The sequence below is a fragment of the Asaia sp. Ae19-3 genome (assembly GCF_059801175.1).
In genome coordinates, this window is record NZ_JBCHWF010000001.1 from 3,099,731 (window position 1) to 3,215,073 (window position 115,343).

At 60.2% G+C, this 115,343-nt stretch carries 94 protein-coding genes and 1 riboswitch (1 of these 95 cut by a window edge); of the genes, 47 read left to right on the forward strand and 47 right to left on the reverse strand.

The features are described from left to right. The first annotated feature begins 307 nt into the window (after positions 1–307). The 3 genes from AAID99_RS13700 (at position 308) to AAID99_RS13710 (ending at position 5,879) form a co-directional block, all read left to right on the forward strand. Positions 308–3,055, forward strand: a complete 2,748-nt coding sequence (locus tag AAID99_RS13700) for a TonB-dependent receptor domain-containing protein (RefSeq protein WP_371869861.1) — start codon at positions 308–310, stop codon at positions 3,053–3,055. A gap of 323 nt (positions 3,056–3,378) precedes the next feature. Then, complete coding sequence (locus AAID99_RS13705; RefSeq protein ID WP_188426733.1) at positions 3,379–4,152, forward strand: hypothetical protein; 774 nt, start codon at positions 3,379–3,381, stop codon at positions 4,150–4,152. Then, positions 4,149–5,879 (forward strand): ShlB/FhaC/HecB family hemolysin secretion/activation protein, encoded by a 1,731-nt coding sequence (locus tag AAID99_RS13710; protein WP_498494147.1) that lies wholly within the window; start codon positions 4,149–4,151, stop codon positions 5,877–5,879. Before AAID99_RS13705 ends, AAID99_RS13710 begins: the two co-directional genes overlap by 4 nt. Positions 5,880–5,896: 17 nt before the next feature. On the opposite strand, the gene AAID99_RS13715 is transcribed toward AAID99_RS13710, so the two are convergent. From AAID99_RS13715 to gap, 3 genes are all read right to left on the reverse strand, one after another. Then, positions 5,897–6,334 (reverse strand): hypothetical protein, encoded by a 438-nt coding sequence (locus AAID99_RS13715; protein WP_498494148.1) that lies wholly within the window; start codon positions 6,332–6,334, stop codon positions 5,897–5,899. A gap of 161 nt (positions 6,335–6,495) precedes the next feature. Further along, positions 6,496–7,713, reverse strand: a complete 1,218-nt coding sequence (locus AAID99_RS13720; protein ID WP_188426736.1) for a phosphoglycerate kinase — start codon at positions 7,711–7,713, stop codon at positions 6,496–6,498. A 26-nt stretch (positions 7,714–7,739) separates the two neighbouring features. Further along, on the reverse strand, positions 7,740–8,759 hold the full coding sequence (gap, locus tag AAID99_RS13725; protein WP_267310284.1) for a type I glyceraldehyde-3-phosphate dehydrogenase: 1,020 nt from the start codon (positions 8,757–8,759) through the stop codon (positions 7,740–7,742). A gap of 171 nt (positions 8,760–8,930) precedes the next feature. Here gap and AAID99_RS13730 point away from each other — a divergent pair, with 171 nt between their 5' ends. After that, positions 8,931–9,416 (forward strand): hypothetical protein, encoded by a 486-nt coding sequence (locus tag AAID99_RS13730; protein WP_498494149.1) that lies wholly within the window; start codon positions 8,931–8,933, stop codon positions 9,414–9,416. A 107-nt stretch (positions 9,417–9,523) separates the two neighbouring features. Then, the gene (locus tag AAID99_RS13735) at positions 9,524–10,441 is read left to right on the forward strand and encodes a glucosamine inositolphosphorylceramide transferase family protein (RefSeq protein WP_229719824.1); all 918 of its coding nucleotides are present in this window, start codon (positions 9,524–9,526) and stop codon (positions 10,439–10,441) included. Between the two features lie 16 nt (positions 10,442–10,457). Here the strand turns inward: AAID99_RS13735 and AAID99_RS13740 are convergent, their stop codons facing one another. The 3 genes from AAID99_RS13740 to AAID99_RS13750 all read right to left on the reverse strand — a co-directional run bounded on the left by AAID99_RS13740 (position 10,458) and on the right by AAID99_RS13750 (position 14,151). Further along, positions 10,458–11,366, reverse strand: a complete 909-nt coding sequence (locus AAID99_RS13740) for an alpha/beta fold hydrolase (protein WP_498494150.1) — start codon at positions 11,364–11,366, stop codon at positions 10,458–10,460. A gap of 38 nt (positions 11,367–11,404) precedes the next feature. Then, positions 11,405–11,785 carry a hypothetical protein gene (locus AAID99_RS13745; protein ID WP_498494151.1) on the reverse strand — a complete coding sequence of 127 codons (381 nt, stop codon included), beginning with the start codon at positions 11,783–11,785 and terminating at the stop codon, positions 11,405–11,407. Between the two features lie 887 nt (positions 11,786–12,672). Next, positions 12,673–14,151: a protein adenylyltransferase SelO gene (locus AAID99_RS13750; protein WP_498494152.1), complete on the reverse strand. Its 1,479-nt coding sequence runs from the start codon at positions 14,149–14,151 to the stop codon at positions 12,673–12,675. A 117-nt stretch (positions 14,152–14,268) separates the two neighbouring features. Here AAID99_RS13750 and AAID99_RS13755 point away from each other — a divergent pair, with 117 nt between their 5' ends. After that, positions 14,269–15,645 carry a lipopolysaccharide biosynthesis protein gene (locus AAID99_RS13755; RefSeq protein WP_498494153.1) on the forward strand — a complete coding sequence of 459 codons (1,377 nt, stop codon included), beginning with the start codon at positions 14,269–14,271 and terminating at the stop codon, positions 15,643–15,645. Between the two features lie 10 nt (positions 15,646–15,655). Here AAID99_RS13755 and AAID99_RS13760 read toward each other — a convergent pair whose 3' ends face one another. The 7 genes from AAID99_RS13760 to AAID99_RS13790 all read right to left on the reverse strand — a co-directional run bounded on the left by AAID99_RS13760 (position 15,656) and on the right by AAID99_RS13790 (position 22,648). Beyond that, on the reverse strand, positions 15,656–17,044 hold the full coding sequence (locus tag AAID99_RS13760) for an NADH-quinone oxidoreductase subunit D-related protein (protein WP_498494154.1): 1,389 nt from the start codon (positions 17,042–17,044) through the stop codon (positions 15,656–15,658). Continuing rightward, positions 17,041–18,162: a hypothetical protein gene (locus tag AAID99_RS13765; RefSeq protein ID WP_498494155.1), complete on the reverse strand. Its 1,122-nt coding sequence runs from the start codon at positions 18,160–18,162 to the stop codon at positions 17,041–17,043. The genes AAID99_RS13760 and AAID99_RS13765 overlap by 4 nt, the downstream gene beginning before the upstream one ends. Continuing rightward, positions 18,155–18,709: a hypothetical protein gene (locus tag AAID99_RS13770; RefSeq protein ID WP_498494157.1), complete on the reverse strand. Its 555-nt coding sequence runs from the start codon at positions 18,707–18,709 to the stop codon at positions 18,155–18,157. The genes AAID99_RS13765 and AAID99_RS13770 overlap by 8 nt, the downstream gene beginning before the upstream one ends. Continuing rightward, the gene (locus AAID99_RS13775) at positions 18,706–19,614 is read right to left on the reverse strand and encodes a hypothetical protein (protein WP_498494159.1); all 909 of its coding nucleotides are present in this window, start codon (positions 19,612–19,614) and stop codon (positions 18,706–18,708) included. The genes AAID99_RS13770 and AAID99_RS13775 overlap by 4 nt, the downstream gene beginning before the upstream one ends. Then, positions 19,611–20,972 (reverse strand): hypothetical protein, encoded by a 1,362-nt coding sequence (locus tag AAID99_RS13780; protein ID WP_498494161.1) that lies wholly within the window; start codon positions 20,970–20,972, stop codon positions 19,611–19,613. The genes AAID99_RS13775 and AAID99_RS13780 overlap by 4 nt, the downstream gene beginning before the upstream one ends. Positions 20,973–21,159: 187 nt before the next feature. Continuing rightward, positions 21,160–21,453, reverse strand: coding sequence for a hypothetical protein (locus tag AAID99_RS13785; protein WP_188426747.1), 294 nt, complete (start codon positions 21,451–21,453; stop codon positions 21,160–21,162). A 349-nt stretch (positions 21,454–21,802) separates the two neighbouring features. Then, entirely contained in the window at positions 21,803–22,648 is an 846-nt protein-coding gene (locus AAID99_RS13790; protein ID WP_188426748.1) for an aldo/keto reductase, read from the reverse strand. 174 nt (positions 22,649–22,822) lie between these two features. On the opposite strand from AAID99_RS13790, the gene AAID99_RS13795 reads away from it, so the two are divergent. Beyond that, positions 22,823–23,776, forward strand: a complete 954-nt coding sequence (locus AAID99_RS13795; RefSeq protein WP_498494163.1) for a cupin domain-containing protein — start codon at positions 22,823–22,825, stop codon at positions 23,774–23,776. 428 nt (positions 23,777–24,204) lie between these two features. Beyond that, positions 24,205–25,575, forward strand: a complete 1,371-nt coding sequence (locus tag AAID99_RS13800) for an L-serine ammonia-lyase (RefSeq protein WP_188426750.1) — start codon at positions 24,205–24,207, stop codon at positions 25,573–25,575. 42 nt (positions 25,576–25,617) lie between these two features. Here the strand turns inward: AAID99_RS13800 and AAID99_RS13805 are convergent, their stop codons facing one another. The 3 genes from AAID99_RS13805 to AAID99_RS13815 form a co-directional block, all read right to left on the reverse strand. Then, positions 25,618–26,397, reverse strand: coding sequence for an acetoin reductase (locus AAID99_RS13805; RefSeq protein ID WP_188426751.1), 780 nt, complete (start codon positions 26,395–26,397; stop codon positions 25,618–25,620). 148 nt (positions 26,398–26,545) lie between these two features. Next, complete coding sequence (locus AAID99_RS13810; protein ID WP_498494165.1) at positions 26,546–26,992, reverse strand: DNA polymerase III subunit chi; 447 nt, start codon at positions 26,990–26,992, stop codon at positions 26,546–26,548. Continuing rightward, positions 26,992–28,488: a leucyl aminopeptidase gene (locus AAID99_RS13815; protein ID WP_498494166.1), complete on the reverse strand. Its 1,497-nt coding sequence runs from the start codon at positions 28,486–28,488 to the stop codon at positions 26,992–26,994. The genes AAID99_RS13810 and AAID99_RS13815 overlap by 1 nt, the downstream gene beginning before the upstream one ends. A 187-nt stretch (positions 28,489–28,675) precedes the next feature. Between AAID99_RS13815 and AAID99_RS13820 the strand changes: the two genes are divergently transcribed. After that, on the forward strand, positions 28,676–29,461 hold the full coding sequence (locus AAID99_RS13820; protein ID WP_188426754.1) for a sulfite exporter TauE/SafE family protein: 786 nt from the start codon (positions 28,676–28,678) through the stop codon (positions 29,459–29,461). Between the two features lie 95 nt (positions 29,462–29,556). Here the strand turns inward: AAID99_RS13820 and AAID99_RS13825 are convergent, their stop codons facing one another. The 5 genes from AAID99_RS13825 to AAID99_RS13845 are packed head-to-tail and all read right to left on the reverse strand — an operon-like array spanning position 29,557 to position 32,936. Next, the gene (locus AAID99_RS13825; protein WP_188426755.1) at positions 29,557–29,991 is read right to left on the reverse strand and encodes a molybdenum cofactor biosynthesis protein MoaE; all 435 of its coding nucleotides are present in this window, start codon (positions 29,989–29,991) and stop codon (positions 29,557–29,559) included. Continuing rightward, complete coding sequence (locus tag AAID99_RS13830) at positions 29,988–30,230, reverse strand: MoaD/ThiS family protein (RefSeq protein ID WP_188426756.1); 243 nt, start codon at positions 30,228–30,230, stop codon at positions 29,988–29,990. The genes AAID99_RS13825 and AAID99_RS13830 overlap by 4 nt, the downstream gene beginning before the upstream one ends. 1 nt (position 30,231) lies before the next feature. Further along, positions 30,232–30,708, reverse strand: coding sequence for a cyclic pyranopterin monophosphate synthase MoaC (gene moaC, locus AAID99_RS13835; protein ID WP_498494169.1), 477 nt, complete (start codon positions 30,706–30,708; stop codon positions 30,232–30,234). Position 30,709: 1 nt separating this feature from the next. Next, the gene (gene moaA, locus AAID99_RS13840; protein ID WP_188426758.1) at positions 30,710–31,747 is read right to left on the reverse strand and encodes a GTP 3',8-cyclase MoaA; all 1,038 of its coding nucleotides are present in this window, start codon (positions 31,745–31,747) and stop codon (positions 30,710–30,712) included. Continuing rightward, a complete protein-coding gene (locus tag AAID99_RS13845; RefSeq protein ID WP_498494170.1) occupies positions 31,737–32,936 on the reverse strand; it encodes a molybdopterin molybdotransferase MoeA in 1,200 nt (399 codons plus the stop codon). Before AAID99_RS13845 ends, moaA begins: the two co-directional genes overlap by 11 nt. Positions 32,937–33,432: 496 nt before the next feature. Between AAID99_RS13845 and AAID99_RS13850 the strand changes: the two genes are divergently transcribed. The 22 genes from AAID99_RS13850 to cobJ all read left to right on the forward strand — a co-directional run bounded on the left by AAID99_RS13850 (position 33,433) and on the right by cobJ (position 59,391). Beyond that, complete coding sequence (locus AAID99_RS13850) at positions 33,433–34,554, forward strand: HlyD family secretion protein (protein WP_498494171.1); 1,122 nt, start codon at positions 33,433–33,435, stop codon at positions 34,552–34,554. Continuing rightward, a complete protein-coding gene (locus AAID99_RS13855) occupies positions 34,551–36,134 on the forward strand; it encodes a DHA2 family efflux MFS transporter permease subunit (RefSeq protein ID WP_498494173.1) in 1,584 nt (527 codons plus the stop codon). The genes AAID99_RS13850 and AAID99_RS13855 overlap by 4 nt, the downstream gene beginning before the upstream one ends. A 62-nt stretch (positions 36,135–36,196) precedes the next feature. Next, positions 36,197–37,750 carry an efflux transporter outer membrane subunit gene (locus tag AAID99_RS13860; RefSeq protein ID WP_498494304.1) on the forward strand — a complete coding sequence of 518 codons (1,554 nt, stop codon included), beginning with the start codon at positions 36,197–36,199 and terminating at the stop codon, positions 37,748–37,750. Positions 37,751–37,846: 96 nt separating this feature from the next. Then, the gene (gene zwf / locus AAID99_RS13865; RefSeq protein ID WP_498494174.1) at positions 37,847–39,349 is read left to right on the forward strand and encodes a glucose-6-phosphate dehydrogenase; all 1,503 of its coding nucleotides are present in this window, start codon (positions 37,847–37,849) and stop codon (positions 39,347–39,349) included. 100 nt (positions 39,350–39,449) lie between these two features. Continuing rightward, the gene (locus AAID99_RS13870) at positions 39,450–41,264 is read left to right on the forward strand and encodes a glycoside hydrolase family 15 protein (RefSeq protein WP_188426764.1); all 1,815 of its coding nucleotides are present in this window, start codon (positions 39,450–39,452) and stop codon (positions 41,262–41,264) included. Between the two features lie 266 nt (positions 41,265–41,530). Then, entirely contained in the window at positions 41,531–41,986 is a 456-nt protein-coding gene (locus AAID99_RS13875) for an NADH-quinone oxidoreductase subunit A (protein WP_267310258.1), read from the forward strand. A 2-nt stretch (positions 41,987–41,988) separates the two neighbouring features. Next, positions 41,989–42,630 (forward strand): NADH-quinone oxidoreductase subunit B, encoded by a 642-nt coding sequence (locus tag AAID99_RS13880; RefSeq protein WP_023979422.1) that lies wholly within the window; start codon positions 41,989–41,991, stop codon positions 42,628–42,630. Between the two features lie 49 nt (positions 42,631–42,679). Then, on the forward strand, positions 42,680–44,407 hold the full coding sequence (gene nuoC, locus AAID99_RS13885) for an NADH-quinone oxidoreductase subunit C/D (RefSeq protein ID WP_267310377.1): 1,728 nt from the start codon (positions 42,680–42,682) through the stop codon (positions 44,405–44,407). Then, a complete protein-coding gene (gene nuoE, locus AAID99_RS13890) occupies positions 44,394–44,903 on the forward strand; it encodes an NADH-quinone oxidoreductase subunit NuoE (RefSeq protein ID WP_127101782.1) in 510 nt (169 codons plus the stop codon). The genes nuoC and nuoE overlap by 14 nt, the downstream gene beginning before the upstream one ends. Beyond that, positions 44,903–46,219, forward strand: coding sequence for an NADH-quinone oxidoreductase subunit NuoF (gene nuoF, locus AAID99_RS13895; RefSeq protein ID WP_188426767.1), 1,317 nt, complete (start codon positions 44,903–44,905; stop codon positions 46,217–46,219). The genes nuoE and nuoF overlap by 1 nt, the downstream gene beginning before the upstream one ends. A 13-nt stretch (positions 46,220–46,232) precedes the next feature. Beyond that, positions 46,233–48,944, forward strand: a complete 2,712-nt coding sequence (gene nuoG, locus AAID99_RS13900; RefSeq protein ID WP_188426768.1) for an NADH-quinone oxidoreductase subunit NuoG — start codon at positions 46,233–46,235, stop codon at positions 48,942–48,944. Then, the gene (gene nuoH, locus AAID99_RS13905) at positions 48,941–49,903 is read left to right on the forward strand and encodes an NADH-quinone oxidoreductase subunit NuoH (protein WP_188426769.1); all 963 of its coding nucleotides are present in this window, start codon (positions 48,941–48,943) and stop codon (positions 49,901–49,903) included. Before nuoG ends, nuoH begins: the two co-directional genes overlap by 4 nt. A gap of 13 nt (positions 49,904–49,916) precedes the next feature. Further along, positions 49,917–50,429: an NADH-quinone oxidoreductase subunit NuoI gene (gene nuoI, locus AAID99_RS13910; RefSeq protein WP_025824399.1), complete on the forward strand. Its 513-nt coding sequence runs from the start codon at positions 49,917–49,919 to the stop codon at positions 50,427–50,429. Positions 50,430–50,431: 2 nt separating this feature from the next. After that, positions 50,432–50,935: an NADH-quinone oxidoreductase subunit J gene (gene nuoJ, locus AAID99_RS13915; RefSeq protein ID WP_023979430.1), complete on the forward strand. Its 504-nt coding sequence runs from the start codon at positions 50,432–50,434 to the stop codon at positions 50,933–50,935. A gap of 1 nt (position 50,936) precedes the next feature. Further along, positions 50,937–51,248, forward strand: a complete 312-nt coding sequence (nuoK, locus tag AAID99_RS13920; protein ID WP_025840349.1) for an NADH-quinone oxidoreductase subunit NuoK — start codon at positions 50,937–50,939, stop codon at positions 51,246–51,248. After that, positions 51,217–53,091, forward strand: coding sequence for an NADH-quinone oxidoreductase subunit L (gene nuoL / locus AAID99_RS13925; protein ID WP_188426841.1), 1,875 nt, complete (start codon positions 51,217–51,219; stop codon positions 53,089–53,091). The genes nuoK and nuoL overlap by 32 nt, the downstream gene beginning before the upstream one ends. Then, entirely contained in the window at positions 53,088–54,590 is a 1,503-nt protein-coding gene (locus tag AAID99_RS13930) for a complex I subunit 4 family protein (protein WP_306414290.1), read from the forward strand. Before nuoL ends, AAID99_RS13930 begins: the two co-directional genes overlap by 4 nt. After that, complete coding sequence (locus tag AAID99_RS13935) at positions 54,590–56,041, forward strand: NADH-quinone oxidoreductase subunit N (protein WP_332350291.1); 1,452 nt, start codon at positions 54,590–54,592, stop codon at positions 56,039–56,041. Before AAID99_RS13930 ends, AAID99_RS13935 begins: the two co-directional genes overlap by 1 nt. 98 nt (positions 56,042–56,139) lie before the next feature. After that, the gene (locus AAID99_RS13940) at positions 56,140–57,282 is read left to right on the forward strand and encodes a ferredoxin-like domain-containing protein (protein WP_498494177.1); all 1,143 of its coding nucleotides are present in this window, start codon (positions 56,140–56,142) and stop codon (positions 57,280–57,282) included. Then, positions 57,279–57,914 (forward strand): precorrin-8X methylmutase, encoded by a 636-nt coding sequence (locus tag AAID99_RS13945; protein ID WP_498494178.1) that lies wholly within the window; start codon positions 57,279–57,281, stop codon positions 57,912–57,914. Before AAID99_RS13940 ends, AAID99_RS13945 begins: the two co-directional genes overlap by 4 nt. Further along, entirely contained in the window at positions 57,911–58,633 is a 723-nt protein-coding gene (locus AAID99_RS13950) for a precorrin-2 C(20)-methyltransferase (RefSeq protein WP_498494179.1), read from the forward strand. The genes AAID99_RS13945 and AAID99_RS13950 overlap by 4 nt, the downstream gene beginning before the upstream one ends. Beyond that, positions 58,630–59,391, forward strand: a complete 762-nt coding sequence (gene cobJ / locus AAID99_RS13955; protein WP_498494180.1) for a precorrin-3B C(17)-methyltransferase — start codon at positions 58,630–58,632, stop codon at positions 59,389–59,391. Before AAID99_RS13950 ends, cobJ begins: the two co-directional genes overlap by 4 nt. Here the strand turns inward: cobJ and AAID99_RS13960 are convergent. Further along, positions 59,367–60,122: a cobalt-precorrin-6A reductase gene (locus tag AAID99_RS13960; RefSeq protein ID WP_498494181.1), complete on the reverse strand. Its 756-nt coding sequence runs from the start codon at positions 60,120–60,122 to the stop codon at positions 59,367–59,369. The genes cobJ and AAID99_RS13960 overlap by 25 nt on opposite strands. A gap of 3 nt (positions 60,123–60,125) precedes the next feature. Between AAID99_RS13960 and cbiE the strand changes: the two genes are divergently transcribed. From cbiE to cobM, 3 genes are read left to right on the forward strand one after another with little or no spacing between them, the layout of a single operon-like run. Further along, a complete protein-coding gene (gene cbiE / locus AAID99_RS13965; RefSeq protein WP_498494183.1) occupies positions 60,126–61,361 on the forward strand; it encodes a precorrin-6y C5,15-methyltransferase (decarboxylating) subunit CbiE in 1,236 nt (411 codons plus the stop codon). Beyond that, the gene (locus tag AAID99_RS13970; protein WP_188426777.1) at positions 61,358–61,741 is read left to right on the forward strand and encodes a cobalamin biosynthesis protein; all 384 of its coding nucleotides are present in this window, start codon (positions 61,358–61,360) and stop codon (positions 61,739–61,741) included. The genes cbiE and AAID99_RS13970 overlap by 4 nt, the downstream gene beginning before the upstream one ends. Then, positions 61,738–62,520 (forward strand): precorrin-4 C(11)-methyltransferase, encoded by a 783-nt coding sequence (gene cobM / locus AAID99_RS13975; RefSeq protein WP_498494184.1) that lies wholly within the window; start codon positions 61,738–61,740, stop codon positions 62,518–62,520. Before AAID99_RS13970 ends, cobM begins: the two co-directional genes overlap by 4 nt. 127 nt (positions 62,521–62,647) lie before the next feature. Here cobM and AAID99_RS13980 read toward each other — a convergent pair whose 3' ends face one another. Together AAID99_RS13980 and AAID99_RS13985 are read right to left on the reverse strand one after the other, a co-directional pair. Then, a complete protein-coding gene (locus AAID99_RS13980) occupies positions 62,648–63,046 on the reverse strand; it encodes a helix-turn-helix domain-containing protein (RefSeq protein ID WP_498494185.1) in 399 nt (132 codons plus the stop codon). Positions 63,047–63,142: 96 nt separating this feature from the next. Beyond that, positions 63,143–64,054 (reverse strand): LysR family transcriptional regulator, encoded by a 912-nt coding sequence (locus AAID99_RS13985; RefSeq protein ID WP_498494187.1) that lies wholly within the window; start codon positions 64,052–64,054, stop codon positions 63,143–63,145. 90 nt (positions 64,055–64,144) lie between these two features. Here AAID99_RS13985 and AAID99_RS13990 point away from each other — a divergent pair, with 90 nt between their 5' ends. The 4 genes from AAID99_RS13990 (at position 64,145) to AAID99_RS14005 (ending at position 69,468) form a co-directional block, all read left to right on the forward strand. Then, on the forward strand, positions 64,145–64,846 hold the full coding sequence (locus tag AAID99_RS13990; RefSeq protein WP_498494189.1) for a pirin family protein: 702 nt from the start codon (positions 64,145–64,147) through the stop codon (positions 64,844–64,846). A 62-nt stretch (positions 64,847–64,908) separates the two neighbouring features. Further along, entirely contained in the window at positions 64,909–65,175 is a 267-nt protein-coding gene (locus tag AAID99_RS13995) for a metal-sensing transcriptional repressor (protein ID WP_188426782.1), read from the forward strand. Between the two features lie 14 nt (positions 65,176–65,189). Beyond that, the gene (locus AAID99_RS14000) at positions 65,190–66,362 is read left to right on the forward strand and encodes an efflux RND transporter periplasmic adaptor subunit (RefSeq protein WP_498494191.1); all 1,173 of its coding nucleotides are present in this window, start codon (positions 65,190–65,192) and stop codon (positions 66,360–66,362) included. A gap of 7 nt (positions 66,363–66,369) precedes the next feature. Beyond that, positions 66,370–69,468: an efflux RND transporter permease subunit gene (locus AAID99_RS14005; RefSeq protein WP_498494305.1), complete on the forward strand. Its 3,099-nt coding sequence runs from the start codon at positions 66,370–66,372 to the stop codon at positions 69,466–69,468. Here AAID99_RS14005 and AAID99_RS14010 read toward each other — a convergent pair. Next, the gene (locus AAID99_RS14010) at positions 69,453–69,833 is read right to left on the reverse strand and encodes a VOC family protein (RefSeq protein ID WP_188426784.1); all 381 of its coding nucleotides are present in this window, start codon (positions 69,831–69,833) and stop codon (positions 69,453–69,455) included. The two genes, AAID99_RS14005 and AAID99_RS14010, sit on opposite strands and share 16 nt — an antisense overlap. Before the next feature lie 167 nt (positions 69,834–70,000). Beyond that, positions 70,001–72,538, reverse strand: coding sequence for a TonB-dependent receptor plug domain-containing protein (locus tag AAID99_RS14015; protein ID WP_229719827.1), 2,538 nt, complete (start codon positions 72,536–72,538; stop codon positions 70,001–70,003). Between the two features lie 671 nt (positions 72,539–73,209). Between AAID99_RS14015 and AAID99_RS14020 the strand changes: the two genes are divergently transcribed. After that, positions 73,210–75,300, forward strand: coding sequence for a S46 family peptidase (locus AAID99_RS14020; RefSeq protein ID WP_188426786.1), 2,091 nt, complete (start codon positions 73,210–73,212; stop codon positions 75,298–75,300). A 123-nt stretch (positions 75,301–75,423) separates the two neighbouring features. On the opposite strand, the gene AAID99_RS14025 is transcribed toward AAID99_RS14020, so the two are convergent. Continuing rightward, the gene (locus tag AAID99_RS14025) at positions 75,424–76,287 is read right to left on the reverse strand and encodes an SDR family oxidoreductase (RefSeq protein ID WP_498494192.1); all 864 of its coding nucleotides are present in this window, start codon (positions 76,285–76,287) and stop codon (positions 75,424–75,426) included. Positions 76,288–76,419: 132 nt separating this feature from the next. After that, positions 76,420–77,790: an NAD-dependent succinate-semialdehyde dehydrogenase gene (locus tag AAID99_RS14030; protein WP_188426788.1), complete on the reverse strand. Its 1,371-nt coding sequence runs from the start codon at positions 77,788–77,790 to the stop codon at positions 76,420–76,422. 199 nt (positions 77,791–77,989) lie between these two features. Beyond that, positions 77,990–78,201, forward strand: a riboswitch (cobalamin riboswitch). Between the two features lie 96 nt (positions 78,202–78,297). On the opposite strand from AAID99_RS14030, the gene AAID99_RS14035 reads away from it, so the two are divergent. Further along, positions 78,298–79,338, forward strand: coding sequence for a HoxN/HupN/NixA family nickel/cobalt transporter (locus AAID99_RS14035; protein WP_498494194.1), 1,041 nt, complete (start codon positions 78,298–78,300; stop codon positions 79,336–79,338). 45 nt (positions 79,339–79,383) lie between these two features. Here AAID99_RS14035 and AAID99_RS14040 read toward each other — a convergent pair whose 3' ends face one another. Next, positions 79,384–82,629 carry a TonB-dependent receptor gene (locus tag AAID99_RS14040; RefSeq protein WP_188426790.1) on the reverse strand — a complete coding sequence of 1,082 codons (3,246 nt, stop codon included), beginning with the start codon at positions 82,627–82,629 and terminating at the stop codon, positions 79,384–79,386. 1,008 nt (positions 82,630–83,637) lie between these two features. On the opposite strand from AAID99_RS14040, the gene AAID99_RS14045 reads away from it, so the two are divergent. The 3 genes from AAID99_RS14045 (at position 83,638) to AAID99_RS14055 (ending at position 90,043) form a co-directional block, all read left to right on the forward strand. Beyond that, a complete protein-coding gene (locus tag AAID99_RS14045) occupies positions 83,638–85,332 on the forward strand; it encodes an NAD(P)-binding protein (RefSeq protein ID WP_498494195.1) in 1,695 nt (564 codons plus the stop codon). A 95-nt stretch (positions 85,333–85,427) separates the two neighbouring features. Then, the gene (gene nifJ / locus AAID99_RS14050; RefSeq protein WP_498494307.1) at positions 85,428–88,997 is read left to right on the forward strand and encodes a pyruvate:ferredoxin (flavodoxin) oxidoreductase; all 3,570 of its coding nucleotides are present in this window, start codon (positions 85,428–85,430) and stop codon (positions 88,995–88,997) included. An 89-nt stretch (positions 88,998–89,086) separates the two neighbouring features. Beyond that, entirely contained in the window at positions 89,087–90,043 is a 957-nt protein-coding gene (locus tag AAID99_RS14055) for a bifunctional enoyl-CoA hydratase/phosphate acetyltransferase (protein WP_188426793.1), read from the forward strand. A 100-nt stretch (positions 90,044–90,143) separates the two neighbouring features. On the opposite strand, the gene ureC is transcribed toward AAID99_RS14055, so the two are convergent. The 7 genes from ureC to urtA all read right to left on the reverse strand — a co-directional run bounded on the left by ureC (position 90,144) and on the right by urtA (position 98,302). Continuing rightward, positions 90,144–91,859, reverse strand: a complete 1,716-nt coding sequence (gene ureC / locus AAID99_RS14060; protein WP_267310232.1) for an urease subunit alpha — start codon at positions 91,857–91,859, stop codon at positions 90,144–90,146. 17 nt (positions 91,860–91,876) lie between these two features. Continuing rightward, positions 91,877–92,632: an urease subunit beta gene (gene ureB / locus AAID99_RS14065; protein ID WP_498494196.1), complete on the reverse strand. Its 756-nt coding sequence runs from the start codon at positions 92,630–92,632 to the stop codon at positions 91,877–91,879. Between the two features lie 138 nt (positions 92,633–92,770). Further along, positions 92,771–93,466, reverse strand: a complete 696-nt coding sequence (gene urtE / locus AAID99_RS14070) for an urea ABC transporter ATP-binding subunit UrtE (RefSeq protein WP_188426796.1) — start codon at positions 93,464–93,466, stop codon at positions 92,771–92,773. A gap of 10 nt (positions 93,467–93,476) precedes the next feature. Further along, positions 93,477–94,217, reverse strand: a complete 741-nt coding sequence (gene urtD, locus AAID99_RS14075) for an urea ABC transporter ATP-binding protein UrtD (RefSeq protein WP_188426797.1) — start codon at positions 94,215–94,217, stop codon at positions 93,477–93,479. Further along, complete coding sequence (gene urtC / locus AAID99_RS14080) at positions 94,214–95,338, reverse strand: urea ABC transporter permease subunit UrtC (RefSeq protein WP_498494197.1); 1,125 nt, start codon at positions 95,336–95,338, stop codon at positions 94,214–94,216. Before urtC ends, urtD begins: the two co-directional genes overlap by 4 nt. Next, a complete protein-coding gene (gene urtB / locus AAID99_RS14085) occupies positions 95,335–96,981 on the reverse strand; it encodes an urea ABC transporter permease subunit UrtB (RefSeq protein WP_498494198.1) in 1,647 nt (548 codons plus the stop codon). The genes urtC and urtB overlap by 4 nt, the downstream gene beginning before the upstream one ends. Beyond that, positions 96,974–98,302, reverse strand: coding sequence for an urea ABC transporter substrate-binding protein (gene urtA / locus AAID99_RS14090; RefSeq protein WP_188426800.1), 1,329 nt, complete (start codon positions 98,300–98,302; stop codon positions 96,974–96,976). The genes urtB and urtA overlap by 8 nt, the downstream gene beginning before the upstream one ends. A gap of 122 nt (positions 98,303–98,424) precedes the next feature. Here urtA and AAID99_RS14095 point away from each other — a divergent pair, with 122 nt between their 5' ends. The 4 genes from AAID99_RS14095 (at position 98,425) to AAID99_RS14110 (ending at position 105,395) form a co-directional block, all read left to right on the forward strand. Beyond that, positions 98,425–101,784 carry an ATP-binding protein gene (locus AAID99_RS14095; protein ID WP_229719828.1) on the forward strand — a complete coding sequence of 1,120 codons (3,360 nt, stop codon included), beginning with the start codon at positions 98,425–98,427 and terminating at the stop codon, positions 101,782–101,784. After that, the gene (locus AAID99_RS14100) at positions 101,781–102,668 is read left to right on the forward strand and encodes a response regulator transcription factor (protein ID WP_188426801.1); all 888 of its coding nucleotides are present in this window, start codon (positions 101,781–101,783) and stop codon (positions 102,666–102,668) included. The genes AAID99_RS14095 and AAID99_RS14100 overlap by 4 nt, the downstream gene beginning before the upstream one ends. Before the next feature lie 304 nt (positions 102,669–102,972). Further along, positions 102,973–103,677, forward strand: a complete 705-nt coding sequence (locus tag AAID99_RS14105; protein ID WP_498494199.1) for an IS6 family transposase — start codon at positions 102,973–102,975, stop codon at positions 103,675–103,677. 359 nt (positions 103,678–104,036) lie between these two features. Further along, entirely contained in the window at positions 104,037–105,395 is a 1,359-nt protein-coding gene (locus tag AAID99_RS14110) for a glucosyltransferase domain-containing protein (protein ID WP_188426803.1), read from the forward strand. Between the two features lie 57 nt (positions 105,396–105,452). Here AAID99_RS14110 and AAID99_RS14115 read toward each other — a convergent pair whose 3' ends face one another. The 11 genes in view from AAID99_RS14115 to AAID99_RS14165 are tightly spaced (at most 19 nt apart) and all read right to left on the reverse strand, a layout consistent with a single transcriptional unit that may run on beyond the window. Further along, the gene (locus tag AAID99_RS14115; RefSeq protein WP_188426804.1) at positions 105,453–106,268 is read right to left on the reverse strand and encodes a type II secretion system minor pseudopilin; all 816 of its coding nucleotides are present in this window, start codon (positions 106,266–106,268) and stop codon (positions 105,453–105,455) included. Beyond that, entirely contained in the window at positions 106,265–108,628 is a 2,364-nt protein-coding gene (gspD, locus tag AAID99_RS14120) for a type II secretion system secretin GspD (RefSeq protein WP_229719829.1), read from the reverse strand. The genes AAID99_RS14115 and gspD overlap by 4 nt, the downstream gene beginning before the upstream one ends. Next, a complete protein-coding gene (locus AAID99_RS14125) occupies positions 108,625–109,128 on the reverse strand; it encodes a general secretion pathway protein GspN (protein WP_188426805.1) in 504 nt (167 codons plus the stop codon). Before AAID99_RS14125 ends, gspD begins: the two co-directional genes overlap by 4 nt. Beyond that, positions 109,125–109,712, reverse strand: coding sequence for a type II secretion system protein GspM (gene gspM / locus AAID99_RS14130; protein ID WP_498494201.1), 588 nt, complete (start codon positions 109,710–109,712; stop codon positions 109,125–109,127). The genes AAID99_RS14125 and gspM overlap by 4 nt, the downstream gene beginning before the upstream one ends. Next, positions 109,709–110,785 carry a PilN domain-containing protein gene (locus AAID99_RS14135; RefSeq protein ID WP_498494202.1) on the reverse strand — a complete coding sequence of 359 codons (1,077 nt, stop codon included), beginning with the start codon at positions 110,783–110,785 and terminating at the stop codon, positions 109,709–109,711. Before AAID99_RS14135 ends, gspM begins: the two co-directional genes overlap by 4 nt. Before the next feature lie 19 nt (positions 110,786–110,804). Then, entirely contained in the window at positions 110,805–111,392 is a 588-nt protein-coding gene (locus AAID99_RS14140; protein WP_498494203.1) for a prepilin-type N-terminal cleavage/methylation domain-containing protein, read from the reverse strand. Next, the gene (locus AAID99_RS14145; RefSeq protein ID WP_498494205.1) at positions 111,389–111,787 is read right to left on the reverse strand and encodes a PulJ/GspJ family protein; all 399 of its coding nucleotides are present in this window, start codon (positions 111,785–111,787) and stop codon (positions 111,389–111,391) included. The genes AAID99_RS14140 and AAID99_RS14145 overlap by 4 nt, the downstream gene beginning before the upstream one ends. Then, positions 111,784–112,206 (reverse strand): pilus assembly FimT family protein, encoded by a 423-nt coding sequence (locus tag AAID99_RS14150; protein ID WP_498494206.1) that lies wholly within the window; start codon positions 112,204–112,206, stop codon positions 111,784–111,786. Before AAID99_RS14150 ends, AAID99_RS14145 begins: the two co-directional genes overlap by 4 nt. Beyond that, the gene (locus tag AAID99_RS14155; protein ID WP_498494207.1) at positions 112,196–113,422 is read right to left on the reverse strand and encodes a type II secretion system F family protein; all 1,227 of its coding nucleotides are present in this window, start codon (positions 113,420–113,422) and stop codon (positions 112,196–112,198) included. Before AAID99_RS14155 ends, AAID99_RS14150 begins: the two co-directional genes overlap by 11 nt. A gap of 4 nt (positions 113,423–113,426) precedes the next feature. Then, positions 113,427–115,112 carry a GspE/PulE family protein gene (locus AAID99_RS14160; RefSeq protein ID WP_498494208.1) on the reverse strand — a complete coding sequence of 562 codons (1,686 nt, stop codon included), beginning with the start codon at positions 115,110–115,112 and terminating at the stop codon, positions 113,427–113,429. Next, a protein-coding gene (locus AAID99_RS14165; protein WP_498494209.1) for a prepilin peptidase crosses the window boundary here: on the reverse strand, positions 115,105–115,343 show its final stretch. The gene runs 541 nt beyond the window's last position; only the last 239 of its 780 coding nucleotides appear in the window; the start codon falls outside the window, past its right edge; its stop codon occupies positions 115,105–115,107. The genes AAID99_RS14160 and AAID99_RS14165 overlap by 8 nt, the downstream gene beginning before the upstream one ends.

A 115,343-nucleotide genomic window follows, 5' to 3' on the forward strand; every position in this document is an offset into this window, starting at 1 on the left:
GAGAGCCCTATGAACGGCGTATTATTATTGTTACTGAAGTCAGGAATCGTGTCTTTTTCGCAACGAGAAAACGTCGCGAAAGCGGATCAATATTGATAAATTAACGAAAATGCGTTGTTTCAAAATATTTTTAAAGTTCGATACATTCTAGACATATTTCGTCGCACTTCTCTAACGCTCGTTATGCCAGCGTTACGTTTCGATTGATTGTCGTTACGTATGGAGCGTGTGACCTATGGCGTTGAGCCTGCGCAGATCTTTTCTTTTGACATTTACGGCAATAGCCGGGCTTTCGACTTCCGCAGCTATGGCAGCAACCGTTCCGGTTGATGCGACAGCGACCAAGAAGAAGACGCTGGTCAAGACCAAACCGGCTGCAGCCAAAGCCGAGACGATCATGGTTACCGGCTCGTATCTGCGTAGTTCGAACAACAGTTCGGCCAATCCGGTTCAGGTCATTACTGCAAAACAGATCCAGCAGACTTCGGCGACTTCGCTTGGGGATTACCTGCAGCGCCTGCCTTCCGTCGGTTCGTCTGGCACGCCCAATCAGCAGACCAACGGCGGCGGCGGTGTAAGCTGCACCGATATCCGCAATTTCGGTTCCAAGCGGGTTTTGATCCTGATTGACGGGAAGCGCACAGCGATCAACGCGGCCACGTCCTGCGTCGATCTGAATACGATCCCCATTGAGGAAATCGCCAGCGTCGAAATGCTCAAGGATGGCGGTTCGGAGCTTTATGGCGCAGATGCTGTGTCCGGCGTGATCAATATCAAGCTGCGTCATGATGTGACCAAGGCCACCATCACCATGCGTGGCGGTATTTCGCAGTACGGCGACGCCAAGACCGGTCTGCTTTCGGCCATGAAGGGGTTCAACTTCGATCACGGCCGAGGCAACGTAACTTTGTTCGGGCAGTACAACACGTCCGGCGGCATCATGAGTCAGGACCGCGCCTGGGCGGCCAATCCGCAGCAGACCAACCCTGTCAGCGGCACGCCCGTCTATGGCTCATCGATCGTGCCAGCAGGCCGTGTGACCAATCCGATAACGGGCGCCAACCTTGTCTCCAATGGTGATGGCACGTTCCATCGCTACAGCAACGCCGATCGTTATAATTTTGCCAAAGATACGATGGTGCAGAATTATAACCAGAACTCGGCACTGTCCGGTGATGCGCATTACGACGTCGACAGCCATTTCAAGCCGTATGCCAACGTGCGTTACAGCCATACGACCACGGCACGTCAAATGGCAGCTTCGCCGGTATCGGGTGGTATCAAGCCGTCTCCATTGCTCTCTTCGTGGACCATCCCTGCAGGTAGCCCTTATAATATCTGGGGCAAGGATGCAGTCATGTCGCGTCGCATGAACGATCTTGGCCCGCGCAAGATGGACTATGCTACTGATACCTGGACCGTTATTGGCGGAGCCAAGGGCAAGATCTGGCGCGGCTGGGAATATGACGCGTCCATGACCTATGGTCAGAGCCGTTGGACCGCCAACACACAGAATATGGGGAATTATCGTCATCTCTTGCAGATGACCGGTGTGCGTCAGCTTGACCCCACCAGCCCAAGCAGCAAAATTGTTTACGACCCAACGGTCTGCACCAGCCAGCCCGGCTGCGTATTGTCCAACCCCCTGGCACCACTCTCTCCCGAGGCTGCGGCCTATGGAAAATTCACCCAGCACGACCACGCTGAATACCAGTTGCGCGACTTCAACCTGCGCATCAATAACAGCGAGCTGGTCAAGATGCCCTACGAGCACGGTGGCAAGGTCGGTATTGCCTTCGGTATGGAGCATCGCAGCGAACAGCTGAGCAGCAAGCCTGATCCTATCGTGGTCAGCGGTGACTCGACGGGCAATGCCTCAAGCTATAGTGGCGGCGGCTTCAACGTGAATGAAGTCTATGCCGAAGGGCAGATTCCTCTGCTTCAAAACGCATTTCTCGCGAAGGATCTGACAATCGACGGCCAGGGCCGCTGGTCCGATTACAATACCTTTGGTTCCACCAAGAACTGGAAAGTGTCGATCAACTGGGCTCCGGTGCGCGATATCCGCTTCCGCGCAACGCTGGGTACGTCCTATCGTCAGCCCAACGTTTACGAGCTTTACGGTGGTCAAAGCCTTGGCTACCCCTCGGCCTATGATCCTTGCAGCGCTGTGTCGAGCTATGGCGCACAAGCGGCTGCGGTGCAGGCACGTTGTGCTGGCGAAGGCATCAACACAGCAAGTTTCGTGCCGCAGAACACCGGACAGGTGCCGACCATCTCTGGTGGCAACGCCAAGTTGCAGCCCGAAAGCGGTCGTACCTACACAATCGGTACAGTCGTAACGCCGCGCTGGGTGCCGGGTCTTTCGGCTTCCGTGACCTACTGGCATTACTCGCTGAACAATACGATTGGCACGCTGGGCACACAGTATATTCTTGATCAGTGCTATACTGGTGCAGATACAAGCAACTGCAGTGCCATTGCAGCGCGCTCATCGTCGCAGCAGCTGACCTCGGTCAATGCATTTTATCAGAACCTCGGTGGAATTCGTACAAGTGGTATCGATTTCGACCTCGACTATCACATGCGTCTGACGGCACATGACTCGCTGAATGTTTCCAACAACATGCAGCAGCTGGTCAGCTATCTACAGCAGAATGTGCCCAACGGCCAATGGTACAACTATACGGGTCGTCTGTTCTATGCTGGCGGCAGCGGTCAGCCGCGCGTGAGTGATTATGCGCAGGCAACCTGGCAGCATGACGATTTCAGCTTTACTTACATGATGCGCTATATCGGCGGCATGGTGTGGAATAATGGCGTGACAGATCTGACGGCAAAGACGTCCGGCCAGTACAAGACGCCTGGTATCTTCACCCACGATATCACGCTGGGCTATCGCCTGAACCGCTGGAACTTTGAAGCAGGTGTCAGCAACCTGTTCGACAAGAAGCCTCCTTTTGTGATGGATGCGGCGACAAATACCAACATCTATCAGTATGGCAGCCTTATCGTCGGCCGCTATGCCTTTGTGCAGGCTGGCGTAAGCTTCTGATTGCGAAGATTTTTCAATCCTGAGGCGCTCTCATGAGCGCCTCAGTCTGGTTGGGTCATTTATGACGTCAGGTGCGAGCGCAAGCGGACGCAGTACCGAGGCCTTGTCGACGTCCTAGTCAGGCGAGCAATGAATGTCATGACTCTGATCGTTTTCCGGCAGGTCAGCGATCCGGAAGGGCTCCTCTTGCAGGGGGCCTTTTTGTCTGTGGCGTAAAATTTGAGCTCATGTCCCCTCAATGAAGTGGGAAGATACGCAGGAATGAAGTGTGTTATTCACGCTTTAGTGATAGGCCGGTCCGGCGTTTCTCCGTTCGGGATATCATGACCTGTCTTTCGCAATCACGCCTCGCTGCGTCTGGCCGCTATTTCCTGCTGCTGGTCAGCGCTCTGCCCTTTCTCGCGGCGTTGTCATGCCATGCCCAGCAAACCCAGAGTGTGCAATCCGCTGGTGGCTTTGCGCCGGGCGCGCGTGCGTCGGCTTCAGCTAATGCGACGCTCGATAGTGTGGTGGGCAATCGCCCGTCTCCTGTCAAAAAAGCCCTCGGGCTGGGTGGCAGCGTCTATCGTGTCACCCCGCAAGCCGTCGTGATCGGCCCTGACGGGCGCGCGGTTTCAGGCGGGTGTCCGGCACCTTCTACCGTGACGACAGGGCAGTTTGTCGCAGGCGGTGCCCCTGCCGAACCCGCGCTGAGCGGGAGTGCGGGTGCCGGAACAGGGGCGACCAAAAGCGAAACGGTCATGATCGGTGTGAGTGACCAGCGCCCTGCTGGCGCAGCCGGGGCAGGGGCCTCACCCGTCCTGCGCCCTGCGGCCACGATGAATGCGTCTTTCGGGCCTTCAGGCGTTTATGTGCTGCCTGTTCCCTGCCGCGTCAGCGGAACCGACAAGCGTGCCATGATCCATGACGCGGCTGCGACACTGGCCTCTGCCGGTGGCAATGCCTTCGCACTGGCAGGCAATCGCGATGGAATGCGAGAAGCCAATCGGGTCACGCTGCTGAAGGATGGGGATATCGAACTGACGGTCGGACAGCCTGACCATGCCGAGCCAGGCCTGACCTCGCGCGCCCCAGATGGCGGCAGCAAAGCGCGATGAAACGTTTTCTCTTTTGCCTTGCTCTGGCGTTCTGGCCCCTCTGTGCGACGGCGCAATCACTCATCAAACCCGGCGCTGGCAGCGGTATGGCGGCGCTACCCGATCGGGCTGCGCCGGCGGTGAAAACACCCGGACTGGCGCCCAAAGCCCTGAAATCGACAGCGCAGGTGCTGCCGCTTTTGCGCGCTGTCGTGTTTCAACCTGCGGGCACGATCGCGAGCCAGACGGAGTTACGCGCGCTGAGCACAGAAGGGCTTCCTCTGCTTGCCGACCCCGCTTTTACCCGGATCATCATGCCGTTTATCGGCCATGCCCTGAGTTTTGGTGAGATGCAGATACTGGTCGATCGGGTGGTCGGCTATTACCGCATGAAAGGCCACGCCTTTGTGACGGTCAGCGTGCCGCCCCAGCGCGTGCACCAGGGTGTGTTGCATCTGGACGTGATGGAATATCGGGTGGGGACGATTCATGTCGTGGGCAATCGCTGGTTTTCGGCGCGCACCATCCGCAACCAGAGCGGTCTGGCGCCGGGGCAGACATTGTCGCTCGACTCGCTGCAAACCGATCTGAGCTGGCTCAACACCAACCCGTTTCGGACCGTTGATATGGTCTATCGCCCCGGTCAGACGTCTGGTCTTACCGATGTCGATCTGAAAGTGGCCGATCGCCTGCCTCTCTATGTTTATGGCGCCTATAACAACCAGCTCGATCCGACACTGGGGCGTCTCAACTGGGATCTTGGCATATCATGGGGCAATGGCTTCAATCTGGGGCATATCCTTACCTATCAGTTGCAGCGCAGCGTTTCAGGGCGCTTCACCGGGCATAATGCCAGTTGGGAAATACCCCTGACGTCACGTGATGCGTTGCTGATCTACGGCAATTATTCGGTCTCCTATCCTGTCGCCGATCAGCCCCTCACCAATAAAGGCGTGTCGGGTCAGGCCTCGCTGCGCTGGCTGCATATGCTGCCGCACTGGGCATTGGGGGCGCAATTCGGGCTTGATGGTACCGTGCAGACCGGGTTCGACTGGAAATCGACCATCTCGGATCAGTTCAGCGCTGCGGTGCCGCTCATTCTGGCCAATGCCGAGACCAATCAGTTTGTGCTGGGTTTTATCGGGTCTCTGCAGGACCCGTGGGGCAAGACCGAGATCAATAACCAGATCGTCTATGGCCCTCCGGGTATCTCGGCCTATAACAAACGCGGCTGGTATGAGACGATCTTTCCTAACGCCAAGCCGAACTATGTCTATGACCGCCTGATGCTCAATCGTGCGCTTTCCTTGCCGGGAAAGTTCAAGGCAAACAGCAAATTGTCGTGGCAGGGTGCGACCCATAACCTGCTCTATAGCGAGCAGCTCATGATTGGAGGCATGGGCACGGTAAGGGGCTATTACGTCAATACGTCCTTCGGGAGTCGTGCCTTTACCTTCAGCGAAGAAATCACGACGCCGGGTTTTTCACTGGGCAAGACGATGGGGTTCGGTGCCCTTGAAGACAGCAATACAGCCGGAGCATTCTGGGACTGGGGCGATAATTCGCAGGTTCACCCTGCCGGAATTGGCCCGCGCGTTGTGACGCTGGCTAGCGTAGGGGCTGATCTGAACAGCAAGATCAACAGGGCACTCAACGTGACAGTCGATGCGGGCTGGCGTCTCAGACGTGCAGCAAGTCGTGGGAGCCGAGGGGTATTCTGCGACTTCAATCTGATCGCGGGGTTCTGAAAAAGCGTTTCGACGGATCAGTTCATCGGGATGGCAAGGGCGACACCTGCTGCCATCGACCCATGGCCACGCCTCTGGTCATTGGCTCCAGCACCGCCAGCGAGCGCATCGCCGACCTGATGGTGGTTGCGCTGGAAGAAATCAGCTCGCAGGCGCGCATCGTCATCGCTGTTGCGCGAAGAGGGGGCTTCCAGCTCCTCATCTGGCAGAGGTGCCTGACTGAAACCGTCCTTGCTTGCAGCAATGGGGGCTTTCACTGTCAGAGAGGCCTGACGGATAAGGGGTTCCTCGGCAGTAGCCGGCTCCAAGGAAAAGGAAGAGGCGGTATTCAGCCCAGAGCTGGCCGGGCTGGTGTGCCGGATAGCTGTATTACGGGTTGATGGGCTGTTGTCAGCAGCCTGTGCAGTATTCAGACCAATACTGGCAAGAACAGTAAGGACAAGGCAGGCGCGCAAGGAAGCGTTCCTTTTTTCCGGTTCAAGTGGAATTTCAGCAAGAACCGGAACTGCTGCCGGCTTCGAATACTGTATCCATTCGGGAAAAAGGAATGCAACCCTGACGAACCGATTGTATCACGCAGATACGAAACGTGATGCAACCGGCCCGTCTGATAAGCTCAGATCGGGAAGGCGTTATGCGCGGCGTCGGTCAGGACCGCGATCCCGGGCAGAAGCTTGCCTTCGAGCCATTCGAGGAAAGCGCCGCCTGCGGTCGAGACATAGCTCATCTTGTCGGCAGCATCGGCGTGACGCAGGGCAGAGACGGTGTCACCACCGCCAGCAATGGTCTTGAGCTTGCCAGCTTCGGTGAGGGCCGCGGCCTTCTGGGCAACGGCAACTGTCGCCTTGTCGAAGGGCTTGATCTCGAAGGCGCCCAGAGGGCCGTTCCAGACCAGGGTTTTCAGCCCTTCGAGCTTGGCTTCGATCAGGGCGACCGTCTTCGGGCCGGCATCGAGAATCATGGCATCATCAGGTACCTGATGAATGTCGCAGACTTCCGAAGGGGCACCTTCACGGAACTCGCGCGCGATCACCGCATCGACGGGCAGGATGATTTCGCACTTGCCGTCATTGGCTTGGGCGAGAATCTTGCGCGCCGTCTCGTGCATGTCGGCTTCCTGCAGCGACTTGCCGACAGAAACGCCCTGGGCGGCCAGGAAGGTGTTGGCCATGGCGCCGCCGATGAACAGCACGTCAACCTTGCCCAGCACGTTGCCGATGAGATCGAGCTTGGTCGAGATCTTCGCGCCACCGATCAGTGCACCGACCGGGCGTTCCGGCAGTTCGAGAGCGGCTGTCAGCGCGTTTAGTTCGGCTTCCATCAGACGGCCGGCAAAGGCAGGCAGATGATGGGCCAGGCCTTCGGTCGAGGCATGGGCACGATGGGCGGCAGAGAAGGCGTCATTCACATAGACGTCGCCAAGTTTGGCGAGCATGTCGGTGAAAGCCGGGTCGTTCTTCTCTTCACCAGCGTGAAAGCGCGTATTTTCAAGGACGCAGATCTCGCCGTCCTTGAGTTTGGCGACCGCCTCTTCCGCATTGGGGCCGACGCAGTCGGAGACGAAATAGACCTTATGCTGGATTTTCGATTCCAGCATTTCGGCGACAGGGGCGAGCGACATACTTGGCACGACCTGACCCTTGGGGCGGTCGAAATGGCTCAGAATGATCACGCGTGCGCCCTTGTCGGCGAGTTCGCAGATCGTGGGGATGACGCGATCGATACGCGTCGTGTCCGTGATGGCGCCATCACGAACCGGCACATTGAGGTCAGCGCGCAGAAGAACGCGCTTACCCTCAGGAGACAGGTCGTCGAGCGTATGGAAGCTGGCCATGCTCTTTTCTCCCGTTCTTGGTTTTCTTAGAGGCTGCCGAACAGGGCTGCCGTGTCGGACATGCGGTTCGAGAAGCCCCATTCATTGTCGTACCAGGCGCAGACGCGCACCAGCTTGCCGCCATTGATGACCGCCGTCTGGGTGGCATCGAAGGTGGACGACGCATAGGAATGGTTGAAATCGGTGCTGACCAGCGGCGCTTCGTTGTAGTCAAGCACGCCCTTCAGTTCGCCTGCAGCAGCAGCGCGCAGGGCGTCATTGACAGCCTGGGCCGAGGCGGGAGCGCGAGCCGGGATGAAGTCGAGCGAAACGACCGAGACATTCGGCGTCGGCACGCGGATGGAGGTACCATCCAGACGGCCCTTGAGGTGCGGCAGAACCAGACCGATGGCCTTGGCCGCGCCCGTCGAGGTCGGGATCATGTTCAGCGCAGCAGCGCGGGCGCGGCGCGGGTCGCGGTGATGCGTGTCGACCGTGCGCTGGTCACCCGTATAGGAGTGGATCGTGACCATGTAGCCGCAATCGATGCCGAAGGCCTCGTCCAGCACCTTGGCGACAGGCGCCAGACAGTTGGTGGTGCAGGATGCGTTGGAAATGACCGTCATGTCCTTCGTCAGCATCGCGTTGTTCACGCCATAGACGATGGTGGCATCGACATCGGTGCCCGGTGCAGAGATCAGAACCTTGCGTGCGCCAGCGGTGATCAGAGCCGAAGCCTTCTCCTTGCTGGTGAACAGGCCGGTGCATTCCATGGCGACATCGACGCCTTCGAACGGCACCTTGGTGGGGTCACGCTCGGCAGACACGCGGATCGGCCCGTAGGTGCGGCCATTGGCTTCGATGATCAGGTTGTTGCCATCGACGCGTACCGTGCCCGGGAAACGGCCATGAACGCTGTCATAAGCCAGCAGATGGGCGTTTTCTTCAACTGAGCCGAGGTCGTTGATGGCGACCGGCACAACATCCGTACGTCCGCTTTCGATGATACCGCGCAGCACCAGACGTCCGATACGTCCAAAACCGTTGATTGCGATTTTCACAGCCATTGTAGTCTCCCGGCCAGTAGGCGGTTTCGTTATAAGAGGTGAAACCATAGCACCCTTGGAAGACGAGACGAGGGGGGGCGCTCAAAAAACTTACCGATATTTTCGTGAAAACTGGTCTTTCTGTTCCCGCTCTCTTGCTTGTGTCCGCTCTACCTGCAAGTTCTCAAGGTCATGACGATGACGAATGCTACAAATTGTGGTTTCCTGAAGTTTCGCTTTCTGACCGGTATCAGCCTATGCCTGATTTCCGGGGTGCTGGCGGCCTGTACGCCGCCTGACCAGCGCCTGTTCAACCCCGATGCAGGCAAGCCCCCCAAGCCGCATTATCCGCCTGCGCCGCCCTCAAAGCCGCCGCCAGCGCCCTTTCTGCAGATCGTCGCGGGAACGCCAAAGGAGCAATGGGCGCCTGCTGTCGATCGCAGCGTCAAGCTTGCCCTCGCGCGCAGGCCGACCATCATGTTTGTGGTCTCTGTTCTGTCTCCTGAAGCAGGCAGTCCCGCCGCGCAGGTCAAGGCGCTGGAAACACTTTCCGAACAGGACGGCAAGGCTGTGGCAGACCAGATCGTGGCTTCCGGCGCGCCGGTCAATCAGGTGCAGATTGACGCCAGAACCGATACGTCCTCTCCAAAAGGGCGAATCCGCATCGATCTGCGCTGAATGGCGCTGCGGCATCGATCATTCCGGGCGAAGCCTGTCGCGTGGCCTGTTTTGGAAAGCGCGGGGAGATGGTAATCCCTGCGCCGTCTTGAACGGGGGAGGGCATCATGAGCTTGCGCAAGGATATCTGGCGATCGGGCATTCTCGAGGCGCCTCTGGCCAGCCTGTTGAGTCATACTGACTGGTCGCAGATTCCGTGCCATTTCCTGCCTGATATGCCGCGTGCCTTCCAGTTTCGTGCCGACCCGTTTGGTGTCTGGCACGAGGACAGGCTGCATGTCTTTCTCGAGATCTACGACTATCGCAATCGTATCGGCGAGATTGAGCTGTTCGTTTATGACCGGGCATGGCGGCTGATCAGAAACGAGATCGTGCTGCGTGAGCCCTGGCATCTGTCCTACCCGCAAATCATCGAGGCCGAAGGTGCGTTCTGGATGCTGCCCGAGGCGCATCGTTCTGGCACACAGATCCTCTATCGCGCCGAGCGCTTTCCCGATCAGTGGGTTCCGGCCTGTCAGATCGATCTGGGGGGCGAGATCGCGGTCGATGCCACGCTCTGTTTTCGCGATAATCTGTGGTGGTTGATCTACACCCCGGTCGAGGCGGCCAAAAAGGCACCGAGCCGTCTTCATCTGGCCTATGCGGAAACCCTCAGCGGCCCATGGACCCGCCACAGACAGAACCCGGTCCGCCTCGACCCTTCTAGCGCCCGGGCGGGTGGAACCCCGGTCGAGATCGACGGCAAGCTCATGCTGCCAGTGCAGGATTGCGCTCACACCTATGGCGGTGCCGTGCGCCCGCTTTGGTTCGATGTCCTGACCCCCGAGCGGGTCGTGACCCATACAGGTCCGGCCTTGCCAATAGCGCCCCGCTTCGCCCCTTTCACCGAAGGCATGCATACGCTGTCGGCGGTGGGAGATGTCACTCTCTTCGATATCAAGAAAACCGTTCTGTCCCCTCATGGCCTCATGATCGAGGCCGGAAGGGAGATCCGCAAAGCGCGCAGGCGCTTCGGGTTCACCTGACACTCCCGGCTGCCCCTCAGTGACTGGGCCTGAGAGCAGCCTCTACAGCACGGCCGAATTTCTCCGGCTGGTCAATCATAATGAAATGATAGCTGTCATCGATACGCGTGAAGTGCACATGAGCTGTCCCGGTATAGCTCGTGCGATAAACCGTATCGATTGCGGTGGCAGGGACACCGAAAACAGGGTCATAGGCATAGATGACGGTGACGGGAGCCGTGATTTTCGAAAGTGCCGGTCGCAGATCGGTTGTCATGTCGTCATAGAGGGCGTTGGCAATCGTTTTCCTGTCGGATTTCAACCCGGCCTCCACCAGAGCGGGACGTGCCGAGGGGGTCTTGACCATGCTGGCGATCGTCTGTTGCTGGCTCGCTCTGCGCTGGCTTTCGGGTGTCTCCTGCAACAGCGCCTGCCTTAGTGCTGTTGCATGCGGCAATGCCGTCTCGCGTGTCGCCATTGGGTTGAAAACAAGTGGATAGAATGGCAGCGCGTCGACGACGATGACGGCGCCGACATCATCGGGCGTTTCACTGGCCACCATGAGAGCGAGCTCGCCACCGATCGAATGTCCTATCACCGTCGGCTTATGCAGATGCGCTGCCTCGATATAGCGCGACAGAGCTGTCGCAACCGGCTGCATGACCTGCTCTGGAGCCTCTTTCTGTACGGGCTCCCCTGCAAATCCGGCAATCTGCACCAGATGCAGCCGGTAATGCGCCTTGAGCTTCGTGGCGAGGTCATTCCAGACGGAGCGCGGCGAGGCAAGGCCCGGTATCAGAATGACGTCCGGCCCACTGCCTTCGACGACTACCGAGAAAGGCTGTGCAGCCGTCTGTATCGCCGTGTCTTCTGCGGCTTGCGAGAGCGTGGGCGCAAATGCGAGGGAAGCTACCAGCAAGGCCGGAAGGAAAAATCTCGGGTTCATGATTCGGCTTGTTGCAAGGGTGACGAAAACGAACTGGCTCAGCGGCCAGTCAGGAATTCCAGCACACGCCGCCAGAAACGGGCCTCGGCCACGATGAGGCGTGCGACAAATGGTGGGACGCCCTGATCTTCAAGGAGGCGTGGGTCGCATTCGCGACCGAAGAGCACACGTAAAAGCGCAATCAGTGCTGCGCCTTCGCAGACAAGAGCGAGGCTGACACCTAACGCACGCAGCCAGCCTGTACGACCCGCCAGTCCGGATGACACACCCGGCAGAGTGGCTTGCGCCAGCCATAACGCCGAGCCTCCCAGCGATAGGCTGCGTATCACCCCCTGTCGCAGCGAACGTGGACGATAGCAACAGAAGAAACTGGCCAGGAGCGAGCCAACCCATAAGCAGACAAGCCCCGGTCGTGCCATCTGTGGAGGCGATGCTGGAATTATTCGCGAAAACCAGAGGAAAAGGAAGAAGTAGGATGATAATCCGTAAAGATAGCACCAGTTTTCACGAATAGATGGCATCGTTGGAGCGCTCCATTTCGATGTCGCATCATACGGAGCGAAGCTATTTTGGCGACTGCCCGGGCGTTCAAAGCAACGTGAAGTTTGTCGGTAAGCGACGTGCTTTTCCTCAGAGTTTCCAGAGGATGCCGCTATTCTTCAGGGACGTGTCTTTTGAGAAAGGTACAATTCACAACGAAATCGACAGAGAACAGTCTCGGCTTCAAGTCACGAAAGACAGGGCGTCAAGCGCCAGAACAGGGACGCTAGCTCATCGATTAATGGCTCTATGGGCTGCTGACAGCGCTTCCTCGTAATCCGAAGAAAAGGGCGCGGCGCGCACTGATGCCAGGCCGTTTTCGATATCCACGAGCAACGAGCGCTCCGCCCGGTCAGCGAAAAGACGATCGTCGCCCCACTGATTTCTCTCCCAGTTGCGTGAGAGCTATTCGAATAAAACAAGGGCTTCATCATCAGATAAAGCCAGAGAGATGCCCCTATCAGTTTTCTGCACTCTGCCCATGAGACTTCCTTTGCAGGCGATCAGGGCAGAATTCTCTTCGACCCGACATCTTGGGTTCTTTTCTGGACGCGTTATCCTGATTGGAGTGCCAGAACCTTTTTCACCGTCCCGGGAAAGTCTGCCGCGGTCCTCTTATTCCGCTAAGGAGTGTTGTATCCTGGCAGAAGCCTCGGTTCAAAGCTTTCGGAGTTCTGCTCTCTGCTTTCCAGCGCCCAGATCTCTCCTCATCATGCAGGCAGGAAAGCTCTGGGTTTGATGCTGGAATCTTCGAATGGGTCCGACTTCACGTTCCGCAGAAGGTCGCGTGGACGATCTGCTCCGGTGACGGGGGCTTTTCGTAGGCGTCATCGCTTTTAAAGGGGTGGCGCAGACATTGCAGAAGGGCTTCGAAAACCGAGAAATCGCCTGTTTCGGCAGCGGCGATGGCTTCGGCCACGCGGTGATTGCGGGCGATTACGGCGGGGTTGCTCCGCTGCATCAGAGCATCCTGCTCTTCCGTCGAGGCAGGCTCGGACGCGCGTCGTGCTTCCCAATCGGTCTTCCAGCGTTCAAGCGCTTCGGAAGCTGGGCCATCCGTCAGAGGTTCGTTTCTGGTGAGACGACGGAAGGTGAGCGTCCAGTCCAGTGCCCCGTTTTCCATCAACTTTAGCAAGGCGTCGATCAGCGCCCTATCCTGAATGCCTTCTATGGTCAGGCCCAGCTTGGAGCGCATCCGGGCCAGCCAGGCGTGTTCGTAGAGGCTCTGGAAGCGACCGAGTGCGTCCTGCGCCCAGGCGAGGGCACGCTCTTCATCAGGGTCGAAAAATGGCAGCAATGTCTCGGCCAGACGGGCGAGGTTCCACCCGGCCAGACGCGGCTGATTGCCATAGGCATAGCGTCCGTTGCGATCGATGGAGCTGAATACCTTGTCGTGACGATAGACATCGAGAAAGGCGCAGGGGCCATAATCGATGGTCTCGCCTGACAGCGCCATGTTGTCCGTATTCATCACGCCATGCACGAAGCCGACGCTCATCCAATCCGCGACGAGCCGGGCCTGTCTGGCCACGACCGTCTCATAAAGCGCGCGAACAGGATTTTCGGCTTCACGGGCTGCTGGGTCGTGGCGGTCTAAGGCGAGATCGCAGAGAAAAGTCAGAGCCTCACGGTCCTCGCGCGCGGCAAAATACTGGAATGTGCCAACGCGCAGATGGCTTGAGGCGATGCGCGTCAGAATGGCGCCGGGTTGCGGCTTGTCACGCCAGATCGTCTCGCCGGTCGTAACGGCTGCAAGTGCGCGTGTGGTGGGCACGCCAAGCGCTGCCATGGCCTCGCTCACCAGATATTCGCGCAGAACCGGGCCAAGCGCCGCCAGTCCGTCCCCCCGACGGGAAAAGGGGGTCGGCCCAGAGCCCTTGAGCTGCATATCGCGAACCTGGCCCTGATCGTCAGTTAAAATGCCAAGAAGATGGGCGCGCCCATCACCGAGCTGCGGCACGAACTGGCCGAATTGATGACCGGCATAAGCCTGTGCCAGTGCAGGCACCCCGTCGATGCGCGCCTGACCGCTCAGCAGCGCCACGCCTTCGCGGGATTTGAGCCATTCGGCTGAAAAACCGAGCGTTTCTGCCAGAGGCTCATTCAGGGCGACGAGGCGCGGTGTGGCGAAAGAGGCAGGGTCCGCCTCGACTGCCATGGAGGCCGGAAAAGGCGCGCGGCGGAGAGGAAGATGCATGATACCTCGGGGGTGCAGGCCGAACAGGGCTTTCAGAGGACCGGACATGCCCTCGTGTGAGTCAGAGATAACGCCCGTCTGCGCAGGCGCAAGGTCGGGCAGGCAGGAAAGCAGTCAGGTTTTTTTGCCCTTCCCATTTCAGAACGGGGCGTCCAAAACCCCTGCATGTCGAAACACCCCTCAGCCGCCAGACGGATCGTTCATAATGTCAGCTTCCTGACATTGGGGCGTATCGCAACAGCGCTTTGCAGTTTTGCCTATATCGCTTTTGCGGTCCGGGCTTTGGGGCTGGGGCAGTTCGGTCTGCTGATCCTGATCCATTCTCTGGGTATCATGGCCTCGACCTTTTCGCGCATGCAGTCATGGCAGACGCTTATCCGCTTCGGCAATGAGCCCTATGCCAGACGCGATCTTGACCTGCTGCGCCAGATTCTGGGCTTCTGCGTCAGGCTCGACCTGCTCTCGGCGGTTGTTGCCGTGTCGATCGGGGTCATCAGCGTCACCCTGTATAGCCATATTGCGCATTGGACTCCCTGGGTCACATCGCTCGCCTATGGCTACGCCCTGATCAGCCCTTTCATGTATACTGGCTGGAGCAACGGCGTTCTGCGTCTGACCGACCGGTTTCATCTCGTGCCGATCAGCGATACGGTGACTGCTGTTTTCCGTACGGCGGGAACGGCGCTCGGTCTCGTCCTGCATCTGCATCTCGGTTTCTTTGTCCTGATCTGGGCAGGGGCGGTGTTGCTCGATTACGGGCTCTTCCTGTTCTTCGCTCTCACCACCCTGCGTCAGAAAATCGGTCTGCGTCTGCGGTGGCGCGATGTATTGACGCAATGGCGGTGGCAGGTGCCGGGCATGTGGGCTTTCACGCGGTCGACCAGCATCAACCAGACACTCGGTGCGGTTTCAGGCCATATCAGCACGCTGGTCGTCGGCTCGCTTCTCGGCTCTGCCGAGGCCGCGGTGTTTCGCATCTGCCGTCAGATTGCCGATGGCATCGTCACCCCGGCGCAGATGCTGTCTCCCGTGCTCTATCCCGAACTGGTCAAGATGCGTGACCGTCAGGACTGGCGTGGCCTCAAGCGCCTGACATGGAAGATCTTTGCCATGCTCTGCGGCGTCTCGGTTGCGCTTTTGCTCGTCTCGGCGTTTTTCGGGGGGCGGATATTTGCGCTGATGCTGCATATCCATCTGCATGGTACGACCTATTACATCTCGATCATGCTGGTTTCGGCGGTGCTGACCCTGCTCGTCGTTCCGCTTGAGCCGCTTCTGACGGTGATGGGGCAGATCGGTTACCTGATGGCCAACCGTACCTGGATTACCCTTGCCTATTTTCCGATACTTTACGGTCTGACGGCAACATGGTCGCTCAAGGGCGCCTGCTACGCGACGGTTTTCAGCAGTTTTGCAATGTTCGTGACAAGGCTCTGGCGCGCCATCATCTGCTCGTTGCGCCCGGCGAAAGAACCCGCCAGCCCCTCTGCCGTCGCACAGGTATCGGGGCCGGCAGAAGACAAGATTCCCGTCGAGGCCTGATCTTCCGGCGCTATTGCTCTGCCCCGCCGGGATCGAAACCGAGAGACGCGAGAACAAGCCTGTCCTCCCAGCGATCATGCATGAGAGATGGTAGAACAGAGAGCGTGGCCAGCGCCGGATCGCGCAGCATGATGCCGTCGAGACGCGCGTCTTTCAGCCTCACCCAGCACCACAGATCGCCATGCGGCCCCTCGGCGGCGCCTATGCCCTCGCCAGAGCCTGTCGGGACGGGCGGGGGCATGGGCAGGGGCGCACCGAATTGCGTTGCGATACGCTCGATGCGGCGCAAAGCATCGCGTAGCTCATCCAGACGCAGGCACTGACGCGCCCAGCCGTCTCCGGCAAGACGGGACCCAGCGCGTCCGGGCACATGGCGCATGTCGTCCTCAAGCTGGCGCAGGTCGAAAGAGCGTCCCGAGGCGCGACCGATCAGCCCGCCGAGACAGAAGCGCTCTGCCGTTGAGGCCGTAATGACCCCGAGCCCTTCAAGGATTTCCGCCATCTGGTCATGTAGCCCCTCAAGGACCGGCAGGCGTGGCATCAATGCGTCATGAACGGCATGGGCAAGCGCGCAGATATCGATCCCGGCAGCGATGCCGTCTGGTGCGATCGCATCCATCAGGCGTCGTGAGGCACCATGCTGGGCACAAAGCGCGGCGCAGAGATCTTCGGCAAGGGCGGCATGGGTGGCGAGCAGCGCAAACCCTGTCAGCCGTGCCATCAGTGCGATATCGCGACAATGCACGGTGATACGCTCAATTTCTGCCAGAAGCGTCCGGGCATCGCGTACGGCGTCTGACGGCACGAGCCCGAGCGCCTGTTCGATGGCGCGGGAATAGGCCAGGGGTGCCGCTACGAAGCCTGCCGAGACGCTGCGCCCGATCAGACGTAGTGCCTCTTCAGGCTTGCGGCCCTGAACCTGCTGCATCAGCCCGATATGCGCCGCCCCCGGTGTGATCTGCCTGTTCCCCCATGCGAAAGGCGCCATGTCGGTATGCGCGGCCTCCCGGAAACCGGGGTCCGGAGGGCTATGATCTGACGCAACGGAGCGCTGCGAGAGCGGCCAGACGCTCGCCCAGCCGCCGCGATCGAGCGCGGGCTCGGTATCGGCAGCCCCCAGGGGCAGACAGCCCCAGAGATCCTGTGCAATGCGCTCTGGCCAGGAGGCTGCCGGGATCGATGCGGAAAGGGCGAAACACCGCCCGTCTATGAGCGGCGTGCTGGCCATGAGCGGTGTTTCCTGATCGAGAAACAGCGCATAGGCGCGGCTGTCGTCACACCAATGGGCAATGAACCAGCCCGGTCTGGCGTCGATCATGGCGCGCCATTGCGGCTCGTCCAGAGCGTAGTGGAAAGGCGCCAGGCGCTCGCCTCTCCTGATATGCTGCGCCATGCTCATGGGGCTCTCCAGTGCAGGGCCCAGACAGAGTCAGGCAGGGTCAGAAGAAAAGGCGAGGCGAGACCAAGGGCCAGCAGGGCGCCGATCACGATCCTGTCCTGCCACGGTGAGGGAAGGATAACGTCCAGACGCGCCCGGCTCGCCAGCAGGCCGAGAGCCGCAAGGCACAGCAAGGCCGGGATCATGCCGGTTGCCGCCAGCCCGCCCACAATTCCGAAACCTGCGGTAAAGCCCGGCCAGGGGGGCAGACTGCCCAGTATCCAGAAACGCGCTGATCGGTCGAGGGCAGGAATGGCGGCCAGAGCCAGCCCGCTGCTCAGAAGCAGCAGGACGGGTAAGACGCCGTGGGGCAGGGTGGCGGCAAGAATGGCCAGCGCCACAATCGGGCGGGCATTGTCCTGCCGGGTCATGACGCACAGCCAGAGCCCGGCCAATCCGGCGAGAACCAGCACGATATGGGTGATGTCGCGTTCAGGCAGACGCAGCATCAAGGCCACGACACTCAGGCAAAGGAGCATGTCCAGCAGAGCAGTACCTCGCTCTTCTGTGGCGGCATGAGCCTGTGTCGTCATGGGTGCGCCGAGACCGGCCATGAGGCACAGCCCGACAGAGAGAAACAGATCGCCGAGGCGTAGTGTGGCCGGGTCCGGGGTCAGGGTCGTCAGACTTGTGCCCAGCAGGGCCAGAACCACTCCTGCCAGCCGCAGGCGCATCGACTCCCAGGCCTGTCTCGCCCGGGTCGTAACCAGGGTTTCGCGCAGGGCGAGAATCAGCGCAGTGAAGGCGGTCAGGCAGGTGACGGGCAGCAGCGTATGCACGCTGAGTGCCAGCATGATTGCAGAACTCGCCAGGAGATTGAGGCAGAGGGCGAGGCGCTTTTCGTGTGCGTGCCAGGAGAGAAAAGGCACGCAGCCAGCCAGAAGACAGGCCCAGCGGGCGAGAATATCCTGACCGAGAAGAAGCGGATCGAGCAGGGCCGTCAACACAAGCCCGGCAAGAGTGAAATGACGTGCCGAACGGGTGGCCTGTGCCTCGGGCATGAGCGCCAGAAGACAGGAAGCCAGAAGCGGCCATGTCGGAACCAGAAAACCGGCAATCTGGTGCAAAGTCTCAGCCATGATGCCGCCCCTCCAGACGCAGCCAGGCGAGTTTTGGCATCAGCCAGCCTCCCAGCGCCAGCAAGCCGACCCAGACCAGTGCCGTGCCCAGAATGAGGGGCCAGCTCTCGGTGTGGCCGCCAAGCAGCAGCAGCCCATTCAGTCCGCAGAGCAAACCAATTAGTTGGAGCAAAGGCACAGGCAGGGCAGCGGCGCAGAGGCCAGAAAGAACGATACCGATGCAGATCAGCACAGGCAGCCCCGGTGTGGCGGCCAGTGCGGTGAGAAGCACGAGCCCGATGGCGGCGCACAGCGCAATGCCTGCCGCCTGCTGGGTGGCGCGTCGCTCGCGCAGATCCCCCGACCGCCAGGCGATATGGGTGCGCAGAACGATCCACCCGACACCGTTGAGCACGGGCAGCAGAATGAGCGCAGCCATGGCAGGTGCGCCATGGCCAATGACCGACACGCAGGCGGCAGCGCATGTGCCATGAAAGGGCAGGATGCGCGCGTCACGCCCGATCGCGCCAAGGGCGATCAGCAGGGCAAGGCCAAGAAGAACCGTCACGCCGCCAGCCTCCCCGCAAGAACGAGCAAGATCGCGGCGCCGCTCAGAACGAGAGCGAGGCGTGACGCAGGGAGTGGCCGACAGGCGCGCCAGCCTGCGGCCAGGGCAACCACCAGGGCAAGTTTGGCCGGAGCCGCGACGCACCAGAGCACGACCAGCGTGCCGAGAGGACGAATGCCTGCAGCAATCGAATCAGGCCAGACAAGATCGGCGATCAGCAGATACCAGCAACAGGCAGAAAGATCATGGCTGTAGCGCAGCAAGGCGCGATGACGCCCCTCGGCTGATGCGATCAGTTCCTCATGCCAGCTATCGGACAGGAAGCGGCGGTTCAGCACCAGAAGCAGGGCGGCTGCGACAAACACCAGCCCGCCGATCAGGGTAGGGGCCGGTTGCAAAAGCCGCTGCTGCAGCAGACCAATGAGCGTTCCGGCGCCGGGCAGACCAATGGCGATCAGTGTGCCGGTCAGGGCGAGAAGTGGCACCAGAAACAGCAGATCACGTCCAAGCTGGCCCACGGAACTGCGCAGGCGAAGGGTAATCAGCCGGGTCGGTGGTTTCTGCAGTGCCTGCATCCAGGCAGGTAGGCAGGACAGGATCAGCAGGACCCCGCAGGCGAGCGGTTCCGAGAGAAAGCCGAACAGCGATCGCGCAGAGGCATAGGGAATGCCCGTCATGGCAAGAAAAACGGCGCACAGGCCAAGCCAGGAAAGGGCAGGAACAGCGCGGCGCTGCGCCCAGCCACGGCGTATCTGGCGCCAGCGCCATCCAGGGGCGATGCTGCTGCGCCCGGCACCGAGGCCCTGCAAGCTGTGCTCGAGATCGGTCAGAAACGGGGCAATTACAGACAGGCAGGCTATCTGGCCGAGTGTCGTGGCCAGAGCGAGGGCGAATAATCCGATCATGCGGACCAGCCAAGCCAGGCCAGAGCGGCGGCAAGCAGAAACAGCCAGAGCGATAATGTCTGACGTGCCAGAGCCGAGCCGGTCTTGCGAAACACGGGCGCCCGGTCGAAGGCAACGCCCTGCGTCACAGGACGCCACCCATTGCGCAGCGTCTGCCAGCGGGCGCGCAGGAGTGCGAGCGCGCGCCGCACGCCCCAAGGCAGGCGTAGCCTGATTTCGGGCGAGGGCCAGTCTGGCAGGGCATTCGCCACTGACGGCAGATGGGTCATGGCGGCAGGAATGATCAGGGCCGGGATCAGGAAAACGAACGCCGGATACCAGAAGGCGCCGTCACCTCCAGCAACGGACCAGATGGGCCAGGCACGCCAGATATCCTGACCGGCGCCAGCCAGATCGAGCGCGGAAACATGCAAAAGCCCAAGCAGCAGACCGGGGCAGATCGAGAGGCATAGGCCAAGGGTGAGTGCTGTTGGCAATCCGTCATGATGCAATGTGAAAACCCGGGTCAGCGAACGCCACGAAGACAGCCAGCCCCGCACCATCAGCACCCCGATCAGAAGGCTGAGCATGACCGCTCCTGCGGTCCAGGCGGGGGAGAGCCCGCTCAGCCCGTTGACCACATGCAACCCCAGCCAGAAAGGCAGGAATCCGGCCAGAGGCGGCAACGGCGTCTGGAACAGGAAAGCCCTGTTGCCGAGCCCTTGCAGCGCCAGAGCAAGGATCATCGCCTCACTGCCGGCCAGAGCCGTGTCGGCCAGCCCGCCTTCCCTTGCGCAGAGCGTCAATCCGAGCAGCAGAAGGGGCCAGTAATTTAAGGCCTTGTCGATGCGCAGGCAAAGACAGAGACCCGCCCCCAGCAGCACCAGACTGACCGGCCAGAAAAAACCATGCGTCTGCAGGAGCGGCGGCACGAAAAGCGCGTAGGAGAGGAGGGGCATCTCTGCAAAGGCAGGCAAGGTGGCGAGGCCTGCTGCCGGGGCCAGGCAGGCAAGCGCAGGAAAACCCGAAAGAATGGCGAGCGCGCATCCTGAAGGGGCCAGCAGGCCCAGCCGCCAGGCGCGCAGCCTTTGCCCGTCCTGTGCTGCCTCGGCCCTATGGGCGGCCTCGGCCAGACAAGGCAGAAAGCAGAAGAGCGACAGCGCCGCATTGTGGCAGAGCAGGCCGATGCTGCCGAGTGCCTCGCCTATCGGGCCCGGATATCGACGGGGTGTGACGAGCGACAGGGTCCAGAGTACGATCCAGCACGCGCTGAGCGGGTCGAGCGTCAAAGGGCCAAGCCGAGCCTCATGGCTCGCCAGGGCGCCCCAGCACCCCACCGCGCCCTGAATGCCCAGGGTAGTCGCGCGCAGCAGGGACATGAGCGGTCCGCGACGCCATGATGTAGCGAGGCGTAGCACGAGGCAGCTCAGCAGCAGGGCAAGGGGAAGGGCTGAAAACAGGGAGGCATCCTGACTTGACGTAAACGGACAGGTTTTCCTTACCGCAGTTTCAACCCCGACCCAATTCCTCTCACCCTGCTTTCAGGCCGCGATAGATGCAGGGTTTTTAAAGCGCCAATGGCAGGCGTTGGAGGTCGAGGTCTCCGGCGCGCTCATGGGCCAGTTCGATCAGCTCGTTTTCGCTGTTGCCGGGCGCCTGCGGGTCGTAAAAGACGAATTCGAGTTCAGGCTCCATCTGGGTACACACCAGAGAGCACCCAACGGCCTCGCCGAGATAGTCGGTGAAGCTCCTGATCTGGACGCTCGGGAGATGCGAGATCCAGATCCGGCGTTCCTGTGCAAAGGGAGTCAGCAGATGCGGGTGAGCGGCAAGATAGCGCTCGAATTCGGCTTGAGTCATGGACAATCCATTTGTGAGTTCTGGAACTATTTATGTTTCTTCTAAATATATTTAAGAATAAATATAATTATCCCTTCTGATAAAAATCAATCCCGAATAAATATGATCTTTATTTCATGCGTTTTTCTGCGTCTTGCAGCCCTGCTGCCTAGCGGGGCAGGAAACAGGAGAATTTTTCCCGACGCGACTGGCAAGCAGATCTCTGTTTGCCATCCGGGCCCTGACCTTGTCGGGTATTTTATTTCGGCTCGCGGAAGTATTCGCGTTTGCCGGAAAGAAATGCCGCAAACCAGAGGCCGAGAGCCGGACCTGATCAAGCCTCGCTACAGGAGGGGGCGTTCGGCCCTTGTCAGATCATTTCCAGCGGGGTCTTGCTGCGTGGTGGCGCAAAATGCGCGTCGAGGCGCGTCTGATCCTCTTTGCTCAGAACCAGATCAAGCGCTGCGATGTTTTCGCGCATATGCACACGGGAGCCCGCCTTCGGAATAGCGAGCAGGTTGGGCTGACGAAGCACCCAGGCCAGGGCGATCTGGGCCGGGCTCGCCGGCCCTTTCGTCGTTTCATGGCTTTTCGCGATATCGATCAGAACAGGGTCATCAAGCAACGTACCGCCCTGGCCGAGAGGAGAATAGGCAATCGAAACAATGCCTGCCGCCTTGTCGCGTGCCAGCAGATCGAATTCCACGCCGCGTGCCTCGAGGTTGTAGAGAATCTGATTTGCTGCGCAGTCAGCGCCAAGTTCATCCAGTTCCTGCATGTCCTCGGTGTCGAAATTGGAAACACCCCAGCGTCGGATCATCCCCCGATTTTGCAGGTGCGTCAGAGCTTCGACAGTTTCCTCCAGCGGTACGCCACCACGCCAGTGCAGCAGGTAAAGATCGAGGTGATCGGTGCCCAGCCTGTCGAGAGAGGCCTCGCAACTGCGAAGGGTTTTCTCGTAACTCGCATTCGACGGCAGCACCTTGCTGATCAGAAAGACGTCGTCGCGTCGGCCGCGTATCGCCTCACCGACGAGGCGTTCGGAGCGACCGCTACCATACATTTCTGCTGTATCGACGACGCTAAGACCGGCGTCGAGACCTGCGTGAAGACTGGCGATCTCCTCGGCGCGCGTCGCTGTCGCGTCCCCTACATTCCAGCTCCCCATACCGAGTGCCGGAATGGTGTGGCCATCGCGAAAACTAACCGTTTTCATGAAAACTTCCTTTTCAATCTGCAGGCCGAAGCGTCAGATCTGGTTCGGCGTTCGATAATGGTAGCCAATCGACAATCACGAATACGTGAGAAGTACCCCCCCGAGGGCCGAGCGGCGTTAGGCTGGTGGCAAGAGCCTGAGGCGCGGCTTCTGCTTTCAAAAAGGAGGCTGAAAATGGTGTCTTTCGATCATCGCGTTTTCCAGCGCCTTTTCGGCGGAACGAAAACAAGCAGGTCAGCGGCCTTCATGAAGCGGCGCGAACGCGCCTCTGGCCTGGCTGCCCGATTGTGGGCCGCCCAAGGGTTCGGTGAGACCGACGCTGAGGGCATGTGGCCGAAGCGAAAGAACGTCCGGGAGTGCAGTGAGGTCGAGGTCAGGCGTCACGATCTGGGTCAGGGTGCCGAAGGCGCTGTCATGCGCTGTGACGCGACGGGCTGGGGTATGGTTGTTTCTGGCAGCGCCAGACTCGAAATGTGCTCCGAGACGGGGGCGGCGCTTTATCACGACATGCTCCACGAAGGTGACGTGTGGAGCGTACCAGCTTCCGCTTCAGCGTGGTTGCATTGCCGCGACAATGAGCACGCGAGTGTCGTCGTGTTTGTCGGCGGCAGGGAAACAGAGTCTGACGTCTCAGCTGACGACTGGTGCTGGGCCGACCAGCGGCCCACGCCTGGCCCGTTCCATCATACCTTGCTCGACCAGACCGCAGAGACCACTCTCTGGGGCAGCATACGTGTTCTCGAAGCCGATGCCTTTGCTGACCCCGATGCGCTTTCTGCGGCACTCGTCGAGATCAGTCCCGGTCGCTGCACTGACCTTCATTGGCACCTCAACACATCTGTCTGGCAGATCTGCCTTGAAGGGGCGGGTGTCGTTACCTGTGTTCCGGCCGGTCAGGCCCGGCAGGAAAGGCGCGTCTGCACCGGGATGATCGGCCATGTGCCGAAGGCAGAAGGGTATTTCATCCGCAATGACGGCAATGTGCCGCTCAGGGTGCTCCAGATATTCAGGTCCGATCACTATCACGACCTTTCGCTTTCCCAATGGCTCGCCGCATCCTCCCCCGAAATGATTGCCGCTCACCTCTGTGTTGATGTGGCCACGATCTCGAGCCTCTCCCGGCTCTGAGAAGCAGCCGGGCCCAGTAACTGGTAGCTGGATATCCAATCCGGGCGTTTGAGCGCGTGCCCTTTGTGCTTAATCAGTTTCTCAGGGTTCGGGGTCTGGATGTGAGTAGTCGCAAAATCCGGTCCTAACCGGTCGTTCCAGATTGGAAGGCGTTGGCCGCCCCTGGTCGGGCAGCAGCGGTGAACAGCGGAAAATACCCTGCCAGGCCTGCGAGAGTTCGTGCGAAGCTGTGAAGGCAATCGCCGTGGCTGGGTCGGTGCATGAGGGGTGGTAGGCGCCGCCTGACAGTGTCCCGACACGGCGCGATGAGGCGGAAGAGTTGCTTTCGAGGTGGAAACGTTTCAGACCTCTGAGACCTGTTTTTCATCTTTCTGCCATGGCAGAGGCCGACCGTTCCGGTTCTGCCCGAGTGTGACGACGAGACGCGCATGATCAGCCTGTTCGATCTTTTCAAAATCGGTATCGGTCCGTCATCATCCCATACGGTGGGGCCGATGCGGGCGGCGCAGCGTTTCATGACGTCGCTCACCGATTTCGACAGCATCATGCGTCTGCGTGTCACGCTTTACGGGTCTCTGGCATGGACAGCCCAGGGTCACGCGACCGACAAGGCGGTAATTCTCGGTCTGTGCGGCGAATTGCCGCAGACAGTCGATCCGGATGCAGCAGACGGTATCGTGGCGCAGGTCGAGTCGAACAGACACATCGTGTTCGATGGCAAGGTACTGCCTTTCGACCCGGTTCACGATCTGGTTCTGGACAAGCAGAGCGTGCCTCCCGTTCATCCGAATACGCTGCAATTCGAGGCGCTGAACGCTGAAGGTGAGGCGCTTGAAACGGCACGTTTCTGCTCGGTGGGCGGTGGTTTCATCGTTCCTGAGAAAGCGACCGAAACAGCAGGTTATGCCCAGCCCAGCGTGCCTTACCCGTTCACCAGTGGCGCCGAATTGCTGCATCAGGCGAGATTGCATGATCTGAGTATTGCGGCCCTCGTCATGGAGAATGAATGCGCCCTGCGCCCCAGAGACGAGATTATTGCCTATCTCGACGAGATCATCGCGGTCATGATGGCCTGTATTGCGCGCGGAATGGAGCAAAGCGGCATTTTGCCGGGGCGTCTGAAAGTGCGCCGCAGGGCGCGCGCCCTGCATGAAAAGCTTCGGGAGCGGGAGCGCGCCAATACGCGCTCGGCCCATGGTATCATGGACTGGATCAGCCTTTTCGCTATTGCCGTGAATGAGGAGAATGCTGCCGGTGGTCGCGTGGTCACGGCGCCGACCAATGGTGCCGCCGGAATCATTCCTTCGGTTCTGCGCTATTACCGCGATTATTGCCCGCCTCTCCCGCCTGCCACGGCGCAGCAGGGCATGCGCGATTTTCTGCTGACCGCTGGCGCCATCGGGGGGCTTTTCAAGCTCAATGCGTCGATTTCAGGGGCTGAAGTGGGTTGTCAGGGCGAGGTCGGCGTCGCTTCATCCATGGCGGCGGCCGGGCTGGCGGCGGCACTGGGTGGCACGCCCGAGCAGATCGAGGATGCTGCAGAAATAGGCATGGAGCATCATCTGGGTATGACCTGTGACCCTGTGGCGGGGCTTGTGCAGATACCCTGCATCGAACGCAACGCCTTTGGGGCAGTAAAGGCAATCAATGCCGCCTCGCTCGCACTCAATGGCGATGGTGCTCATATGGTCTCGCTCGATCAGGTCATCCGCACCATGGCTGAGACGGGACGCGACATGAACCACCGCTACAAGGAAACGTCTCTGGGCGGTCTTGCCGTCAATCTGCCGGAATGCTGATCGAACCGATGGAAGGCCTCTTTCAAAGCCTCCCGTGAAGGCTCAGCGATAGACGATACCGCCATCGGTCAGGATGGCCTGACCTGTGATGTAGTCGGAGTCCGGCCCGGACAGGAAGGCAACGAGTGCTGCCACGTCATCGGGTGTCTGGGCACGACCGAGCGCAATGCCCTCGACGAATTTCTTGTAGGTTTCGCCTTTTTCCGAGCCGGTCATCTCGGCAAAGCGCTCATCGATCTCGACCCACATATCCGTGCCTACGATACCGGGGCAGTAGGCGTTTACGGTGATGCCCGCGCTCGCATATTCCCTGGCCGCTGACTGGGTGAGAGCGCGCACCGCGAATTTCGTGGCGGAATAGACGCCAAGCATCGCAAATCCATCATGCCCTGCGATCGAGGAGGCGTTGATGATCTTGCCCTTCTGATTGCGTGCCTTGAACTTGGCGGCGGCAGCCTGAATGCCCCAGAGCACACCCTGGATATTGATGCGCAGAATACGCTCGACCTCTTCTGGCATGACATCGGCAATCGGATTGACCTGCGCGATGCCGGCATTGTTGATCATGACATCAAACCCGCCCAGCTCGGCTTCGGCGTGGTCAATTGCCCCATAGACAGCGTCACGATCGCTCACATCGGCGGCAAAAACGCTGGCCTTGCGGCCCAGCGCCTCGATCTCGCTTTTCACGCTGTGCAGCTTGTCCGTCTTGAGATCGACCAGAGCAATATCAGCACCGTCTTTCGCCAGACGGAGGGCGATGCCGCGACCGATACCCTGTGCAGCGCCGGTAACGAGGATGACTTTTCCGTTGAGTGACATGATCGCTCTTTCCTGAAGCGAACCGGCGCCTTTCCTTCAGGCGGCGCTGCGGTCCCGATGCATGATCAGTAAACGGAACAGTATAGAGTCGGATCGTTCGGATAATCGCTTTGTGATAAAAGCGATATACTGTGTCAGAGGCGAGGGTTTACCCGGCTTTCTGCCATCCGCGTTCCTGCTGCTGCCAATAGGCCAGACTGTGCCCGGCCTGTTTCACCTGTTTCCAAAGCGTGCGGGCGCGTGAGACGGCCTGCGGATCATTACCGTCGAACAGGGTGAAGATATGGTCGAACTGCTCCAGGCCCTGTTCGACACCGCCATCCAGCAGAAACAGAAACCGGGCATCATTGGGCACGTCAACGCCCTTCGTCAGCCAGATGGGCTGACGAGGACCATGCCCCATGCTCTGACTGCCATGGGGAAGCCAGAGCGGGTTTTTGGCCTTCCAGAGCGCTTCATCAAGCTGCTTGACCTGTGCCGCATCGCGACAGCGAATGACTGCGCGCTGCCCGGCATCGAGGGTACGACCCAAGAGCGCGGGCAGGGCGTCTTCCAGCGTGGTGCGGGTCAGGTGATAGAAGCCGATTTCGCTCATCAGGCGTTTGCGGTTTCCGGCTCGTGATGGCGCACCAGCGCGTCGAGCAGACGCACGCCGAAGCCGGTTGCGCCCTTCGGGCATTGCGGTGCGGCATCTGAGCGCCAGGCAACGCCAGCGATATCGAGATGGGCCCACGGCGTGTCGCCCACGAAGCGCGCCAAAAACTGCGCCGCCGTGATCGAACTGCCAGGGCGGCCCGTGATGTTCTTCATATCGGCGATATCGGAACGAAGCTGACGGTCATAGGCCTTGCCCATGGGCATGCGCCAGACAGCTTCGCCCGTCTGCTCGCCCGCCTCGAAAAGTGCATTGGCGAGGGCATCGTCATTGCTGAAAAGACCGGCGCGTATATGACCGAGGCTCACCACGATGGCGCCTGTCAGCGTGGCCAGATCGACCATCAGGCGGGGCTGGAAGCGCTCCTTGGCATAGGCCAGCACATCGGCCAGAACGAGGCGCCCTTCGGCATCGGTATTCAGCACTTCGATGGTCTTGCCAGCATAGCTGCGCACCACGTCGCCGGGGCGCTGGGCATTGCCAGAGAGCATGTTCTCGACAAGTCCCACCACGCCGATCACATGGGTCTTTGCCTTGCGACGGGCCACGGCTTCCATCGCACCGACAACGGCCGCAGCACCGCCCATATCGGTCTTCATTTCATCCATGCCAGCCGCAGGCTTGATGGAAATACCGCCGGAATCGAAGGTCACGCCCTTGCCGATAAAGGCAAGCGGTGCCTCTTCCGAGCCGCGATAGCGCATAATCGCCACACGGGCTTCCTGATCGCTGCCCTGCGCCACGCCGAGCAATGCACCAAAGCCCAGCTCTGCCAGTTTGGCGGAATCGAGAATCTCGACCTCAACGCCCAGATCGCGAAGACCCTCGATGCGTCGGGCAAATTCGGGCGGGGTCAGGACATTGGGCGGCTCGCTGACCAGGTCACGCGCCCGGAACACGCCCTGGGCCACGGCACGCAGGCTTTCCCACTCGGCACGTACGCTGTCGGGGTTTTCGACCCCGATATGCAGGCGCTGCAGCTGCGGTGCGTTTTCTTGCTCGTCAGTATGATACAGTTCGAAGCTGTAGCGCCCCAGAGCCGCTCCATACGCAGCGTGAGCGGCGAAGTCGGCACAACGCCCGGCCAGGGCGAGATCGGCATGGGTGGTGTCGCGCACGGCTTTTGCCGCCTGTCCGCCAGCCGCTTCCATGGTCGGGATGTCCAGCTCGTCAGCCGGACCGCAGCCGATCAGGACGATCCGCGCAAAGGCAGCACAGGGGGCCAGCAGCACGCAGCTCTGGTCGCGCTGCCCCTTGAAGCGCGAAATGGCGGTGGCACGACGCAGCGCCCCGCCCGTCGCGGCGTCGAGATGGGCAAACGGGCCGTTGGCGACATCGAAATCCGGCCCGGTCAGCAGGACGAGTGTCTGCTCCGATTCCGGGGCTCCCTTGCCTTGCAGGATGGGAAACGGTGCCTGGATCTGGATGTCGAGCATGATCTTTCCGGTCAATACGATGAGGGAGCGCCACTATCGTCATCGCGTTGGAAGATGGCAAGGCAGGATAGGATTAATAACGATGGTGGATCGTTCATTAAATTCAAACCACTATGAGCGTTGATTAATGTCGTGAAGTATGGCCTAGTCGCGCCTCGTTCCCCAAGAAGCGCATCAAGGCTCCGACATGTCACTGCTTGCCGATCTGAATTGGCTGTTCGTTCTCTCCGGTCTCGGCGTCGGCTTTCTGGTCGGTATGACCGGAGTCGGCGGTGGCTCCCTGATGACCCCTCTGCTTATCCTGCTGTTCAAGGTGCATCCCCAGGCCGCCGTTGGTACCGATCTGCTCTATGCGGCAATCACGAAATCGGTCGGGACCCTGGTGCATGGTCATCGCGGGGCGGTCGAATGGCGCGTCGTGCTGCGCATGCTGGCTGGCAGCCTGCCTGCCACGCTGATCGCTCTGCTGTTTCTGCACTGGTATGGCAGCCCGTCGCATGACACGACAAAGCTGGTGTCGACTGCACTTGGCGTGGCGCTGCTGATTACCGCGCCCAGCGTCTTTTTCCGTAAGGAGTTGCAGGCCTGGTCTCATCGCCATGCAGGCGAATTGTCGCCGCGTAGCGCGGCTATCCTGACCGTTGTTCTGGGCGCCGTTCTGGGCGTGATGGTCACGCTTTCTTCCGTAGGGGCCGGGGCGATTGGCATGACCGTGCTGATCCTGCTTTATCCGTCGCTCAGCACGGCGCGTCTTGTCGGTTCGGATATCGCCCATGCTGTTCCGCTGACGCTGATTGCAGGCATGGGTCACTGGTGGCTGGGTGCCGTCAAGATCCCGATGCTGGTCTCACTGCTCTGCGGCTCCATCCCCGGCATCATTCTTGGCAGTCTCTGCGTCGGTCAGGTCAATGAACGCGTACAACGCACCGTTCTGGCTGCCGTGCTCTTCATCGTCGGCTGGCGTCTGGTCTGAAGCGCTGCGAGGCGCTTCTCTTTCACCTCAAATTAAGGGTTTCCAAGGGGCGACGGCCCTTTGGCGGGGTATGGGGCAGAGCCCCCTGCCCATTCTCACGAAATTTCCGCTACCTCATGGCAGGCAATCCATTCGGAATGCCCATCGGCATAGCGCTCGCGTTTCCAGATCGGCACGCGTCGCTTGATCTCGTCGATAACAAAGCGGCAGGCAGTAAACGCCGCATCGCGATGCGGGGCTGAGACACCAATCCAGACTGCCATGTCTCCAATGGCCAGAGTGCCGATGCGATGAATGCAGGAGGCGGCCAGAATGTCGAAGCGCGTTTCCGCCTCGGCAAGGACGGCAAGCGCTTCGGCTTCAGCGAGGGGCAGATAGGCCTGGTAATCGAGGCCGAGCACGGCCTGTCCGTCGCTGTTGTTGCGCACCCAGCCTTCGAAACTGCAATAGCCCCCGGCTTCGTCACGGCGCAGGGCTGATGCGTAGGCGTTCGGGTCGATCGGGGAGTCGGTCAGAAGGAACGTGCTCATCCGCCGGATACCGGGGGGATGAAAACGACATGATCTCCTTCTGCCGGGCGATGATCCCAGTTGGCAAAGGCCGCGTTGACGGCGACACGCAGACGCTTCGCCGGGAGGGTAAAGCCGTGACGATGCGTCAGTTCGTCATAAAGCATGGCGAGACTGGTCGCGCTGGTGTCGATTTCTTCCTGCGGGCAACCGGCTTCATCGCGCAGGAGGGCGAAATATTCGAGAGTCAGGCGCGGCATGTCAGGGTGTGCCGAAATCGCGCTTGCCACCGGTCTTGCCCATCAGGCGCACGTCCTGAATGACCATGTCATGGCTGAGCGCCTTGCACATGTCGTAAAGCGTGAGTGCGGCCACGGTAGCACCGGTCAGGGCCTCCATTTCAACGCCGGTCTTGCCTTCGCATTTGACGCGGCAATCGATGAGGGCATCGCATCCTTCGATGGCAATTTCTACCTTGCAGCCAGTGAGGGAGAGGGGGTGGCAGAGCGGGATGAGCTGCGCCGTCGCCTTGGTGCCCATGATACCCGCGAGCTGCGCCACAGTCAGGACGGCGCCCTTGCTGGTCATATAGCCTGACTCGGCAAGGGACTGGGCGACTTCGAGCGGAAAGCGAAGCGTCGCGCGGGCATGAGCCTCGCGGCGGGTCACATTTTTATCGCCGATCTCGACCATATGGGGGCGTTGTCCGGTTTCATCCACATGGGTCAGCGACACCATCTCAGCCTCCGATATAATACATTTCGATCCGCTCGCCTGAAGCACGCTGCGGGTCTGGATTGCGTATTTCACTATAACGATCCGCGCGGCCTCGCCAGATGCGACGGAGCAGCGTTTCGAGCGCTGCATCATCGGTGTCAGCGAGGGCGGGGCGCAGATCGGTCCCGGTCTTTGCGAAGAGGCAGGTATAGATCTGCCCCTCTGAAGAAAGACGCGCCCGCGAACAATCGCCGCAGAACGGCGCCGTGACCGAGGAAATGAAACCGATCTCGCCGCTGCCGTCGGCAAGACGGTAACGTTGCGCCACTTCGCCGCGATAGAGGGGTTCGAGCGGTTCGAGCGGATAGACAGCCCCGATGCGTTCCAGAAGGGTCGCAGAGGGCACGACAGCGCTTTCGGACCAGTGATTGCGCGTGCCGACATCCATGAATTCAATGAAGCGAAGGGTGATGCCCGTGTGGCGAAACCGGCTCACCAGGGGCAGGATATCCTGCTCGTTGATGCCGCGCTGCACGACAGTGTTGATCTTGATGCCACCGGGAAAGCCTCGTGAGGCGGCTTTGTCGATAGCGCTCAGCACCGTATCCAGCGCGTCGCGACCACCGCTCAGGTGGCTGAAAACAGCAGGGTCAAGACTGTCGAGACTGATCGTCAGGCGAGAGAGCCCGGCGTGATAGAGCGCGTCGAGATGGCGGTCGAGCAGAACGCCATTGGTGGTCAGGGCTACATCGTCGATACCAGGCAGGGCGACGAGCCGCGCGACCAGCGTGTCGAGCCGGGGGCGCAGCAATGGCTCGCCACCGGTCAGGCGCAGCTTGCTGACGCCAAGCCGCGCCGAAATGCGGGCGATACGCTCTATTGTCGTGAAATCCAGACGCTGTGCCGGTTCGAGAAAGGCGAAATCGTCGTGGAACACCGATTGCGGCATGCAATAAGGGCAGCGAAAATTGCAGCGATCCATGACCGAAATGCGCAGATCGTGCCATGGCCGTGCCAGCAGGTCTTTCGGCTGTTCGGGTGCTGAACTCTCACCATTCATGAAAAAGAACGCTCGCACTAGGCGTCAGGGGGGCAGTGCCGGGGGGAAGGGTGACGAGCCCCTGTGTCATGCCGAGACGATTGAAATCGCCCGAGGTCGGCATGGGATGAGGTATGGCCGTGGCAACACCATCGGCACCATGCACAAGCTGCACCGGCACAAGGCGGGTCATGGAGGGAAGGGGAGACAGGGTCTCCCCAAGACGCACCGGAATGGCCTCCTGCACGAGGCCTTGAGCGCGCAAAAGGGCTGGCACAACGTGGCGGCTGCAACAGGCCAATGCCGAAACAGGATTGCCAGGCAAGGCGAAAACCGGCTGCCCCTTGGCGGAGAGCCCGAACCAGAAGGGTTTGCCGGGGCGTTGCGCTATCTTGTGAAAGATTTTCCTTACCCCGAGGGACGTGAGCGCCTGAGGCACGAAATCGAACTGCCCCATCGATACTCCACCGCTCAGAACCAGCACGTCATGCTGTTCCAGAAGCGTCGCAAGGTGGTCGGTCGTCAGGGCCAGATCGTCCGGCAGCACGGCAAAGGCCTGACGGGTGAAGCCCTTGCGTGAGAGCGAGGCGGCAATGGCAAATTCGTTCGAGCGACGGATCTGCCAGTCCTGAACGGGAGCATCGGGGGCGACCAGCTCATCACCAGTCGAGATAATGGCAATAGAGGGAATGACCGAGACCTCGGGGTAAGAGATGCCGTTGGCGGCCAGAATAGCCATCTCGGGTGGTGTCAGCCTCAGACCGGGCGAAAGCAGGGCCGCACCCTGCGCACAATCCGCCCCTTTGGGATGGACATGCTGGTTTTTGCGTGGCGTGACGTCTGCGCGTAGCGAAACAAGATCGCCCTGAATGTCGAAATCTTCTCGCGGAATGATCGTGTCGGCCCCTGAAGGCAGCACTGACCCGGTCATGACAGCAATTGCCTGACCGGTTCCGTCTGGCATGGCGAGTGGCGGCCGACCGGCTGGCTGCGTGGCGACAAGACGGAAATCACGTTGGCCGTCACACCAGGCCACGGCGATGCCATCGAGAATGACCCGGTCATAGGGCGGCAGGGCGCGCTCTGCGGTGACATTCTGACGCAGGATGCGACCGGCAGCCTGACCGAGCGGGATGGTCTCGGTCGGAAAAGGCCTCAGGGCCTCTCCGATAAGGGTCTCGGCAGCGTCGATGGTCAGAAGGTCGTTCATGAAGACCTTTGTTGGCGAGGCAAGGGGGGGAAGGCAACTGAATATGTGCCCCGCTAGACAAGTTTGCCGGGTCTGCTCCTGCAAGAATGCGCGCTTTGCCCGACAGGTTCTGGCCGGTAGTCCATGAGGCGATCAATCGCCATGAAATCTGCTTGGTGTACCGGCAGCAGGCGCGTTCCGGGCAACGCCTACAGGGGGCATGCGCGGTCAGGTTGTGGCTTTTCCGTAACATGCGCGAGGCGGGTTGGTTGCGAGCGTAATTTCACGCAACCGTGAGAGCGCCCACAGGTTGAAGGCCGGGCAGCGTCGAGCGCGCCAAGGAAGGCTCACGAGGGCAAGACATTCTATGAAACAGATGATTGAAGCCCCGAAATAGCTATGCTAGTCCATGACCGAACCGAACGGTCATTTTCAGATCAGACGATGAGACGTTGGGTCGAGAGACCCGGAAACCGAGTTGCCCCCGCAAAGAGGGGGTAACGGCGAGAGGATGCACATGGCGCAGGGCGACGATCAGGATAATCGCGCATCGCAGGGTGATGACGAGCAGAAGAACGATGCGGGTGGCAAGAAGGGCGGCAAGAAGAGCAGCCCTCTCAAGCGTATCATTCTGATTGCGGTCGTTATCGTTATTGCGATTGCCTGGCTGGGATACTGGCTGCTGACAAAAAACCAGATCGAGACGGACGATGCCTATACGGCGGGGCGCAAGATTTCTGTTGCACCGCATGTAAACGGCTACGTCACGCAGCTTCTGGTGAACGACAATCAGTTCGTTCATGCGGGCCAGTTGCTAGTCAAGATCGATGATCGCGACTACATCGCCTCGCTGCACAAGGCAGAAGCAAGCATTGCTCAGGCTCAGGCCAATTTTGCGGCAGCCACGCAGATGGTCATGGTGGCCAAGCAGAACTTCCCCGGTCGTCTGATCGCGGCAAAGGGTGCGCTGGCTTCGGCTCAGGCCCAGCTTTTCAAGGCCGAGACGGATTATCGCCGTCAGCACAGCGTCTCGCGTGCAGCAACCACCCAGCAGGATATCGATTATTCGAAGGCCGCGCTCGATCAGGCCCATGCTGAAGTGATGCGCGCAGAAGGTGAGCTGCAGCAGGCAACCCCCGTCCAGCCGAACATCGAGAATCAGGAAGCGACCATGAAGCAGCAGAACGCTGCGCTCAAGGCTGCCGAGGCTGACCTCGTTCAGGCTCAGTTGAATTATGGCTGGACCGAAGTACGCGCACCGCATGATGGCTGGATCTCGCAGCGTAATGTCGAGCAGGGCGATTTCGTTCAGACCGGCCAGAAGCTTTTCTCGGTCGTCGAGCCTGAAGTCTGGGTGGTGGCGAACTACAAGGAAACGCAGATCACCAAGATGCGTCCCGGCCAGAATGTCGAGATCGAGGTCGATGCCTATCCGAACCTCACACTGCACGGTCATGTCGACTCGATTCAGCTCGGTGCCGGTGCAGCGTTCAGCGCCTTCCCGCCAGAGAACGCAACGGGCAACTTCGTGAAGATCGTTCAGCGCGTGCCGGTCAAGATCCTGATCGATAGCGGGCTCGATCCGAATGTGCCCCTGCCTCTGGGCGTTTCTGTCGTGCCGACGGTGACGATTCCATGAGCGATGCGTCCAGCGACAACAAGGACCACTCCAGCTGGAAGCCCAAAGCGAACCCCTGGCTGATTGCTGTGGTGGTGACGCTGGGCGCTTTCATGGAGGTGCTCGACACCACCATCATCAACGTGGCGCTCCCGCATATCTCGGGTGCGCTCGGCAGTTCCTATGACGATGCCACCTGGGCGCTCACCTCCTATCTGGTGGCGAATGGTATCGTGCTGACCATCTCGGCATGGTTCGGCAAGCTGCTGGGGCGCAAGCGCTATTTCCTTATCTGTATTGCCATGTTCACGGTCTCGTCCTTCCTATGTGGATTGTCGACGAGCCTGCCCATGCTGATCATCTTCCGCCTGATGCAGGGTTTCTTCGGGGGTGGTCTGCAGCCGAACCAGCAATCGATCATTCTCGATACCTTCCCGCCGGAAAAACGGGGTGCGGCTTTTGGCCTGACGGCCATCGCGACCATTGTGGCACCTATTCTCGGTCCACTGCTCGGCGGCTATCTGGTCGATAACTATTCCTGGCGCTGGATCTTCTACGTCAATGTGCCCTTCGGCATCCTGACGCTGATCGGTGTTTCCGCCCTGGTGGAAGATCCGCCATGGGAAAAGCAGAAGCGCGAGAAGGTTGACGTGATCGGCATCTGCCTGATCTCGCTCGGTCTGGGTTGCCTCGAAATCATGGCCGATCGTGGCGAGGATGACGACTGGTTCGGCTCGCCCTTTATCATCACCATGGCCGTACTGGGTGTGGCGGGTGTGGTCGGTGCCGTCATCTGGCTGCTTCGGGCCAAGAATCCGCTTCTGAATCTCGCCATTTTCAAGGATCGCAATTTCGCGGTGGGTACGTTCCTGATGGCCATGGTCGGTGGGCTGCTCTACGCCTCGGCCATTATCGTGCCCCAGTTCGCCCAACAGGTTCTTGGTTATACAGCCACGATCTCAGGCGAGGTGCTGGCGCCGGGCGGGGCGGTGATCATCTGTCTCATTCCCATCGTCGGCAAGCTGATGGGCTTTGTGCAGGTACGTAACCTGATTGCTTTCGGGTTCTTCCTGATGGGGCTTGCGATGTTCTACTCGGCCCATCTCGTGCCGACGACGAGCTATGCCCATCTGGTGGAGTATCGAATTTTCCAGACTTCGGCTCTGGCCTTCCTGTTCGTGCCGATCTCGACCATCGCCTATTCTACCCTGCCCAAGGAGCTGAATTCCGACGCATCGGCCATGTTCAGCATGTCGCGAAACTATATCGGCTCGCTTGCCATTTCTCTCGCGACAGCCGCCATTACAGAGACCAAGCAGATCAGGCAGAGCCTGATGGCCCATTGGTCGTCGGACTATAATGCCAATGGTCAGGACTATCTCAACACGGTGCAAAAGGTGGCGACCGATGCAGGCATGACCTCATCATCGGCGCATCAATTCGCCATACACAGCTATTATCAGAGCTTCATGCAGCAGGTTTCCATGGTGGCCTACAACCAGACCTTCATGGTGATCGGGATCATGGCGTTCTGCGTCGTGCCGTTCTGCTTCCTGCTCTCCCCTGTGGCCAAGAAAGGCCCGGCCGGAGGTGCCCATTAATGACTAATCTCATGCTTTTCTGGAGCCACGCCTTGAAGACAGGCCGTTCCCCGCGCGCGCTGATGCTGAGCGGCGCTTCGCTCGCCATGGCGCTTACCCTGCCAGGCTGTGTCGGGCCGAAATATCAGAAGCCCGATCTGTGGTCGCCCAGCCAGTATGACATGCATGCCCGTTCGGGGCAGGCTGGCAGCCAGACCACGGCGGATGCGCCCGATCCGAACTGGTGGAAGATCTTCAACGATCCGACCCTGACCTCGCTCGAAACCCGTCTGGCAACCCAGAACCTCGATATCCAGCGTGCGGCAGCGCAGCTCGCACAGAGCCGCGCCCAGCTCATGATGGCAGGCGCCGAGCGTTTTCCGGGTCTTTCGGCAAGCGGCTCGTATACGCGCTCGCAATACAGCACCAAGTCGCTGCAGCGTATTCTCTCCGGGGTGGCAAAGGATAACAGCGCGGCTCTCGGTCAACAGCGCGCGACCCTGCTCGATCAGAGCGTTGGTGACGCCACGATTCCTCTGCTTAACCAGTGGAAATATTCCATCGACGCGCAATATGAGGTCGATCTCTGGGGACGTGTGGCGCGTCAGTATGAAGCCGCCAAGGCCGATCTGCAGGCGACCGACGAAGAGCGTCGTGGTATTCTGATCGCGCAGCAGGCCGATATGGCCAATGACTATCTGACGCTGCGCGGGCTTCAGGAGCAGTTACGTATCACCAAAGCCAATCGGGATACGCAGGCCCAGACACTCTCGCTCGCAAAGGAGCGTCAGAAAACCGGTCTCGTGACCGAGCTGGACGTCACCAGTGCAGAGTCGCAGCTTGACTCGACCACGGCGCAGATCGCCCAGACCGAGCAGCGCATCGAACAGCAGATCAATGCCATCAGCCTGTTGCTGGGGTCCCCTCCCGGCACGCTCAATGACGAGCTGACACGGACGGCCGGTATTCCGGTTGTGCCGCCTCGCGTGCCGGTCGGTGTACCTTCGGAACTGGCGCAGCGTCGCCCGGATATTCGTCAGGCCGAGGCGCAGCTTCATGCAGCTGTGGCCAATGTGGCCGAGGCAGAAGCCGAGTTCTATCCCAAGATCACGCTCAATGCCGATTTCGGGCTGCAATCGCTGTCTTTCCGCGATCTCGGTTTCTGGAATGCACGCGCGTGGAATATCGGCCCGTCCATCTCCCTGCCGATCTTTCAGGGTGGGCGTCTGCGCGGCCAGCTGATGCTCAATCGCTATGCCCAGAAGGCGGCGGCCATTACCTATCGTCAGACCGTGCTGGGTGCGTGGCGTGATGTCGATAATGCGCTGATTGCCTATCGTGAAGAGCAGCGTCGCCGGGATGGGCTGCAGGGTGCCGTGGACGCAGGGCAGCGCGCCCTGCATCTGGCGCAGGAGCAGTATCGCAGCGGCCTGACCACCTATCTGAACGTGCTCTCGGCGCAGCGTGACCTGCTTTCGGCACAATTGCAGCTTGCTGACAGCACCACGACGATCGCGAGCAATCTGGCGCATCTGTATAATGCCCTGGGTGGCGGCTGGGAAACGCAGTTCCCGCAAGACAAACCCGAAGATGCAACAATCCGGCAGCTTGGCGGTGACAGTCCCCGCCACGCCTGATCACAATATTGTTTGAGATATGTAAAATAATTCGGTGATCTATTTGCCGTGATAGGCTTTCTCCCTCCTGCTCATTGAGTCAGAGGGAGAAACGTCATGTCGACCACTACTGAACAGCTTGGCAATGCTCTGGGAAATGCGTCCGAGCCACAGCCCTGCAAGCTGGTCATCTTCGGCGCCGGTGGCGATCTGACCCGGCGTCTGCTTCTTCCCTCTCTCTATGATCTCGCTGTGGCTGGCGCACTGCCCGCCGATTTTCAGATCATCGCCGTCGATCGTGCCGAGCAAACCGGAAAGGACTGGGCCGCAAAACTGTTCTCACTGGCCGAGCAGGATGCAAAAGACCCTTCCGCAGAGTTCTCATGCCCCCATCTCGACCGGGCGGTCTGGGATCGTGTGACGTCTGGCGCGCTGTATCTGTCGGGCGATTTCACTCAGGCAGACATCTACACCACGTTGCGTGAAACGCTTGGTGCCGGGAATGTTATCTTCTACCTCGCCGTTGCGTCGCGCTTCTTCGCTCGCATCGCGACCGGGCTGGGGCAGGGTGGTCTGCTGAAGGAGGGGCGCGGCTTCCGTCGTCTCATTGTCGAGAAGCCCTTCGGTCGCGATCTCGCCTCGGCACGTGAACTGGATGGTGTGCTGCGCGCCCAGGCCGATGAAAGCCAGATCTACCGGATCGATCATTTTCTCGGCAAGGAAGCCAATCAGGGCATCATGATTGCCCGCTTCTCGAATGTCTTGTTCGAGCCGATCTGGCGTCGTGAGTATATCGATCACGTGCAGATCACCGCTGCCGAGACGATCGGCGTCGAGCAGCGCGGGGCATTTTACGAACATACGGGCGCGTTGCGCGACATGGTGCCCAATCATCTTTTTGTCCTGCTGAGCCTGATCGCGATGGAGCCCCCGTCGTCGCTCTCGGCTGATGCCGTGAGGCAGGAAAAGACGCGGCTGCTGCAAGCTATACGCCCGATACGGGATGAGGATTATGTGCCGGGGCAATATGCTGCGGGTCAGATCGAGGGGAGATCGGTGCCCGACTATCGCAGCGAGCCCGGTGTCGCAGCTGACAGCCAGACCGAGACTTTTGCTGCCATGAAGCTGTTCATCGATAACTGGCGCTGGGGCGGTGTGCCTTTCTATCTGCGCACCGGCAAGCGCATGTCAGGCCGACGCACTGAAATCAATGTTGTCTTCAAAAAGCCACCTTATGCCCTGTTCAATCAGAACATGGACGACCCACGTATCGGCAATGTCATCCGTTTTCTGCTCGACCCGGTGCGGGGTGTCTCGATCGATTTCGATGCGAAGCAGCCCGGTCTGGAAGAAGAGATTGCGCCGGTAAGCAGTCGGTTTCTGTATGACGACTTCTTCAGGAAGGCTCCCAATGTCGGCTACGAGGCATTGCTGCATGACTGCATGGCGGGCAATCAGATGCTCTTTCAGAGTGCCGAGACCATCGAGGCGGCCTGGAGGGCGATTGACGCGATCGTCACACCTGAGGCGCCGTATCCCTATAAGGCTGGCTCTGAAGGGCCCGACGAGGCGATGGCCTTGCTTGAGCGTGACGGAAGACGCTGGATTCCGGTCAAATAATCCTGTGCTTTTATTGCCCGGCAGGTAAGAATGCCGGGTCGATAAGCCTGTTTTCCAAAACAAGGTCTCCGTAAAAGGGCCTCGGTCGAAAGAACTGACGATGAGTATGGCAATCGAAAATCATGCCGTGATCGGCGATCTGCGTACGACCGCTCTGGTCGCGCTCAACGGTTCGATCGATTTCATGTGCTGGCCGCGTTTTGATTCCCCAAGCGTTTTCGCTTCGCTTCTCGAGCCGAGTGCGGGGTTCTTCGAGCTCGCACCTGTGCTTGAAGGGGGCAGGTTCCGCCAGTTCTACGTGCCTGACACCAATGTCCTGCTGACACGCGTACTCTCGCCCGAAGGTGTGAGTGAGATCTCCGATTTCATGACGCTGGCTCCGGATTATCCCGAACAGCGCGTGATCCGGCGGGTGAAAGCGATACGTGGCACGCTGAAATTCCGGCTGCATTGCGCCCCGCGCTTCGATTATGCCCGGGTCGGCCACAAGGCCCGCGTGCTGAATGACCGCGTGATCCTGTTCGAGCCGATGCGCGACGACCTGCCGACCCTGCGCATCAGCTCGACCATTCCCATGACGGTGGTCGAGGGCGATGCCTGCGCCGAGTTCGTGCTGCAGCTGAACGAAACAGCGACGTTCATGCTCGACAGCCTCACGACCGACGAAAATCTCTGCCTCGAAGACCACTGGACCTCTACTGCGTTCAAGGCGACGGCCAATTACTGGATCGATTGGGTGGCGCGTGCGAGCTATCACGGCCGCTGGCACGACCAGATCACGCGCTCGACCCTAGCGCTCAAGCTGCTGACCTCGGCAGAGCATGGCTCGATGGTCGCTGCTGCGACGTTCGGTCTGCCGGAAGACCCCGGTGGCATACGCAACTGGGATTACCGCTACTGCTGGGTCCGCGACTCGTCTTTCATGGTTTATGCCTTCATGAAAACGGGCCATACTGAAGAGGCAACCGCCTTCATTCGCTGGTTGCACCAGCGTCGCCTCGAGGCTCAGCCCGGCGAAGCACGTCTGAAGGTCATGTATGCCATTGATGGCAAGGCTTTCGTGCCCGAGACGGATCTGACCCATTTCAGAGGCTTCCGTAACTCGCGCCCTGTGCGCATCGGTAACGGGGCGGAAGACCAGCTTCAGCTCGATATCATCGGTGAGATGATGGACGCCGTTTATCATGCCGATCGTCATTGTGAGCGGCTGAGCTGGAAAGCATGGGAGTCAATTGCCGAAGGTATTGACTGGCTGTGCCTCAACTGGAATCAGCCAGACGAAAGTATATGGGAAGTAAGGGGCGGGAAAAAACATTTCCTTTTTTCGCGTATCATGTGCTGGGTTGCACTGGACCGGGCCATTCGTCTGTCGGAAGAGCGCGGATTTCCTGCCAGGATTGCCGTCTGGGTGCGCGAGCGCAATGCCATCTACATGGATGTCCAGAATAATTTCTGGAGCGAGGAACTGGGATATTTCGTCCAGTACAAGGGAGGCACCGCGATTGACGCCTCATGCCTGCTGATGCCGCTCATGGGTTTCATTGGCGATCACGATCCGCGATGGGCCTCGACTCTGCGCGCCGTAGGTGACCAGTTGCTCGATGACAGCCATGTCTTTCGTTACCATGTGGCGGAAGGCAATAATGATGACGGGCTGGAAGGGCGTGAGGGCACGTTCACCATGTGCTCCTTCTGGTACATCGAATGCCTGGCCCGCTCGGGCGATCTGCTGATGGCGCGTTTCCTGTTCGACAAGACGCTGTCCTACGCCAACCATGTCGGCCTGTTTTCAGAGGAAATCGGCCCGGCAGGCGAGCATCTGGGCAATTTTCCGCAGGCTTTCACCCATCTGGCGCTGATCAGGGCCGGTCAATATCTGGACCAGGTAATATATCGCGATAAAGGTTTCAGTTGAGAATCAGTATCAACTAAGTGTCGATACTTCTCAAAAACCCGGCACGGAAGTTGATAATCAGTATCAACAAAAAGAGGACCACACCAATACCTAATTGATCACGGCTTCGTGTGTTCTCGGTCAGGTGATAGGCAGGCACTTGATGTGATGCTAGGCAATGGCGCAGAAAAAACCTCTCGACCATTGGCTTTTTAGTTCCGTTCGGGCGTTTCGGCGTTCTGGTGGACTTTGGCCATTGGTCCCGTCGGGAATAGGTGGTTGCGCCAGTGTCTCAGTTTCTCGCAGATCATGCTTTAGCGATCTACGTGGCCTTTACGGTCATTTTCCTTTGCATCGTGGTGGCGCTGTCTGCTGCTCTTGGGCCTCGCCGCGTCGGTGCTGCACGCGGGCGGTCGATGAGCCTGCCCTACGAGTCAGGTATCCTCTCAACAGGGTCAGCGCGTATCCGTCTGCCGGTTCAGTACTATCTGCTGGCCGTGTTCTTCGTGATTTTCGACGTTGAAAGCGTGTTCATCTACTCATGGGCCTCCGTGGTGGTCGAGGCAGGCTGGGCCGCCTTCATCTCGGTTACGACCTTTGTCGTCTTTCTGACGCTCGCTCTGATCTATCTCTGGCGCAGTGGTGCTCTTGAATGGGGCCCCAAGCACCGCCGCATGCCGGTCAAGGTGCCGCCCAACTCCCCCGTCGAACTTGTCAAAATCCCCGAGCGCGAGGTCGTATAACGATGACTTGGACTCTTACCTCCGCCGTCGGCGAACCCCGTCTGCAGTCACCTGAAGAATTGCTGGCGCATGAGGATGTGCGTCGCAATCTTGTGGTCGGCAAGCTGCAGGATTTCATTTCTTGGGGTCAGAAGAACTCGGTCTGGCCGTTCAATTTCGGCCTTTCCTGCTGTTATGTGGAAATGGCGACGGCCTTCACCAGCCGCTACGATATTGCCCGCTTCGGCTCCGAAGTGCTGCGTGCGACGCCGCGTGAAGCCGATCTGATCGTGATCGCAGGCACGGTATTCCGCAAGATGGCCCCCATCGTGAAGTATCTCTACGACCAGATGCTCGAGCCGCGCTGGGTCATTTCCATGGGTTCCTGCGCCAATTCGGGCGGCATGTATGACATCTACAGTGTCGTTCAGGGCGTCGACAGCTTCCTTCCCGTCGATGTGTATGTGCCTGGCTGCCCTCCGCGCCCCGATGCGCTTCTCGAAGGGCTGATGCTGCTTCAGGACTCCATTGGCAAGCAGCGCCGCCCGCTCAGCTGGATGGTTGGTGATCAGGGCGTGACCAAGGTGACCCCGGCCAGCATGCGTGACCTCAAGCGTGAAGAACGCATGGCGGTCACCAAGTTGCGCACCCCGGACACGATCTGAGGAGCGGACAGCAATGAGCGAAGTTTTCGAAAAAACCCGTTCCGGCGTCATGGGCGCCGCCGTGGCTGCCTTCCCCCCGCACATGATCATCATGGAAGAGTCGACGCGCGATGGCGTGCCGACCTTCTGGGTCTCGCGTGGCCAGATCCGCGCCGTGCTGCAGGCGGTGAAGGCCGGCGGCACGCTGCGCATGCTGCTCGACCTCACCTGCGTGGATGAGCGTCAGCGCATTCACCGTGATGGTCTTCCGGCTTCTGATTTCACGGTTGTCTATCACATCCAGTCCTTCAACGGTCCGATCGACGAAGTCCGCTTCAAGGTGCCGCTCTCGGTCGATGATCCGAATATCGGGACCATTTCCGATATCTGGCCGAATGCGAACTGGCTGGAGCGTGAAGCCTGGGATCTGTTCGGCGTCGTGTTCGAGGGGCATCCGCATCTCTCGCGCATCCTGACCCCGCCCACCTGGGTCGGGCATCCGCTGCGCAAGGACCATTACGCCCGTGCGACCGAGCGTCCGCCCTATACGCTCTCCGAAGACCAGGTTTTCGACGAGCAGGAAGCGCTGAAATTCGACCCCGAATCCTGGGGTATGAAGCGTCATTCCGACAACAGCGATTTCATGTTCCTCAATCTCGGCCCGAACCATCCTTCGGTCCATGGCGTGTTCCGCGTCGTGCTGCAGCTCGAGGGCGAGTTCATTGTCGATGCGGTGCCCGATATCGGCTTCCACCATCGCGGCGCCGAGAAAATGGCCGAGCGCCAGACTTGGCACAGCTACATCCCCTATACCGATCGTATCGACTATGTCGGCGGGGTGATGAACAACTTCCCCTATGTGATGGGTGTCGAGAAGCTGGCAGGCATCACCGTGCCGCCGCGCGCTCAGCTCATTCGCATCATGCTGGCCGAGTTCTTCCGTATCTCCAGCCATCTCGTGTTCTACGGAACGATGGTGCAGGATCTGGGCCAGCTCTCGCCGGTTTTCTACATCTTCACCGACCGCGAGCGCGTTTTCGAGATCATCGAAAAGATCTGCGGCTTCCGCATGCATCCGGCCTTCTTCCGCATCGGCGGCGTGGCGATGGATCTGCCGCAGGGCTGGGATGGCGAGGTTCGCGCCTTCCTCGATTATCTGCCCAAGCGTCTGGACGAGTACAACGAACTCGTCATGAAGAACCCGATCTTCAAGGCCCGCACCAAGGGCGTTGGCGTCTACAATACCGAAGAGGCAGTGGATTGGGGTGTGACGGGGCCGGGGCTGCGTGCCACGGGTCTGGAATGGGATTATCGTCGTAAGGCTCCCTATTCGGGTTATGACCAGATCGACTTCGATATTCCGACGGCCGTCAACGGCGATTGCTATGATCGCGCTGCGGTGCATATCGAAGAGATCCGCCAGAGCCTGCGCATCATCCGCTACTGCCTCGATAACATGCCGGGCGGGGCCTATAAGGCCGAGCATCCCCTGGCCATGCCGCCGCCGAAGCCGCGCACGATGCATGACATCGAGACGCTCATCCATCACTTCGTGGGCGTCAGCTGGGGGCCGGTCATTCCGCAGGGCGAAGTGCGCTCCTGCATCGAGGCGACCAAGGGTCTCAACCAGTATTACCTCGTGAGCGATGGCGGCACGATGTCCTACCGGACGCGTATCCGCACACCGTCGTTCATTCATCTGCAACAGCTTCCGATGCTGTCACGCGGCACCATGATTGCCGATCTGATCGCTATTATCGGAAGCATCGATTTTGTGATGGCCGATGTCGACCGCTGAACTTACGGCGCAGGACGCCGAACTCCCTCAGGATCTCGTCGATACGTTCATCGACATGGCCGCCCACGAGCATCACCCTCGTGGCGCCGCCATCGAGGCGCTGCGCCTCGTGCAGGAGCGTTTCGGCTGGATCAACGACGCGCATCTCGCCCATACGGCACGCATCCTGGGCATGTCCCAGGCCGATCTCGACGGGATTGCCACCTATTTCAACCTGCTGTTCCGCAAGCCGGTCGGCAAGAACGTGGTCATGCTCTGTGACTCCGTCTCCTGCTACATCATGGGCGCTGAACAGACACGCGAACGCCTGTGCAAGAAGCTGGGCGTGAAAATGGGCGAGACGACGCCGGATGGTGAATTCACCGTTCTGCCCATCGTCTGCCTCGGTCACTGCGACCACGCCCCGGCCATGCTGGTCGGCAAGGATCTGTTCGGTCCTGTCCGCCCGGAAGACATTGACGGCATCATTGACGACATTCGGGCGAGGAAGAAGTGATGACTGGTCTGAACCCCGAAAAGCAGCCGCTTCTGGCGCTTGTGGATCGCGAGACGCCGCTCGATCCGGCAGGCTATGACAAAAAGGGCGGCTGGCGCGGCCTGCGTCGCGCCCTCGGCATGAGCCCCGCCGAGATCATTACCGAGGTGACGGATTCCAAGCTGCGCGGACGCGGCGGCGCCGGTTTCAGCACCGGCATGAAATGGAGCTTCGTTCCCAAGGAATCCTCGAAGGACCGCCTCAAATATATCGTCGCCAATGGTGACGAGATGGAGCCGGGCACCTTCAAGGATCGCATCCTTGTCGAAGGCAATCCGCTTCAGCTCATCGAAGGCATGATCATCTCGGCCTATGCCATCCAGGCACGGCACGGCATCATCTTCCTGCGTGGTGAATATCATCTGGGTCTGGAGCGCCTTCAGCAGGCGGTCATCCAGGCGCGCGAGGCCGGGTTCCTTGGCGAGAACATTCTCGGCTCGGGCTTCGATTTCGATCTTCACGTCCATCCCTCTGCCGGGCGCTATATCTGCGGTGAGGAAACGGCCCTGATCACGGCGCTGGAAGGCCGTCGCGCCAACCCGCGCGCCAAGCCGCCTTTCCCGCAGATCGGTGGTCTGTGGGGCGCGCCGACGGTCGTGAACAATATCGAGACCTTCAGCAACATCCCGCATATTCTGGCCAATGGCACAGAGTGGTATCTGGGGCTGAGCGCCTGCGTCGATGGCGGCACCAAGCTTTACGGTGTCAGTGGTCGTGCCAAGCGTCCGGGTGTGTTCGAGCTGCCTCTGGGCACGTCGCTCGGCGTGATCCTGAATGAGTGTGCAGGCGGCATGCAGGACGGCTACAAGCTGCGCGCCTTCCTGCCCGGTGGTGCCTCGACCGCATTCCTCGGGGCCGAGCACGCCGACATCATCATGGACTACCCGACGCCGGAAAAGGCGGGCAGCCGCCTCGGTACGGGTCTGGCCATCCTGCTCGATGACCGGACCAGCCCGATCGGGATGATCCGCAATCTCGAGCATTTCTTTGCGCAGGAATCCTGTGGCTGGTGCACGCCCTGTCGTGACGGCCTGCCCTGGGTCGAGCGTCTTCTGATTGCCATTGAGGAAGGGCGCGGCACGCCGGAGGATATCGATCGCCTCCATGACGCAGCCCGCCTGATCGGCCCGATGGGGCGCACTTTCTGTGCCCATGCACCGGGTGCGATCGCGCCTCTGGCCAGCGGTCTGAAGATGTTCGCCGAGGATTTCCAGCGAATGGTTAGCAAGCCCGCCTCCGGCACCGCAGAGAGCGGCGCCGCAGGGCAGGCGGCGTAGGAGGAACGGCCCGATGGCAAAAATCGTAATCGACGGCCGCGAGGTTGAAGCACGTTCAGACGTGAACCTTCTGCAGGCCTGTCTCGAGGCAGGGGAAGACCTGCCCTATTTCTGCTGGCACCCGGAACTCGGGTCTGTCGGTGCGTGCCGTCAGTGCGCGGTCAAGCAATATGCCAATGCCGACGACACACGCGGTCGTATCGTCATGGCCTGCATGACGCCGGTGACTGAAGGCGCGATCATCTCGGTTGAAGACCCTGAAGCCAAGGAATTCCGCGGCGAGGTGGTCGAGTGGCTGATGACGAACCACCCGCATGACTGCCCGGTCTGTGAAGAAGGTGGTGAATGTCATCTTCAGGACATGACCGTCATGACCGGTCATCGCGAGCGTCGCTATCGCTTCGACAAGCGCACCCACAACAATCAGGAACTCGGTCCTTTCGTGAAGCACGAAATGAACCGTTGCATCGCCTGCTATCGTTGCGTGCGCTTCTATCGTGACTATGCGGGCGGCCAGGATCTGGGCGTGTTTGCCTCGCATAACAACGTCTATTTCGGACGCCATGAGAGCGGCACGCTGGAGAGCCCCTTCTCCGGCAACCTCATCGAGGTCTGCCCGACCGGCGTGTTCACCGACAAGCCGTTCTCGAAGATGTACAGCCGCAAATGGGACATGCGCGGCGCCCCGTCCGTCTGCTCCAACTGCGCAACAGGCTGCAACACCATCATCAATGAGCGCGCCGGCAAGGTTCGCCGTACGCTCAACCGCTATAATGATGAGGTGAACCGCTACTTCCTGTGCGATCGCGGTCGCTTCGGTCATGGCTGGGTCAATGCCCCGACGCGCCTGCGTTCGGCTGGTTATGTGATCAATGGCGACATGACACCGGTACCGGCCCAGGCCGCGTTGGATCATTTCGGCAAGATCGCGGCTTCGGGCAAGCTGGTGGGCATCGGCTCGCCGCGCGCCTCGCTGGAATCCAACTACGCCCTGCGCAAGCTCGTCGGTGCCGAGAACTTCTCGACCGGCATGGCCGAGCCGCAGCACAGCCTGGTCAAGCTGGCCGTGTCGCTTCTGGCCGCTGGCCCGGCGCGCATCGCCACCATGCATGAGATGGAAACCGCTGACGGCGCCCTGATCCTGGGTGAGGATGTCTCGGCAACCTCACCACGCATGAGCCTGGCGCTGCGCCAGATCAAGCGCACGGCCTTCAACAAGGCAGCTGATCAGGCCCGTGTCCCTCACTGGATGGACGCCTCGGTGCGTACGCTGGGTCAGGACACGATCTCGCCGCTCTTCGTGGTATCGCCCACCGTGACCGATCTGGATGGTTTTGCGCAGGATGCCATCCGCGCCATGCCGGAAGATGCCGCGCGTCTCGGCTTTGCCATTGCGCATCGCATCGACACGTCGGCTCCCGATGTGGCCGGTCTCACCGAGGCCGAGGCGGCTTCCGCTTCGCTTATTGCTGAAGCCCTGCTGGCCTCCGAAAAGCCCTTGCTGGTCTCGGGCCTGCAATACGCTTCCGCAGCCCTGCTTCAGGCAACGGCGAACATCGCCTCTGCCCTGGCCGCCAAGGGCAAGACGCCGCTCATCAGCTTCGTCCTGCCGGAAGCCAACTCCATGGGCCTCGCGCTTATGGACGGGCTCTCGCTCGACACGATCGCTGCCCGCTCTGCCGATGCCACGCTGATCGTTCTCGAAAACGATCTGAGCCGCCGCCTCGATGGCGCGCAGTTCGATGCGCTGGTTGAAAGTGCCGCCAATCTGGTGGTGCTCGATCACTCGGTTACGCCAACGGCCATTCGTTCACAAGTTACCTTCCCCTCGGCAGCCTATTCCGAAACGGATGGCACGCTGGTCAGTGCCGAAGGTCGCGCCCAGCGCTTCTTCCAGGTTGTCTATCCTGATGCGCCGCTTCAGGCAGGCTGGCGCTGGATTGCCGACATGGCGCAGGCCGCTGGTCTCAGCCATGTAAAGCCCTGGGGCAAGCTGGATGATCTGATCGCTGAAATCGCGACGACGATGCCGGTTTTCGCCCGCATCCCCGAGGCAGCACCGGGTTCGGACTATGAGCTCGAGGGCACACCGCTGCGCAGCCAGACGCATCGCGTCAGCGGGCGCACGGCCATCCGTGCCAATATCAGTGTTCGCGATATTCCGCCCCCGAGCTCGCCCGACACACCGCTGCATTCCACCATGGAAGGCTCCTACAGCACTGACATGCCCGGCACGCTTGTGCCGTTCTATCAGGTACCTGGCTGGAACTCCGAGCAGTCGCTGAACCGCTTCCAGCAGGAAATCGGCGGCAAGATGCGCGGTGGCGATTGCGGTGTGCGTCTGGTGGAAGGGGTGGCCAACGCGGCTGGTTCCTACGCCATGGACGTGCCATCGGCTTTCGCTCCTCGCGCCGGTCAGTTCATGCTTCTGCCGGAAGCCCGTGTATTTGGTACGGATGAAATGAGCATGATGGCCCAGCCAATCGTCGAGCGCGCCGCCCCTGCGGTGGTGCGTATCGGTGGGGCCGTGGCCAAGGGCGCCCAGGTACGTCTGTCGCTGAATGGCGAGGTCTTCACGGTCGATGCCGTGTCTGATCCTTCTCTGCCCGAAGGTGTCGCCACATGCCCGCCGCATATGGTGTCCCGCTCCTGGTCGGCACCGGGCTGGGTTTCTCTTGAAATCACGGCGCCTGCCGAGCGTATTGGAACGGAGAGCGCGGTATGATGCCCATCGTGTGGCCAATTCTTGTGATCGTCGTGACCGTCTTTGGCGTTCTCGGCGTTGCAGCGGTCTCGACCATGCTGGAGCGTCGCCTGCTAGGCGTGTTCCAGGATCGCCCCGGCCCCAACCGCGTCGGCCCGTTCGGCCTTTTTCAGGTCATCGCCGATGCGATGAAGATGCTGTTCAAGCAGGACTGGATTCCGCCTTTTGCGGACAAGCCGGTCTTTCTTGTCGCACCGATCATCGGCTTTCTGGCCGTTCTGCTCTGCTTTGGCGTCGTGCCCATTACCCCTATCTGGGGTGTGGCGGGTGAGCTGAATGTCGGCCTGCTCTTTATCTTCGGCATGCTGGGTCTTGGCGTCTATTCGGTGGTTCTCGCCGGATGGTCGTCCAACAATAAATACGCCCTGCTCGGCGGCATGCGTGCCGCCGCCCAGATGATCTCCTATGAAGTGTTCATGGGTCTCTCGGTCATGGGCGTAGTCATGGCGGCCGGTTCGTTCAGCATTCGTGATATCGTCGAAGCGCAGACCAATTGCTGGTTCATCATCCCGCAATGCCTCGGTGCGGTGATCTTTCTGCTGGCCGGTATTGCTGAAACGCATCGTCTGCCTTTCGATTTCCCTGAAGGCGAAAACGAAATCGGCGCCGGTTTTCATACCGAATATTCGGGCATGAAATTCGGCATGTTCTATCTGGCTGAATATGCCGGTGTTGCGCTCAGCTCGGCTCTGATCACCACGCTCTATCTCGGTGGCTGGCATGGCCCGTTCCTGCCGCCATTCCTATGGTTTGCGATCAAGGTCTTCCTGCTGATCTGCTTTTACATTCTCCTGCGTGCAGCACTCCCCCGTCCGCGTTACGACCAGCTGATGTCCTTCGGCTGGAAGGTGCTGCTGCCGCTGTCTCTTCTTAACATTCTGGTCACCGGCGCGGTCATTCTGCTGCGCGCGGGCGTCTGAGAGGGGGCGCGCCATGCTCGGTATTCTCCGCACTATATGGATGACGTTCCTGCACATGTTTCATCGCAATGAAACGGTGCAGTATCCGGACGTCAAACCCTACCTGTCCCCCCGCTATCGCGGCCGTATCGTTCTCACCCGCGACCCCAGCGGTGAAGAGCGCTGCGTGGCCTGCAATCTTTGCGCCGCGGCCTGCCCGGTGGATTGCATCAGCCTGCAGAAAGGCGAGAAGGAAGGGCGCTGGTATCCGGAATTCTTCCAGATCAATTTCTCACGCTGCATTTTCTGCGGTTTCTGTGAGGAAGCCTGCCCGACCTATGCCATCCAGCTCACGCCCGATTTCGAGATGAGCGAATATGTGCGCCAGAACCTGGTTTACGAGAAGGAAGACCTCCTGATCAGCGGACCCGGCAAGGTACATGATTACAGCTTCTATAATGTTTCGGGGCTCAAGATCCCGGGCAAGAATAAAGGTGAAGCCGAAAATGAAGCCAAGCCTGTCGACATTCATGCGCTGATGCCCTGATCATGAATATCATGCTTGAACTCTATGGGTTGATCGCCATCGGCGCGACTGCGTTGGCGATTACCCGCACCATCCCCGTTCACGGCCTGCTTTATCTCGTCGTGTCGCTTCTGGCTCTGGCCTGCATGTTCGAAGAGCTGGGCGCGCCTTTCGCGGCCATGCTCGAGATCATCGTCTATGCCGGCGCGATCATGGTCCTGTTCGTTTTCGTGGTCATGATGATCAATCTCGGCCAGCCCGATCAGCTTCGTGAAAAAGGCTGGTTTGCAGGCGGCGCCTGGATCGGCCCAAGCGTGATCTCGCTGCTGCTGATGGGTCTGCTGGTTTATGGCGTCAGCCATAACACCATGGCCGTTGGTACGGTGGGTGCGCCAATCGGCCCCAAGGCGGTCGGTCTGACGCTGTATGGCCCCTATATCCTGACCGTCGAGCTTTCCTCGTTCCTGCTTCTGGCAGGTCTCGTGAGCGCCTATCACATCGGCCGCCGGATCGGAGGGAAATCCTGATATGACTGCTGCCGATCCCAATGGCGCGCTCATTGTCGCTGTCATTCTCTTTTCACTCGGAGCGTTGGGCGTCCTCGTGCGCCGCAACCTGCTCTTCATGCTGATGTCGACCGAAATCATGCTCAATGCCGCATGCCTCGCGTTTATCGCGGCGGGCAATCGCTGGCATATGGCGGATGGCCAGGTCATGTTCATGATGGTCGTGGCCTTTGCCGCAGCGGAATCCGCTGTCGGTCTGGCCATCATCCTGCGCATGCATGCTGCCGGACGCTCCACGCTTGATGCCGATACCGGCAACCGTCTGGGGGGTTAGTCTCGTGGCTTCGCTGCTTCCGCTCGTTATTTTCTGCCCCCTTGCGGTCTCCATCATCCTGATGCTGACCGGGGGCAAGCTGCCCGCACGGGCCACGACGCTGCTCGTTGGCGCCGGAATGGGGCTTTGCGCCCTGTTTGCCGTGGTGTCGGCCTACAGCTTTCTCTCCGGCCCGAATTCGCTCGGTTCGCTGCACGTCGTGCTGTGGAACTGGATGAATGTTGGCTCCTTCAACGCCCAGATCGCACTGACTCTCGACCGGCTTTCGCTGGTCATGATGCTGGTCGTCTCCTGCGTTGGCTTCCTCATTCTCGTCTATGCCTGCGCCTATATGTATGACGACGAGGATATCGCGCGCTTCTTCACCTACATGACGCTCTTCGTGGCCTCCATGCTTCTGCTGGTTCTGGCTTCCGATCTGCTGGGCGTCTTCATCGGGTGGGAAGGCGTGGGGCTGTGCTCCTATCTCCTCATCGGCTTCTGGTATGGCGAACAGGCCAATGCCATCGCAGCGCGCAAGGCCTTCGTGGTCACGCGTGTCGGTGATGCGCTGTTCCTGCTGGGCATGCTGCTGATGGCGACCGCCGTTGGCTCGCTGGATATTCCGACGCTTCTGGCTGTCGGCCCCCATGCCGCTCCGCGCACCCTGACGCTGGGCATGTTCCTGCTGCTGGGTGGTGCCATGGCCAAATCGGCACAGGTGCCGCTCCAGACCTGGCTGCCTGACGCCATGGCAGGCCCGACGCCTGTTTCGGCGCTCATCCATGCTGCAACAATGGTCACGGCAGGTGTCTATCTTCTGGCCCGACTGCATGGTCTGTTCGTGATGACGCCGCTGGCCATGCTGGCCTGCGCAATCGTCGGCTTCGTGACCATTCTGCTCGCCGCTGGCAGCGCGCTGGTCCAGACGGACATCAAGCGTATCCTCGCTTATTCCACCATGAGCCAGCTTGGCTACATGTATCTGGCGCTCGGTTGCGGCGCCTGGCATGCAGCCATGTTCCATCTCGTGACCCACGCCTTCTTCAAGGCGCTGCTCTTCATGGCGGCAGGATCGATCATTCTGCGTGTCCATCACGAGCAGGACATCTTCAAGATGGGTGGTCTGCGCAAGGACATGCCCTGGGTGTTTGCTGCGTTCCTTGCCGGATCGGCCGCTTTGGCTGGTCTGCCGCTCATCACGGCCGGGTATTTCTCCAAGGAGCTCATTCTGGGCAGCGCCTATGATCTGAGCCCGATCTTCTGGGCGGGTGCGCTGTTTGGCGCCTTCCTGACCTCCATCTATATCTTCCGCTGCGTGTTCATCGTGTTCTGGGGCACTCATCGCACCCATGCTCATGGCAAGTCAGGTCTGGCGATGGCACTCCCGATGGCAATCCTGTCAGTTCTGGCCATCGGCGGTGGCTGGATGGAAATGCCGGATGCCATTGCAAACGTGCATATCTTCTCCAACCTGCTGGCGCCTGTTCTGGGCGCACTGCCTGAAGAGCATAATACCAGCCTGCTCATTCTCGGCTCGCTCGTGCCGATCGCCGGTGTGACCATCGCCTGGACGCTGTGGCGCCCCAAGGGCGAAGCACCGGTTGCTGCCGAAAGCCCTGCCATCGCGACGCTGCGCGCCGACTGGGGTTTCGACACGCTGTATGACTGGGTCTTCGTGCGGCCGTTCATGGTGCTTGGGCGCCTGAACCGTCGTGATTTCATCGATCGTTTCTATGATCTGGTTGCAGCCCTGACGCAGGGCAGCGGACATGCTGTTGCGAAGCTGCAGAGCGGCCAGGTGCGTCGCTATGCCGGCTGGATCGCAGCAGGAACGGTTGCAGCTCTTTGTCTGGCGGTATGATGATGTTTGCACTTCCCGCTCTCGTACTTATCCCCTTCATCGGGGGTCTCGCAGCCTGGCTTGTCGGGCTGCGGGGCGCTTCACGCGCCGCCTGGGTATCTTCCCTGATTACCCTTGTGCTCATGGTGGTGCTCCTCGCCCAGATCACGATCAGCAGCTTTGCTGCTGGCGCCGGGGCGGGAGGATGGTTCGCCCATTTCTCCATGGCCTGGGTACCGATGCTCGGTATCAACGTACGGTTCGATCTCGACGGGCTGAGCCTCGTCATGCTCTGGCTGAACGCGGTGATCGCACTGCCTTGCGTGCTGCTCAGCGCGCGGAACGTGGCCGATCGCGCCGGGTTGTTCCACTGCCTGCTTCTTGCCACCGTGGCCGGGATCAACGGCGTGTTCATGGCGACCGATCTGTTCCTGTTCTTCTTCTTCTGGGAACTGATGCTGCTGCCGCTGTTCGGCCTCATCCTGATCTGGGGCGATGCCGGTCGTCAGCGCGCCGTGCTGAAGTTCTTCCTGTTCACACAGGGCAGCGGTCTGCTGATGCTTCTGGCCATTCTTGGCCTGGTCATCGTCAACCAGCAGCGCACGGGCGTGATCACCTTCGATTACTTTGCCCTGTCGCAGACCGCCCTCATCGCACCGATCGCACCGGTTCTAATGCTCGGCTTCTTCATCGCCTTTGCGGTGAAGTTGCCGATGGTGCCCTTCCATGCCTGGCTGCCTGACACCTATGCGGCCTCTCCGGCTGCGGTGAGCATCCTGCTTGCCGGTGTGCTGGCCAAGACGGGTGGCTACGGTCTGATCCGGTTCGTGGTCATGCTGTTCCCGCAGGCATCGGCGCATATCGCACCGCTTGCCATGACGCTTGGCGTTGTCGGTATTCTCTACTGCGCATGGCTTGCTGTGGCGCAGGACGATATCAAGCGCCTGATCGCCTATTCGTCCATCAGCCATCTCGGCTTCATTCTGCTGGGTGTGTTTTCTGGCACGCGCATCGGTATGGAGGGCGCTATCGCCCAGATGGTGGCGCATGGTCTGAGCACTGGCGCGCTCTTCGTGATCGCCGGTCTGCTGGAAGAGCGTCTGGGCACGCGTGACATGTCGAAGATGGGTGGCCTTTGGCCTGCCATGCCGCAATTCTCGGCGCTCGCCATGTTCTTCGCTGCCGCGTCGCTTGGCCTGCCGGGCCTAGGGAACTTCGTTGGTGAGTTCCTTGTGCTGATGGGAACGTGGCAGGTCAGCCATGTCATGACGTTCTTTGCAGCAGCAGGCCTCGTTCTCTCGTCGGTCTATTCGCTCACGATGATGCTTCGTGTGTTCTACGGCCCCAAGAAGACCGAAAGCCTCGCTCCGCTTGGTGCGCCCTCCGTGCCGCATATCGCCGTTCTTGGTGTGGCAGCCCTTCTTCTCCTTGCGCTTGGTGTCTATCCGCAGCCGGTTCTGAATCTTTCAGTCCCTGCCAGCCCCCATGTCGTGAGCATCGCTCAGGAGCAGGCACAGTAATGTCTTTCTCGTTCCTTCCCAACGCTGTGCTGGTGCTCTGCCTCGGGAGCCTGGTCCAGCTGGCCGCCATCTCCTGGCGGCGTCATGTCGCCCGTGATGCCATTCTGTGCGTCATCGTGCTCGTAGCCGCCCTAGCCTCGATCATGATGCCGACAGCCCTTCTCATGAACGGGGCGCTGCCGCTTTTTGCGCCCGATACATGGGCCTCCTTTGCCGGTGCGCTGATCATTCTCTCGGTGCTTGCCATCGTTCTGATGTCGCGCCATGGCGCGATCAGCGCTGACCCGACCGTCAACAGCGAGTATTTCCTGCTGCTGACGCTGGCGACGCTGGGCGGTGTTGCCATGACCGGCGCCGTTCATTTCATCTCGTTCTTCCTCGGCCTCGAAACGCTCAGCCTTGCCCTGCTTGGTCTGATCGCCTTCCAGAACAAGCGTCTGGATGCCGGTGAAGCCGCGATGAAATATCTGCTGCTCTCCGGTGTGGCATCGGCCACGATGGTTTTCGGTTTCGCGCTCATTTATGCCGAAACCGGATCGCTGCGCTTCGCTGTTCCGGATCTGTCGCATGCTCCCGAGCCGATTATCGGCACGATGGGCGTGATCTTGGTTCTGACGGGTATGTTCTTCAAGCTTTCCGCCGTGCCGTTTCATCTCTGGCTGGCTGATGTGCTTGAAGGCACCTCGGTGCCGGTGGCAGCTCTCGTGGCGGTTACCTCGAAGATCGCACTTTTCGCCGCGATGCTGCGCTATTTCTCGTCCGTCAATCTCGGTGTGCCCAGCGCACAGGTCAACGAGATCCTGATCGTGGCCATCCTCAGCATGCTGGGTGGTAACCTGATGGCCGTGGTGCAGACCGATCTGCGCCGTCTGCTGGCAGGGTCGTCGATCGCGCATGTGGGCTATCTGCTGGTGGCCTTCCTGTCACCGGTTCCGTTTGGCGTGGCGTCGGCTGCTTTCTATCTGGCGGCCTATGCGATCTCGACCATTGGCGTGTTTGCCATCATGAACGGTGTTCTGCCGCAGGGTACGGATATCCGCGAATGGCACGGTCTGTTCCGTCGCAAGCCCGCTGCGGCTCTGGCAATGTCTGTCATGCTGGTTTCGCTGGCTGGTATTCCGCCCGCAGTCGGCTTCTTCGCGAAGTTCTATATCGTGGCAGCCGGCGTATCGGCGCATCAGACCCTTCTGCTTCTCGTGCTTATCCTGAGCAGCACGATCGGCCTGTTCTACTATCTGCGTCTGATCCTGATCATGCTGACCCCGGCACCTGCCGGTCGCGAGGCTCATGCCGAGGTAACGTCGCCGACGCCGGTCAATGCCGCGCTGATCACGGTTCTTGCCTGCGCCACCATTCTACTGGGTATCTGCCCCAGCACTCTGGTGCAGCACAGCCAGGCTCTGATCGTTGCTTCGCCTCTGCCGGTTGCAGCGCCGACCCAGCTTCCCTGAGTCAGTTCTGCCTCTGCAGGCATAGAGAAAGCTGCATGTCGCAAGGCATGCAGCTTTTTTTGTGAGCACGATCCTGCATTGGGCGCTATCAGGCGGGGATGAGCCGTAACCCGATGCGAAAAGGCTGGTGCCCAAGCCTTCATGCCCCCATGCAGACCCATGACGGGTGGCTCGTACGTGTCACGCCCGATCTTGAGGGGCTTAGCCCGGCGCAGCTGTCGTTTCTGGCTGATATGGCAGCGCGACAGGGGAATGGACGCATCACCCTGACCCTGCGCGGCAATCTACAATTGCGCGGCTTTCAGGAAGAAGCGGCGCGCCGTTTTGCGCTGCAAGCGGCCGAGGCCGGGCTGGGTCTTGCTGACCCGCAGCGCGAATTCCGCCGTCGCGTGCTTTTCATGTCTCCTCTGGCAGGGCGTGACCCTGCCTGCGCCCCTGACACGCTGGCTCTGGCGCGTGAGATCGAGGCGGCAGTCACGGCATCGGGCTTCGACTGGCATCCCCCTGAGAAATTCGGCGTGGTTGTCGATGGGGGAGGGCTCGTGCCGTCGGGCGCCATGCGCGCCGACGTGATGCTGCGTCATGAAAGCGGCTCATGGGTGCTCCATCATGGTGCCGTATCTCAGGCGACAGACAGGCAAGGGGCTGTTGCCCTTGTGATGGAGTGCCTCGCAGCGTCCTGCAGGCAACGGATGGAGGGGAGGGCATTGCATAAGGCATCGCCTTTCACCGGCAAGAGACCAGCTCTCATGGGGGCATTTCTTCCGGGTTGTTTCGGGGTGGAAGCCGTTCTCGGCGAAATCGGCAGCCAGAGCTGTGCCCTTCTGGCAGCGACAGGCGCCACGACGCGGGTTACCCCCTGGCGTGGCCTGATTCTGGAAAGCCGGATTGAAGCCGCCGATCTGATGAGCAACCCGCAGGATCTGCGTCGTGCGTTGATTGCCTGTCCCGGTGAGGGAAGCTGTCATCAGGCGCTCAGCCCGACCCGCAAGGATGCGCTTTTTCTCGCTCCGGCCCTTCTGGGGCGCAGTCTGCATGTATCGGGTTGCGCGAAGGGCTGTGCCTTGCGCGGTCAGAGCAATGTGACCCTCGTCGCGCGCGAGACAGGTTATGATCTCATCTGGAATGGCACAGTGGCTGACCGACCGGTCGAGACTGGCCTTGGCATCGAGGACGTGCGAAGGCGTCTGCATCGGGACGATCCCGCCGGGAAAGACAGGAAGGAAGAAAGCCGCCCATGACCGAGGGGAGCTATGATTATATCCGCGACGGGGCGGCAATCTATGCACGATCCTTTGCGACGATACGGGCAGAAGCCGATCTTTCCGGGTTCACGCCGGATCAGTCGCGTGTGGCCGTGCGGGTAATCCACGCCTGCGGCATGGTCGAGGTGACGCGTCATCTGTCTTTCTCGCCTGACTTTGTCCCGGCGGCGCGAAACGCTCTCCTCGCGGGCAAGCCGGTTTTGTGTGATTCGGAAATGGTGGCGCATGGTGTGACCCGTGCCCGGCTGCCTGCGGCCAATCAGGTCATTTGCACCCTGCGGGACAAGCGAACGCCTGAAGTCGCTACGTTCATAGGCAATACGCGCTCGGCTGCTGCGGTCGATCTCTGGGGGGATGATCTCGATGGTGCGCTGGTGGCGATCGGCAATGCCCCCACGGCACTTTTTCGCCTTCTCGAGCTGATCGAGCGTGGCGGCAAACGCCCGGCGGCGATCATCGGCATGCCGGTGGGTTTTGTCGGTGCGGCAGAATCCAAGGAGGCTCTGGCAGTGCTCGACGAAATTCCCTGGGTCGTCGTTCGCGGCAGGCTGGGCGGGAGCGCCATGGCGGCTGCCTGCGTCAACGCACTCGCAAGCGAGACAGAATGAGCGGTGTCTGTCGCATCCTCGGCATGGGGCCGGGTGATCCTGAATTACTGACTCTCAAGGCAGTGCGTCTTCTGGCGGAAGCCGATGTGGTGGCGTGGTTTGCCGCCTGCGGCCGACCCGGACATGCGCGTGTGATTGCAGACGGGCATATCCCCCGGAATGCGCGTGAGTTGCGCTTTGACTACCCCTTTACCACCGGCGTGTCGGTTGAAGACCCGCGTTATCTCGCCGAGATGGGGGCTTTTTATGATGCCTGCGCCCGGGATCTCGCAAAGGAGCTCGCTGAGGGGCGGCAGGTCGCTCTTTTATGCGAGGGCGATCCCTTCCTTTACGGTTCGGCGATGTATCTGTTCGACCGGCTCAGTCCCGCCTATCGCTGTGAGATCGTACCGGGAATTTCGGGCATGAGCGGTTGCTGGTCGGCGGCGCACCTGCCGATGGTGCATGGCGATGACGTGCTGAGCGTGCTGCCTGCCACGCTGGATGAAGAGAGCCTCGCGCACTGGCTCGGTCGGGGCGACGCGCATGTCATCATGAAGCTGGGCCGGAATTTCGCAAAGGTGCGTGCGGCATTGCATCGAAGCGGCCGGGATGAAAAGGCGGTCTATGTCGAGCGTGGCACGCAGAGCGGGCAGATCTGTCTGCCGCTCGATCAGGCCCCGGAAAAGGCCCCCTATTTCTCGATGGTGCTGGTGCCTGGCCGCAAACGCGCCCGATGACACCTCGTCTTTTCATCGTGGGACTTGGGCCGGGCGCAGAAGACCAGGTCACGCAGGAAGCGCGTGAGGCTCTGGCACAGGCGACCGATCTGCTCGGTTACGGGCTTTATGTCACGCGGGCTGTGATACTTGGCGCAGCAGATCAGGCTGTGCCCCATGTGACTGATAATCGTGAGGAACTGGGCCGCGCCCGCCATGCGCTGGAGCTTGCCATGCAGGGGCGGGTGCCGGTGGTGGTCTCTGGTGGTGATGCCGGTGTGTTCGGCATGGCCAGTGCCGTGTTCGAGGCCGTGGCTGAAGGGCCCGAGGCTTGGCGCGGGATCGATATCAGGGTCATTCCCGGTGTGACCGCGGTACTGGCAACGGCGGCACGGCTTGGTGCGCCTCTGGGCGGCGATTTCTGTGTCATCTCTCTTTCCGACAATCTCAAGCCCTGGGACGTCGTGATCAGGCGTCTGCGCCTTGCCGCAGAGGCGGGGCTTGTGATCGCGCTCTACAACCCTCGCTCTCTGGCGCGACCGGGGCAGCTCGATCTGGGCCTGGCAGCGCTGCGCGATGTGCTGCCGGGAGAGATCCCGGTTGTATTCGCGCGTGCGATCGGACGTCCCACCGAGCATGTGCTGAGCACGACATTGTCTCAGGCGAGAGGGGAAAGCGCCGATATGAGCACGCTTGTGCTGATCGGCTGCGCCCATACGAAGCAGATAAAGCGACCGGGTCAGATCCCCTGGCTCTATACGCTGCGTCGGGTTCCCTGACGCGCGTTCTGTGCGACCCAGTCGAGAGCTTCCCCGACGCTCTCGCATTCCTGCGCAGGCGGCAGGACAGGGCGATCGACCATGATCACTTCAAGATCGAGCTGTCTTGCAGCATCGAGCTTGGCAGCAGTGGCATCCGAGCCGGCATTTTTCGTCACGAGACACTCGATCCCGTGCTGCGTCATGAGCGCGATCTCGTCATCCAGCGAGAAGGGGCCCCGCGCCAGAATCAGGGTCGTACGAGACGGAAGAGACAGAGTCGGCGTTTCGATGCTGCGCAGGAGATAGCGGTGCGGGGTCATCATGAACGGGGCGAGGTCCTTGCGCCCCGTGGTGAGAAAGACATGACGAGGCGTTTCACCCAGAACGGCTGGTACCGCGTCGATGCTGTCGACGTGCCGCCACCGTGCCCCTGGCGACGCCTTCCATGCCGGTCGGGACAGACGCAGTAAGGGAAGGGCGCATCGCTTTGCGGCCTCGACGGCATGGCGGCTCATTTGCGCGGCAAAAGGATGGGTGGCGTCAATGACCGCATCGATCCCGTTGGCGCCGAGATAGGTCGTGAGCCCGTCAACGCCACCAAATCCGCCGATCCGCTTTTCAGAAGGGACGGGAAGTGCCGAGTTTGTGACCCCCGCCAATGAAAAAATGATATGATGACCGTGCCGAGACTCTAACGCCTGGCAAAGCTGGCGTGCCTCGCTCGTTCCTCCAAGGATCAGGATCTGCATCGTTTGCCTTCTCTTGCTTTTCACTCAGGCGCCACGCCCTGGCTCACCCTCATAGGGCTTGGTGAAGACGGGTTTGAGGCGCTTTCCCGGCAGGCGCAACGGGCAATCGCCGAAGCCTGCTTCATCATGGGGGGAAGGCGTCATCTTGCCCTGATCGAGGGGAAAAGCCACGCCGAGCAGCAGTCCTGGCCCTTGCCCTATGCGCAGGCTATGCAGGTACTTGAACGTTATGAGGGCAGGAAGGTGGTTGTTCTGGCTTCCGGCGATCCGTTCTTCTTTGGGGCCGGAACACAGCTTGTCGCGCGTTTTGGGCGCGAGGCGATGAATGTCCTGCCCGGGCGTTCCTGCCTGACCGCTGCCTGTGCCCGTCTGGGCTGGTCGGCGCAGGATATCAGTGTCGTTTCCCTGTGTGGGCGCCCGCTTTCGCATCTTGTGCCACATCTTCAGCCCAATGCGCGGTTGATGCTGCTTTCTGCTGACGAGACGACACCCGCCCGGGTGGCAGCCTTTCTGAATGAACGTGGATGTGGCCAGAGCAGGCTTCATCTGCTTGAGGCCCTTGATGGCCCCCGTGAAAGCCTGCGCACTCTGCGCGCCTGCGAGGCAATGCCGGAGCCTGTTGCCCGTCTCAATATGGTGGCGGTCGAGATCGTGGCCGAAGCCGGGGCCCGGCTTGTCCCCTTGAGCAGCGGCCTGCCGGATGATTTTTTCGAGCATGACGGGCAGATCACCAAACAGGAGATCCGTGCTGTCACGCTTTCAGCCCTGACTCCTCATCCGGGGCAGGTCTTGTGGGATCTGGGGGCGGGTTCTGGGTCGATCAGTATCGAGTGGATGCTGCGTCACCCTGCCAATCGTGCCTTTGCCGTCGAGCGTGATGCGGCGCGTGCAGCGCGCATTCAGCGTAATGCCGAGACATTGGGAGTGCCGGACCTTCACGTGGAACAGCAGGCGCTTCCCTGCACGCTACCGGCTTTTCCGCCGCCCGATGCTGTATTTGTCGGTGGGGGTGTTGGTGTGCCGGGAGTGCTCGAAACGGGTTGGGCTGCCTTGAAACCCGGTGGTCGTATGGTGGCCAACGCTGTGACGCTCGAGGGTGAACAGAGGCTTTTCCAGGCTTTTCAAGCGTGGGGCGGTGCGCTATCGCGCATCGGCGTAGAGCGTCTAGGACCGATAGGAAATGTGTTTGGATTCAGGCCCGCTATGACAGTAACCCAGTATCAGGCTGTCAAAACATGATTATCGGGGGATTGGGCTGCAAGCTCGATGCCTCACCAGAGGCGATGATTGCGGTGGTACAGCAGGCTGTCGAGCGCTGGGGATTGCCCCAGAGTTTTGCCGTGCCGCCTTTCAGGCAGAATCACGCTGCGGTCCAGGCTGTTGCCCAGCTTTTCAACCTGCCGATTGCCATTGTCGATCTTCTGGCGCTGGCTTCGGCCCAGCCGCGTTGTCTTACCCATTCCGAACGGGCGCGTATCACCATGGGGTTCGGCTCGATCGCCGAGGGCTGCGCGCTGGCGGCACTGGGCCCGCATGCGCAGCTTCTGGGGGCGCGTATTGCCGGAGAGGGGGTGACCTGTGCCTTTGCAGCGATCGCTACCGAGATGTCTGCGGCATGACCGTGCATTTTATCGGCGCCGGTCCGGGGGCCGCCGATCTCATGACCCTGCGCGGGCGTGACCTGCTGGCACGACTGCCGCTTTGCCTTTATGCTGGATCGATCATACCGCGTGAGGTTTTGGGGTTTTGCGGACCGGATACCCGGCTGGTTGATACGGCGCCGCTTTGTCTGGACGAGATCGAGGCTATTTTCGTTCAGGCCCATCATGACGGTCTGGATGTTGCCCGTCTGCATTCGGGCGATTTGTCGATCTACAGCGCCGTAGCCGAGCAGGTGGCGCGCCTGAACAGGCACAATATCCCTTATACACTGACCCCTGGTGTGCCGGCCTATGCAGCCTCTGCCGCTCTTCTTGGGCGGGAACTGACCGTGCCTGGATTGGTGCAGAGTCTCGTGCTGACCCGAATTTCGGGGCGGGCATCAGCGATGCCGGAGGCCGAGACGCTGGAGGCGTTTGCAGCAACCGGCGCGACCCTTGCCATCCATCTCGCCATACACAGGCTCGATGAGGTTGTGACGCGCCTGCTGCCCTTTTATGGCCCGGCCTGCCCTGTTGCGGTTGTTGCCCGCGCCAGCTGGCCGGATGAGCGTTCCGTCGAGGCGACGCTTGGCGAGATTGCTGCGATCATGGCCGTCGAACCCGAGACACGCACGGCCCTCATTCTGGTGGGCCGTGCGCTCGATCCGTCTATGGCGAGAGAGAGCGCGCTCTATGACGCGCATTATCAGAGGCGGTTTCGCGGGCGCGATGAATCGCCCACGCGTGAGGTCGTTTGATCCATTTTTGTGCATCGGCGTGAACGGATCGGGGCCGGGCAATGGCAAGTAGCCTGAATCACCGGGATGACAAGGTCACCCGGCTGGCGGACTGAGTCGCTCCGCCTTGTCCGTGATCCCGGCTCTATCAGATGGCGATGTCGCCTTCCTCTGCCTGTTTTGCCGTCGCCTGCTTATGGACCTGACGCTCCATCCATTTTTGCGCAGTCAATTTCAGTTCAGGGTCGAGTTGCCGGTAAAGGCGCAGAAGATCGTCTTCATCCGGGGTGAGGACAGCCGGGATATCTTCTTCGACCATGCCTGTCAGAAAGGCTTCGGTCGATACATCGAAGAGAACAGCGAGCTTGGGGATGTATTTACGCAGACTACCAACGCGCCCTGTTTCCCAAAAAGCAACAGCAGATCGTGAGACCCCTAGCGCATCGGCAAGTTGCTGTTGACTAAGGCCCTGACTCTTGCGAAGCATTGCGATGCGCCGCGTGAGAGCAAAGCTGGGTGAAACTTCTCCCTTCTGGTTTGTCGACATGATTTTCTGTTCTCTATTCTATCAAAAATAATCAGAGTTGATATTAGCACTTGCAGGTGAGGGAAATCAGCCCCCTTTTGAGTAAAATTGGCTGGATTAATTCCATGGTTTTTTTCGTAATATATCGCCTATATGGTCAAGAAAAACTGAGACCCGCGCCGGGTGAGAGCGGCCCGGCGGCGTCAGCAGGCTGAGTTCGGTCTCGGGAAAGCGCCAGTCAGGCAGCACGGTTTCCAGCCTGCCGTCACCAAGCGGGGCTGCAACCATGAATTCCGGAAAGATGCCCATACCATGCCCCGCCAGAAGGGCGGGCAGAAACGCCTCGGCATTATTGGCGCTATAGCGCGTTCTGGGCGGCTCAACCTGAAGCGTCTCGCGCTCGCAACTCATGCGCAGGAAATTGCCAGCCTGATTGCTCGTATAGAGAAAACCCTCATGCTGCCTGAGCTCTCTCGGATGAGACGGCCGCCCATGCCGGGTCAGATAGCCGGGTGAGGCGACCAGCAGCAGGGGGATGCGGCAAAGGCGAAGCGCACGCAGTGATGAAGGGGCATGAGCCGCAATCCTGACCGCGATATCGAACCCGCCTTCAATCAGGTCGAGCTGTTCATCCGTATAAGTGATTGACAGGGTAATATCAGGGAACCGCGCCAGAAAATCCGGCAGGAGAGGCGCAACATGGCTGAGCCCGAAAGAAATGGGGGCCGTGATCCGCAGCAGGCCGTGTGGATGATGGACGGCCCGGCGCAATTCGGCTTCGGCGGCTTCGCCCTCTCCCAGAATACGCGTGGCATGAGCCAGAACGCGATGACCGGTCTCGGTCAGGGCGAGCTTGCGTGAGGTCCGGTTGAAGACAAATGTGCCCGTCGCCTGTTCGAGGCGGGTTATCGCCTTCGAGACTGTCGGGCGCGAGAGGCCCAGAACGCGGGCCGCAGCGCTGAACGACCCCAGCTCAACAATACGGGCAAAGATGGCAAGCGCTTCGAAATCCGGCAGGCGTGTTGTCATGAAATGGAACCGATCTGTTTCCATTATTTCTATATCTTGACTCTGTCCGGTTTTCCTATGGTGAGCGCATCAAAGGAAAAGGATTTTCTCATGATCGACTATCGTCCTTTCGCCTCTCTGGGCCATGCCGATCACGGCTGGCTCAAGGCGGCCCATCACTTCTCGTTCGCGAGTTATCATGACCCCGATCGCATGGGCTGGGGGGCGCTCCGGGTCTGGAACGATGACGAGATCGCTCCCGATAGCGGCTTTCCCTCTCATCCGCATCGCGACATGGAAATCATAACCTATGTGCGACGCGGGGCCATTTCGCATCGGGATTCCCTGGGGAATGAGGGGCGCACCGAGGCGGGGCAGGTTCAGGTCATGTCAGCGGGTACAGGCATCGTGCACAGCGAAGCCAATCTGGAAAGCGAAACGACAACGCTGTTCCAGATCTGGATCATGCCTGACCGTCGCGGTCACGCGCCCTCCTGGGGCACCCGGCCTTTCCCGGTCGAGGCACGCGACAACCGTCTGGTGACGCTTGCCTCTGGTGTGGCAGGTGACGAGGACGCGCTGAAGATCAATGCCACGGCACGCGTCAAGGCCGCGATGATCAGGCGTGGCGAGACGCTTTCCTGGGCGCTTGAGCCGGGATGGTCGGGTTATGCCGTTCTGGCCTCCGGGGCGGTCAGGCTCGGTGATCTGGCGCTGAAGCCACGCGATGGCGCAGCCATTCGCGATGAAGGGCCGCTCACGATTCTTGCTGATGAGGATTCTGAAATCGTTGTGGTCGAAACAGCGGGCTGACTACCGCGGATATCGCAAATCCTGCTTTCCTATACCCTCCCCCCTAGGGTATAGGGGTTCATATGAGCGTTCAGAAGCACAAGCAGATTGCCCTTCGCCTTAAACAGGCTCGTGGTCACCTCGAGAGCATTCTCGAGATGATCGAGGCCAATCGCAGCTGCGCTGATCTCGCGCAACAGATACAGGCCGTCGAGAACACGCTGCGCAATGCCAAGCGCAGCCTGATCCAGGATCATGTCGAACACTGCATCGTCGAGGCCATGGCCGATGGCGGCATCACCCGTGAAGATGCCGTTCAGGAATTCGCCCGTCTCGTGAAATATCTTTGACAGGAACGCGCAGGATGCGGCTTTCGCTCTCACCGGTCCTGATCTCGGGCGCCCTGCTTGTGCTTGGCGCCCTTGTCGTGCCCGAGTCTAGGGCCGAAGAGCCCTGGCGTCATGTTTTCGAGCTGTCGTCAGAGGCCCAGCGCAACGAGCATGTTGCTGTTCTGCCTGTCGTTCAGGGCACGCTTTTCCATCAGATAGCGGCCATGGCGCGTGTCGATGCGGATACCAGCCGGGTGATCGATATCCATTCGGCCGGAAGTGGCAAGATCACCGCAGTGCATGTGACGCCCGGCCAGCGCGTGGCGCTTGGTGAGAGGCTGATTTCCTACACCGATCATTCCCTCCATGAGCTTCATCTCCAGCGCGAACAGGTCGTGGCGGCCCTCGACTCTGCCCGTGCCGGTGAGGCCGAGGCCAGTCTTCTCTACAAGCGCGGTCTGGCGCTGGCTGGCAGTGCCGTCTCGACCGGAGAGCTCGAGCGTCGGCGGATGGTGCTGCAACAGCAGCGCGGCCTGGTGACAGCGCGTCAGGCCGATCTGGCGACGCTCGATCATCGTCAGACAGAGGAGTTCACCTCGGTTACGGAGCGGGTCGTGCAGGATGAGGCTTCAGACCTGATCAGCCCGGTCAATGGCGTTGTGCAGACCGTGCGAACCGCTGTGGCCGCCGATGTCACTGCAGGCGATAATCTGGTGACCGTGGTCGACCTCTCACGCCTGTGGCTGGTGGCGGATATCTCGCCTGAGGATGCGGCCCAGCTCGCAACCGGGGCAGAGGCAATTTTTCGTCTCGCAGGGCAGGAGAAATCCCCCGTTTTCCTGGCCAGGATCGGGACGATTGCCGGTCTTGCCGACCCGTCGACTGGGCTGGTGCGGGTGGTCTGCACGCTCGATAAACCGCCTGCTTCCATAAGGCCGGGCATGATGCTCGATGCGTTGTTCCAGAGCGGCGCGGGAAGAAAGGGGCTTATCGTACCCAGGGCGGCACTCCAGCAGATCGATGGTCACGACGTGGTTTTTTTGCGTCGTGACGCAACGCATTTCCTGCCGGTCGAGGTGCAGATCATCGAGCAGAATGAAGAAAGCGCCGTCATTGCCGGGGCGGTCCATGCAGGCGATCAGATCGTGGGCGAGGGCAGTTTCACGCTGAAATCCATGGCGCTGCTTTCCTCCATGGCGGATGACTGATCTGGTCATGTGGCAGTTTCTGCAAGCCAACAAACTGGCGGTTCTGGCGCTTTGCACCTTGCTGGTTCTGGCAGGGCTCCTTGTCGTGCCCGGTCTACCGGTGGAGCCAGTGCCCGATATCTCGCCCCAGCAGGTTCTGGTTTCTGTAACCGCGCCCGGCCTTGCCACCGAGGAGGTTGAAAAGCAGATCACCTTTCCGCTCGAGGCCAGCCTGACCGGTCTGCCTGATCTCGTGGACCTGCGTTCTGTCTCGCGTACGGGCGTTTCGGTTGTCTATCTGCAATTCGATGAGCATTCCGATCTCGATCTGGATCGGACACGCGTGAATGAGCGGCTGCAGAAGGCGCGCGCGAGTATTGCCGTTCCTGTCAGCCTCTCCATGGGGCCGCTCGCCACGGGTATGGGTGAGATCATGCAGATCCAGATCAGGGGGGATAAACGTTATTCCCCTCTGGCGCTGAATCGCCTCATGACATGGTCGGTCGCCCCGCAGCTGCGGCTTGTGCCGGGCGTGGCTGAAGTCAACGTCAATGGCGGGGCGGAGGAAACCTATACACTGACACTCGACCCGGCCCGTATGCGCGCCCATGACATTCCCATGGGGCGCATCTATGCCGCCATCGAGAGCAATAATGCCTCTTCCGGGGGCGGGTGGATTGCGCAGCAGGCCGAGCAGCAGATCGTGGTCGGGCGGGCCCTGGTAGGATCTCTGGCCGATTTCGCCTCCATTCCGGTTTCGATGGGCGCCAATGGCGTCGTGCTTCGGCTTCGCGATCTCGGGGCGGTGTCTCTGGGCGGCAGACTGCGTCTCGGTGCGGTGACGCGTGATGGCCAGGGCGAGATCGTCAATGGCGTGGTGCTGATGCAGAAAGGCGCAAGCTCGAATGCCACGCTTGCGGCCATCAACCGGGCCTTGCCGGATATAAGCCGCTCCCTGCCGCCGGGTGTGACACTCGAGCCTTTCTACAGTCGATCGACCCTGACGAATGAGACCGTGCATACGATCAAGGAAAATCTCCTGCTCGGTGCGGCGCTGGTTTTCATCACGCTGTTTTTCGTGCTGGGCAACTGGCAGGCCGCTCTGGTGATCATCTCGGTTATTCCGGTGTCGCTCGTCGCCGCCTTTGTGGGCATGCGCCTGTTTGGCATATCGGCCAATCTGCTGAGCCTTGGCGCTATCGATTTCGGCATGATCGTCGATGGTTCTCTGGTTGTCGTCGAGCATCTGATGGTCGAGCGCAGCCGTAATGAGAAAGGCGAGACGCTGGAAAGCCTTGCCGTGCATACGCTGCGCGCGGTGCTGCGTCCGGTCAGCTTTGCGATTTTCGTGATCATCATGGTCTATCTGCCCATTCTCACCCTGCAGGGGGTTGAGGGGCGGATGTTCCGGCCGATGGCGCAGACCATCATCATGGGGCTGCTGACCTCACTCGTTTACTGCTTTGTGGTCGTGCCTGTTCTCTCGGCTCTGGCGCTGCGTCATGCCCGCCAGGATCGGGAGACGCGTCTCGTGGTCCGGCTGCGCGGCATTTACGAACCTGCCCTGGCCTGGTGTGCCACACATGCAAAGACTGTTTTCATGACGACAGGGGCGGTGTTTGTGCTGGCCCTGCTTCTGGCGTCGCGCCTTGGGGGGGAATTCGTGCCGCAGCTGGAAGAGGGCGCCCTTGTCGTGACCTCGATGCGGTTGCCGAGTGCCTCGTTGCCAACCGTGCTGCGTTCCGTCACGAGGCAGGAGCAGATCCTGCGCGAGTTTCCTGAAGTGGAAACGGTGGTGAGCAATACTGGCACTTCTGCCATTCCAACCGACCCGATGGGGACAAACGAGACCGACAGTTTCGTTTTTCTCAAGCCGCGCAGCGCGTGGCGGGCGGAGATGACTCAGGCGAAGCTGGTTGCTGCCATGAGCAGCAGGCTTTCTCATGATCTGCCCGATGCGGCCTATTCCTGGACACAGCCGATCGAGATGCGCATGGATGACATGCTCTCCGGGGTGCGCAGCCAGATTGCCATTTCGATCTATGGCGATGACCTGACATTGCTCAACAAGCTGGCGGGCAGGGTCGTTGGTATGGTCGCATCCATTCCCGGCGCAGCCGATGTGGCCCAGCAGGGCGAGGGGGCTGTTCCCTATCTGCATATCGACGTCAATCGCGATGCGGCGGCACGTCTGGGTGTTGCCGTGCCGGAAATTCTCGCGACCATCGAAGCCATTGGCGGACATATCGGTCGGCCGGTCATTCTGGACAATGCACTGGTGCCGACGCAGATCCGTTATCGCGAGGGGGCAACGGCTTCCGCCGAGCGCATTGGCGGCTTGCAGGTGCGTCGTGAAGACGGGCGAGGCTGGGTTTTGCTGAAGGATGTCACCCGTTTCTCGGTCGAGCAGGGTAATGCCCGCATCGACAGGGACTCCCTGCACCGCCGCGTGGTCGTGCAGGCCAATGTGCGGGGGCGCGATGTCAAATCCTTCGTGGCCGAAGCTCAGGCGAAAGTCGCAAAAGGACTGGTTCTGCCGTCGGGTTATCGTCTGACCTGGGCGGGGCAGTTTCGCAATCTCGACTCAGCGATGAAGCGTCTGGGCATGGTTGTGCCAATCGCACTGCTTCTGATTTTCGTGTTTCTGATTCTGGCGCTCGGCACACCGCGCGCGGCGCTGCTTGTGTTCATCAACCTGCCCATTGCCGCCACAGGGGGGATTTATGCCCTCGCACTCAGAGGGCTGCCTTTCAGCATCGCCGCCGGAATCGGTTTCATCGCTCTTTTCGGGGTCGCCATTCTCAATGGCGTGGTGCTGGTCAGCCAGATACGCGATTTTCGCCTTGCGGGCATGGTGGCAGCCGAGGCTGCTTTCGCGGCAGCGAAAGCACGTTTTCGCCCGGTGCTGGCGACAGCTTCTGTCGCAAGTTTCGGTTTTTTCCCGATGGCATTTTCTGCCAGTGCAGGGGCCGAGGTAGAGCGGCCTCTGGCGACTGTCGTGATTGGAGGGCTGATCACGTCAACCCTCCTGACCCTGCTCGTTCTGCCGCTGCTTTATGCCCGGTTTTTCACCGATGGGCCGCAGCAGGCAGCAGAAGCGCAAAGACCGGTTCAGCCCATCGGGTGAAGGGCACAAAGCTTGTTGCCTGAGGGGTCGCGCAGATAGCCCAGATAAAGCGTGCCGATGGGGGTCTCGCGCGGGCCGGGCGGGTTTTCGATCGCGACACCGCCATGCGCCAGACCGGCCTTGTGCCAGGCGTCGATGGCTTCCGGCGAGCCGGCGGAGAAGCCGATCGTGCCGCCATTCGCGCCACAGGCAGGCGCCCCATCGATGGGCTTGGTCACGACCAGTCTGCCGCCATCATGCACATAGAGCAGGCGACCCTTGCCATCGACCTGCGCAGGCGGACAGCCCAGCGCACCAAGCGTTGCGTCATAGAAAGCCTTCGAGGCATCGAGGTCGTTGCTGCCGATCACGATATGGCTGAACATGGATTTTCTCCTGATTTATGAGGCAGATCGCTCTGCGGCGCAGAGGATCATGCGCGGCAGGCCGACGTGTCAACACGCGGTGCTGCCGGGGGAAACCGTGCCGTCAGAACGCATGAAGCCGGAGGTGTTTCCACCCCCGGCTTCATCAGACCGCTAAAGGAAGCAGGTCAGAGGCTGGCGCTGATGCGGCCGAAATAATAGCCCCCGGTAAACGGCACCTGATTGGAGAACTGGTCATACATCGAGCCACCGGCAGGGACGAGATTGCCGGGCAGACGACGGGGGCGCACGTTGAACACGTTGTTGACGCCAATCGTCGCATGGACACGCGAGGTGATCTTGTAACCGATCTCAAGATCGGTCAGCCAGCGAGGGGTGTTCTTGAACTGGCCGAAGCAGGTCGTGGAGTAGCGCAGCGCACCGCCGCCGGGGCAGGTAGCCGAGGCAGGCGTCCAGTCCTGATAGGTCATCATGTTGGTGGTCTCGCCATAACGGCTCTGGCGGATATTCACGTCCCACTTGCCGATGGTCCACAGCGCGTTGAGGATGATCTTGCTGCGGGGCGTTGCGGTTGTGATGTAGCCGATGGTCTGGTCGTTGAGCAGCGGCTTGCCGATGGTCGAGACGCCGTTGTGATGCAGGCGGGTGCGGTTGAGGTTGAAGGCCGCCACAAGCGCCACATTGCCGTATTCATGCAGGTGCAGAAGATAATCGGCCTTGATGTCCAGACCCTGGGTGCGGGTGCTCGCCCCGTTGGAAAGGAAATAGGCTGAAGAGGCAGCGGCGTTGGTAGCCGTCGGGGAGACGTCGAAGCCAAAGGAGCGGATGGCATCGAGCGCCTGGGCGCCGCGTACTGTGCCACCCTGAACGATACGATCGCGCAGATTGATCTGATAGACGTCTGTCTCGACATGCAGGCCGCGCACAGGCTCCATGGTGAAGCCGGCGCTGGCATTGACCGAGCGCTCCGGCTTCAGGCCCTGAGCGCCCAGTGATCGGGCGGCTGCCGATTCAACCGGAAGCTGACCGCCGACACTGCCCGTGCCCGCAAAAATGTTCAGACGGCTGAAATGCGATTCCTGCAGGGTCGGGGCGCGGAAGCCGTTTGCGATGGTGCCGCGCAGTGCAAAGCGATTGGTGAAATCGTAGCGTGCCGAAAGCTTGCCGTTTTCGGTGTTGTCGGTGTCGGTGTAATATTCATACCGTCCGGCCACATCGATCGAGAGCTTGCGCGTGGGGCGGAATGTCGCATCGACATAGGCCGAGTAGATATTACGATACCAGGTGCCAGCCGATTGCGGAGGAATACCGGCATGTTCGACCGGGCCGCCATCGAGATAGGATTCCGGATTGCCTGAAATGATCTGGTAGGAGTCCAGACGATGCTCACCACCGAAAGCGAGGCTGACAGGCATGGACCAGATCTTGAAGCCGCGACGCAGATCGAGATTATTCGTCCATTGCGTGTTTTTCTGGGTGTAATCCCAGAACTTGCTCGGCGAATAGCCGGTGCGGGCGAGCTGGCCGAGATTGACGACGTCGCGAATGCTGATGCGTGAATTATCGCCGCCATAGACGGTGGATAGATTCCAGTCGAAACCGAAAAGATTCTCGCCCTTCAGGCCCAGCTCTGCAGCGTAATCGAGTTCGTCATCACCCGTGATCGGGCGCAGTTCGGAAATGCCAGCCGCCGGTACGACATAGGGATATTTATAGGCCATCATCTCTGCATGGCGATAGCCAAGCGTGGCCTGACCATAAAGCTCGACGCCCGCCGCAAGCGGCTTGCCGAAATTCAGGGCGAAGGTCTCGCGCGTTTCCTTGGGCGTGCTCAGATAATCGGTCTTGCGGCCGCGCCAGCTCTCTGAACCGGGCTTGACGCCCACGAAATAATTCTTGGTGTCGGCACCAGCGGGCCAGTAGCCGAGCAGCGCGTGGTCCGGCCCCCAGGCGATGGCGTGCTGCGTCTGGTAGAACTGGGCGCCGAGATGGACATAGCCATCCTTGCCAAGCTTGAAGCCACCATCGGCGTCGAGCTGGTATTGTTCACCGCTGCCGAGATAGGCATTGGCGCCGCCCTGGCCGCTGAGTGTCAGGCCGTGATCCTTTTTCTTCGTAATGATGTTGACCACGCCTGCGATGGCATCAGAGCCATACATGGCTGCCGCACCGTCTTCGAGCACCTCGATATGGTCGATCATGTTGCCCGCGAGCATGTTCAGATCGACACCCGAGGAGGCAAATTGCGGGCCGGGCTTCTGCACGATATTGGCCGTGGAATGACGGCGCTTGCCATCGACCAGAACCAGCGTTTCATTGGGTCCCAGACCACGCATCTGGATGGATGAAACGAGCGAGTTCGTGTTCGACCCTCGAGCGCTCATGGTGATGGACGGATAGGTGCGTGTCAGCGCATTGGCGACGTTGAGTTCGCCCGAACGCTCAAGCGTCTTGGACGAAATCACGACGACCGGGCTGATGCTCTGGCGCGCCTTGACGTGGCTCTCACGCGTGCCGGTCACGACCACCTGTTCGGCATCGTCCGACGGTCTGACGAATTTGTTCTTCTTCGTCAGTGCGGTCGCCTTGTCGGCTTTTTTCTGGGTGACTTCCTGCGCCTCGGGAGAAGCGGCTGCTTCGGCGCTCCGGCTCACGAATGGCGTGCAGGCAGTCGTTGCAACGAGGAACAGGGCAAGTCTTTTCACCGGTCTCTCCGACACGTCTCTGGATGTAACGGGTCGCAAAAGCGTTGCCGGGGCTGTCTGAGTAAAGTTAAGCTTTTATGGCAATATGTCGTATTATTTCCGGTATTTGATAGAGTATTTCAGGGCGCGAAGGGTCGATAAATCCTGACTCCCGCTTCGTCGTATTTTGAGAGAAGAGGAATGATAAAGGATTTGCGAATTCTCTCATTCGTCGCGGATAAAACGAATTCGCTTCATGTCCGGCGTAATTTCAAAGCGAGACGAGCATCACTTTAGGCCCGCTGTTAATGGTCACTAGGGTGCATTGTCATTGGTCCGAATGGAAAACGTCTCCTGTAAATTCTGAAACGTCATGTAACTACTTTGTAAAAACTGTTTCATTCTTTCCGGGCGGGTATCGGGTCGGGCAGGCAGGATATTGCCATCATGGCTGCCCGTTCCGGCGCTGTCATGAATTTGTCATGGTGTTCTTCCCTTGCTGTGACAGGGAAAATCGTAATGTTGCGGCCTCGATATAAAAGAGATCGATCAGGGCGCCGGATTCCGTCGCGGGTCGCGGCGGCGGTCTGGTGATGGCACTCCGGCAAGACGATACGTTCTCGCCCGGTTGCAAATCGCATCGCGATATGGATTGATACATTATATCATTATCCAGTCGCGAGTTTCGAGCCATGTCCTTCAAACGATCCCCGCTTCTGCTTTCCTCTGCGCTTGTCGGTGCTGTCGCCTTTGCGGGCACGGCACATGCGGATGAAGGCATGTGGACCTTCGACCACCTCCCCAAAGCCGCCTTGCAGAAAAGCTATGGCTTTACGCCCGATGCCAGCTGGATCCAGCACGTGGTCCAGTCATCGGCGCGTCTGGCAGAAGGGTGCTCGGCCTCGTTCGTGTCCGGTGACGGGCTGGTGATGACCAATCACCACTGCGCCAATTCCTGTCTCGCAGCCCTGTCGGACAAGGATCACGATTATTTCCGTGACGGGTTCACGACCAGGGATCTGGCCGACGAGCGTCAGTGCCCCGGTATGGAACTCGACCGTCTTGATACGATGAAGGATGTTTCCGGCCCCGTAGCCGACGCCACAAAGGGCAAGCAGGGCGCGGCCTATGCTGCGGCCCTTCAGGAAGTGGAAAGCAAGCTCACCAAAGATTGTATCGGTGGTGATGACGCCCATTGGCGCTGCGACATGGTCTCGCTCTATCATGGTGGACAGACCGCGCTTTACCGCTACCGCCGTTACAAGGATGTGCGCGTGGTCATGGCGCCCGAGCAGGGTATCGCGTTTTTCGGGGGTGACCCCGATAATTTCGATTACCCGCGTTATGATATCGATCTGTCGATGCTGCGTGTCTATGAGGGCGGCAAGCCGGTGCATACGCCTTACCTGCAATTCGACCCGGCAGGCCCGAAGGCGGATGATCTGGTCTTTACATCTGGCAATCCGGGGCGCACGCAGCGAGGCCTTCCGGCGGCGGCTCTCGCTTTTCAGCGTGACGTGATCAATCCGACCGTGATTGCCTTGTATTCGGTGCGCGAGGGCATGTTGTGGCAGTATGGGCGCGAGAGCGCCGAGCATGCCAAGCAGGCTGAAGACATTTTGTTTGGTGTCCAGAACGCCCTGAAATCCTTTTCCGGCACGCAATCGGCGCTGCAATCGAGCGATATTATTGCCCGTCGTGCCAAAGAAGACGCTGACCTTCAGGCATGGATCGACGCTGATCCGGCCAGAAAATCGGCTTATGGCGAGCCTTTCAAGGCGGTCGATCAGGCCATTGCCCTCGAAAAAGATTTGTTCACGCGCAATCTCGCACTGAGCATGGTCTTTGGTGGGGCACTCAATAATGTCATGGCTCTGGTGGAGGGCGCGAACGAGCGCAGCAAGCCCGATGCCAAGCGTCATTCCGGGTTTCATGACGCGCAGCTTGGAGAGATCGAGACGGCGCTTGGCGCAAAGGAGCCGTTTTACCCCGAACTCGAAACCGCTCTCTTCGCGCTGCGTCTGACAAGCCTGCGTCAGACCATCGGTGCCGATGATGCGCTCGTGCATCTGGCGCTTGGCAACGATGCCCCCGATGAACTCGCTGCCCGTCTGATCAAGGGCACGAAAATGGGCGATCCGGCGGCGCGACTGGCGCTATGGAAGGGCGGTCTGAAGGCTGTCGAGGCCTCGAATGATCCGCTGGTCGTTTTCGTCCGCAAGCTTTACCCAAGCTATGCTGCGCTGCGTGAGCAGATGCGCAATGAGGTTACTGCACCCTTGCACAAGGCCCAGGGCGATATTGCGCGTGCCCGCTTCGCTCAGGCCAAGGCTGATGGGCGTCTCGATACGCTCTATCCTGACGCCACGTTCTCGCCGCGTCTTTCCTATGGAACGGTCAAGGGCTGGCGCAAGAACGGTGTCGATGTGGCGCCCTTCACCGATTTTGCCGGGATGTACCATCATGCTACCGGCAGCGAGCCTTTTGCCCTGCCCAGGCGCTGGCTCGACGCCAAGGATGAAGTCAATCCGTCGACGCATCTCGATTTCGTCTCGACCAATGACATCGTGGGTGGCAATTCCGGTTCGCCGGTCATCAGCCGAGAGGGCAAGGCTGTCGGTCTGATTTTCGACGGTAATCTGCCCAGCCTTGCTGGCGATCTCTATTACGACATCAGCAATAACCGTGCGGTCGCGACGGATACGAGCGCCATCATCACGGCATTGAAGATTGTCTATCATGAAGATGGACTAGCCAGCGAGCTGATCAACGGCCATCGCTGAACGTGGTCTCTGCGGGGCGCTGCCCCGCACCCCGGAAAGGGGCAGGCCCCTTTCATCCCTGGTAGAGGGCTTCCAAAGGGCGACAGCCCTTTGGCGGGGTGATGGGGCCATGGCCCCATACACTCAGATAACCGGCGTACCACCCGTCACGGCGATGGTGGCGCCCGAGATGTAGCTTGCTTCATCGCTGGCGAGCATCACATAGGGGGCAATCAGCTCGACAGGCTGGCCAGGACGGCCGAGCGGTGTGTCGGCACCGAACTCATGCACATGATCGCCATGCATCGTGGCGGGAATGAGCGGGGTCCAGATCGGCCCGGGGGCGACGGTGTTCGAACGGATGCCCTTCTCGCCGAGAAGCTGGGCGAGACCACCGCTGAAATTCTGGATGGCGGCCTTGGTTGCTGAATAGGCCAGAAGGCGCGGCTTGGGGCTGTCGGCATTGACCGAGATCGTATGAATGATCGACGCCCCGCTTTTCATATGGGCGACAGCATGCCGTGTGAGGCGGAAGGTCGCACCGATATTGGTGGCGAAAGTGTCATCCCATTCGTCTTCGGAAATATCTTCCAGCGCGAGACGCTCGACCTGAAAGGCAGCGTTGTTGACGAGGACATCGATGCGCCCGAAGGCAGCGACAGTCTCGTCCACGACGGTCTTGCAGATTGCGCGTGATTTCAGGTCGCCGGGATGCAGAAGCGCCTTGCGGCCTGCCTTCTCGATCCAGCGCGCCGTCTCTTGTGCGTCCTTTTCTTCTTCGGCAAGGAAGGAGAGGGCGATATCGGCACCTTCGCGGGCAAAGCCGATGGCGACAGCGCGGCCGATACCGGAATCGGCACCCGTGATGAGGGCAATCTTGCCCGTCAGACGTCCGGAACCCTGATAGCTGCTTTCACCATGATCAGGCAGCGGGGTCATGGCCTCGGTCTGACCGGGGATACGGTCCTGGAGAGGGGTGTCGAAAGGGGGCTTGGGGAAAGTCGTCATGATGAACACCTTCGTGCGGGAGAAGGAAAAAAGCGCGGCCCGCGGCCTGCCTGTGTTCATCGCGAAAACGTGAGGTTTAGTTCCGTGGCAAAGGATATCAGGGGTGAAAACCCCTGATATCCGGATCATCAATCAGGCTGAGCGGATCAGTTTGTGATTGACGAATTCCTCGATCCCGTTCGAAGAAAGCTCACGGCCATAGCCGGAATTCTTGACACCACCGAAGGGCAGCTCGGGAGCGGTGCCTGTCGGCTCGTTGATGAACACCATGCCGGTCTCGATGCGTTCGGCAAGCTTGCGGCCACGCTCGACATCGCTGGTATGGATCGAGCCACCCAGACCGTAAGGCGAGTCATTGGCCAGTGCGATGGCGGCATCGTCGTCAGCCACGGGGTAGACGATGGCGGCCGGACCGAAGATCTCTTCGTAGAAGATCGGGTTATCCTTGGTCACGCCGGTCAGCAGCGCTGCCTGCATGAAGAAGCCTTCGCGGTCGAGCTGCTTGCCGCCCACGACCAGCTTCGCACCGTTAGAGACGGCCTTTTCGACCTGGCTCAGGGCCAGCTTCATGGCGTTTTCGCTGCTCATCGGCCCATGGGTCACGCCCTGTTCCAGTGGGTCGCCATAGCGGAACTCGGCGATGGCATCGGAGAGACGACGGACGAACTCGTCGGCAAGCGATTCATGCACGATCATGCGTTTGGCTGCTGTGCAGACCTGACCGTTATTGGACATGCGACCGGCAACAGCGTTGGGGATCACCTCATCCAGATTGGCGTCTTCGAGCACGATGAACGGGTCGGAACCGCCAAGCTCAAGCGTGGTCTTCTTGAGCGCCTTGCCTGCCTGGGCGGCGACCGCGCTGCCCGCACGCTCGCTCCCTGTCAGGGCAACACCGCGGACTTCGGGGCGGGCGATCAGCTCTTCAGATACATCGTTGTCGATGAAGAGATTGGTCCATGCTCCCTTCGGGGCCCCGGCTTCGACGAACAGGGCCTCGAAGGCGAGCGCACATTGCGGTACGCCGGGCGCGTGCTTGGCCAGCACGACATTGCCTGCCATCAGGTTCGGGCCAGCGACGCGGGCGAGCTGGTAATAAGGGAAGTTCCAGGGTTCCACGCAGTAGATGACACCCAGAGACTGGCTCAGCACGGTGGCACGTCCCTTGGCGACTTCAATCTCGCGCGGAGCGAGGAATTTCTCTGCGTTCTCGGCGTAATAGCGCAGGATTTTTGCTGAAAGCTCAGTTTCCGCGATGGATTCCGGCAATACCTTGCCCATTTCGATGGCGATGAGGCGTGCGTATTTTTCCTTGTTCTGCTCAAGGATTTCCGCAGCCTTCAGCACAATGGCCTTGCGCTCGTCAAAGCTGCGATGGCGCCAGTCGCTGTTATAAAACTCGTGGGCAGCCTCGAGTTTCTCGAAGGCCTGGGCCTTGGTGTGAAGCTCGAATTCGCGCTCGGTCTTGCCGGTTGCCGGGTTGATTGTCCGATAAAGGCTCATCGTGATGGCTCCTTTCTTGAGGACCCCCGGCCTCACGGTCGGGTGATCTGCATGGTTTCAGAAAGGCCGAGCCGCGGGATGGTTGCGTGATTTTTTATGCGAAAGACTGTGTCAGCGGGGGCAGGAGCATGGCGATGCAGCGCAGAAAACAGGGAATCAGACAGGGGAATTGGCTTGGCTTTCAGGGCTGTGAGTGGTTACTTCCGTTTCTGTCGAAGGTCTCGCGCAAGCGAGTGAAAAGGGAATGCCGAACGGGCTGGCAGATCCGCTCAGGATCGGGCTTGCGGCGGCAGCTGTCCCCGCAACTGTGAGCGGTGAGTTCCTGCTCGGGCCACTGGGAGCGTGCTTCCGGGAAGGCGCAGGATATGATGACCCGCGAGCCAGGAGACCTGCCTTCGTCTTTGCTGCCATGGCAGCCGGACGGGACGATCCGGCAGCCGGAGACCAGGTTTTGTTCAATCACGCGTTTGAAAGCCCCTTGCGCCACCGGACAGGGATGACGCGCTCATGACGATGGTGAGCGGGGGGATAAACCCGCCTGAGAAAAGCCTGCGTCTGCGTATCTCGATCCTTGGCCTGTGTCTGATACTGGTCAATCTGGGCTTGTGGATCTGGAGCTTCCTCCTGCTGCGTGACAGGCCTCTTCTGCTTGGCAATGCCTTGCTGGCTTATGGTTTTGGCCTGCGTCATGCAGTCGATGCCGATCATATCGCGTCAATCGATAACGTAACGCGTAAGTTCATCCAGATGGGGCGTCAGCCGCTTCTGACAGGGTTCTGGTTTGCCATCGGTCATTCTCTTATCGTTGTGCTGGCGGCGTTGGGAACGGCATTGCTGTCTCAGGCGATGCAGGACCGTTTTGGCGCCTGGCGTGATATCGGCAGCGTGACCGGCACGCTGATTTCAGCCGGCTTTCTGTTTGCGCTGGCGATAACGAATTTCATCGTGCTGCGTGGCGCCTGGCGTGCCTGGCGTCATGTGAAGTCTGGCGGTGCGGTTGAGGAAATCGACATCGATGCGTTGCTGGCCAAGGGGGGGCTGCTGGCCCGTCTGCTGACGCCGCTTTTCAGGCTCGTCTCCAGAAGCTGGCATATGGTGCTGCTTGGCTTCTTGTTCGGTCTGGGCTTCGATACGGCGACAGAGGTGTCCCTGCTCGGCCTGTCTGCCTCTCAGGCCAGTCATGGCGTTTCGGTTGCGACCATCATGATCTTCCCGGCGCTTTTTGCAGCTGGCATGGCCCTGATCGATACGGCTGATGGCGTGCTGATGCTCGGGGCCTATCGCTGGGCGTTTGTCGATCCACTGCGCAAGCTGCGCTACAATATCATCATCACCCTGATCTCGGTCATTGTGGCTGTCGGGATCGGCAGCATCGAAACGCTGAAACTGCTGGGAGACAAGATCGGCTTCGAAGGGCGTTTCTGGCAGCTCGTTTCACTGGTGAGTGACAGTTTCAACCAGATCGGCTTTATCGTGATCGGCCTCTTCGTGCTGGCCTGGATGGCCTCGCTGATCTTTTATCGCGTCGACAGGCGTCGCCGGGGATAAAGTCCGAACCGCCCCATCGACACATGAGTTTGCCTTGCGGCGGCGTCAGAAACTGGCGCCGATACGCATCTGGAAGCTGCGCCCTATCAGGGCTTCATAGTAACGGGTGAGGTTGTAGATGCCGGAATCTTTCGGCAGGGCATCGGTGATATTGTTGATCACGAAATTCGTTGAAAGGTTTTTCGTGATTTCGTAGCCGAGCGAGAGATTGAACTGGGCAAAGGCCGGGCGCTTATTGGCCTCATAACGTGTGGAGGGCACCTGAAGCATGAAAAGGCTCGGCCCGTACCACATCGTCTGCCATTGCGCCGTGAGCGCGCCGCGCTGCCAGGTGGTGTTGAGTGTGAAATTATCCTTGGGCGACGCCGTGCTTCCCGCCAGCAGATAGGTGGTGGAGAGGTAACGCTGCTGGCTTTTGAGGTAATGAACGTAATTGCCCTGCAGATCGACCGTGCCGAAATTGTCGGACAGGCCGAGGCGTCTGAGAGGCAGGATATAATCAAGCGTCGTCTGAAGCGCCTGCGTTTCATAGCTGGCGATATTATAATAGCCGGACTGGAACGAGGTGATCTGTCCGGAGGAATTACGCCTGAAGGTCGAGCAGAACGGGTTGCTCTCATAATCGGCGGAATCATAGCAGGCAGCGAGCAGGTTGCTGGCGCTCAGATAGGTAATGGCGTCAGCAACTTTCACATCGACAAACGAGGCCTTCATGTCGAAACCGCGTATGAAATGAGGGCGAAATTCGAGACTGCCTGTAAAGCTTCTGGAATGTTCATTGCGCAGATGCGCATTGCCTCCTGCTGAGCCCGGTAAAGAGTAGGATTCGAAGTTTGACGTGAAATTCCGGGGCAGGCCCGCCTTTGCACAATTGGCAGCGCGCAGGGCCGGATTGGGGCCAGACGTGATGCTGGCGCTCGAGCAGGGGTCGGTTCCGCTCTCATAGGTGGTCGAACGTGGTGAATAGAGTTCACCGACAGACGGATTGCGAACGGAAACGGCGTAGTTGCCGCTCAGTCCGAAATCGCGCATCGGCCACCAGGATGCGCCCGCCATATAGGTCCAGTAGGCACCGGTGATACTGTTATAAGTCAGGCGCCCATTGGCTGTGAGCGAAAGATGATAGATGCCGGGCATATGCATGCCGGGCGAGACGAGCGGCACGTCGAGTTCGCCAAAGCCCTCATGGGTATGATAGGCGCCGCCCGTGGCCGGAATGACGGCATCATTGCCATATTGTAGCACCGTGCCATCTGCCTGTTCCCAGCCGCTGAGATAGGTGCCGGGGCTGAAATGATAAGCTTCGCGCCGATGCTCGTAACCAAGATCCCAGCGTATAGCGCCAGCAGGAAGTCGGAAAACGGTGGAACTGATTTCAGCCTGCAGATCGCGCTGCGTGTTGCGGTTTGACGAACGCGAGATCGCTGTCACGTAATCGCGTGCGGCCTGGCTCATCTGGTTGTAGCCGAACGGGTTCAGGGGCGCGCAAACGGCGCTACGTGTGGCAATGGGCGCGTTTTCATAACCGGGTGCACATTCGATCGTTCCATCGGCAGCACGCACGGCATTCAGGGCATTGACCAGATTTGGGATGACCAAAGAGGGTTGGGTGGTCACATTGGTGTAGCGTGTATATTCGCCGTTGGTCTTCCATTTGAAGTCGCGGTTCAAAGCCCTGAAATCACCGTGCAAACCACCCTGAAAGCGGAACATCTGCAGGGTGGTGCGGTAATAGCCAGTGTCCAGATCCTGGTTGAGACGGTTCAGATAGAACTGGTCTGTCGGCAGACCATTCGCGGCCAGAGCGTTTTTAATGGTGCTGCTTTCTGTACTGGTCAGATAGGGGTTGTCGGTGCTCAGCGCGAGCGGTCCGTTAACCACCCCTTCAGTAAAATAGCTGCTGCTTTGCGGGCCATCGCTGTTGGATGTCAGGGCATTATCGAAAGCGGCGCTGCTGAAGGTGCCGTTATTGACTTGGTTCGATGAACTGCCTCTGGCATACCAGCCCTGCCATGTGGCGTGGAGATGATCCGTCAGATCATAATGACCCAGAAGCGTGAGATTGAGCCTGTCAGAGGGGGTGCGCATCTGGATGTAATTGCGCAAGGCCAATCCGTCACCGCCGATACCTAGCGCATTATCCCCCTTGAGCAGGGTGCCGCTGTTGAACGGGACGAGTGACTGGCCATTCTGGCTGAAAACCAGAGGTGTGCCGTTTGCGCTGGCAATGCCTGCATCGGCAAGCCCGGCATAGGTCGCGCCGTATAGCCCCCCGTAGACAGGAAGATCGCCGTAATTTCCCGTCAGGGTGGGCATGCCTGTCAGCGAATTCTGTATATAGCGCGTGCCCGGGCCGAGCACGAATGTATAGGGTGAATTCTGCCCCAGCGCGGCGCGATGATAGATGACGGCATTCTCGCCGAAACTGTCAGGCCGGTCACTGGCGAGCATACCCGCCTGGTTACGGTATTCGAGATCGAAAACCAGTCCGCCACGATCATGGTCGAACCCTGTTCCTGCCTTGAAGGCGATCTTCTCGGCTGCGTTGTCGAGTTTCTGCGACCAGTCTCCCTGCGCGTTGAGCGAGACCCCTTTGTAATGATCATCGAGTTCGTAGTTGATCACGCCAGCCACGGCATCGGCGCCATAGGCGGCGCCAGCGCCTCCGAGACGCGTATCGATCGATTTGATCAATGATGTCGGCAGGGCGCTGATATCGACTTCGGAACCCGGCCCGACACCATAGATCGAGGCGGTAGCACCGCCCCCCATGCGCATGCCATCCACAAGTGTAAGGGTGCGCTGTGACCCGAGATTGAGCAGACTGACGAAGGATTGCCCCGCACCGAAAGCGCTCTGGGTGCCGAGAGGCGAGTTGTCGCCAACACTTACCGCCGGATTTTCACGCAGCAGGGCCAGACCCAGATCGAGATAGCCGCGCCGCTGCAACTGGTCTGCACTCAGGGTCGAACCGGCCATGACATTGGTGAGGCGCGATTGTGTGAGTCGTGTTCCGGTAACGTAAAGCATCTCTGTGCCAGAGGGAGGGGCCGTTACGGGAGCAGAAAGGGCTGCTGCCTTGACGGCCACGCTACCGGAGGTCTGCTTCGTGGCATCATGAGGGGCGTGCGCGGTATTGCGTTTTTTTGCATCCAGATGATTGTGTTTCGTTTCCGTATCAGCAACCGCGATGGTAGAAAGCGCGGTGCTTCCGGCCAGAAGAGTGACAAGGAATGTAACGATCTTCTTGTGATGAATACCCAGAATTGCTGCGTGTCCGGGAAGCTTCATCGATCTGGCCTTGTGCTCGTTTTGTGATCTGGGAAACGTTATTTATTGCCTATTCACGATGGGGCGAAACAAGTCTCGCGCTAATGTCGCTGAAATGGCGCGGAATGTTGTATATTAATCACGGTTTTGCGATAGTGAGCACTACTTAATGCAAGGCTGAGCAACAAATTAATGGATTTTCGGGCAGTTGCCGATACTTTGAGGGGACGTTGCGCGTCGAAATACGCGTCTATCCGGATAGTCCTATCTGTATTGCAGAGAGCCCACGTGTAGATACCGGGGGGGGGCGACATTGTCATATTGGCGTGTTATTCCCTTGCCGTCTGGCCTGTAAAATGGAAATTCCCACAACCCTATTCGGGAGGTGTGACCAACCTCCCATGGTCAGCCAAGCCGATATGCAGGGCTGTGCTGCGCGGGTGCCAAAGGCGATGGTGCAGTCTGACAGATTTTGTTCAGTGACGCAGAAGGGATAATGCATCCTGTCTGTGCGCGGTATCATGCGACCGGTATTCTGGAAGGAGGCCAGATCATATGCGTCTGTACGTTTCCTTTCGCTGACATCGGGGCAATATCAGGTAAAAAAAGCAGCCCATTGAGGGGATATGAGAAATTTTTATAAGAAAAATCATAAATCAAGATGAAATACTTATAGTTATATCGTTATTTAATCTACGATAAATTTTATCATTGCTTATAAAAAGTATTTTTTATGATTTTTCATAATTATATTTTATTGTTTGCAAATGAGAAATATCATAATATCCATTACTGCTAGTAAAAATTTATTGTCTCAAATCTTTGTAAAATAAATAGAGCGGTAAGGTAATATTTCCTCAGCCTGATGATAAAAACAACAATGTTGATTTGCATCAATGATCGGAAAATTCTGGGCGCCCACTATGGGGTTATCAGGAACGCGACCTTTCTTATGGTCGCGAAGTCCAGATTTGGTTGATAATTGTTATCAACTTGAGTCGGGATTGAAAGAGGGAATGGATCTTTCCGATGCCGCTGAAGCTGCGCGAACTCAACAGGGCTCTTCATGTCAGAACGCGCGTCGGAGTGGGTAGCCTGCGCTCACGGCGCCCCGACTATGTCTCCTATCTTCCTCCTTGCAATCATGCTTGTCCCGCGGGGGAGAACATCCAGGGCTGGCTGTCTCTGGCTGAAAAGGGAGAATACGAGGCGGCGTGGCGTCTGCTGACGCAGGAAAACGCATTGCCCGCTATTCACGGTCGTGCCTGCTATCATCCCTGTGAAGGTGGCTGTAATCGCGCGGATATGGATGCCCCCGTGGCCATTCATGAGGTCGAGCGTTTCCTGGGCGATCGCGCAATGGAGTCGGGCTGGGTGGTCGAGACTGCTCCCGCTTCGGGCAGGAAGGTACTCGTGGTGGGGTCTGGCCCGGCAGGTCTGGCCTGTGCCTATCACCTTTCCCGCCTTGGTCATGAAGTCGAGATAAGAGAGGCTTCGGCGCGTGCTGGCGGGATGCTGGCCTATGGGATTCCGGCCTATCGACTGCCGCTTTCGGTGCTCGATGCAGAGATTGACCGTGTTCTGTCCATGCCGGGCGTCTCGCTGCGCTGCAATGCGCCGGTGACAGACATACGTAGTGTGATGGAGCAATCCGGGTTCGATGCGGCGTTTATCGCGGTAGGGGCGGCGCGTGCGCTCACCATGGCGCTGCCGGTCGATGGAAAACGCCGCGTGATGGAGGCCATCGATCTGCTGCATCAGGTGCGCGAGGGCGCCCGGCCCGACCTTGGGCAGGTGGTGGCTGTGATCGGGGGCGGCAACGTTGCGATGGATGCTGCCCGCACGGCAAGACGTCTGGGCGCGCAGAATGTGTTCATGGTCTATCGACGCGACCGCGACCATATGAGCGCCCTGTCCGAAGAGATCGAGGCGGCGCAGGAAGAGGGCGTGACCATTCGCTATTGCAGTGTGGTCAGGCATTTCGGCCCCGAAGGTGTCGAGATCGATACGATCACCCTTGGTGCCGATGGCAGTATCACGCCGACAGGTGAAACCGAGATCGTTGCGGCTGACTCGGTCATTCTGGCCATTGGTCAGCATGCCGATCTCTCTCTCTGCGCGGGATTTGCCGATATCGCCATCGGCAAGGGCGATGTCCTGCAGGTCGATCGCGCTTTCATGACCGGGCACGCCGGTATTTTCGCAGGCGGCGACTGTGTGCCGGGAGCGCGCACCATGACCACCGCAACGGGGCATGGCAAACATGCGGCACGTGCCATTGATGCCTTTCTGAAAGGCGAGGCTCTGCCCGAGAAAAAGCCGCGCGATATCGTGACATTCGACATGCTGAACATGCCCACCTTGCTCGAGGCCGGGCGTGAAGAGGCTGTGGAGCTTCCTCCAGCCCGACGGTCGGGGTTTGAAGAGATCATCGCCGGTCTGGCCGAGCACGAAGCACGACGTGAGGCGGGGCGCTGCCTCTCCTGCGGCAATTGCTATGAATGCGATAATTGCTACGCCGCCTGTTCCGAACAGGCGATCACCCGGCTCGGCAAGGGGCAGGGTTATGCGATTTCGGCGGATCTGTGCACGGGATGTGGCGATTGTGCCGCGCAATGCCCCTGCCATGCCATTGCCATGACGCCCGAAGCCGAAGGCAGCGCGACAGCGTCTGACGGGATCGGCGAGCTGGTTTCTCCGACAAAATTCGTGGTGCGGGCATGAGCGCGACAAAAGAGGGCATGAAAATGAGCCGCAAGAATGCAGAAAGCACCGTCAAGGCCGTGCCCGCTCCGGAAACTGGCGCTTCGGGCGCCAGAATGACCACGCTCGATGGCAATGCTGCTGTCGTTCATGTGGCGTATCGCGTGAACGAGATCTGCGCGATCTATCCCATTACCCCCTCTTCACCCATGGCAGAGACAGCCGATAGCTGGGCCTGTGAGGGCGTGAAAAACCTGTGGGGCAATGTGCCCATCGTGCAGGAAATGCAGGCCGAAGGTGGCGCAGCAGGCTGTGTGCATGGTGCGTTGCAGAGTGGCGCCCTGACCACGACATTCACGGCCTCTCAGGGTCTTCTGCTCATGATCCCCAATCTCTACAAGATTGCGGGTGAGCTTTCCTCGACGGTGGTGCATGTGGCGGCGCGCGCCCTTGCCGCCGGGGCATCGTCGATTTTCGGCGATCATCAGGATCTGATGGCGGTGCGCCAGACCGGGTTTGCCCAGCTTGGCGCAGCATCGGTGCAGGAAGGGCATGATCTGGCGATCATCGCCCAGGCGGCGACCCTGGCCTCGCGTGTGCCTTTCATTCATTTCACTGACGGCTTTCGCACGTCGCACGAATATAATTCGCTCGCCCTAGTGCCTGACGACCAGATCAGGGCGATGATTAATGAGGATCTGGTGCGCGCCCATCGCGCCCGCGCACTGAGCCCGGATAACCCTTTCATCCGGGGGACGTGGCAGAACCCCGACACCTATTTTCAGTCACGCGAGGCGGTAAACAGCTTCTATCAGAAGACACCGGCAATCGTGCAGGGAATGATGGACCGGTTTGCGTCGCTGACCGGGCGTCACTACAGCCTGTTTCGCTATGACGGGCCGAAAGACGCAAGGCGCGTCGTCATCGCCATGGGTTCCGGTGCCGAGGTGGTGCGTGAAACGGCAAACTGGCTCAACGCGCAAAACCCGGATGAGAAGATCGGCGCCTTGCAGATCCTGCTCTATCGTCCTTTTGACGCCGAGGCCTTTCTCGCCGCCCTGCCGCGCAGCGTGGAGCGCATAGCGGTTCTGGATCGCACGAAAGAGCCAGGCGCACCGATGGAGCCCCTCCATCTCGAGGTGCTCTCGGTACTCGCCGATGCCGTGGCGACCGGAAGATTTCCCCATATGCCCCGCGTGATTGGCGGGCGATACGGTCTGTCTTCCCGTGACTTCCATCCCGGCATGGCCAAGGCTGTTTTCGATGAACTCGCCCGCCCCGAGCCGAAAAACAGTTTCACCATCGGGCTGATCGACGATGTGACGCATCTGAGCCTTGAGTATGACGAGGCTTTCGACATCGAGCCCGAAGGTACGACACGCTGCCTGTTCTACGGCCTTGGGGCTGACGGGACAGTGGGCGCCAACAAGAACAGCGTCGAGATCATTGGCGAGATAGAGGGGCGCTATGCCCAGGCCTATTTCGATTATGACTCGCATAAATCCGGTGCCGAAACCGCCTCGCATCTGCGCTTTGGCAATGCCCCCATCAATGCGCCCTATCTGATCCGCCATGCCGATTTCGTGGCCTGCCACAAATTCGGCTTTCTTTTTCGGCGTGATCTGCTCGGTGCCGCAAACAGGGGCGGTATCTTCCTGCTGAACAGCCCTTATGGGCCCGATGAGGTCTGGGACCAGCTGCCGCGCAAGGTGCAGGATCAGATCATCGACAAGAAGCTACGTTTCTATGTGGTCGACGCGTCCAGCGTCGCGCAGGAGATCGGTCTCGGCCAGAGAACCAATACGATCCTCCAGACCTGCTTCTTCCATCTGGCGGCAATCCTGCCTGCCGAACAGGCCGTGGCGTCGATCAAGGCCTATATCGAAAAATCCTATGGCGCCAAGGGGCGCAAGATCGTCGAGCTGAACCACAAGGCGGTCGATGCTGCTGTGGCGGCGTTGCATGAGGTGACGGTGCCCGGACGTGCCGAAGGCAGTCGGGAAATGCCAGCCATCGTGCCCCCCGAAGCACCCGGTTTCGTGCAGCGTGTGACGGCTGAGATCATGGCCGGGCGCGGCGAGTTGATTCCCGTCAGCGCGATGCCTGTCGATGGCACTTTCCCCGGCGGCACGACACGCTATGAAAAGCGTAATATCGCGCTCGAAGTACCAGTCTGGGAGCCGGCAAGCTGCATCCAGTGCGGTCAGTGCAGCATTGTCTGCCCGCATAGCGTCATTCGTGCCAAGACCTATGACACTGCGCGTCTGGAAACGGCGCCAGCCCAGTTCAAATCGGCGCCGATCAACGCCAAGGGCTATCCCGACTCCCGCTATACCTTGCAGCTCTACGTCGAAGACTGCACAGGCTGTGGCGTCTGTGTCGAAAACTGCCCGGCCATAGACCCTCAGACGCAGGAACGTGCCATCAACATGGCCGACAAGCTGCCCCTGTTGCAGGGCGAGCGCGAGAATATCGGGTTTTTCGAGAGTCTGCCCGAGATGGATCGCACCCAGGTCAACCCGACCACGATCAGGGGTGTGCAGTTCTATGAGCCACTCTTCGAGTTCAGCGGGGCCTGCGGCGGATGCGGTGAAACGCCCTATCTCAAACTCGTCTCGCAGCTTTTCGGTGACCGTCTGCAAATTGCCAATGCGACAGGGTGCTCGGCCATTTTCGCGGGCAATACGCCGGCCCATCCCTGGAAGGCCAATGCCGAAGGGCGTGGTGTGGCGTGGTCGAATTCCCTTTTCGAGGATAATGCCGAATTCGGTCTCGGCTTTCGTCTTGCCATCGACAAGCAGACGGAGCTTGCACGCAGCCTCGCCGAGCAGATGAAAGAGCGTATCGGCCCCGATCTGGTTCAGGCCCTGCTTGATGCGCCGCAGGAAAGCGAGTGGGATTTCGCCATCCAGCGCGAGCGCGTGTCCACGCTGAAAAAGACGCTGGCAGGCGCGACTGAGCCCGAGGCCGAGATGCTGCTCTCGGTTGCCGATCATCTCGTGCGCCGCTCGGTATGGATCATCGGTGGTGACGGCTGGGCCTATGATATCGGCTATGGCGGTCTCGACCATGTTCTGGCGCAGGACCGCAACGTCAATATTCTGGTGCTGGATACCGAGGTCTATTCCAATACGGGTGGTCAGTCCTCCAAGGCGACGCCACTCGGCGCCTCGGCCAAATTCGCGGCGGCAGGCAAGCGCGTGCCACGCAAGGATCTGGGGCTCCAGGCCGTGTCTTACGGCAATGTGTACGTGGCGCAGATCGCCCTTGGCGCCGACCCGGAACAGGCACTCATCGCCATGCGCGAAGCCGAGGCTCATGACGGGCCATCGCTCATCATCGCCTATTCGCAGTGCATCGCCCATGGCATCGACATGCGCGACGGCATGAAGCAGCAGGCTCGTGCGGTGGCTTCGGGGTACTGGCCGCTCTTCCGCTTCGATCCGGCCATGCGCAAGGAGGGCCTCAATCCGTTCCAGCTGGATTCAACGCGCCCGCGTATCCCGTTCAAGGATTATGCCTATCGCGAACTGCGTTACAAAACGCTCTCGCGCACCAATCCCGAGCAGGCAGAGCATCTACTGCATCAGGCCGAAGCGTCAGCCCTGGAGCGCTATCGCCTTTATGAGGATATGGCGGCCCGCGATGGCAGGCGTTTCCTCCCGCATTGGGAAGACGTGCAGTAAGGCGCGCCAGGAGGGCTTTTTCCCCTCCCGTCCGAAAAGGGGCGGAAAGGGGAGTTTTCAGGCGGGCGCATTTCAGGAAAGAGCGAGCAATGAACACTGTGGCACCCGATGCGGCACAGTTTACCAACAGAACCATTTTTGACGGGCTGATTGCGCGCGCTGCCGCACTTGGTGCCGTGCCTTATGCCATTATCTGGCCCTGTGAGGCGCATGCCCTGGCAGGCGCGCTCCAGGCTGCAGAGCGTGGCATTCTGGTGCCGGTACTGGTGGGTGATTCGACGCTTATCAGCACTGCGGCGCACGAGGCCGGGCTTTCGCTCGCAGGCCATCGCATTGTCGAGGCCGCCACGCCGGCTCTGGCTGTCAAACGGGGTATCGAGCTTGTGCATGGTGGCGAGGTGCATGGTCTGGCCAAAGGCAGCCTTCATACCGACACGCTCATGCATGGTGTGGTAGCACAGGAAAGCGGATTACGCACCGGGCGTCGCATGAGTCATGTGTTCGTCATGGCGGTGGCAAGACGGTCGGAGCCGGTTTTCATTACCGATGCCGCCATCAACATCACGCCCGATCTCACGACAAAGCAGCATATCGTGCAGAACGCCATCGATCTGCACCAGGCGCTTGGCTTTGGCGCACCGCGCGTTGCCATCCTCTCGGCGGTTGAAACCCTCAATCCGAAAATTCAGGGAACGCTCGACGCGGCTTGTCTGAGCAAGATGGCCGAACGCGGCGAGATTACCGGCGGGTTGATTGACGGCCCTCTGGCGCTCGATGGCGCGGTCGATCCGACCGCCGCGAAAATCAAGAACCTGACCTCGCCCGTTGCGGGGCGGGCACAGATACTGGTCGTGCCGGACCTTGAAGCCGGGAATATTGTGGTCAAGGCGCTCAGCTTCCTGGGCCAGGCAAGTTCGGGCGGTATTGTGCTGGGGGCCAGCGTGCCTGTCCTGCTGACAAGCCGCGCCGACAGCATAGAAGCCCGCCTCGACTCAGCGGCTCTTGGCGCTCTTTACGCCCGTGCCCTCAAGGAGCAGGCGGGATAACGAGAAGGCCGCAGTCGCGATGGAATGAGGGCAACGCCTCGCCTCCCAGGCGGAGGCGAGGCAGCGAAGAGGCTGGCTTGTTGGCCAGCCTCTTCTTGCGTCAGAACAGGTTGAATTTGCGGGTCAGGGGCAGGGTTTCTGCGGGTTCGATGCCGATGGCTTCGCCGTCGATGCGTACCTCATAGGTTTTCGGGTCGACCGTTACCTTCGGTGTCGCGTCGTTCAGCTTCATGTCTGCCTTGCCGATGCCACGGCATTTGCGCACGGCTTCGATGCGCTTGCCCAGCCCGTAAGACAGCACGCCCTGCTCCGTGATAGAGGCCTCGCTGACGAACAGGATCGAGGTGCCTGCCGTGCCGCGTGCCTTGGCCGCAAACATCGGGCGCATCAGCACGGGCTGCGGCGTCGGGATGGAGGCATTGGCGTCACCGATCTGGGCAAAGGCAATGAAGCCGCTTTTCAGAACGAGTTCAGGCCGTGTGCCGAAGAAAGCAGGCTGCCAGAGCACCAGATCGGCAATCTTGCCCTTTTCGATCGAGCCGATCAGATGACCCATGCCGTGAGCAATGGCTCCGTTGATCGTGTATTTCGCGACATAGCGCTTGATGCGGAAATTGTCGTTTCGAACGGAATCTTCCGGCAGCTTGCCACGCTGGCGCTTCATCTGGTCGGCAATCTGCCAGGTGCGCGTGATGACCTCGCCCGCGCGCCCCATGGCCTGGCTGTCTGATGTCATCATCGAGATCGCGCCGATATCGTGCATCACCCCTTCTGCCGCGATGGTGTTGGGGCGGATGCGGCTTGCGGCAAAGGCCACGTCTTCGGGGATATGCTTGTCGAGGTGATGGCAGACCATGAGCATGTCGAGATGCTCGGCCACGGTATTGACTGTATAGGGGTTGGTCGGGCTGGTCGAGCTGGTCAGGATATTCGGCTCGCCGCAGACACGCATCAGGTCAGGGGCATGACCGCCGCCAGCGCCTTCGGCGTGGTAGGTGTGAATGGTGCGGCCAGCGAAAGCCTTGATCGAATCCTCTACCGTGCAGCTCTCATTGATCGTGTCGGTATGGATCGTGACCTGCACATCGTAATCATCGGCCATGGAGAGGCAGGTATCGATGGCGGCAGGGGTGGTGCCCCAGTCTTCATGCAGCTTCAGACCGCCAGCACCGGCCAGGATCTGCTCTTTCATGCCGTCAGGCTTGGAGGAGTTGCCGCGCCCGGTGAACACCAGATTGACGGGAATATCGTCCGTCGCCTGCATCATGAGCTTGAGATAGGCGGGGTTTGGCGTGCAGGTGGTGGCAAGCGAGCCGGTTGCCGGACCCGTGCCGCCGCCTACCAGCGTGGTGATGCCGCTCGATGCCGCCGTGAAAGGCTGCTCGGGGCAGATATAATGGAAATGCGTATCCACGCCGCCAGCGGTCAGGATCTTGCCTTCGCCCGAGATCACCTCGGTATTCACGCCGATGATCAAATCGGGGTCCACCCCGGTCATGACGTCGGGGTTACCGGCCTTGCCAATCCCGGCGATCTTGCCGTTCTTGATGCCGACATCGGCCTTCACGATACCGGTATAGTCGATGACCACAACATTGGTGATGACGCAGTCGAGCGCGCGGCTGGAATCGACGCCGGTCATCTGCCCCATGCCATCGCGGATCACCTTGCCCGCGCCGAACATGCATTCATCGCCGTAGCTGATGAAATCCTTTTCGATTTCGGCATAGAGGCAGGTATCGCCCAAGCGGATCCGGTCGCCGGTCGTGGGACCGAACAGGGAGGCGTAATCGGCGCGCGTAATCTGATAAGCCATGATGATGCTCCCCTGTTTCAGTCTTTGTTGGCGAAGGCGCGGGCACCCACGCGATCGAGCGTGTTGCGCCGATTGGCCGCCCCCACCTGACCATCGGCAAGGTTGTTGCCGCCGCGAATGACGCGATTGCCGGCAATATCGATCAGGGTGACAGTCTTGGTTTCGCCGGGTTCAAAGCGGATGGCCGCTCCAGCCGGGACATCCAGACGCTTGCCATAAGCCGCCTCGCGGTCGAATTTCAGCCTCGGATTGGCCTCGACGAAATGGAAATGGCTGCCAATCTGGATGGGGCGCAGATCGGTATTGGTCACGTCGATTTCGAGGGTCGGACGGCCCTCATTGAGCGTCAGCGTGCCCTCATCGGCGTCGATGGCGCCCGACACATCCTCGCCGCCGGGGCCGAACAGGGCGGCATCGGGCAGGGGCAGAAAGCTGCCGAACAGCGCCAGGGCAAGATCGCCCTCGGCACGGGTGATGGGCGACTGCACGGCAACGAGCTTGGTGCCATCGGGAAATGTGCCCTCGATATGCACCTGGGCCACCAGATCGGCCACGCCGGGCTGAACCTCGCGCTTGCCGAGAATGGTACCGCCCATGGCCATGAGCTCGGCTACCGAGTGACGCCCGTCGCGGATCAGTTCGAGCAGCACGGTCGAAATGAGCGCCACGGCTTCGGGGTAGTTCAGCCTCAGCCCGCGCGCCAGACGACGCTGGGCCAGAAGACCTGTTGAAACAAGAGTGAGTTTATCGACTTCATATGGCGCCAGATGCACGATCCTGCCCTTTCGTCCGTGTCGGTTCGCAACCGCGTTTTCGCCCTTGATGGTTAGACAAAAACGGCCGGAACCGGACTACGCATTTCTGCGTAGAGCAAAGGGCACGGGACAAAGGGACAGGACGCAGAGGTGGGGTCAGATCGCCACGTAGCGGCGTACGTCGTCAGCCTCGAGTGTTTCGGCTGCTCCGGATACGACCACACGCCCACGGTCCAGCACGACGATCTGCTGGGCAAGTTCGAAGGCGAAATCGAAATACTGCTCGACCAGAAGAATGGCCATGTCACCACGCTGGCGCAGGCTGTCGATGACGCGCCCGATATCCTTGATGATGCTGGGCTGAATGCCCTCCGTCGGTTCGTCCAGCACCAGCAGTCGGGGTTTGATGACGAGCGCGCGCGCAATGGCAAGCTGCTGCTGCTGGCCACCCGAGAGATCGCCCCCCCGGCGCGCCATCATTTTCGCGAGCACCGGAAACAGGTCAAAAATCTCGTCAGGCAGGCGTCTCTGCCCGCGCGGCAGAAGCGCCAGCCCGGTTTCGAGATTTTCGCGCACCGTCATGAGTGGGAAGATATCGCGCCCCTGCGGCACGGTGGCGATGCCACGACGCGCCCGCTCATAGGCAGGCAGGTTTGTGATATCTTCCCCCTCCCAGGTGATGCGCCCTGACGAGACGGCATGCATGCCGGTCACGGCGCGCAGCGTGCTGGTCTTGCCCACGCCATTACGCCCCAGAAGGCAGGTGACGGACCCCTGATGGGCTTCTAGCGAGACACCGCGCAGGGCAATGGCCGCGCCATAATGCATCTCGATCTGGTCAACAGTGAGCATGGCAGCCTCCTTAGCGCCCGAGATAGACTTCGATCACGCGCGGATCGGCGCTGACCGTGTCGAGATCGCCTTCTGCCAGAACCGTGCCCTCGTGAAGCACGGTTACGGTCACATCCAGGGCGCGCACGAAATCCATGTCATGTTCGACCACCACCACGCTGCGCGAGCGGTTGATGTCGCGCAGGAGATCGGCGGTGGCGGCAGTTTCCGCATCGGTCATCCCCGCAACGGGCTCATCTACCAGAAGCAGATCAGGTTCCTGTGCCAGCAACATGCCGATTTCGAGCCACTGCTTCTGCCCATGGCTGAGCCCGCCTGCCGGGCGTGTGCTTTCCGGGGCTAGGCGGATGGTGGCGAGCAGGGCTTCGATGCGCTGCACCTCCGATGAGGAGAGCCGTGCAAAAAGCAGCTTGTGCGGGCGACGCAACCCCTTGAGGGCCAGAAGGAGATTATCCCAGACACTCAGCGCCTCGAAGACGGTGGGCTTCTGGAATTTCCGCCCTATGCCAAGCTCCGCAATGGCGGGTTCATCCAGCCGTGTCAGATCATGCCCGCGAAACGAGACCGTTCCTGTATCGGGGCGTGTCTTGCCCGTGATGATGTCCATCATCGTGGTCTTGCCTGCTCCGTTGGGGCCGATGATGGCACGCATCTCACCCGGGGCGAGGCGGAGCGACAGGTTGTTGATGGCCCTGAATCCGTCGAAGCTGACGGAAACATCCCGCAGATCGAGAAGAGCGTCGGTCGTCATGCGTTTGATCCTTCGGGGTTGGTGATTTCAGGCATGACTTCTTCTTCGCGCTTGCGCGGCACGTGGCGCAGCAGCCCCATCACCCCATGCGGCAGGAAAAGCGTGGTGGCCAGAAACAGCGCCCCCAGCCCGTAGAGCCAGAATTCGGGCAGAATGGCGGTGAAGAGCGTCTTGCCCAGATTGACGAGAACTGCACCGATCACGGCGCCGGTCAGTGTGCCACGCCCGCCGACTGCCACCCAGATGACGGCTTCAATCGAATTGGCTGGGGCAAACTCGCCCGGATTGACGATGCCGATCTGCAGCACATAAAGGGCGCCACCAAGGGCTGCGATCAGGGCCGAAACGACCCAGACCAGCAGCTTGATCTGTTCAGGGCGGTAAGCCAGGAAACGCGTCCGGGATTCCGTGTCACGCACGGCGACCAGCAGCCTGCCATAGCGGCCGCCCATCAGGAAGCGCGCCCCCATCAGCACCGCCCCGAGAATGAGGCCGGTCAAGGCGAGAAGCGTGGCGCGTGTGCCGGGTGCCGTCAGGTCAAAGCCCAGAACATCTTTGAAGCCGGTCAGACCGTTATTGCCGCCAAATCCCATGCCGTTCTGGAAGAAGGCGAGCATGAGCGCATAGGTGAGCGCCTGGGTGATGATCGAAAGATAGACGCCAGAAACGCGCGAGCGAAAGGCCAGCCAGCCGAACAGGCCTGCCAGCACGGCCGGAACGCCCAGCATGAGGGCGAGGCTGATGGCGAAATGGTTTGACCCCCACCAGTACCAGGGCAGGCGATGCCATGAGAGGAAGACCATGAAATCAGGCAGGTCGGGATTGCCATACACACCGCGCGCACCGATTTCACGCGTCAGATACATGCCCATGCCATAGGCGCCCAGAGCGAAGAACGCGGCGTGGCCAAGGGTGAGAATACCGGCAAAACCCCAGACCAGATCGACCGCCAGTGCGAGCAGCGCATAGGAGAGATATTTGCCGCAAAGCGTCACGACGAAAGGCGAGACACTCAGCGCGCTGCTTTGGGGAAGGAGGCTGGCGAAGGCCAGAACCACCGCCAGCACGACGACGGCAAGCGCCGTCCAGCGTGCGCTGCGAAAGGAGAAGTCGGTGCTCATGATTCGATCCCCCGACCGCGCATCGGGAACATGCCGCGTGGATGACGCTGAATAAACAGGATGACGAGAACGAGCAGCAGGATCTTGCCCGAGACGGCGCCGATAAGCGGCTCGAGACCCTTGCCGCCGATGCCCAGAGCGAGAGCGGCCGCCAGACTGCCCCAGAGATTGCCCACCCCGCCGAACACGACGACGAGGAAACTATCGATGATATAGCCCTGGCCGAGATTGGGGCTGACATTATCGATCTGGCTGACAGCCACACCGGCCAGCCCGGCAATGCCCGACCCCAGCCCGAAGGTCAGGGCGTCGACACGTGCGGTACGGATACCCATGAGGGCTGCCATCCGGCGGTTCTGGGTGACGGCACGCATATGCAGCCCAAGTGGCGTGCGCTTGAGCACGAGCGTCAGAGCGGCCATGACGGCAATGGCGAAAAGGAAGATTGCAAGACGTACGGTGGTGATTTCAAGCCCGCCGAGCGCGAACGATCCGCCCAGCCATCCCGGCGTGGTGACCGCCACATTGGTCGGGCCGAACACCGAGCGTATGGCCTGTTGCAGGATGAGAGAGACACCCCAGCTTGCAAGCAGCGTTTCAAGCGGACGCCCATACAGGAAGCGGATCACGCTGCGTTCGATCAGAATGCCAAGCCCGCCACTGACGACAAAAGCGACAGGCAGGGCCAGGATCAGGCTGAAAGGCGCCAGCGCCGGTATATAGGCGGCGACCAGACGCTCGACCATGAATGTCGTATAGGCTCCAACCATCATCAGCTCGCCATGAGCCATGTTGATGACTCCCATCACCCCGAAGGTAATGGCAAGCCCCATGGCGGAAAGCAGCAGGACCGAACTCAGGCTGACGCCATAAAACAGATCCTGCCCGTAGCCCCAGAGCTTGAGACGGAAATCGATCGACGCTACGGCCTTGCCTGCGGCTTCGCGTGTCTGCGGGGCAAGGGGGACGAGCGTTGCGGCACGAGACAGCAGCGATTTGGCAGCCAGGCCTCCCTGCGCCTTGATGGCGGCCACTGCCGCCAGCTGTTCGGAGAGCGCAACGGGCGGGGCACCGGGGCTGAGGAGAATGGCAGCACGGGCGGCGTTCAGGCTGCCGGCCAGGCTTTTATTGGAGGGATCGGCCAGAGCCTTGTCGAGAACCGGCAGCATGGCGGCATCGGGATGGGCCTGGATCTGGGCAAGCGCATCGCGTCGCTCGGCCTGTGTCCCTTGGGCGAGGAGCAGTTCGGCACGCGCCGAGGCAAGGGTCTGCCGGACGCGGTTATTGAGCCTTACCGGGTGCAGACCGGTCAGATCGGCAGGGGCGTTCTGACCCGTGCGCGCGTCCACAAGACCAGTATCCGTGCGGATGTAAACCGTATCATTGCCAGCGAGCAGCTTATGCGCCTCGAGAGCCTGAAGGGCCGCGAGGGCTCTCGCCTCGCCCGAGCGCCCCAGTCTCTCGACGCCACGGATAATGGCGTCGAAATGGGTCGATGCCATGTCTGTATAGGCATCGGCCGGTGTCTGGACGGGCGCTGCGACGGAGGGCGCAGCCGGGGGCAGGGCAGGGGCTTCCTGCGCATAGGCAGGCTGACAGGCCAGCGCCGTGCAGAAGGCAAGAGCAAGGAGAGCCTTACGCATGGTGCGATCCGAGGCAGGCTTTCTTCTGGGTGTCGTAATTTCCGCAATTGACGGGTGCGGTCCAGTCACCGGTCAGATGCGCGGTTTCCGGCACATAGGGTGACCAGGCCTGGCCCGGTACTTCATGCGGCGTCTGCCAGACAACGTTGAACTGCCCGTCTTCCTGGATCTCTCCGATATAGACCGGCTTGGTGATGTGATGATTGGGCAGAACCTGCGCAATGCCGCCGGTGAGATTGGGCTGGCGCAGCCCCACCATGGCCGCGATGACCTTGTCATGATCGGTCGTGCCGGCTTTTTCGACTGCCTGAACCCAGAGATTGAAGCCGATATAATGGGCCTCCATCGGGTCATTGGTGGTGCGCTTGGGATTTTTCGTGAATTTATGCCAGTCGGCAATAAAGCTCTTGTTTGCGGGTGTGTCGATGCTTTCGAAGTAATTCCATGCTGCGAGCTGGCCCACGAGCGGTTTGGCATCCATACCCGCCAGCTCTTCTTCGCCGACACTGAAGGCCATGACAGGAATATCGGTGGCCGTGATGCCTTGGGCGCCGAGTTCCTTGTAGAACGGCACGTTCGCATCGCCATTGATGGTCGAGATCACGGCAGTCTTCTTGCCTGCCGAGCCGAACGCCTTCACCTGCGACACGATGGTCTGCCAGTCGGACTGACCGAAAGGCGTATAATTGATCATGATGTCGGCATCAGCGACGCCCTTGGATTTCAGATAGGCCTGCAGGATCTGGTTGGTCGTGCGGGGATAGACGTAATCCGTGCCGATGAGGGCAAAGCGCTTGGCGCCGCCGCCATCCTCGCTCATGAGATAATCGACGGCGGGAATGGCCTGCTGGTTGGGGGCCGCCCCCGTATAGAACACATTGCGGCTGCATTCCTGCCCCTCATACTGCACGGGGTAGAACAGGATGCCGTTCAGCTCTTCGAAAACCGGCAGGACCGATTTGCGCGAGACGCTGGTCCAGCAGCCGAAAACCGAAGCGACCTTGTCAACGCTCAGGAGCTGTCGCGCCTTTTCGGCAAAAAGCGGCCAGTTCGAGGCCGGATCGACCACCACGGCCTCGATGGGGCGGCCTAGCAGACCGCCTTTCCTGTTCTGGATATCCACCAGCATCAGCATGACATCCTTGAGTGTCGCCTCGCTGATGGCGAGCGTGCCCGAGAGCGAATGCAGGATGCCGATGCGGATCGGTTCGCCTGACGGGGCGGCCGCCCGTGCACGATCTGTGCCAGCCAGCATTGCCGCCGAGGCAGCAAGGGTGAAACGGGTGAAGGCGCGACGTGAGAGCGGCGGCGGACGGGTCATGGCTCGGGATTCCTTTTCGGATGCTGCCCGATTTGGTCCCAAAACAAGTGCCGCGGCCTATACGCAGTCTTGCGTATCGTGCGCTATGCTGCGGATATTGTTAACTCGACGATGGAATGAAGATGCCCCTCAATACGCGTCTGCGCGGGGAGGCGCGCCGTCTGCGCATCGTGCGTATGCGGCGCGACTATAATAGCTGGGTCGCCGATCAATCGACCGAGGATTATGCCCTGCGCTTTACGGCCAAGAGCGCGCGGGCCGCATCACCCCTGCGGGCGGCCCTGACCGCGCTGGGCTCGATCTCGTTCATGGCGCTCGAGGCGATCGGTGCGACGCTGACCCTGGCTTTTGGTTTCGGGAATGTCGCAGCGGCGGTGGCACTCGTCTGTCTGGTCATTTTTCTGGTCAGCCTGCCGATCACGATCGCGGCTGCGCGCAGCGGGCTCGATATCGATCTCCTCACTCGAGGGACGGGGTTCGGCTATATCGGCTCGACGCTTACCTCGCTGATCTATGCCAGCTTCACCTTCATTTTTTTCGGGATTGAAACAGCCATTCTGGCTGCCATGCTTGCGCATATCGACTCTCTGCCGCCCTGGATGACCAATCTCATAGCGGCTCTGATCGTCATTCCGCTGGCGGCAGGCGGGTTTCGTTTCATCGCGCGGTTCCAGATCCTCACGGCACCGCTCTGGCTTTTGCTTAATACGGTTCCCCTGCTCGCCGCTCTGTTCCTGCATCCCGAATGGCTCGGCAGCTGGGTGCATTTTTCTGGGTCCCCCAAGGTGGCGGGGCTCAATCTGCTCTCTGTCGGCAGCGCGGCCTCGGTGATGATGGTGCTGATCTGCCAGAGCGCGGAACAGGTCGATTTCCTGCGCTTTCTGCCCGAGCGCACGCGGGAGAACCGTTTTGGCTGGTGGGCGGCGGCTCTCATCGGTGGGCCTGGCTGGGTCGTGCTCGATGCGGTCAAGATCCTGGCAGGGTCGTTTCTGGCCTGTGCTGCGTTGCGTCTGGGGCTTGATGCGAGCGAGGCCGCCCAGCCGCAGGCGCTCTATCGTCTGGCCTATGGCACGTTTCTGCCGCCATTTTTTGCCCTGCTCGCCACGTTTCTGCTCATCCTGATCGCCCAGACACGGATCAATCTGACCAATGCCTATGCGGGATCTCTGGCCTGGTCGAATTTCTTCTCGCGCCTCACCCATAGTCATCCGGGGCGGGTTTTCTACATTTTCTTCACCATCGGTCTTGCGCTGATCCTGCTCGAAGCGGGCATTGTGAGCACTATCGAGACGGGGCTTGTTTTCTATGCCGTGCTGGCCACTGCATGGATGGGGTCGATCGTGGCTGATCTGGTGGTGTGCAAGCCTTTGGGCCTGAGCCCGAAGCAGATCGAATTTCGTCGTGCCATGCTGCCTGATCTCAACCCCGTCGGGCTGGGGGCGACAGTCTCTGGCGTGCTGCTGGGGTTGCTGGCCCTTGGGGGGCGCCTCGGCGTGGCGGCCCATGCTTTCGCGCCGTTCATCTCGCTTGGGGTGGCGCTGCTTGTGGCCCCTCTCATCGCCGTTCTTGTGGGGAGCCGCACCTATCTTGCTCGGCGCCCCTCGAAACATCACGCCCATGCGGGTGAGGCCCATTGCGTGCTGTGCGAGCGCTCTTATGAAGCCCCCGACATGGCTTTCTGCCCGGCTTATGCAGGCATGATCTGCTCGCTTTGCTGCTCGCTCGATGCACGCTGCCATGACCGCTGCAAACCGCCTTCCACCCGGATGGCCCGGCAGATTGCGCGCCCGCTCGACTATCTGCCCAAGGCAATCGGCGCTGGTTTGCGGCATCCTGTTGGCAGGTTTCTATTGCTCTTTGCGCTCGTCTTTGCCGTGCTGGGCGGGCTGGCTCTGTCCTCTTTCGCGCAGGAGCATCCCTATCTTCTGCTCTGCATGGCCGCGGCCATCGGCTCGATGCTGATCCTTCTGGCGCAGGAGAGCCAGCGTGTTGCAGGCGAGGAAACCGAGCGCCAGACGCGTCTGCTGCTCAACGAGATAGCCGCCCATAAGCGCACCGATGCGGCTCTGATCAAGGCACGAGAGAAGGCCGAAGCCGCAAGCCATGCCAAGACGCGGTTTCTGAGCGGGATAAGCCACGAGATACGCGCACCGCTCAACACCATCATGGGATATGCGCAGATACTCGAAGCCGATCCCCGCATACCGGCCGAGCGTCTCAATGCGCTGCGTACCATTCGCGAGAGTGGTGATCATATGACGGCATTGCTGACGGGGCTGCTCGATATCTCCCGTATCGAGGCGGGACGTATCGAGATCTATCGCGATCGTATTCCCTTTGCGCAGTTTCTGGAATCCGTCGCGCAGATGGTCCGGCCGCAGGCTGCGGCAAAAGGGCTCGATTTCGTTTTCGCACCCGGCACTCTGCCGAAAATGGTCAATGGCGATGCCCACAGGCTGCGTCAGATCCTGCTCAATCTGCTGTCAAACGCAATCAAGTTTACCGATGCTGGCAGGGTCACACTCAGCGTGAGCTGGCGCAGCCAGATTGCGGAATTCGTGATCGAGGATACCGGGCCGGGCATCGCGCCGGAGCATCACGAGCGTATCTTCGAGCCCTTCGAGCGTGCTGCTGGCGATGCCATACCGGGCACTGGCCTGGGCCTGACCATCACACGGCTGCTGACAGAAGTGCTGGGGGGTGAACTCACCTTTTCCTCCTCGCAGGACCCGGCCAGCCACGGCACGCGCTTTAGGGTGAGGCTCTTTCTTTCGGATCGCGAGGAGAATGCTCCCCAGCGCCTGATGCAGCTCCCTGTCGCGTATAAAGGACCGCCGCGTCGTATCCTGATTGTCGATGACAACCCGCGTCATAGGGAGATGCTGACCGACATGCTGACGCCGCGTGGGTTTGAGATCGAATGCGCGGCCAATGCGCTGGAGTGTCTCAATCGCCTGTCGCTCTATCAGCCCGATCTGCTGCTGCTGGATCTCTCGATGCCGGGCATGAACGGGCGCGATCTGGCGTTGTCGATCAGGGAGACGCATGCGGGTGTCATGCCGATCATTTTCATTACCGGGAACATGGCGGAACTGGCGGCCCAGCGTGTGCCATCGCTCGATGACTGCCCTGTGCTTGGCAAGCCGGTCGATTTCGTGGCGCTTTTCGAGGCAATGGGGCGTGTTCTCGGGCTGGAATGGACGCTTCGTTCAGAAAGCACGGACTCCGATCTGGCATCTGAAGATCTGTCGCTCCTGCGCGACGAGGCGTCACCGGCGGAAGAACGTCGCCTGAGCGGTGAAGAGCGCGAGGGGCTGCGTCATCATCTCGAACGCGGTGATCTGCGCAGTTTCCGTGCGGCGCTGGACGAGCTGGAACAGGCCGAGCCAGCTCTGAAGGAGGCTCTGGTGCCTTTGCGTGAGGCCGCGCAGGGCTATCGTCTGGCCGAGCTGGCAACAATGCTCGCAGGAGAAGACGCATGACGACCGAACGCCCGACCATATTGGTGATCGATGATGATCCGGCGGCGCTCGGCATGATGGATGCTGCGCTCGACGAGGCGGGGTTTACGGTTCTGCTGGCGCAGTCAGGCGCGGCAGCCTTTGCCATCATGGCGCATCGACGGCCCGATCTGGCGCTGGTCGATGCCATGATGCCGGGCATGGATGGATGGGAAGTCTGCGCCCGCATGGCGGCAGAGCCCGAGCTTGCGGCAGTGCCGGTGATTTTCATGACCGGGCTGACCGAAATCGAGCATGTGCTTCGTGCCTTCGATGTCGGCGCGCAGGATTATGTGACCAAACCCTTTCATTTCGACGAGGTGCTTGCGCGTATTCGTGTGCGTCTGGCGGCGAGCCAGCAGGTGCGGGCTGCTCATGCCGCGCTTGACAGAGCCGGGCGCTATCTGTTCGGGCTCGATATGCAGCGTCGGCAGATTGCCTGGAGCACGCCTCAGGCTGCCGAGCGTCTGGCGCTCATGCCGGTGGATCTCTTCGATGAGCTGGCCACACCCGATCTGGACGATCTGGCTCCCGGCACGTTGCTGGGCCATTGGGTGGTGGAAGACACGCCGCACAAGATCCTGCTTGTCGGGCGCGAAGGGCCGGAAATCCTGCTGCTCAAGATTGCCCCCGTTCCTGCTGCGCCGGAAATTGTTCTGCAGAAAGAGCTCGGGCTGAGTGCCCGTGAGGCGGAAGTGCTGCTTTGGATAAGCCGTGGCAAATCGAGCCGCGACATTGCCGATATCCTCAAGGTCAGTTCGCGCACGATCGATAAACATACCGAGCAGCTCTATAACAAGGCCGGGTTTAGCGGTCGTGCCGCCGCTGCAGCAACTGCCTCACGCCTGCTTCGGGAAAACGAATAGAGAGCCCCCGCCTGTTCCCGACGGAGGGCAAGGGCTGTGCAAGGATCAGGATCTTTGTTCGTCAGATCATACCGCTTGCTGGTTTGCGTCCAGAGGCCTCGTGTCTGCTTGAGCATGCGGAAAGAAATTGCGGGTTCCATCAATTGCTGCTCAGCGAACAAGAGCCGCGCTGCCAGCCCCTCGAAACCCGGCATTCTGTCACCGGTCTTTGCGCTTCGGGGCTAGCACTGGCGGTGCCTTCGTTTGACGATACATTGCCCTCTGGGGTGCTGTCACCTTAGCTGCGGCGTGTTAGACGCTGGGGATGAGAGCGTCCTCTGTGAGCTACAAGCGGCACCGATTTCCGAGCGAACTGATCGCTCATGCGGTTTGGCTCTATTTCCGTTTCCCGCTAAGCTTTCGTCTTGTCGAAGAAAAGCTGCTCGAGCGGGGCATTGTCGTCTTGTATGAGACGATCCGTCGATGGAGCTTGAAGTTCGGCACAGCCTACGCTCGCTCCCTGCGTCGCAAGGCAGCAAGACCGGATGATGTCTGGCACCTGGACGAGGTGCGGATTGTGATCCGTGGCAAGCCTCACTGGCTATGGCGGGCAGTCGATCAGGATGGGTATGTTCTCGATGAAATCCTGCAGACCCGACGGAATACCAAAGCAGCAAGGCGTCTTCTGACACGGTTGCTGAAACAGCAGGGGCTTCGCCCCGGTCGCCTGATTACTGACAAGCTGAAATCCTACGGGGCGGCCAGACGCAAAATGCGTCTTTCGATACGGCATCTCTCGCACAAGGGTCTGAACAACAGGGCAGAGGACAGCCATCTGCCCCTGCGAAAACGCGAGCGTACCATGCAGCGCTTCCGTTCACCAGGCGGGTGTCAGCGCTTCGTCTCCGTCTTTTCGGCCATTCGTAATCTCTTCGTCCCGCCCGCCTCCGTCACCACCACTCTTTCGCGTCACATCCACCAGATCAGGGCTTTCGCTCAGTGGAGCAGCGCGACCGCTCTCAGCGTCTGATTTCGACATAAACACAAAACACTCGGCCGGGGGCGGTTAACGTGACAGCTCTCGTCTTCTCAACGGCGAAGGTCCTAGCGGTATAGCGAGGCAGGCGTAAGATCTTGTCAGCGGAGATCTGGCTGGTCATATAGTCCGCTCTCTTCGGCAAGGTCTGCATGCGACAGAAACTGCTCTTTCTTACGGGCGGTCGTCTCATCTTGTCTCAACTTACCCGACGAATTTCCCCTATGGGGCAGGCGCCGATCTATCCTATAGGGCTGAGACAATCGGTGTGCGTGACCAGAGATATCCAGGGCAGAATAATTGAAATGAAATTTTTCACTGAAGAGAAAAAATCGGGAATAGCGGAAAATGTTTTGCTGTCCCTGTTTATCATGCTGGGTCTTTCTCTCGTGTTTCTGTCCAGATACGGATTTTCTGACGATTTCTCAGTGATCTATTATCACTATACGTCGCCGGGATGGGGCATACAGTGGGAGGCAATGTCAGGCCGTCCGGTATATGGCGCATTGCGTCAGATGATGACCTATACGATCGGCAGTGTATCCGGATTTTCCTGGTTCCGCTTGCTGTCGGTCATCTTCATCGCGCTCTATGCCGTCCTGTTTTGCAGCTATCTGAGAAGAAACAACCTGTTCAATTCGCTTTATGAGCGCATGACAATTGCAGTCGGTATCGCTTTTCTCCCCGCGATGCAGATATACGCAGCATGGGCGATGACCTACCCGTTTGCGCTTTCTCTTTGTCTGGCATTCCTGTCTTTTCTTGCTGTCAGCACAAATAGAGGAAATAGAAGAGTAAACGAGGGTCTGGGCTATGTTCTTCTGACGCTGAGTTTTTTCATCTATCAGCCCTCCGCGATGATCTTCGTCTTTTTCGTTTTCTTCTTGGCGTTTTTCGACCCGTCCAGAAAACTCAGTGAGATCATCAGATACGGTCTCATTCTTGGCGCTGCCATGGCGACTAATTTTCTCTATGTGAAAATATACACAGCCTATTTCGGGTCGACCGGAAGAGACGGGTTGGAGCATCATGTCTTCCACAAGATATTGTGGTTCATAAATAATCCGGTCGCGCAGTCGATCCAGAACTATAATATACACCGCTCTACGCTTTATGGTGTCTTGAGCGCCCTTCTGATTTTATATGGCATCTGGTACACACCGAGAAAAATCGGATTTCCGACCAAGATCGTTCTGGTATTCGCGTTTTGCCTCGCAATCTATGCGCCAAACCTCATCGTTGCGGAAACGTCTTCGCCCTACAGGACGCTGGTCGGACTGGAAACGATTTTCGTTGTGCTTTTCTTCAATGGTCTGTTCCACATCTTCCGTGCGAATTATCGCTATGTGTTCCCATTCGTTGTTTTTCTGATCGTCTTTTCTGCGGATTTTAATATCGAGCACTATATCATCGCGCCACAGCAGAGACAGATGGCCGAACTCGCTCAGGCCCTGAAGTCTGTTCCTCATGGGCAGCCGGTCGATTTCGACATACGGGATGTCGATAGCGCTGCCTATTCCCGCTTCAGGCGCTTCGAGTTTGGTGGTCTTTCCATCGACAACAGCTGGACTCCCAAGGGCATGGCGATGACGGTCATCAGGAACAGCCATCTGGACGATATAAAGCTGACTGACGGTATCCTCGTCTCCAGCCCGGACACGAAAGGCGTCTATTATCTGCGGATGAAGCTTATCAGGAATCTTGATTACTAATTTTTTCTCCCGTCCCGCTTGTCGCGAGGGCGGTACTGGACAGGTCAGCGTCGGTTGTCAGCGGGTCATCTGTGCCAGTCGCAGGATATCGGGAGTGTCACGTCCGTTATCGCCGGTCAGAAGAAAAGAGGCCCGGCGTTCGACCGCGCCTCCCTGACCGTCTTCCACCCTGACGAGAATATCGACGCTTGTGCCATGGGCCTGACCCGGCTGGAGCGGGGGCAGCGGAGCCATTCCCGAACGGGCGAGGGCAGCGCGGGCGACAGGGTCTGTCAGAGGCAGGCGGAGATCTTCTGTCTGGGTCAGGGAGAGATGCGGCAGCAGACGGTCGAGCAGAGGCGCCGTCATGCCGGGCACGAGTGCGAGCTCCTGAAGAGACTGGAAGGGCGCATGAGGGGGCCGATAGGAGAGGCCAGCGCCCAGAAAGCGTTTCTGCTCATTCGGGTCGTTGTTCTGACTTCTGCTGCGCCATGCGACGATATCGCCAGCAAGCGCGTCGGCTTGCGGAGGTGTCGCGCCGCCTTGTTGCAAAAGCGCAGCCAGCAATGGGCGTGGCGCTATGTTGGGGTTGATGCGGCTTGCCTGTGACTGCACCCTGATCGTCAGCTTCATGCCATCCTGCATCAGTGTGTGCGGGGTACCATCGCTGCTCCAGCGGTTTTTCTCCGGGCCGAGTTCGTGAAAAACACCGGTCCAGATGCCCCCCTCTGCAACGCTGTCCATCTGGGCCGTGCGGCGTAAAAGCCGCGTTTCACGCAGTTCCGACCCTGCGCTGGCCAGAATCATGGCTACGAGAAAAGACAGCCCGGCCAGCGTCCAGAGCGTAATCAGCAGCGCAAAACCGCCCTCGTGCTTCTTTCGTATGGCGCTCAATGATCCAGCCTGAGGCTTTCGCGAATGCGCTTTTGCGGGTCCGCACTACCCGTGCCATGCATCGGCGTCAGCTCATTGGGCACGTCGGCAGCATTGGGGTGGGTGTCGCGCAGGTCTTCCATCAGATCGACAGCCTCGCGCTGGTCATGGATGACATGCGGTGTGATCAGGATAAGCAGTTCTGTGCGCTGACGGCTGTTGTTCTGGGTGCCCGCCAGAAAGCCGAGCACGGGGATATTCTTGAGCCATGGAATGCCGCTATTGGCCCGGCTCGAGTTCTCGGTGATCAGTCCGGCAAGGCCGACTGTCTGGCCGTCCTGAACCACGACGCGTGAATTGACCGAGCGATCATTGAAGGTGGGGTTTGCAGCGCTGCTGCTGTTGCTTGCCGCATTGGCACTGACCGAACTCACCTCTTGCGAGACATCGAGCGTTACCAGCCCGCTCTGGCTGACATGGGGGGTCACTTCCATGATCACCCCGGTCGGCTGATAGGTAAACTGGTTATAAACGGACGTGCCGATCGTGCTCGATTGCGACCCGATCTGCACCGGTACGAGCTGACCTACCTGAAGACGCGCTGCCCGGTTGTCGAGCACCATGAGCTGCGGTGAAGACAGCACATGCACGGTGGTGACATTCTGCAGCGCGTCAATTGCAAAAGGCGCGCCACCACCACTCGCCCCACCGATGATGAAGCCGGGCAGGGTATGGCTGAAAGCCGCCGTCGCCAGCGTGCCTGCCGTGATGCTCTGGCTGTTATTGCTCAGCACACCATTGATGCCACCGGATTTGAAAAAGAACTGTGTGCCATATTGCAGCGCGTCATTGAGCTGGACCTCGGCCACAACCGCATCGATACGCACCTGAAGCGGCATGACATCGATACGCCGCAGCATCTGGTCGACCTCGTCACTCTCCTGATCGGTAGCGAAGACGAGAATGGCATTATGCTGTGCGTTGGAGAGAATACGCAGCGTATCGGTGTTTTTCTCACCATTGCTTCCGCTACTGTCCAGCCCTCCCAGAAGAGGGTTGTTCAGCGCCGCCTGCTGCGTGCTCTGGCCCGTAGTCTGTCCAAGCCCTGTCGTGGCATTTCCCCCAAGGCCGGTCGTACCCTGATTGCCCGTAAGACCGCCTGCGAGCCCCGTCGCGCCCCCAAGCCCTCCTGTGCCGCCGCCTGCACCGCCACCTACGGCGCTCGACATGGCACCTGTGAACCCCGTCTGCGTGTTCTGGCCTGTGCCGCTGGTGCTGCCAGGGGGCAGGGCCGTGACATTCTCGGGGGTAAAAGCCTGCTGCAGCGTGTATGTGACATCATTCACGCTTGAATTCTGCACATAGAAAATATGCCAGCTGCGGACGGTCGCGCGCCTGTGACGTTCGATCAGCGCAAAGAGGCGTCTGGCATCCTCGATGTAGCGTGGCGTGCGCGAGACCACGAGAACAGCATTGACGCGGCTCAGCGGCAGAACCTGCACGAGTTGCGACAGGGAGTTGTTGGTGCCGTGCAGAGCGCTTTGCAGAGCCGTTGCCATGTCTTTGGCGTTGCCGGAATCGACAGGCAGCAAAGCGTAGGATTGTGCGCTCAGCCAGTCGACGTCAAAAGCCCGGATCACCTCGATCAGCGCGTTGCGTGCCGAAGGGTCGCCGCTCACGAGCAGCGCATTGCCGCTTTCGACCGGTGTGACACGCGCACCGTTCTGCACGAAAGGCTGCAGGGCGTGAGCCAGATTGCTGGCCTGGGCATAACGCAGGGCCACCATCACCTCGCCGCCCATCGAGAGGCTGTCTGCCATGCCCGCGACCGCGCCTTGTGCTGCGCCCGGTGCCGACTGGCTGGGCACTACGCGATAAAGCCCGTCGGAATGAATCAGAACGGCATGAACCTGGGACAGCAGAACCTGCAGGGCGGGTAGAATCTGCGCATTGGTCAGAGGCTCGCTGGTGCGCAGCGTAACCTGCCCTCTGACAGCCGGATCGATGGCATAATTGACGTGCAGGATATCATTCAGGATCTGAGCGACCGCGTCGCGGATATCGGTATCGGCAAAGTTCAGCGAGATCTGGCCGATACCCGTGGTGCTGCCCGCAACCGGCAGGCTGGGGAGTGCCGCCCGACCGAGGCTGGTCTGAGCCTGTCCAGGTGTCGTGCCCTTTGTGAGACGTCCTTCAGAGAGATCCTGCGACAGGCCTGACAGAGGCAGTGGGCCGCCGAGCGGCTTGACCTTTGGAGGCCCCTTGTCGCAGCCCGACAGACCCACAAGCATGACGGCACAAAGCGCGGTGCTTGATACGAAGGTGACAGCGCGCGCGCGGGAAAAGCGAAAACGGGAGAGAGCGCGAGGCTGGAAAATCATTGCGGCATACCTGGTGGAGCGTTGTCGAGAGAAGAGGCGGGCGGAGCGAAATCGGGCTCGGGTCGTGGGGCGGGTTGCGATGAAGGGGCAAAGGGAAGCGGGTTTGGTGCGGCATGCTCGGTACGCTCACGGTCGGGGCGGAGCACTCTCTCGCCATGTCCGTCCCTGATGCGTACGGCGCCGTTTTCGATTCCGGTTACCTGCCACGCCCCGATGACACCGTTCACCGGCACGACGACCCCGCGATCGCGGCCCGGAAGCATGAAGATGGCACGCTGCGGGCCGGTGCCGTCGATAATGGCCGAGAGACGCGGCGTACCGGCCATCATGGCAGTGCTTGGCGGCGGCCGTCTTGTCGGGGTGAAAAGCGGGCGGGCCAGTATCTGCTCCTGCCGGGTCAGAAGTGTCTCGACAGGGGCTGGCGGCGCAGCGAGCCCCGGCGTCGTCTGGAGGCCCGCCAGAAGGAAAAGCAGCCAGAGGCGGTCAGGGAAACGCATCATGGGGCGCTGCCTTTCTGTGCTCCGGTGTCGCGGCGATAGGCAAAGACATTCATGTCGCAGCTCATGCTGTCAGGCGCAGCGCCTTCGCTTTCTGCTTCATGCAGATGCAGCGCATCGCTCACCATGGCCGGTGTGCTGGTTTCAAATGACGTCAGCACATGCACCAGCACCGCATAGGGCGCGGTCAGGGTGATATGCAGCCCGATGCGGCGATAATGCCCGTCCCTGACCGGAGTGAGGGTCTCGGTGCTGCCCAGATCGGCCCCCTGAGTGCTGGCGATCTTCTGCACCAGATCCTGCAGATTTGCGCCTGCAATGGCATCACTGCTGCCCTCGATCAGGCGCGAACCCTCTTGCGGGAGACGGGCTGCGGTCAGGCGCAGATGAGGCAGGATCTCCTGCAGATGGCGCATGCGCTCGAGTGTCTCCTCTGCCACTGCGATGCGGTGCGCGCGTGCCGCATAAAGCCCGAAGACCGGGCCAAGCGCGACGCTCCAGACCAGAAAAAGAGCGATCACCAGCAGCGCGCAGGCGAGTATCTGCCCGCGGCGGCCTTCGGGAAGGGACGAAGACGATGCCTTCATGGAGTGGCGCCCTCGGGTCTGCCGCTTTTCGGCGTGCCGATATCGGTCCGGATCGAGAACAGGCTGGCATTCTGGCCCGAGAGATGTGTCACTGGCGCGATGAAGGCGGGATTATGGAAGAGCGGCGTGCGGCTCAGGGTCTGAATGAGGGCGGTCGGTTCCGAGGATTGCCCGCTGATCAGCAGCTGCCCCTGTCGCAGGCTCAGATCGGTGAGATAGGAGCGGTCGGAAAGAGCATCGGTCAGTGCCGCCAGAATAACGAGAGGATCCCCCCAGCGCTGGCGCGCCTGATCCATGATCCTCGCTTCTGCCTGATGGTCTTCGATCTGGCGTCGCAGGGCGCTCGCCTGCCGGGCAGCAGGGCGTAAGGCGGCCATTTCGGCGTCAAGGCGGTTCAGACGCAGCGATTGCTGCCAGAAACCGAGGGTTATCAGCACGACGAGCATAAAGGCGCCGCCTGCCCATGCCAGACGGCGCGGGTCTGAGAGGCCCAGACGCGCTTTTCCCCGTTGGGGCGAGAGCAAGATCTGTTTTGAGCCGCTGGCGTTTTCGAGCCTTTCCGGGCTGCGACCAAGCGCCGAAAGCGGCGTCAGAAGCGGTTCGACAAGCGCGCGTCTGGCCAGAGAAAGGCTGAGTGAGACGGTCTTCTGGGAGGGATCACGATGCGTTACCGCATGGCTCCAGAAGAGCGTTTCGGCAGGGAACGGGGTGAGGCGATCCATCTCGAAACCCAGCACCGTTTTCAGATCGTTTTCTGCAGCCAGAGGCAGGGTCACGCTGCGTTGCATGATCTGCGTCTCGGGAAGGATCATGATCAGCCGCGCGGGTCGTGAGGCTTTTTTCAGGGCGTTCTGACAGCGTGAGCGCGTCTCGTCATCTTCCGCGTCAGAAAGGCCCAGCCTGCCCAGAGCCATGGTCTTGCCGCGTAAGGAGAGGGTGAGCGCGAGATGGTTCTCCTGTGGCACAGCAGACAGGACCGGTCGGGCAGGGATGAAACGTGTTTCCCTGAGGCGCTGCGGGATCAGGGAAAAAAGCTGACGCCCCCACCAGAGCAAGAACATACGCGGTGTCATGAAGCGCCGTTCTTTGCGCTCATGGCATCGGGTCCAGCAGGGGAGCCGCAACGATATCGGGCCAGTGACGTGGATCGCCTTCTGCAAAATGCAGGCGCAGCCGCACAAGCTGGGGCAGTTTGTTGCCGTACCATGTCGTGTTCCAGTGTCCGTCTGAGTAGTAGCTGCAATCGAGGCCCGTGAGGCCCTCAAGCAGGATCCGGGTGCGAGGGGTCGGGGTGGGCTCGATCACGTGTCGGTGAGGTGTCCAGATCAGCACAAGCCGGTGTGCCTCATCAACAGAGAGTCGCATGTCCGCGCGCGCTTCAGGACTATCATCCAGGGCGTGCGGTGTCGGGCCGCGCAGAACCAGACCATGCGCCCTGCCCACGAAGAGCGGCCCTTCCTGCCCGGCACCGGGGTCGGCAGTGGCGATCAGCTGGCGCAGAAAGCGATCGACAGCTCCCAGATCGCCCTGTGCCGAAAGAGAGGTGCGTTGCTTCTCGAAAACGCGCGTGGCCGCATTGAACCCCTGACGCAGGACCAGCATGACGATCGAGAACACGACCAGAGCGATCAGCATTTCGAGCAGGGTGAAACCGGCTTCCTTCTGGCGGCACCGGCTCATGACGGTGTTTCCGGGGCGCCGAGGCGAAGCGTGGTGAGGGTGAGCGCACGACGTCCCGACCCGGTCATCGGGTCGGGCCAGGATTCCGTCACGGCGACATGATAGAGCACCATACCGGCAAGCTGTTGCTGCGGTATCATCACCACCTTCCAGCGAAAGCCGCTGCCATCTTCGCCGCTCTGCTCATGAGCCCCCAGACGCATGCCATGGCCTATGGCCGCCATATGCGACTGCGCGCGTGACAGCGCCTCATGCGTGGCATTGGCCAGGTGAGTGGCCCCCACCCCATCGAGCATGCCGCGATAGAGCACGCCAAGAGACAGCATGACGATGATGAAAGCGATCAGCACCTCGATCAGGGTGAAGCCTGCCTCGTGATCTGGCGTCTTTTTCATCCGCCACGGGCCTCTACCGCGCCGGTCAGCCAGTTGACTCCCAGGGCAATCCTGTTCGGCCCGTCGACAAGCGTTATGACCGGGCCGGCGGCGCTCCCATCGGCATAGAAGACGAAATGGCTCGACGTGACGGGAAGATAGCCGATTTTCGGCAGGGCATGCGGCACGGTGCCGATGACGCCATAGTTTTGCCGCGTCGGGTCGATGCTGAAGATCTGCGTCTGGCCGGAATAGAGCGCACGCATATGCGCCTCGCGCAGACCCGAAGCGAGTTCGCGTGCGGCGCTGCGCAGTTCGAGACGGGCGGAATGGGTGGGGCCACGTGCGACCAGCAGCGCCCCGAGCGCTGCCATGATGGCGAGTACAACCAGCATTTCCAGAAGGGTGAAGCCGCTCTGGGCATGATCTCTACTGGGCAAGATCGTTCAGGCTCAGCATGGCAAGCAGAAGCGAAGAGACGATACCGGCAACCATCAGCCCCATGACGATGGTGATGGCAGGTACGAGAATGGCCACGAGGCGCTGTATGGCGATCCGGGCCTGTTCCTCGTGGATATCGGCCGCACGCAAGGCCATGGGGCCGAGCTGCGCTGTTTCCTCACCGAGCTGCAGCAGATGGATCAGCCTGCGTGGAAAGATCCCTGCCCGGTCGAGCGTGGCCGACAGTCCCGCCCCCTGCCGGGCGCTGTCTGTTGCAGCATCAATGGCCGCAATGGCCGCCCGATTGCCCAGAGCCTCGCGCACGATGCCCAGCGCCGTCAGAAGTGGCACGCCATTGACCAGAAGCGTGCCCAGAATACGCGCCAGACGGGCCGCCAGAATTTCACGGCTCAGCGCCCCGAGGCCTGGCAGGCGCAGGATCAGGCGATCGACTACGCGCCTGATCCCGGGTCGGGCGAGCAGCAGCCGTGCCACCAGCGCCAGAAGCCCGATTGCGATCAGGCCGAACACGCCATAATGGCCGATCAATGCACCAGTCTCGGTCAGGAGCCGTGTGGAGGCAGGCAGGGCGACGCCATTCTGGGCAAAGAGTGGCGTGAATTGCGGCAGGACCTTTGTCAGCAGCAGCGTGACCGAACCGATGGCGGCAAGGGTGAGAATGGCCGGATAGATCATGGCCGATTGCACGGTACTGGCCAGGGCGCGTTCGCGTTCGAGCAGTGTCGCCAGACGCTCCATGGTGGGCGCCAGATCGCCCGTGGCTTCGGCAGCCCGCACCATGCCGAGATAAAGTCTGGGGAAACTTCGGGGTGAAGCGCCCATCGCCAGATGCAGGGCGCGCCCGTCTCGCAGCTGGTCGCGCACGGCGTTCAGAACGGTCTTCTGGCGTGCGCCCTGTGCCGTTTCGATCAGAAAACGCAGGGCACGGTCGATATCCTGTCCGGCGCCCAGCATCACGGCGAGTTCACGCGTCAGTATGGCCAGTTCGCCGCGTGTCAGGTCGCGCCGAGAGAGAGAGAACGAAACGCCGGAGAGAATTTGACTCAGTCCTGTCGGGCGTGCCGGGCCGAGCGTGACCGGGATATGACCGAGCCGGCGCAGGGCAGCGATCGCCTCGGCTTCGCTCCGGGCGTCGAGTGATCCGCTCAGCAGGGTGCCTTGAGAGTCTATGGCCTTGTAGGCGTAGTCCACCACGCGTTCAGACCGTGGCGCGGACGCTGCGCGTCACGTCTTCAAGCGTGGTTTCACCCGCAAGCGCTGCCCTTAGACCCGCCGTGAAAAGCGGCTCCATTCCGGCCGCGATTGCGGCGCGCTCTATGGCCAGATGATCGGCGCGCTCGAAAATCAGCTTTTCGATGGTTTCATCGGGTTCAAGCAGCTCAGCGATGGCAAGACGACCCAGATACCCCGTCTGTCGGCAATGCGGGCAGCCTGTTGCCTGATAGAGGGTGACTGGTGCGCCATTGGTGAGCGCGCGCAGACCCAGACGGTCGATCAACGCGTCGGGCGGTGTGTGGCCTGTCTTGCAATGCGGGCAGAGCCGTCTGACCAGACGCTGCGCCAGAACGCCACGCAGCACGGCGGTCATGAGATAGTCTTCCACCCCCATGTCACGCAGGCGGATCACGGCGGCAGAGGCGGAGTTCGTATGGAGCGTGGACAGAACCAGATGGCCGGTCAGTGCGGCCTGCACCGCAATCTGCGCCGTCTCGCCATCGCGTATCTCGCCCACCATGATCACATCAGGGTCCTGACGCAGGATGGAACGGAGCAGGGCTGCAAAACTGAGCCCGATCTGGGGTTTGACCTGAACCTGGTTGATCCCGGCCAGTTGGTATTCGATCGGGTCTTCGATCGTGACCAGCTTGCGTGTGACGGCATTGAGATCGGTCAGGCCCGTATAGAGCGTGGTGGTCTTGCCAGAGCCTGTGGGGCCAGTGACGAGCACGATGCCATTGGGCAGGGCCAGCAGGTCACGCAATCTCGCGACAAGTTTGTCGGAAAGGCCGAGTGTCGCATAGTCGAAGCGCACGCTGGAGCGGTCGAGCACGCGCAGGACGAGTGTTTCGCCATGAAGCGAGGGGATGGTCGATACACGGAAATCGATTTCATGGCCGCGTACGGCAAGCTTGATACGCCCATCCTGAGGCAGGCGCCTTTCGGCGATATCGAGCCGCGCCATGATCTTGACGCGCGACAGAACGGCCGGAATGAGCTGCGCTGAAAGCGTCTCTACTTCATGAAGAACGCCGTCATAGCGATAGCGCACACGCAGCCTGTCTTCGAAGGGCTCGATATGAATATCGGAGGCGCGTGTCTCGACGGCGCGGCTGATGATCTGGTTGACGAGGCGTATGACAGGGGCTTCGGAAGCGAGATCCTTCAGCCGCTCTGCATCGTCTTCGAGGGGTGCCTCATCCTGGGTGTCGCTGGGGGGTTCGGCTACGTCTCGCGGATAGAGGCGGTCGAGCGCGGCCTCAAGTTCGAGGGGGAGAGCGACATGGGGCGCAATCGTCAGGCCGGTTGCGGCTTCGAGTGCGTCGGGAGTGAAGCTGTCGAGTGGGTCGCGCATCGCAAGGCGCAGCGTATCGCCCTCGACGCCCAGAGGCACGACATGGGCGTCGCGCAGAAAACGCGTCGAGAGGGTCTCTGACAGGACCGGTTCTGGCGGGTAGTGTGCAGCAGAAGCCTGAGGCAGGGCCAGCAGCTCGGCATAGCTTGCTGCCATGAGCCCTTCTGACACCAGACCGAGCTGGAGCAGGATATGGTCAAGCCGACCGCCACTTTGCTCGGCAGCGCGTTCGGCGCGTTCTATGGCGCGGCGATCGCAGCGTCCGGTTTCGACGAGCAGGGCGGAGAGGGCATCGAGTGCCTGGTCAGGCATAGGCGAGGCCTGAGGTCTCGATCAGCCATCCCCCCCAGAGGGCCAGAGAAAGACCCGGGCCGAGCGGGATTTTCATGGCGCCTTTCAGCCTGCCTTTTGTGCTGATTGCCGCCGCGATGAGGGTCATGATGGCGGCGGAACCGATGATTTCGGGCAGAAGAAGAGGTCCCAGCCAGCCGCCCCCTGCAGCGATCAGCTTCGCATCGCCACCACCCAACCCCTCGCGATGGC

Coding starts and splice junctions, on each gene's coding strand:
- AAID99_RS13700 (WP_371869861.1), top strand. CDS start 308: ATGGCAGCAACCGTTCCGGTTGATGCGACAGCGACCAAGAAGAAGACG.
- AAID99_RS13705 (WP_188426733.1), top strand. CDS start 3,379: ATGACCTGTCTTTCGCAATCACGCCTCGCTGCGTCTGGCCGCTATTTC.
- AAID99_RS13710 (WP_498494147.1), top strand. CDS start 4,149: ATGAAACGTTTTCTCTTTTGCCTTGCTCTGGCGTTCTGGCCCCTCTGT.
- AAID99_RS13720 (WP_188426736.1), bottom strand. CDS start 7,713: ATGGCCAGCTTCCATACGCTCGACGACCTGTCTCCTGAGGGTAAGCGC.
- gap (WP_267310284.1), bottom strand. CDS start 8,759: ATGGCTGTGAAAATCGCAATCAACGGTTTTGGACGTATCGGACGTCTG.
- AAID99_RS13730 (WP_498494149.1), top strand. CDS start 8,931: ATGACGATGACGAATGCTACAAATTGTGGTTTCCTGAAGTTTCGCTTT.
- AAID99_RS13735 (WP_229719824.1), top strand. CDS start 9,524: ATGAGCTTGCGCAAGGATATCTGGCGATCGGGCATTCTCGAGGCGCCT.
- AAID99_RS13740 (WP_498494150.1), bottom strand. CDS start 11,366: ATGAACCCGAGATTTTTCCTTCCGGCCTTGCTGGTAGCTTCCCTCGCA.
- AAID99_RS13745 (WP_498494151.1), bottom strand. CDS start 11,785: ATGGCACGACCGGGGCTTGTCTGCTTATGGGTTGGCTCGCTCCTGGCC.
- AAID99_RS13750 (WP_498494152.1), bottom strand. CDS start 14,151: ATGTCCGGTCCTCTGAAAGCCCTGTTCGGCCTGCACCCCCGAGGTATC.
- AAID99_RS13755 (WP_498494153.1), top strand. CDS start 14,269: ATGTCGAAACACCCCTCAGCCGCCAGACGGATCGTTCATAATGTCAGC.
- AAID99_RS13760 (WP_498494154.1), bottom strand. CDS start 17,044: ATGAGCATGGCGCAGCATATCAGGAGAGGCGAGCGCCTGGCGCCTTTC.
- AAID99_RS13765 (WP_498494155.1), bottom strand. CDS start 18,162: ATGGCTGAGACTTTGCACCAGATTGCCGGTTTTCTGGTTCCGACATGG.
- AAID99_RS13775 (WP_498494159.1), bottom strand. CDS start 19,614: ATGATCGGATTATTCGCCCTCGCTCTGGCCACGACACTCGGCCAGATA.
- AAID99_RS13780 (WP_498494161.1), bottom strand. CDS start 20,972: ATGTCCCTGCTGCGCGCGACTACCCTGGGCATTCAGGGCGCGGTGGGG.
- AAID99_RS13785 (WP_188426747.1), bottom strand. CDS start 21,453: ATGACTCAAGCCGAATTCGAGCGCTATCTTGCCGCTCACCCGCATCTG.
- AAID99_RS13790 (WP_188426748.1), bottom strand. CDS start 22,648: ATGAAAACGGTTAGTTTTCGCGATGGCCACACCATTCCGGCACTCGGT.
- AAID99_RS13795 (WP_498494163.1), top strand. CDS start 22,823: ATGGTGTCTTTCGATCATCGCGTTTTCCAGCGCCTTTTCGGCGGAACG.
- AAID99_RS13800 (WP_188426750.1), top strand. CDS start 24,205: ATGATCAGCCTGTTCGATCTTTTCAAAATCGGTATCGGTCCGTCATCA.
- AAID99_RS13805 (WP_188426751.1), bottom strand. CDS start 26,397: ATGTCACTCAACGGAAAAGTCATCCTCGTTACCGGCGCTGCACAGGGT.
- AAID99_RS13810 (WP_498494165.1), bottom strand. CDS start 26,992: ATGAGCGAAATCGGCTTCTATCACCTGACCCGCACCACGCTGGAAGAC.
- AAID99_RS13815 (WP_498494166.1), bottom strand. CDS start 28,488: ATGCTCGACATCCAGATCCAGGCACCGTTTCCCATCCTGCAAGGCAAG.
- AAID99_RS13820 (WP_188426754.1), top strand. CDS start 28,676: ATGTCACTGCTTGCCGATCTGAATTGGCTGTTCGTTCTCTCCGGTCTC.
- AAID99_RS13825 (WP_188426755.1), bottom strand. CDS start 29,991: ATGAGCACGTTCCTTCTGACCGACTCCCCGATCGACCCGAACGCCTAC.
- AAID99_RS13830 (WP_188426756.1), bottom strand. CDS start 30,230: ATGCCGCGCCTGACTCTCGAATATTTCGCCCTCCTGCGCGATGAAGCC.
- moaC (WP_498494169.1), bottom strand. CDS start 30,708: ATGGTGTCGCTGACCCATGTGGATGAAACCGGACAACGCCCCCATATG.
- moaA (WP_188426758.1), bottom strand. CDS start 31,747: ATGAATGGTGAGAGTTCAGCACCCGAACAGCCGAAAGACCTGCTGGCA.
- AAID99_RS13845 (WP_498494170.1), bottom strand. CDS start 32,936: ATGAACGACCTTCTGACCATCGACGCTGCCGAGACCCTTATCGGAGAG.
- AAID99_RS13850 (WP_498494171.1), top strand. CDS start 33,433: ATGGCGCAGGGCGACGATCAGGATAATCGCGCATCGCAGGGTGATGAC.
- AAID99_RS13855 (WP_498494173.1), top strand. CDS start 34,551: ATGAGCGATGCGTCCAGCGACAACAAGGACCACTCCAGCTGGAAGCCC.
- AAID99_RS13860 (WP_498494304.1), top strand. CDS start 36,197: ATGCTGAGCGGCGCTTCGCTCGCCATGGCGCTTACCCTGCCAGGCTGT.
- zwf (WP_498494174.1), top strand. CDS start 37,847: ATGTCGACCACTACTGAACAGCTTGGCAATGCTCTGGGAAATGCGTCC.
- AAID99_RS13870 (WP_188426764.1), top strand. CDS start 39,450: ATGAGTATGGCAATCGAAAATCATGCCGTGATCGGCGATCTGCGTACG.
- AAID99_RS13880 (WP_023979422.1), top strand. CDS start 41,989: ATGACTTGGACTCTTACCTCCGCCGTCGGCGAACCCCGTCTGCAGTCA.
- nuoC (WP_267310377.1), top strand. CDS start 42,680: ATGGGCGCCGCCGTGGCTGCCTTCCCCCCGCACATGATCATCATGGAA.
- nuoE (WP_127101782.1), top strand. CDS start 44,394: ATGTCGACCGCTGAACTTACGGCGCAGGACGCCGAACTCCCTCAGGAT.
- nuoF (WP_188426767.1), top strand. CDS start 44,903: ATGACTGGTCTGAACCCCGAAAAGCAGCCGCTTCTGGCGCTTGTGGAT.
- nuoG (WP_188426768.1), top strand. CDS start 46,233: ATGGCAAAAATCGTAATCGACGGCCGCGAGGTTGAAGCACGTTCAGAC.
- nuoH (WP_188426769.1), top strand. CDS start 48,941: ATGATGCCCATCGTGTGGCCAATTCTTGTGATCGTCGTGACCGTCTTT.
- nuoI (WP_025824399.1), top strand. CDS start 49,917: ATGCTCGGTATTCTCCGCACTATATGGATGACGTTCCTGCACATGTTT.
- nuoJ (WP_023979430.1), top strand. CDS start 50,432: ATGAATATCATGCTTGAACTCTATGGGTTGATCGCCATCGGCGCGACT.
- nuoK (WP_025840349.1), top strand. CDS start 50,937: ATGACTGCTGCCGATCCCAATGGCGCGCTCATTGTCGCTGTCATTCTC.
- nuoL (WP_188426841.1), top strand. CDS start 51,217: ATGCCGATACCGGCAACCGTCTGGGGGGTTAGTCTCGTGGCTTCGCTG.
- AAID99_RS13930 (WP_306414290.1), top strand. CDS start 53,088: ATGATGATGTTTGCACTTCCCGCTCTCGTACTTATCCCCTTCATCGGG.
- AAID99_RS13935 (WP_332350291.1), top strand. CDS start 54,590: ATGTCTTTCTCGTTCCTTCCCAACGCTGTGCTGGTGCTCTGCCTCGGG.
- AAID99_RS13940 (WP_498494177.1), top strand. CDS start 56,140: ATGAGCCGTAACCCGATGCGAAAAGGCTGGTGCCCAAGCCTTCATGCC.
- AAID99_RS13945 (WP_498494178.1), top strand. CDS start 57,279: ATGACCGAGGGGAGCTATGATTATATCCGCGACGGGGCGGCAATCTAT.
- AAID99_RS13950 (WP_498494179.1), top strand. CDS start 57,911: ATGAGCGGTGTCTGTCGCATCCTCGGCATGGGGCCGGGTGATCCTGAA.
- cobJ (WP_498494180.1), top strand. CDS start 58,630: ATGACACCTCGTCTTTTCATCGTGGGACTTGGGCCGGGCGCAGAAGAC.
- AAID99_RS13960 (WP_498494181.1), bottom strand. CDS start 60,122: ATGCAGATCCTGATCCTTGGAGGAACGAGCGAGGCACGCCAGCTTTGC.
- AAID99_RS13970 (WP_188426777.1), top strand. CDS start 61,358: ATGATTATCGGGGGATTGGGCTGCAAGCTCGATGCCTCACCAGAGGCG.
- cobM (WP_498494184.1), top strand. CDS start 61,738: ATGACCGTGCATTTTATCGGCGCCGGTCCGGGGGCCGCCGATCTCATG.
- AAID99_RS13980 (WP_498494185.1), bottom strand. CDS start 63,046: ATGTCGACAAACCAGAAGGGAGAAGTTTCACCCAGCTTTGCTCTCACG.
- AAID99_RS13985 (WP_498494187.1), bottom strand. CDS start 64,054: ATGACAACACGCCTGCCGGATTTCGAAGCGCTTGCCATCTTTGCCCGT.
- AAID99_RS13990 (WP_498494189.1), top strand. CDS start 64,145: ATGATCGACTATCGTCCTTTCGCCTCTCTGGGCCATGCCGATCACGGC.
- AAID99_RS13995 (WP_188426782.1), top strand. CDS start 64,909: ATGAGCGTTCAGAAGCACAAGCAGATTGCCCTTCGCCTTAAACAGGCT.
- AAID99_RS14000 (WP_498494191.1), top strand. CDS start 65,190: ATGCGGCTTTCGCTCTCACCGGTCCTGATCTCGGGCGCCCTGCTTGTG.
- AAID99_RS14005 (WP_498494305.1), top strand. CDS start 66,370: ATGTGGCAGTTTCTGCAAGCCAACAAACTGGCGGTTCTGGCGCTTTGC.
- AAID99_RS14010 (WP_188426784.1), bottom strand. CDS start 69,833: ATGTTCAGCCATATCGTGATCGGCAGCAACGACCTCGATGCCTCGAAG.
- AAID99_RS14020 (WP_188426786.1), top strand. CDS start 73,210: ATGTCCTTCAAACGATCCCCGCTTCTGCTTTCCTCTGCGCTTGTCGGT.
- AAID99_RS14025 (WP_498494192.1), bottom strand. CDS start 76,287: ATGACGACTTTCCCCAAGCCCCCTTTCGACACCCCTCTCCAGGACCGT.
- AAID99_RS14030 (WP_188426788.1), bottom strand. CDS start 77,790: ATGAGCCTTTATCGGACAATCAACCCGGCAACCGGCAAGACCGAGCGC.
- AAID99_RS14035 (WP_498494194.1), top strand. CDS start 78,298: ATGACGATGGTGAGCGGGGGGATAAACCCGCCTGAGAAAAGCCTGCGT.
- AAID99_RS14040 (WP_188426790.1), bottom strand. CDS start 82,629: ATGAAGCTTCCCGGACACGCAGCAATTCTGGGTATTCATCACAAGAAG.
- AAID99_RS14045 (WP_498494195.1), top strand. CDS start 83,638: ATGCCGCTGAAGCTGCGCGAACTCAACAGGGCTCTTCATGTCAGAACG.
- nifJ (WP_498494307.1), top strand. CDS start 85,428: ATGACCACGCTCGATGGCAATGCTGCTGTCGTTCATGTGGCGTATCGC.
- AAID99_RS14055 (WP_188426793.1), top strand. CDS start 89,087: ATGAACACTGTGGCACCCGATGCGGCACAGTTTACCAACAGAACCATT.
- ureC (WP_267310232.1), bottom strand. CDS start 91,859: ATGGCTTATCAGATTACGCGCGCCGATTACGCCTCCCTGTTCGGTCCC.
- urtE (WP_188426796.1), bottom strand. CDS start 93,466: ATGCTCACTGTTGACCAGATCGAGATGCATTATGGCGCGGCCATTGCC.
- urtD (WP_188426797.1), bottom strand. CDS start 94,217: ATGACGACCGACGCTCTTCTCGATCTGCGGGATGTTTCCGTCAGCTTC.
- urtC (WP_498494197.1), bottom strand. CDS start 95,338: ATGAGCACCGACTTCTCCTTTCGCAGCGCACGCTGGACGGCGCTTGCC.
- urtB (WP_498494198.1), bottom strand. CDS start 96,981: ATGCGTAAGGCTCTCCTTGCTCTTGCCTTCTGCACGGCGCTGGCCTGT.
- urtA (WP_188426800.1), bottom strand. CDS start 98,302: ATGACCCGTCCGCCGCCGCTCTCACGTCGCGCCTTCACCCGTTTCACC.
- AAID99_RS14095 (WP_229719828.1), top strand. CDS start 98,425: ATGCCCCTCAATACGCGTCTGCGCGGGGAGGCGCGCCGTCTGCGCATC.
- AAID99_RS14100 (WP_188426801.1), top strand. CDS start 101,781: ATGACGACCGAACGCCCGACCATATTGGTGATCGATGATGATCCGGCG.
- AAID99_RS14105 (WP_498494199.1), top strand. CDS start 102,973: ATGAGAGCGTCCTCTGTGAGCTACAAGCGGCACCGATTTCCGAGCGAA.
- gspD (WP_229719829.1), bottom strand. CDS start 108,628: ATGATTTTCCAGCCTCGCGCTCTCTCCCGTTTTCGCTTTTCCCGCGCG.
- AAID99_RS14125 (WP_188426805.1), bottom strand. CDS start 109,128: ATGATGCGTTTCCCTGACCGCCTCTGGCTGCTTTTCCTTCTGGCGGGC.
- gspM (WP_498494201.1), bottom strand. CDS start 109,712: ATGAAGGCATCGTCTTCGTCCCTTCCCGAAGGCCGCCGCGGGCAGATA.
- AAID99_RS14135 (WP_498494202.1), bottom strand. CDS start 110,785: ATGACACCGCGTATGTTCTTGCTCTGGTGGGGGCGTCAGCTTTTTTCC.
- AAID99_RS14140 (WP_498494203.1), bottom strand. CDS start 111,392: ATGAGCCGGTGCCGCCAGAAGGAAGCCGGTTTCACCCTGCTCGAAATG.
- AAID99_RS14145 (WP_498494205.1), bottom strand. CDS start 111,787: ATGAAAAAGACGCCAGATCACGAGGCAGGCTTCACCCTGATCGAGGTG.
- AAID99_RS14160 (WP_498494208.1), bottom strand. CDS start 115,112: ATGCCTGACCAGGCACTCGATGCCCTCTCCGCCCTGCTCGTCGAAACC.